The organism is Massilia sp. CFBP9012 (assembly GCF_034045115.1).
GTDB lineage: Bacteria > Pseudomonadota > Gammaproteobacteria > Burkholderiales > Burkholderiaceae_D > Telluria.
In genome coordinates this window covers 274,361-389,703 of record NZ_JAXCWM010000001.1, presented here as the reverse complement: position 1 = coordinate 389,703, position 115,343 = coordinate 274,361, and the positions used below count along the sequence as shown (strand labels likewise).

Sequence of the window (115,343 nt, the reverse complement as noted above, 5' to 3'; positions counted from 1 at the left end):
GAGGTGGTGCGGCGCCTGCGCGCGCGCGGCGCGGCCACGCCGGTGCTGTTGCTGACGGCGCGCGACGCGGTCGAAGACCGGGTGCGCGGCCTGGAGACCGGCGCCGACGACTACCTCGTGAAACCCTTCGCCACCGCCGAACTGGTGGCCCGCATCCGCGCGCTGGCGCGGCGCCACGCCCCTGCGTCTCCCCTGATATCGCTCGCCGGCCTGAGCCTGGACCGGGCAACCCGCCGCGCCCGCGTCGCCGGCAATCCGATCGACCTGTCGGTACGCGAGTGGGGCGTGCTCGAATACCTACTGCAGCATGCCGGGCGGGTGGTGTCCAAACAGCAGATCATCGACGCCATCCTGCCCTGGGGCGAGGACGTGACCCAGAACGCGGTCGAGGTCTATGTGTCGCGCCTGCGCCTGAAACTGGACGGCTCGGGCGTGGCGATCCGCACCATCCGCGGCTTCGGCTACCTGCTGGAGGCGGCCGGGTGAAGCTCGACACCATGATCTTCGTGGCATGAGCAGCATCCGGCTGCGCCTGCTCAAGTGGCTGCTGGGCCCGATCCTGCTGGTCAACCTGGTGCTGGCTGCGCTGGTGGCCGGCCTAGCCTGGACTCCGGCCCAGGTCGCCTTCGACGGTGGCTTGCTGGACACCGCCAACGGCCTGGCCGCAAAGCTGGCGGCGGGCGCCGCGCCGCAATTGCCGCCCGCCGCGCCGAATGCCGACCGCAGCTGGTTCGTGGTGCGCGACGGGCACGGCCGCCACCTGGCCGGCGCCGCCGCCTTTCCGACACTGCGGCCCGGCGCCGCGCCCTACGACGCCGAAGTCGACGGCGAGCCGGTGCGCGTGGTTGCCCTGGCGGTTGCGGCGCCCGACGGCGAACGCCAGCTGGGCGTGGCGCGCACCCTGCGCCAGCGGCTCGAGGTACGCTCGGCCATCGTGCGCTCGCTGGTGGTGCTGGTCTCGCTGGTGACACTGACCCTGGCCGGCGTGGTCTGGCTCTCGGTCAGCAATGGTCTGCGCCCGCTGGCGCGCATCCGCGCCGAGCTGGCCGCGCGCGGGCCCGGCGACCTGGCGCCGATCCCCCAGGCCAGCGTGCCCTACGAGATCGCGCCGGTGGTCACCGGCTTCAACGAATTGCTCGACAAGGTCGAAGCCGGCGCGCGCGCCCAGCGCGACTTCCTGGCCGATATGGCGCACCAGCTGCGCACGCCGCTGGCCGGCATGCAGCTGCAGCTCGAGTGGCTGCGAGCGCGCCATGCGCGCGACCCCGACACCGTGCACTCGCTGGGCATGATGGAACTGGCCAACGAGCGCATGATCCGCCAGGTCAACCAGCTGCTGGCGCTGGCGCGCGCGAGGGAAGGGCGGCCCGCCAGCCAGCCAGCGCCGCTCGACCTGGCGACCCTGGTGCAGGAGACGATCCAGTTCTTCGTCGGCCAGGCGGGGGCCAAGGACATCGACCTCGGCTTCGAGCTGGCCCCGGCGCCGGTCGAAGGCGACGCTTTCCAGCTGCGCGACCTGGTCGACAACCTGGTCGACAATGCGCTGCGCTACACGCCGGCCGGGGGACGGGTGACCGTCAGCTGCGCCCATGAGGGCGAGGCCGTGCTGTTCAGGGTCGAGGATTCCGGCCCCGGCATCCCGCCCGCGCGCCGCGCCGCCGTGTTCGAGCGCTATGTGCGCCTGGACGACAAGACCACGGGCAGCGGCCTGGGGTTGGCCATCGTGCGCGATATCGCGCGCGCGCATGGCGCCTCCGTGGTGCTGGACGAGGCCGAGGGCGGCGGTACCCGCGTCACGGTGCGTTTTGCTGCCGGCCTGGCAAGATAAAAAACGACACAGCGTCGTATTTGCGTCGCTGTCAGGGCTTTGTCAGCTTTTCCTCAGGGAAATGACAGGTTCCTGGGATATCATTCTCCATGGCAACATTATTGGCGGAGTGCGTCCGCCTTCCAGGAGAATCCCATGCAGCGCCAGTCCGGCTTCACCCTCGTCGAAATCATGATCGCCGTCGTCATCATCGGCATCCTGACCGCGGTCGCGCTGCCTTCCTACAGCAGCTATGTGATGCGGGCGCGACTGGCCGAGGCGCACAGCACGCTGGCGTCGACCCAGCCCAAGCTCGAGCAGTTCTGGGCCAATACCCGCAGCTATGAGGATTTCAACGACCCGGACCTGGACCCGCAGCTGATGCCGGCCAATACCGACAACTTCGTCTACACCCTTGAAAATGCGAGCGCCACCGGCTACCAACTGGTCGCCACCGGCCGGGCCGCGGCCGCCGACTTCAAGTACACGCTGACCCAGGCCGGCGCCCGCGCCACCACCGGCGCGCCGCAAGGCTGGACCAGGAGCGATAGCTGCTGGGTCGACCGCAAGGACGGCTCGTGCACGCAGTGACGGCGCGACCCGCCCGGCGCCAGTCGGGCTTCACCGCGCTCGAAGCCGTGATCGCGGTGGCCATCCTGGGCATCCTGATGGCGGTCGGCATCCCGCGCATGTCCGGCTGGCTGGCCGCGACCAAGGCCGCCGGCGCCGGCCAGTTCTATGTCGAAGGCTTCACGCTGGCGCGCACCCAGGCCCTGGCCCACAACAGCCACAGCCGGCTGGTCTTCATCGACAACCCTGGCGGCCAACCGGACTGGCGCGTCGATATCTGCTTTCGCGCCACCGGCAATGCCTGCGACGACGCCAGCAACGACTGGTCGACGGCCACCACCGCGGCCACCGCGGCGCCGGGCGAGTCGGCGGCATTCCGCTCGATCCGGCGCAGCGCGGCCAGCTTGCCGCCATCGAGCCTGCTGGCCGTGACGCTGGGGCCCGACGACGATGCCGACGCGGTCTATTTCACGCCGCTGGGCTGGGTCGACGGCGCGATCGCGCCGCGCGTGACTAGGGTCGGCCTGGAGCCGGCCGAAGGCAAGGAAAAAGAGTTCAGGCCATCGGCCGTCATGCTGACGCTGGCCGGGATCGCGGCCACCTGCGTCCCGGAGCTCGGCGACGACGACGGCGGCGATTCGCGCAGGTGTCCCGAATGAGCGCGCGTTTTCAACGCTTTCACCGTATTGCGCGGGGCGTCCAGCGCGGCATCGCCATGATCGAGTCGCTGATCGCGATCCTCATCCTGGGTATCGCCCTGGTGGGCACGCTCGGCCTGCAGGCGCGTTCGGTGGCGGCCTTGTCCGACGCCGGCCTGCGCGCCGAGGCGACCATCGCCGCCAACCAGCTGCTGGGCATCATGAACACTGATATCGCCAACGCCGCCGCCTATGCGGTCGCAAACACCGCCAACCCGGGCCAGCGCCTGGCGCCCTGGTACGCCGGGGTGCGCGAGCGCATCCCGGGCGCCACCATCGAAATCGACGTGACCCCGACCGCGGGCACCACCCGCACCGAAGTCGACATCGTCATCGGCTGGCAGCGCACCACCGACAGCCAGGTCAACACCCACCGCGTCACCTCCTACCTGTCGCCGGCGACATGAACCTCCACCTCACCCGCCGCGCGCGCGGCTTCTCGCTCGTCGAACTGATGGTCAGCGTGGTCATCGGCCTGCTGGCGATCCTGTTTGCGACCCGCATCATGACCGACGGCGAGCGCAACAAGGATGCGGCGATGGGCGGTTCCGACTCGATGCAGAACGGGATGCTGGCCATGTTCCAGATCAGCGCCGATGCCGAGCAGGCGGGCTTCGGCCTGAACGATCCCTTGATTACCGGCTGTAATACCGTGTTCAGCGACAGCCAGGGCTATGCGCTGGCGCCGGCCCTGCGCGACGGTGTGGCCATCAGCCCGCTGGCGGCGGCCGTGATCGAGCCGGGCGGCGAGGGGCCGGACAGGCTGACCCTGTATGCGGGCGGCGCGACCGGCGGCGCGACGACCCTGCGCGTAACCCAGAACTACATCGGCGGCAACACCATCACCGTCGACCGTCTCCCTTGGGGCTATTTCGCTCTGGGCGACGTGATCGTGGTGGCGCCTGAGCAGATGGGCGAGGACTGCGCGATGGCCCAGATCTCGGTCGACCCGTCGACCCAGCCGCCCAGTCCCACCCAGCTGCAATTCGGCTCGGTCGAGCAACGCTTCAACCGCGGCCAGCTCGACGTCCTGTACGACGGCAATACCACCCGCGTGTTCAATCTGGGGCCGGGCGCGCGCCTGGCCTTCCATACCTGGTCGGTCGACAAGGGCTTTCTGCGCCTGCGCGCCACCGACATGGCCGGCGCCGCCGAAGAAACCGGCCAGGCGGTGGCCGACAATATCGTCACGCTCAAGGCGCAGTATGGCTTCGATACCCGCGAGGCCACCGACTTCAAGCCGGGCCTGGGTACGGCGGTCGGCCAGTGGTCGTCCGAGATGATCGATGCCGACGGCGACGGCGTGAATGGCGGGGCGGGCGACTATGGCCGCATCGTGGCGCTGCGCATCGCCGTGGTGGCGCGGGCAAAAAATCCCGAGCGGCCCGTCGCCGGCGCCGACGGCGAAGCCGTGTGCCAGGCCACCGTCGAAGTGGAGAACCAGGAGCCGGTGTACCTGTTCAACCGCGCGCAGCCCGAGGGCGTCGAGGCCGCGCCGGTGAAGGTCGACCTGGCTGTCGAGGGCGACACGGTCGACTGGCAGTGCTATCGCTACCGCGTGTTCGAGACCATCGTCCCGCTGCGCAATGCCGGGTGGAGGAATTGATGCCGATCCCGCACAGGACGCGGAAACAGGGCGGCATCGCGCTGCCGGTCATGCTGATCATGATGCTGGTGATGCTGGTGACCGGCATCTACCTGCTCAAGTCGACCAATTCAACCACGCTCACGGCCGCCAACCTGGCCTACGACGCCTCGCTCAGCCGCGCCGCCGACCTGGGCCTGCACGAAGGCTTCGAGTGGCTCAAGGACAAGGCCGCCACCAGCAAGATCGACCTGGACGGCAATCTGCCGGACGCGGGCTATTCCGCCATCAGGCCGCCCGGGTTGAATATCCGGGACCAAAACCAGTTCTGGGGTAACGCCATGACGGTCGACGGGCCCGGCGAGACCAGCGTCGAATACGTGATCCACCGCATGTGCCGGAGCGAGGGGCCGTATGACGCCAACGATAATGTCTGCGTCCAGACCGCCGCCAATACGGCGGTGCTCGGCACCCCGGTCGCGATCGGCGAGAGCCTGGCCTCGGACGCGCCGAGCTACGCCGGCAGCCCGCAGCTGCATTATGTGATCACCGCCCGCATCAAGGGGGCGCGCGGCGGCACCGTGGTCAACCAGATGGTGGTCCTGATCGGCGTCTGAGACGCTGCAATACTCTGATGGAATGCGCATGAAACGCCTGCTTGCCCTGTTAGTACTGTTGTTCGCGCTCCCGGCCGGGGCCGAGCCGACCGCCATCGCCCAGCTGCCGCTGATGAATATCAGCGGCAGCGGCACCGTCCAGCCGAACCTGATGCTTCTGTACGATAACTCGGGCTCGATGAACTTCAACTACACGCCCGACTACGTCAACCTCAGCAGCACTTGCCGGCTCGGCAACACGATGGATGACGGCACCAATGCCTGCGTGGCCGGCTATCCGCCGTTCGCCAGCGCCGACTTCAACCGGCAGTACTACGACCCTAAAGTGCGCTACATGCCGCCGCTCAAGGCGGACGGCACCTACTACGGCGATCTGGACGCGCGCGCGACGAGCGACTGGAAAGTGGTGCCCAACGACGTGTTCGAGGTCAACCGGACCGACTTGCTGGGTAACCGCAACAGCAGTTCCAGCACCAACCTGGTGACCGGATTCCCCGACCTGAACTGGTGCGTCAGCCGCAACAGCAACTGCGACTACAACCGGACCGGCTACACCTATCCGACCAATCAGCGTCGCTATGGCCAGTATTTCACCGCGAATCCCTATTACTACTCGATCAACGTCGCCGAGTACTGCCTCGACGCCACCCTGACGGATTGCCGCGCGGCGACCGCCAACGGCGGGCCGCCCACCAGCCGTTACACGTTCCCGGCGCGGGTGCGTTTCTGCAACTCGACCAAGCTGACCACTTGCCAGGCCAAGTATGTCGGCGAATATATCTATCCGCGCTTCTCGGGCGGCAACCAGATCGCCCCGTGGTACGGCACCATCAGCATCGGCAGCTCGGCCGGCACCCAGGTTCGCGCGATCGCGAGTGTCACCGCAACCGGTTTGGCGGGAGAGGACGTCATCACCGCGGGCGCTGTCAGCGCCGACACCGGCACCAATAGCGGCGACAAGCAGATCGCGCTGGCGCGCGCGCTGGCCCGCTCGATCATCGACAAGACCGGCCTGGCCAACCAGTTCGCGGCCTGCGTCATGTCGCCCGGCAGCAGCGGCGTGCCTTCGTGCGAATCGCTCGGCATCACGCTGGCCGGGGACAACGTGGTCGGCGTGCTGCCGATCGTCTGCGCGGAAGGCACGACTGGCAAAACGTTCGACAACTGTACCCTGGTGACCGATAACAGCCGCGCCGGCACCAATCTGATGCTGGACACCGGCACCGGCGCCACCGCGTTGCTGCGTATCGGCGGCACCACCCACGCCAGCAGCACACAGGTGATCAGCAATTTCTCGCTGAACCGGACGGCGCTGTTCGCGCGTTCGCTGAGCCTGGACCGTGGCAAGAGCGCGGCCTGGGTCGCGAACCGCATCCGCGACTACATCAACGAATCGGTCGGCAACCGGGGCACCATCCGCGCCTATGTCGGCGGCGATGCCAATTCCTCGCCGTCGTGCCGGCGCGAGCAGAACACCACGCTGTGCGTGATCGACTCGTCCAACAATGCCGACGGGACCAGCGTCAGCTATGACGGCCCGACCAACAATACCTCCAGCGGCCGCACCAACCTGACCCTCACCAAGGTGGCGGCGGTCTCGGACGTGGTGGCCCACAGCACCACCGGCCTGGGCAGCTCGGTATTCGTGCGCACCGATATCGTGCCCACGCGCTCGGTCTATCCGCGCTACCCGAACCGCAGCGACTGCACCGGCGCCTTCTGCACCTATGCCCAGGAGATGACCAACTTCGCCAACTGGTACGGCTACTACAAGACCCGCAACCAGATGATGAAGACCTCGGTCGGCCAGGCATTCGGCCCGATCAACGACAAGTACAATGTCGGCCTGGTGGCGCTGTCGGTGGCTGCCGAGGAGGGCGCCATGAACCCGCCGAAACCCTTCGCCGGCACGGACCGCACCAAGTGGTATGCGGATCTGTACGACATGAACACCTCGGGCGCGACGCCGGTGCGCCTGGCGCTTCATGCGATCGGCAAGATGTACGCCAACAAGGCCCCCTATGAGGTCGAGGGCGATGCGCGGGTCGTGAAGTTCGCCTGCCAGCAGAACTTCACCTTCATCACCACCGACGGCTACTGGAACGGCGGCGCGCCCGGCGGCATCGCCAGCAACGACAACAAGCACGACCCGTCCCGCTTCTGCCTGCAGTCGCAGGGCTGCGTCGACAAGCGCGCCCAAACGACGCCGTCGCTGGCCGACATCGCCCTGTACTGGTACAACGGCGGCTGGGACGGCCGCGATCCCAAGCCGGACATCCCATCCCTGCGTCGCGACCTGGAGGGCAAGGTCGGTGCGGTGCCGGCCGCCGGCGGCGAGAACAACCGCCTGCACATGCGCACCTATGCGCTGGGCCTGGGCGTGGACGGCATCATGAACTACGAGCCGAACTACGACGTGGCGCCGCTGCCCAACGGTGACCTGTACAAGGTGATCAGCGAGGCCAAGGACGGCTGCCCCTGGAACGGCGGCGGGGCCTGGGTCTGGCCCAATCCGGAAACGGGCGTCAACAGCGGTTCGGCCGCCTACCAGTCGCGGGTGGACGACCTGTGGCATGCCGCGATCAACGGCCACGGAAAGTATTTCTCGGCCTCCGATCCGCTGCAGGTGGTCGAGGGCCTGCGTTCGGCGCTGGCCAATATCGAGGTCAAGACCGGCGCCGCCGCGGCCGCCGCGACCTCGACCCCGAACATCTCGCAGAACGACAACGACATCTTCTCGGCCACCTTCACCACCGTGCGCTGGTTCGGCCGCCTGGCCAAGCGCAGCGTCGACGTCGCGACCGGCGAGGTGAGTCCCGCCGAGCTGTGGAACACCTCCGACACCCTCGGCACCAGGGTCGACGCCAGCAGCGACGAGCGCAGGATCTATATGCGCAACCCGGCCAATGGCGCCCGCGCCAACTTCCTGTACGCCGAGATGGACGCCGAACGGGCCTGGTTCGACAACAAGTGCAATGCGCTGACCCAGTGCGCGAGCATGTCGGCCGCCAACCGCCAGATCGTCAACAATGGGGCCAATATCGTCAACTGGCTGCGCGGCCAGCAGCAGCATGCCGACGACACCGTGCTGCGTTCCTATTCCCGCACCACGGTGGGCGAGAACAGCGGCAGCAGCTCGGTGCCGATCGTGCTGGGCGATATCGCCTCGTCCAAGCCGGCCTACCTGCGCGAGCCGCGCCGTAACTTCGACCGCGCCGGCTACAGCGCCTACAAGATCGCCAACGCCAGCCGCGCGGCAACGGTGTTCGCCGCCGCCAACGACGGCATGCTGCACGCGTTCGATGCCGACAGCGGCGAGGAAACCTGGGCCTACGCACCGCGCATCACGATGAAGAAGCTCTACCAGCTGGCCAGCACCACCTATGGCACCAACCACATCTTCTCGGTGGACGGCTCGCCCGAGGTGGCCGACGTCAAGATCGGCGGCGCCTGGAAGACCGTGCTGGTGGCCGGCCTGAATGCGGGCGGTCGCGGCTACTATGCGCTCGACGTCACCAATCCCGACGATCCCCAACCGCTGTGGGAACTGTGCGCCGACAGCGCCGTGTGCGGCGGCATCCACCATGAGCCGCAGATCGGGTACTCGTTCGGCAACCCGCAGTTCGGCACCATCAAGGACGAAGCGAACGGCGAGGAGAAATGGGTGGTGTTCCTGACCTCCGGCTACAACAACATTCCGGGCACGGACGGCGTGGCCGGCGGCGACGGCAAGGGCTATCTGTTCGTGGTCGATATCGCCACTGGCCGCATCCTGCGCAAGATCAGCACCGACGTCGGCAGTGTTGGCACGCCGTCGGGCCTGGCCAAGATCACGGCGATCACGGACGATCCGAACAACGATCCGCTGGTGACCTATGTCTACGGTGGCGACAACACCGGCAAGATGTGGCGTTTCGACTTCACGGTGCCGGGTACCACGACCCGCCTGCTGATGGGCGACGCCGGCGTCGACAAACCGTTCACCACTCGTCCCGAAGTGACCGCCTGCCGGGTGGACAGGCCGGTGCTCGACGAGGATGGTGACGAAGACGAGAGCGGCAAGACCGTGGCCGGCGCCCAGCGCGTGGTGGTGTTCGGCAGCGGACGCCTGCTGGACCTGATCGACGTCGAGAACACCAAGCGGCAAAGCGCCTACGTGCTCAAGGACGGCGGGCAGACCATCGGCGCCGACGGCTGGCCCGGCACGTCCATGGTCAGGCGGCAGCTGGCCCGGATCGAGGAAGAAGGCGGGACGAGCCAGACAGCGGTGCCTTTCAGTATCTCGGGCGACGACGTCGACCTGGCGCGACAGGACGGCTGGTACGTGGACTTCGACCAGAACACGGGCGAGCGGGTCAATCTCGATCCGAAGGTCGTGGCGGGCACCGTCAACGTGGTGACGAACCTGCCGAGTTCCTCGACCGAGTGCTCGGTGGGCGGCACCAGCGTGATGTACCAGCTCAACGTCTGTACCGGCCGCGCCGCTTCGCCGGACGGCATCGCCGGCTATCCGCTGGCGGCATCGGCGGCGGTCGGCTTCATCGTGGTGCGCCTGCCGTCGGGCGCCCTGAAGACGATCACCACCACCGCCGACGGCAGCATGGTGACCGGGCGCTTCCCGCCGTCGGAAACGACCGAGGCGCACCGCGCCGGCTGGCGCCGCGTGCGCGATTAAAGACCCGGGAGGCGTCGCCGCCCGGGCGGCGCCATTCAATTCACACGGGAGAGGGCGGAGACGGTAAAATCGAGGGTTTTCTTACCAGGGCCACACGAAGGGCTCGACTATGGCCAACGACACCGACATCTCCGCCGCGAACGATACTCCCGACGCGGGCGACGACACCTCCAGCACCACCTCCCGCCAGGGCAGCCTGACCGCGCGCGAAGTCGCGCGCCGCCGCACCTTCGGCATCATCTCCCACCCCGACGCGGGTAAAACCACGCTGACCGAAAAGCTGCTGCTGTTCTCGGGCGCGATCCAGCTGGCCGGCACCGTCAAGGGCCGCAAGAGCGGCCGCCACGCGACCTCGGACTGGATGGACATCGAGAAGCAGCGCGGCATCTCGGTCGCGTCCTCGGTGATGCAGTTCGAGTTCCGTGACCACGTGATCAACCTGCTCGACACCCCGGGCCACCAGGACTTCTCGGAAGACACCTACCGCGTGCTGACCGCGGTCGACTCGGCCCTGATGGTGATCGACGCCGCCAAGGGCGTCGAGGCACAGACCATCAAGCTGCTCGACGTCTGCCGCATGCGCGACACCCCGATCGTCACCTTCATGAACAAGATGGACCGCGAGACCCGCGATCCGCTGGAGCTGCTGGACGAAGTCGAGTCGGTGCTCAAGATCGAGTGCGCGCCGGTGACCTGGCCGATCGGCATGGGCAAGAACTTCCGCGGTGTGTACCACCTGCTGAAGGACGAGATCATGCTGTTCAAGGCCGGCGAAGAAAAGGCCGACGGCGCTTTCGAAATCGTCAAGGGCATCGACAATCCGAAGCTGGCCGCGATGTTCCCGCTCGAGATCGAGCAACTGAAGATGGAAGTGGAGCTGGTGCACGGCGCCTCGCACGTGTTCGACCTCGAGCGCTTTTTGTCGGGCGTGCAGACCCCGGTGTTCTTCGGTTCGGCGATCAACAACTTCGGCGTGCGCGAGATCCTGTCGGCGCTGGTCGACTGGGCCCCGGCCCCGCGCGAACGCGACGCCACCGTGCGCGCGGTCGAGCCGACCGAACCCAAGTTCTCGGGCTTCGTGTTCAAGATCCAGGCCAATATGGACCCGGCCCACCGTGACCGAATCGCCTTCCTGCGCGTGTGCTCGGGACGCTTCGAGAAGGGCATGAAGGTCAAGCACCTGCGCCTGGGACGCGAAGTGAAGCTGTCGTCGGTCGTGACCTTCATGGCCTCGAGCCGCGAACAGGTCGAAGAAGCCTACGCCGGCGACATCATCGGTCTGCCGAACCACGGCAATATGCAGATCGGCGACAGCTTCTCGGAAGGCGAGATGCTGACCTTCACCGGCATTCCGTACTTCGCCCCGGACCTGTTCCGCACGGTGCGGATTCGCAACCCATTGAAAGTCAAGCAGCTGCACAAGGGCTTGCAGCAGCTGGGCGAAGAGGGCGCGGTGCAGGTGTTCAAGCCGGTGCTGGGCTCGGACCTGATCCTGGGCGCGGTCGGCGTGCTGCAGTTCGAGGTCGTGGCCAGCCGCCTGCTCAACGAGTATGGCGTGGACGCGGTGTTCGAAAGCAGCAGCATCAGCAGCGCGCGCTGGATTTCGAGCGAGGACAAGAAATCGCTGGCCGATTTCGAGAACCAGCTCGGCCACCAGGTCGCCTACGACGCCGCCGGCAATATGGCCTTCCTGGCGACGTCCGGCGTGAACCTGCGCCTGACCCAGGAGCGCTGGCCCAAGCTGGTGTTCCACGCGACCCGCGAGCACGCGGCCAAGCTGGCATAAGAACCTGTCCCGGTAGGTGGGAGTCGTTCCTGGCGCGCCTGGCAGACGTGTGCTGCGTTGCTCGTCGTTGCATGGCTAGCCATGCGGCCTCCTCGCGCCTTGCTCACGCCCGCCATGCATCGCCATGAACTTCCCCCCACCTACCGGGATAGGTTCTAAGTCCCTGCGACGGCCCGCCGGGCCGTCCTATTCTTCCGAGCCGTCCTGGACCGGATCGATCGCGGCTGCGGCCAGGGTCTGGGTCGCCGCCGCGCCGTCCGCCCCGGTGACGCGCAGCTGCACCGGCATCCAGGCATGCTGCGGCGCCAGCCACAGCTCGACCAGCGGCGCGCCATGCTCTCCGACGCGCGCCAGGCGCACCGTGTCCAGCGGTCCGGCGCCGGTCTCGATTCGTTCCGGACCGAGCACCTGGTAGCGTTCGACGCCGGCGCCGCCCGCGCCGCTGACCCAGAATTCCAGTTCATTTTTCACCTGGCGCGCATCGCCCAGGCCGATGCCGGCCAGTTGCAGCAATAGCGAGGCCGGGTCCTGGCTGCCCGGCGCCAGCTGGTCGGCGCCGCCCTGCGCGCGCGCGATCGTGCCGCCGGCGCGGTCGAAGGTGGTGGTCGCCTGGCCGGTGCCCACGGCGCGGCGCGCGCGGTCCGGCGCGATGCCCGCGTCGTCGACCCGGCCCTCGCTGGACAGCGTTCCCAGCACCCCGTCGAGTTCCACCGTATAGCGGTTGCCGTCGCTGCGCCACGCCATGCTGGCCCGGCCCGCATCCTGCGCCGCGCCGCCGGGTGCGCAGCGCGTGACCGTGTAGTCGATGCGGCCGGAGGGCGGCGGGGTGACGCGGTAGGTGTTGGGCATGCGGGCCGGGGCCACGTCGCCCTCCGGGGCCGGTGGGGGCGGCGCGGCCACCGGGAGCGGCGCCGGCGCCGATACTTCGTCGACCGGGGCATCGATGGCCGGCACCGGCGTGACGTCCTGCATGGCCAGCTCCGGCGCGGGCAGGTCGGGCGCTTGCGGCGCCGGCGCCGGCGCGGCAGGCGGCGCGTCGACCAGGCGCAGCGCCAGCGCCGGGTTGCCGACGATGATGGCCGGCGGCGCGAGGCGCGTGTCGACCCAGGCGATCGCCAGTAGGTGCAGCAGCAGCGAGGCAAGGCCGGCGGGCAGCAGGCGCCGGTAGCGCGCCGGGAAGGCGGAAAATCTCATGGGCGCTAGTGTAGCGCGCCCGTCCGGCAAGAGCTATTCAGAAGCCCAGGCTCAGGTTGGCCTTGACCCGGCTGCTGGAATTGGTCGCATTCTGGAAGCGCTCGGCCGCGTGGCCGTGGTTTTCGTAGGAGCCGTCGATCGTGACCCGCTCGCTGACCCGGTACTGGGCGCCAACACCCGTGTACAAGCCGGTATCGACGCCCTGGATGGCGCCACGGCGGTTCTGGCTGTGCGCCACGCCCAGCTTGCCGTAGGCCGACAGGCGCTCACCGAGCGGCTGCGTGACCTTGACGGCCGCGTGCAGGTTGAAGCCGCGCAGGCCGATCGCGCCGGTGGTGTCTTCGGGATCGCGTTCGTTCACCGGGCGAAATCCCTGGTCGAGCAGGTTGACGTAGCCGGCCTCGAAGGCCAGCGCCGGCGTCACCGCGACGCCCATCAGCAGCCTGGGATCGGTCTTGAACAGGCCGCCGAACAGGCGGTCGTTGGGATTGGCGTTCAGGTTCCCGCCATACACGTGGGGGAAGGCCTGGCCCGCCGGATCGCGCGGGGCCGAGAATACGCTGCGTGCGCGGGTGTCGGCCAGTTCCACCGGTGCGGCAATCGGTTCCGTCAGTTGCGCCTGCGCCGGCGCGCCGGTGGCGACGGCTGCCGCCAGCAGGAGGACTGGTCGTTTCATGTCGCGTCCTTTCAGAAGCCCATTTTGAGGTTGCCCTGGACGCCGTCGCGTACGCGGTCGAACTTCTTGGCGGCGTCGCCATGGCGCACGTAGTCGCCGCTCACGGTGGTGCGCTTGTCGACCTTGTAGCTGGCGCCGGCGCCGGTGTACAGGCCGGTATCGGATCCGGACACGCCTGTTTCCTTCTTTTTTTCAGTATAGGCGATGCCGGCCTTGCCGTAGGCCGACAGGCGGTCGCCAGCCGGTAGCGAATATTTGGCGGCCAGGTGGTTGCTGGAACCTTTTTCTCCCAGCGGGATCGAGGTGTCGGCGGGCTTGCCCGGCTCGACCTGGTGCAAACCCTTGTCCGGCAGGTTGAGGTAGCCGCCCTCGATGGCGACGTTGGGCGCCACCTCGACGCCGCTGACCAGGCGTGGATCGCGCCGCATGCCGGTGAACACGTGGTCATTTGGCAGGGCTGCCACGTTGCCGCCGTACACGCGCGGATAGGGCTGGTGGCTGCCGGCAAACGGATCGGGCGCGGCGGGCTGGCTGCGCTCGAGCTGGGCCGCCTCTGGCGGCGCCGGGTCGGGCAGCAGCTGGGCCTGGGTCCGGGTATGGACGCCGGCAGCGGCCAGGCATCCAAGCGTCAATACGAAGGCGCGAGCTTTCATCGGTTTTTCCTTGATCGGGTCTCGTGCAAGCATAGCGCGTTCAAGGGCGCTGTGCTCATGCGCGGCGCATGCCTTGGTAAGCAGTTGTTACCGGTATGCATATACTGACGACCGTGCCGGCCGCCGTGCTGTCGATCTCGAGGACGCCGCCGGCCAGGCGCGCCGCCTCGCGCATGCCGGGCAAACCCCAGTGGTCCTGGCGCGCGCCGCTGGCCAGGATCTCGGGCGCGATGCCCTCGCCGTCGTCGCTCACCGCCAGCCGCAGCTTGCCGGCGCGGTAGTCGAGCGCCAGCGTGACCTGGCTGGCGCGGGCATGGTGGAAGGCGTTGGACAGGGCTTCGCGACCGATCGTGAACAGTTCGTCCTCGATCTCGGGATCGAGGGCCAGCTCCCGGCCGGCTTGCCGCTCCACGAAGGTGACGCCGCTTGCCGCCGCCAGTTCGCGGCCGGCATCGGCCAGCGCCCGCGCGAGACTGCCGTGGCGCATGCCCGGCACCCGCAACTGGCGCACCTGCTGGCGGCCTTCCTCGATCACGTACTCGGCGCGGCCCAGCACGTCCTCGACCTCGGCCCGCATCCCGCTGTCGGCCGGCAGCCTGCCCATCAGCACGTGCATGCGCAGCACCAGCGCCTGCACGCTCTGCAGGAAGGTGTCGTGCAGGGTGCGCGCAATGCGCTCGCGTTCGCGGGTACGCACCAGCATCTTCTCGCGCAGCCGCGCCGCCAGGCGCGCCAGGCGCCAGCGGTGCAGCAGCCAGGCCGCAGCCAGCAGGGCCAGGGCGCACGCCAGGCGGAACCACAGGGTCTGGGTCCAGGCGGCGTCGATGCGCAGCGCCGCCCGCGCCGGCTGCGGACTCCAGACGCCATCCTCGTTGGCGGCGACCACCTCGAACAGGTAGTCGCCCGGCGCCAGGTTGGTGTACACCGCCTGGCGCGGCCCGCTCGTTTCGCGCCAGTCCAGGTCCTGGCCGGTGAGCCGGTAACGGAAGCGCACGCGTTCCGGCATCGACAGCGCGGTGGCGGTGAAGTCGATTTCGAGCCGGGTGGTGCGCGCCGGCAGCACCAGGCCGGCGGCAGGCGCATGACTGCCCTGGTCGGTGCGGATCGCGGTCACCATGACCGTCGGCGGGCGCGGATTGCGCGGGATCCTGGCGGGGTCGATGTGGCCCACGATGCTGGAGGTGGCGAACCACAGGCGACCGTCGCCGGTCTGGACCAGCGAGGGCAGGGGCTGCATCTGGGCCGGCATGCCGCGGTGACCGTCCAGGTGGTCGAAGCGCTCGGCCGCCACGCCGGCGCCGGGCGACTCCAGCGCCTGCGCCAGGTCGGCGGCTTTGACGCGGGCCAGGCCGCCGGTGTCGTGCAGCCACAGCTCGCCGTCGGCGCGCTCGACGATGCCGGAGACGCCGCGGAATCCCCGGCCGCCGCGCTCGTCGAGCGTCACGAAGCGCTCGCCGTCAAACCAGGCCAGGCCGCGGTCGCCGCCGATCCAGGCCCCGGCGCGGCCGGGCACGATGGCCAGCGCGTTGCCGACCGCCAGGCCCTGTTGCGGCCCGTAGTGGCGCAGCGTTTCTCCATCGAGGATGGCGATGTGGTTGTCGGTGTAGCCGAACCAGGTCCGGCCCTGGCGGTCGGTCGCCAGCGTGACTGCGGTAGGACCGGCCAGCGCCGCGCGCCCGCCGCCCTTGTGCCAGGCGCCGTCGCGAAAGGTATGCACGCCGTGGCCGATCACCGACACCCATAGCGCGCCGCCGGCGCCGGTCGTCATCGCCTGCACGTTGCGTCCGGTCAGCCCGGCCGGCAGCGGCCAGCGGCGGCTGGTCCCGTCGCGCACCCGCCACAGGCTGGCGTCGTTGCCGAACCAGAGGGCGCCGTCGGGCGCGCGGTGGCTGGCGCTGACGTCCATGATCGCCGTGCTGCGCCGGCTGCCGTCCGGCGCGAGCACGAAACTGGCGAAATCGAAGGCGCCGCTGCGATCGGAATTGCCGATCCAGACCGCGCCGCCGTCGCCGGGCGTGACGCTGAGCGCGGGAACGAAGCCCGGCGGCAGCGCGACGGTCTGCAGGCGGGCCTGGCGCACCCGGTCGACGCCGTTCGCCGTGGTGAACCAGAGATTGCCTTCGCGGTCGTGCAGGGTGGCGTTGAAGATGCCATCGGTGAAGCCGGCGGCCGTCGAGAACTGGCGCACCAGCTTGCCCCCGCCATCGAGCAGCTGCACCGCATCGCCAGTGGCGACCCACAAGCCGCCGCGCGCATCGCCTTCGTAGCCGAGCAGTGGCGCGCCGCCATTGTGCAGCGCCAGCGGCGCGGTCGCGCCGCTGGCGGGATCGAACAGCCGCAGGCCGCGCTCCCGGGTCTTGATCACCACCTTGCCGTCGGGCCGCGGGTAGCCGCTTCCCAGCTGCGGCTGGTCGAGTACCTTGACGAAGCGGCGTTCGCCGGCGGCGGAACCGGGCGCGCCGCGGTAGATCGCGTCTGCGCAGTAGACCAGCAGGCTGCCGTCTGTGAGCACGCTGAAGCCGTGCGGCCGGCCGTTCGGCAGGCCGGCGGACGGTCCCACCTCGCGCCAGCGCTCTCCCTCGAGCCGGTGCATGCCGGTGCCGCTCGAGGCCCACATGACGCCGTCGGGCGTGCGCGCGAAACGGAACACCGTGGTGGGCGGCGAATCCTCGCCGACGTAGTGATGGACGGCGCCGCGTTCGAAGCGGCTGATGTCGCCGAACTGGTAGCTGACCCAGATTGCGTCGCCATCGGCGGCCACCGCCATCGTCAGCGGCGAGCGCAGCTTGTGGCCGAAGACCTCGTCGGTGCGCACGAAGCGCGCGCCGTCGAAGCTGTACAGGCCATCGGTGGCGGCGAACCACAGCATGCCGGAGGCATCCTGGGTCAAGGAATACACCGCGGACGGGGCGCCGTCCTGGCGCGTCCATGAGGTGTGCTGCAGGTCGCTGGTCCAGGGCGGCAGCGGGGCGGCGCCGGCCCGGCCGCACAGGGAGAAGGCCAGGATGGCGAACAGGAGGCAATGCAGGAAGCGTGCACAGGGCAGGCGCATGGGTGGTTTTCCGTGTGGTTCGTTCTATTTGTCGGACGGATTCTTGCTCAAAACTCCCCTCCACGGCAAGTCACCGCCTCCGCCGTCTGCCGACATGGCTCTTGCGCCGCGACAAGTGCGGCGTCCGCCTGCGGCGTACATTGTTGTATGCGCTGAGGAAATAATGGACCACGACGAGAGGACGCCATGACCACGCCGCCCGCCGACCGCGTTCCCGGGTTCTCCATGCTGTCCCCCCTGCTGTCCCGGCTGAAAGTCGGCCCCAAGCTCCTGCTCGCTCCCGGCGCCGTCCTGATCCTGCTGCTCCTGCTGTCGTGGGTGGCGTATTACGCGATGGTGCGCCAGAACGATTCGCTCGAGTCGATCGTCGGCCAGCGCGCGGCCAGCATGCGCGCCGCCAGCAGCCTGGCGGCGCAGTCGCAGAAGGCGCACGCCGACATCTATCGCCTGCTGAGCTGGATGGGCGGCAGCTTCCCGGTGGCGCGCACCGAGCCGCTGCGCCAGGACATCCTGGCCCAGCACCGGCGCATCGCGGCCGGCCTGGAGACATTGGGCCAGATGACCTTGACCGAGGCCGAAGACCGCCACGTGGAGCAGGCCGGGGCGGCCCATCTGCGCTACGCCGTGGCGGTGCGCGAGGTGATCGAACTGGCGCCGCTGGACGGCTCGATCAGCGCCAACGCCATGCAGAAGGCCGAGAGCGCGTTCGCGCTGGTGGCGCAGCGCCTGGCCGACCTGGGTGCGCTCGAAGAAGCGCTGTCGCGCGAAGCCTCCAGCAGCGCGAAGGCCGACTTCCGCATGATCTCGGTCCTGATGCCGGCCGTGGTGCTGCTGGCGATCGGGCTGTCGCTGGCGATCACCTTCGCGGTGCGCCGCATCCTGCTGGACGAGATCCGCGGCATCGGGCGGGCCGCCAGCGGCCTGGCCAGCGGCGACCTGACATTGCGAGCGCATCTCGACCACGATTACGGCGGCGACGAGATCGCCGACACCTCGCGCCAGCTGGACGCCAGCATCCGCAACCTGAACGGCACCCTGCGTTCGATCCTGGAATCGGCGCGCCTGATCGGCGCCGCCTCGCGCGACATCAAGCTCGGTAGCCTGAGCCTGGGCAGCCGCGCCGTGTTCCGCGCCAGCGCACTGGCCCAAACCGAAGGCGCGCTGCGCGAGCTGGCGGCCGATGTCCAGCTGGGCGCCGACCAGGCGCGCGCCGCCAACCGCCTGGCCGCCGGCGTCGGCGAGGTGGCGCACGAAGGCAGCGACGTGGTCGAACGGCTGGTGGCGACGCTCGAGGGCAGCCGCCGCGGCGCGCAACGGGTGGTCGAGATCGTCGACGGGCTGGATCTAGCGGCGAGCGAGACCGGCACGCTGGCCCTGAATGCGGCGCTGGACGCGGCGCGCGCAAATATGGATGCAGGCGTGGATGTCGGCATGGATGCCGGTGCGCAGTCGCCTGCGATAGCCGCGGTGGCCGGCGAGGTGCGGGCGTTGGCGCGCCGGGTGGCCGCCGCCAGCCGCGAGATCCGCGCGGTGGCGGCGCAGTCGCTGGCCGAGATCGACGGCGGCGCGGCCTGGGCCCTGCACGCCGGCAGCAGCATGGAGCGCATCGCCGGCACGGTGCGCGAGGTGGAGCACCTCGCCGGGCGCATCGGCGCGGCCGGCGAAGGCCAGGCCACGCAGCTGGCCGACGTGGGCCAGGCGATCGTGCAGATGGACCAGGTGACGCGCCAGAATTGCACGCTGGTGGAAGAAGCGGCGAGCGCGGCGCGCACCCTGCAGATGCAGGCGCTGGCGCTGTCGCGCGCTGTGGCGGGGTTCAGGCTGGAAGAAGAGGGGACGCGGGAGGCGGCCCCGTACGCGGAAAACGCGGGCCGGAAAGACGACGGCGGCGTTGCCCCGTCCAAGCCCGGAGAGCCGGCGCGCGAACGCCGGGGGGCTGGCAGGGAACGCCGCCGTCAACAGGCGTCGCACTTGCGGCTCGCGTCGAGCCGCAAGTGATTACCCGTTGCGATTACTCGTAATCGCTGATCGGCGCGCAGCCGCAGAACAGGTTGCGGTCGCCGTACACATTGTCGGCGCGGCCGACCGGCGGCCAGTACTTCTTCTTGCGCAGGCTGGCGACCGGGAAGGCAGCCACTTCACGGGTGTAGCCGTGAGCCCAGGCGTCAGAAGTGACGACTTCGGCGGTGTGCGGCGCGCCCTTGAGCGGGTTGTCCATGCGGTCGTACTCGCCCCGCTCGACCTTGACGATCTCGGCGTGGATGGTGATCATCGCTTCGATGAAGCGGTCGATCTCGGCCTTCGATTCCGACTCGGTCGGCTCGATCATCAAGGTGCCCGGCACCGGGAAGCTCATGGTCGGGGCGTGGAAGCCGAAGTCCATCAGGCGCTTGGCCACGTCTTCGTTGCTGATGCCGGTCTGGTCCTGCAGCGGACGCAGGTCGATGATGCACTCGTGCGCGACCAGGCCGTCGTGGCCCGCGTACAGCACCGGGTAGTGCGGCGCCAGGCGGCGCGCGATGTAGTTGGCGTTTAGGATCGCCACTTCGGTCGCGCTGGTCAGGCCTTCGGCGCCCATCATCGCGATGTACATCCACGAGATCGGCAGGATCGAGGCCGAGCCGAAGGCGGCGGCGCTGACGGCGCCGATGCCATTCTCGTCACGCACATAACCGGTGGAGAGCTGGTTCGGCAGGAACTTGGCCAGGTGGGCGCCGACGCCGATTGGGCCGACGCCAGGGCCGCCGCCGCCGTGCGGGATGCAGAAGGTCTTGTGCAGGTTCAGGTGGCTGACGTCGCCGCCGAAGGCGCCCGGCGCGGCCAGGCCGACCAGCGCGTTCATATTGGCGCCGTCGACGTAGACCTGGCCGCCGTGGGCGTGCACGATCTCGCACAGTTCCTTGATGCCCTCTTCGAACACGCCGTGGGTCGACGGGTAGGTGACCATCACGCAGGCCAGGTCGCGGCTGTACTGCTCGGCCTTGGCCTTCAGGTCGGCCAGGTCGACGTTGCCGTTGTCGTCGCAGGCAGTGACGACGACCTTCATGCCGACCATGCTGGCCGAGGCCGGGTTGGTGCCGTGGGCCGACGATGGGATCAGGCACACATTGCGGTGGCCTTCGCCGCGCGCTTCATGGTACTTCTGGATCACCAGCAGGCCCGCGTACTCGCCCTGCGAGCCGGCGTTCGGCTGCAGCGAGATGGCGGCGTAGCCGGTGGCCGCGCACAGCATGGCTTCGAGCTGGGCGATCATCTCGCGGTAGCCGACGGTCTGCTCGTTCGGCGCCAGCGGGTGGACGTTCGAGAACTCGGGCCAGGTGACCGGCACCATCTCGGCGGTGGCGTTGAGCTTCATGGTGCACGAGCCGAGCGGGATCATGGTGCGGTCCAGCGCCAGGTCCTTGTCGGCCAGCGCGCGCAGGTAGCGCAGCATCTCGTGCTCGGCGTGGTAGCGGTTGAAGGTCGGGTGGGTCAGGTAGGCGCTGGTGCGGGCCAGGGCGGCCGGGAAGGCGTCGGCGACGCCGGCGTCCAGCTGGTCCAGGTCAACGCTTTTGCCGTTTCCATTGCCATTGCCGAACACCGCGAACAGGCTGGCCAGGTCATCGCGGGTGACGGTTTCGTCGAGCGAGATGCCGACGGTAGCGGCGTCGATCTGGCGCAGGTTCAGGCCGCGCGCATTGGCTTGCTGGTGGATCGCGGCCGCATCCTGCACGCGCACGGTGACGGTGTCGAAGAAGGTCTTGTTGGCCAGCTCGAAGCCCAGCTGCTGCAGGCCGGCGGCCAGGATGGTGGTCTGGCGGTGCACGCGGCGCGCGATGCGGGCCAGGCCTTGCGGGCCGTGGTAGACCGCGTACATGCCGGCCATCACGGCCAGCAGCACCTGCGCGGTGCAGATGTTCGAGGTCGCCTTTTCGCGGCGGATGTGCTGTTCGCGGGTCTGCAGCGCCAGGCGGTAGGCCGGGTTGCCCTGGGCGTCGACGGTGACGCCGACCAGGCGGCCCGACATGCTGCGCTTGAATTCGTCGCGGGTGGCCAGGTAGCCGGCGTGCGGGCCGCCGAAACCGAGCGGCACGCCGAAGCGCTGGCTGTTGCCGACCACGACGTCGGCGCCCCATTCGCCCGGCGGGCTCAAGACGGTCAGGGCCAGCAGGTCGGCGGCCACGATCACCATCGCACCGGCGGCATGCAGGTGCTCGACGGCGGCGCGGTAGTCGCGCACTTCGCCATCCACGCCCGGGTATTGCAGCAGCACGCCGAAGCAGGTCTCTTCGAGTTTTTCGATGTCGGCCGGGGCGATGGTGCGCACTTCGACGCCGATCGGCTCGGCGCGGGTCTCGATGATCTCGCGGGTCTGCGGCAGCACGTCGTCGGCCACGTAGAACACTTTCGAGGCCGACTTGCCGACACGCTGGATCAGCGTCATCGCTTCGGCGGCGGCGGTGCCTTCGTCGAGCATCGACGAGTTGGCAATGCCCATGCCGGTCAGGTCGGTGATCGCCTGCTGGAAGTTCAGGATGGCTTCCAGGCGGCCCTGCGAGATCTCTGGCTGGTAAGGGGTGTAGGCGGTGTACCAGGCCGGGTTTTCGAAGATGTTGCGCAGGATGACTTTCGGCGTGTGGGTGCCGTAGTAGCCCTGGCCGATCAGCGATTTCAGGACCTTGTTCTTCGAGGCCAGGCTTTTCAGGAGCGCCAGTGCTTCTTCTTCGGACCGCGGCTCGGCGAACTGGCCCAGGTCCAGCTTGTCCTTGCGGCGGATGTTGGCCGGGACCACGGCGTCGATCAGGGCGGCGCGGGTAGCGTAGCCGAGGGTCGACAGCATGGCTGCCTGTTCGGATTCGGACGGGCCGATGTGGCGCGGGATGAACGAATCGCGTGCTTCAAGTTGGGTGAGGCTGGAGCGGGTCATGGTAAGAAGAGGTCTGGCGCCAATGCTGGCTGGATCAAGGAGGGGTACTCAGGGTGGTGCGCCCGGGGACGGGCGCACCTTGGACCATCAGTGGTCGGTGGTCTTGCCGTAGGCGTCGGCGTCGAGCAGCTTGTCGTAGGCGGCGGCGTCGCTCGGGGCCAGCTTGAACAGCCAGGCGCCATAGGCATCCTGGTTGATCGAGTCGGGCGCGTCGGCGACCGGCTGGTTGACGGCGGTGACGGTGCCCGAGACCGGCGCATAGATGTCGCTGGCGGCCTTGACCGATTCCACCACGGCGGCATCCATGCCCGCGGTGAATGCCTTGCCGACCTGCGGCAGTTCGACGAACACGATGTCGCCCAGCGCGTCCTGCGCGTATTCGGTGATGCCCACGGTCAGGCTGCCGTCTTCTTCGCGGCGCACCCATTCATGGGATTCGGTGTATTTCAGGTCGGTAGGGATGTTCATGGAAACTCCTGATGATGGTGGGGTTATTAGTATACGTGTTTGTTATTGCGCGGCGGCGATCAGGCGGCCAGCACTTTGCCGTTGCGCACGAACGGGAGCTTGACCACGCTCGCGGCCAGGTGCTTGTCGCGAATGATCACGTGCACGGTGTCGCCGACGGCGACGTCCATCGGCACGCGCGCCAGGGCGATCGCCTGCTGCATGGACGGGCTGAAGGTGCCGCTGGTGATCTCGCCCGCGTTGCCCGATGCGGCCACGACTTTCTGGTGGGCGCGCAGGATGCCGCCTTTTTCGCGCAGGATCAGGCCGACGAACTGCGCCTGTTGACCCTTGGCCTGCAGCGCCGCCTTGCCGATGAAGTCGCGTTCGGACACCAGGTCGATGGTCCAGGCCAGGCCAGCGTCGAGCGGGTTGGTCGTTTCGTCCATGTCCTGGCCGTACAGGTTCATGCCGGCTTCCAGGCGCAGGGTATCGCGCGCGCCGAGGCCGGCCGGCTTGACACCGGCGGCGAGCAGGGCATTCCACAGCGCTTCGGCCTGGCCTGCGGGCACGCCGATCTCGAAGCCGTCTTCGCCGGTATAGCCGGTGCGGGCGACCATGGCTTCGCCGAAGGCGGTGTCGCCGACGATGGCGGCGTTGAAGGGCTTGAGGTTTTCGGTGGCGGCCTGGGTGGTCGGCAGCACCTGCCACACCTTGGCGCGGGCGTTCGGGCCCTGGACAGCGATGAGGGCGATCGGGTCGTTGCCGTCGCGGCGCTGGGTGATGCTCACGCCGCTATTGGTTGCGGCATTCTGCTCGTTCATCCAGGCCACGTCCTTGTCGGCGGTGCCGGCGTTGACGACGATGCGGAACCAGTCCTCGGCAAAGAAATAGACGATCAGGTCGTCAATGACGCCGCCTTCGGGATTGAGCATGCACGAGTACAGGGCCTTGCCCGGCGCCTGCAGCTTGTCGACGTTATTGGCCAGCAGGCCGCGCAGGAAGGCGCGCGTGTTGGCGCCCTTGACGTCCACGACGCACATATGGGACACATCGAACATGCCGGCGTCGCTGCGCACCGCATTGTGCTCTTCGATTTGCGAACCGTAATTGACGGGCATATCCCAGCCGCCGAAATCGACCATCTTGGCGCCGACGGCACGGTGAGCGGAATTGAGCGGGGTCGCTTTGAGCGTCATGGAATCCTCGGGCATGAATAGGGTGTCGGCACGATCGTCGTGCGCTATCGACCCCTCTGTCCTTGGTACCTGAGAGATAGCGGCTGGCGCCGCTTGCCCCTTCGGTGGGCCGCATCGCGGCCGCTCTCCAGAGTTGACCGGCCGCGCCATGCGCCGCCGTCCCTTGACCGGTCCTTTTGCCTGAGAGTTTATGGGTGAGTGCCCCTTCGGCGGCAGCGTTGCTGCGCTCTCCCGATCAAGACTGCGGAGGATATGCCAGCCCGCCCCCCCCTGTCAACCACACAAGCCCCCACATATTGCCCCCACCCCCTTACCCAACAATGAGGGTCAGAGTCGAATTTTTTGACAACTTTGGAAGTTGCTCAGTAATTCGACTCTGACCCTAATTAATTCCAGACCGCTGGGGAAACAAAAAGCATTCATCTGTAAAACTATTTAACGGTGAGAATCAAACATCAATTTTGGTAGCGCTAAACGGCCAAAAATTAATTAGGGTCAGAGTCGAATTGTTTGACAACTTTGAGGAATTGCCCAATAAGTCTACTCTGACCCTCATTGTGGAGTTTCTCTGCGGAATTGCTGGAAAGAATTGCTGCGCACTATTGGGGCAGGCATTCGGGGTGTTTGTCGTGATTTGCTACACTTGTTCCACTTACTTTGTAGGCGGGAAAAGACTATGAACGAAGAAAAGACGTTGCAGGAGAAAGAGGGCTGGTACACGCTGTCGGGAGACGTCAACAGTGATATGGTGCACCGGATGTTCGAGGCGGTGGCGGCGATGACCGAGGACGGGATCGATACCGCCCACGTGCTGCTGCAGTCGAATGGCGGCTATGTCAGCGACGGCTTGTGCCTGTATAACTTCATGGCCAGTTCGCCGATCAAGTTTGTGATGTATAACGCCGGGGCGGTGGCCTCGATCGCCGTGGTGCTCTACCTGGCCGGTTCGCGCCGCTACGCCAGCGAGACCGCGCGCTTCATGATCCACAAGTCGCATGCGACCGCTTCGCCCGGCTCGCGGCCGGATGCGCTCAATATCATCGTCGAGGGCCTGCGCGCCGACGATGCCCGCACCGAGGCCATCCTGCGCAAGGAAATCGAACTCGCGCCCGAGCAGTGGAGCGTGCACCAGTACGGCGACCTGCACATGACCGCGCGCGACGCCAAGGACGCGAAGATGATCCACGAGGTGCTGGACTTCGCGCCGCCCAAAGGCGCCATCCTGCGTAATATCTGAAGCGGGATGGTCGGCCGACCGTCGCACCGGCGGCCGGCGGTGCCCCGGCCCGGATGTGTTTGGTCATTGCTGAGAGGTAAGAATATGGCAGAATAGGGGCTTGCCTCACTTCGCCGAACCGTCATGGCCACCCCATCCGCCCAGACCTCTGCCGCGCGCAAGGCCGCACCCGCCCAGCAGGCGGTGCTGGCCGAGCTGGTCGACATTGCGCGCAGCCATGCCGAGTCCGGCCTGGCGGACATGGTGCGCCGCGTGGTGTCCGCGCTGCTCGACCTGACCGCGGCCGGGCTCGACCCCGCCACCGTCATGCGGCGCGTCAAGTCAGGCAATCTCCTCAAGGACAATGGTTACGCCTTCACCCATCTGGCGACGAGCGAGATCGAAGCGGCGCTGCGCCGGGAAGTCGCGCGCCTGCTGCCACGCGACGCCGCGCCCACCGCCGCCCCAGCCACCGCGGTCGAACTGAGCCTGGTCCCGCTGGAGCAGATCGACCAGCAGATGGCGCTGGGCGCCGTCAGCCGGCCCTTCGACCTGCAGCATTCCGAGGGCCTGGCCACGCTGGGCGTGCGCCTTGGCCTGCTGCTCGGGCGCGACCTGGTGCGCGCCGCGCACAATCCCTTCCGTCCCGACGTCTTCCTGGCCGCCGTGGATACGGCATGGCGCCAGTTCGAGCCCGATCCCGAGGCCCACGGCCTGGTGGCGCCGCTGCTGCGGCCGGGTCTGATGTTCGACCTGGGGCCGTTGTATCAAGCTCTGATCGAGGCCCTGGTCGCGAAACTCAAGGCGCGCAAGGGCGCCACAGCCGACACCCGCTTCAGCAAGACCGACGACCGCGCCTCGCGCCAGGCCGAGCGCGCCCGGCGCGACGCTGCGCTGGCCCAGCAGCTGCGCCAGTTGTTCGACCCGGCAGTGCCCGAAATCCCGAACCTGCCGCAGGGCAGCGGCGGCTGGCGTCCGAGCACGGCGTCCGGCTTCGCGGTGGCGCCACCCGTGCCTGCGGCGGGTGCCGGCCCATCCAGCGCAGCCATGGCCCCGGCCGCCCATCCGGGGCAAGTCTACGCCTCCAGTGGCGCAGGTAGCGCTCCATCGGCTGCTCCATCCGCACAGCCCCTGGCGCATTCCTTGAGTGAGCTACTGGCCCGCGTCGGCGTCGCAGCCCAGGACGCCGCCCCCGGCGTCCTGGTACTGCCAGGCCTGCGCGCCAGCCTGCCGCAGGGCGCGCTGTCGCGCGGCGACGAAACGACGCTCGACCTGCTGTCGCGCGTGTTCGGCAGCGTGCTGCAGGACGACGGCGTCGCCCCCGAGACGCGCGAACTGATCGGTCACCTGCAGTTGCCAGTCTTGCGCACCGCGCTGCGTGACCGCAGCTTCTTCTTCCAGGAAGCCCATCCGGCGCGGCGCCTGCTCGACCTGCTGTCGCAGGCCGGCTGGGAGCGTCCCCTGGACGCGGATGACCCGGTCTACCGCGCCATGCGCCGCAGTGTCGAGCGCGTGCGCGGCCAGGTCGATCCCGAGTTCGATGTGGCAGTCGCCGACCTCGAAGCCGGCCTGGCCGCGCGCGACCATATCGAAGAAGCGGCCATGGCGGCGCCCATCGCCCAGGCCATGCGCAGCGAAAAGCGCGCCGCCGCCGAACGCTCGGCCCGGCGCGCGGTGGCGCTGCGCATGGCCGGCGAGCAGCTGATCCCGGCCGTCTCGGGCTTTCTCGAAGGCCGCTGGAGCGCCGCGCTGGCGCTGGCCTACACGATCGAGGACAGTCGTCCCGGCGCCGTCGACAATGCCACGCGCACGATGGAAGACCTGATCTGGAGCGTCAAGCCGAAGGCGACCCAGGAGCAGAGGAAGGCCCTGATCGCGCGCCTGCCCGCGCTGCTGGCAAGCCTGAACAACTGGCTCGACGCCACCCGCTGGCAGGACGCCGAGCGCCTGCAGTTCTTCGCCGCGCTGGCCGAATGCCATGCCTCGATCGTGCGCGCGCCGATCGAGCTCCTGCCCGAGCGCCAGCTCGAACTGGCGCTGGAGGCGGCGCAGCAGGATGCGCTGCGCCGAGTTGCATACGAGCAGGCGCAGGAGCAGGAAGAAGAGCGGGAGCAGGCCAGGCTCCAGGCCGAGGAGGCGCAGGCCGCGGCCAGCGATCCGGCCGCCGTGGCGCTGGCCAGCCTGGAGCGCGGCATGCGCCTCGAACTGAACGAGGCGCACATCGTGCGCCGGGTGCGCCTGGCCTGGGTCAGCCCGCTGCGCACGCTGTACATCTTCTCGGGCGCCGGGCGCCAGGAGGCGTTTTCGCTGCCGGCCGCGCGCCTGGGCGAGCTGCTGCGCGAGGGCGCGATGCGCGTGGTGGCGGCCGACGGCGTGGTCGGCCGCATCCTGGGCGCGGCGGTCGAGCCCATGCCGGCAATGGTATGATGCGCGCTTTACCTCTACAGCCATAGCCGATCCACGTGCGCCTCTCTTCCATCAAATTGTCGGGATTTAAGTCGTTCGTCGATCCCACCAATTTCCAGGTGCCGGGCCAGCTTGTCGGCGTGGTCGGGCCCAACGGCTGCGGCAAATCCAATATCATCGACGCGGTGCGCTGGGTGCTGGGCGAGTCGAAGGCCTCCGAGCTGCGCGGCGAGTCGATGCAGGACGTGATCTTCAACGGTTCCACCCACCGCAAGAGCGCCGGCCGCGCCTCGGTCGAACTGGTGTTCGACAACAGCGCCGGCAAGGCCGCCGGCCAGTGGGGCCAGTACGCCGAAATCGCGGTCAAGCGCACGCTCACGCGCGACGGCACGTCCACCTATTACATCAATGGCCAGCCGGTGCGCCGGCGCGACATCCAGGACATCTTCCTCGGCACCGGACTCGGTCCGCGCGCCTATGCCATCATCGGCCAGGGCATGATCGCGCGCATCATCGAGTCGCGCCCGGAAGAGCTGCGGGTCTTCCTCGAAGAGGCGGCCGGCGTCTCGAAGTACAAGGAACGGCGCCGCGAGACCGAGAACCGCCTGTCGGACACGCGCGAGAACCTGTTGCGGGTCGAGGATATCCTGCGCGAGCTCAATGCCAACCTCGAAAAGCTGGAAGCCCAGGCGGCGGTGGCCAACCGCTTCCACCAGCTGCAGGCCGACCAGGAAGAAAAGCAGAAGCTGCTCTGGCTGATGCGCAAGAACGAGGCCAAGGCCGAACAGGTGAAATTCTTCCGCGAGATGGAAGAAGCGCAGACCGCCCTCGAAGCGCAAACCGCCACACTGCGCAGCGTCGAAGTCGACCTCGAACACCTGCGCCAGGCCCACTTCGCGGCCGGCGACCGCCTGCACACGGCGCAGGGCGCCCTGTACGGGATCAATTCCGAGATCGGCAGCCTGGAGGCGCAGATCAAGTTCGTGGTCGAGTCGCGCACCCGCCTGCAGAACCAGATCGTCACGCTCACCGCGCAGCGCGATCAATGGCTGGCGCAGGAGCAGGAACATCGCGAGGGTCAGGAAGAAGCCGAGATGCAGCTCGAGGAACTGGCCGCGCGCGCCGAAGGCGCCCAGATCGCGGTCGAGGTCCACCACGAGCGCCTGCCCGAGCTGGAAGCGGCCTGGCGCGCCGGCCAGGAAAGCGCGACCGCCTCGCGTGCGCGCATCATGCAGGTCCAGCAGCGCATCGAACTGACATCGGCCCACGGCCGCAATGCCGCCGGCATCCTGAACAACCTGGCGGCGCGCCGCGAACGCCTGCAGCAGGAGCGCAACGGCCTCAACCTGCCCGACAGCGCGACCCTCGACAACCTGCGCCTGCAGCTGGAAGAAAAGCAGCAGTCGCTGGAAGAGCAGACCATGCTGCTCGACGAGGCGACCGGCCGGCAAGAAGCGGTCGAACTCGAACGCAAGGACGCGCACACCCAGGTGCAGGCTGAGAGCGCCGCCAACGCCCAACTGGAGGCGCGCCTGAATGCGCTGCGCCAGATGCAGGAGCGCGTGCAGACCCAGGGCAAGGTACAGCCCTGGCTCGAGAAGCACGAGCTGGCCGGCTTGCCGCGCCTGTGGCAAAAGCTGGACGTGGACCCAGGCTGGGAGACCGCGCTCGAAGCCGTGCTGCGCGAGCGTTCCGGCGCCCTCGAAGTATCGAATATCGACTGGGCCAAAGCCTTCGTGCTTGACGCGCCGCCGGCCCGCCTGGCGCTGTACGCGCCGCAGGCGGGCGGCCACGCGGCGGCGCCCGACGGCCTGAAGCCGTTCTCCAGCCTGCTGCGCGTAAACGACGCCGGCGTGCGCGGCGTGTTGGAGGACTGGCTGCACGGCGTCTACGTGGCCGTCGATGCGGCCCAGGCCTTCGCCGAGCGCGCGCGCCTGCCGCATGGCGCCGCCTTCGTCACCCGCGAGGGTCACATGGTCACCCGTTCCAGCGTGCGCTTCCACGCGCCGGACGCCGAGCAGGACGGCATGCTGGCGCGCCAGCACGAGATCGAGAATACGGCTAAGCAGCTCAAGGCCCAGGCCTTGCTGGCCGACGAGGCGCGTGCGCGCGCCGTCCGCGCCGATGCCGCCGTCACCGACCTGGCGCGCCGGCTGCAGGATGCGCGCGGCCGCGTGGCCACCTTGCAGCGCGAGGGGCATGCGCTGCAGATCGAGGTGCTCAAGCAGAGCGAGATCGAGGCGCGTTTCAACCAGAGGAGCGGCCAGATCGCGGACGACCTGTCCGAGATCGCGGCCCAGGAAGCAGAGCAACGTCAGGCCCAGGCCGAGAGCGAGCAGGAATTCGAGCAGCTCGACCTCGAGCTGGCCGAGCTGCAGGAGGCGCACGAAGACGGCCAGACCGCCTTCCTCGAGCAAGAGCAGGCCCTGGGCCGCGCGCGCGACCACCTGCGCGAACTGGAACGCGGCGCGCAGGAGGCACAGTTCGCCGAACGCGCCCAGCGCAGCCGCATCGAGGAATTGCGCCGCACGATGGCGACCGCCGCCACCCAGGCCGAACAGGTCGGCGCCAGCCTGGCCCAGGCCCGCCTGGAGCTCGAAGCCCTCGAAAGCGGGACGGCGCATGAGGGCTTGCAAGAGCTGCTCGACCGCCGCACGACGCAGGAAGTGGCATTGTCCGACGCCCGCCATGAGCTGGACCAGGTCGCCCAGCAGCTGCGCGCGGCCGAAGAAGCACGCATGGGGTCCGAGCGCAGCCTGCAGCCGCAGCGCGACCGTATCACCGAGATGCAATTGAAGGAACAGGCCGCGCGCCTGAACCAGGAGCAGTTCGCCGAAGCGCTGGCCGCCACCGGCGCCGACGAGGCGGCGCTGGCGGAAAAGCTCGACCCCGAGCTCAAGCCCCAATACCTGCAGGCCGAAGTCACCCGGCTGACGAATGCCATCAGCGGCCTGGGCGCGGTCAACCTGGCGGCGGTCGACGAGCTGGCCCAAGCCACCGAACGCAAGCGCTTCCTGGATTCGCAGAACGCCGACCTGAACGAGGCCATCAACACCCTCGAAGACGCGATCGGCCGCATCGACCGCGAGACCCGCGACCTGCTGCAGGACACGTTCGATCGCGTGAACGGCCACTTCTCGGAACTGTTCCCGATCCTGTTCGGCGGCGGCAACGCCAGGCTGGTGATGACGGGCGACGAGATCCTGGACGCGGGCGTGCAGGTCATGGCCCAGCCGCCGGGTAAAAAGAACGCCACCATCCACCTGCTGTCGGGCGGCGAGAAGGCCCTCACCGCGACCGCCCTGGTGTTCTCGATGTTCCGCCTGAACCCGGCGCCATTCTGCCTGCTGGACGAGGTCGACGCGCCGCTGGACGACGCCAATACCGAACGCTTCTGCCGCATGGTCAAGCGCATGTCCGAGCACACCCAGTTCCTGTTCATCTCGCACAACAAGATCGCAATGGAGATGGCCAGCCAGCTGATCGGGGTGACGATGCAGGAGCAGGGCGTCTCGCGCATCGTCGCGGTGGACATGGAGTCGGCCGCCGACCTGGCCGCCGCCTGAACGGGCACGGACTCCCCGTCCCACCGTACGAATGCCTGCAATGACCGACCACGCCATACCACCGCAATCGGCCCCCATCCCATCGGCACTGGAGCAGGGCTTGCGGCTGATCCGCGCGTCGCCGGCGCCGATGTTCATCGTGCGCGGCGGCGACGGTATGATTGCCGCCAATCCGGCCTTCGCGCCGCTGCTCGAAGGCGTTCAGGCTGCATCTTCCGCCATCTGGGCGCCGCTCGCATCGCTGCTTCCCGGCGCCACTGAGCTGGCTGCCCGCATCCTCGACGGCAGCCAGGCCCAGGCCAGCACCGAGCTGGAACTGCCCACGCGCGTCCAGCTGGTCCTGTCGCCGGTGTGCGAGCTTGACGGCGCCATCGTCGGCGTGCTGGGCGTGGCCACGCCGCTGCCGCCGGCCGACCAGGCGGCGCGCGAACTGGGGCGGCTGATCGAACTCAGTCCGGTCGGCGTGGTGCGCTACACCCTCGACGGCGACATCCTCGACTGCAACGACGCGTTTCTCTCCATGCTCGGGCTGAGCCAGGAGGACCGCCGCCGCGGCCTGTCGTGGCGCGCGCTGACGCCGCCCGAGTGGCGCGAGGCCGACGACGCCGGCATCGCGCGCCTGCGAGCGCACGACGTGATGCCGCTGATCGAGAAGGAATTCCTGCACCGCGACGGCCGCCGCATCCCGGTGCTGGTCGGCGCCGGCAACCTGCTGGCCGACCGCCGCCAGGGCTTCGCGGTGGTGATCGATATCTCGGCCACGCGCGCGGCCGAGCGCGCGCTGGCCGAGAGCGAGGCGCGCTTTCGCGCGATCACGAACGCGATGCCGCAGATGGTGTGGTCGACCCTTCCCGACGGCTTCCACGATTACTACAACGACCAGTGGTACGCCTTCACCGGGGTCCCGCCGGGATCGACCGACGGCGAGGGCTGGAACGGCATGTTCCATCCGGACGACCAGGAGGCCGCCTGGGCCAGGTGGCGCCATTCGCTGGACACCGGCGAACCCTACGAGATCGAATACCGGCTGCGCCACCACAGCGGCACCTATCGCTGGGTGCTGGGCCGTGCCTTGCCGGTGCGCGACGCGCAAGGGGGCATACAGCGCTGGATGGGCACCTGCACCGACATCCATGAGCACAAGCTGACCGAGGACGCGCTGCGCGAGGCCGACCAGCGCAAGGACGAGTTCCTCGCCATGCTGGGCCACGAACTGCGCAACCCGCTGGCGCCGATCCGCAGCGCGGCGGCGCTGCTGCCGCTGGCCAAGGCCGATCCGGCCCGGGTCGAGCACATCGGCCGCGTGATCGCGCGCCAGTCGACCCACATGACCGGCCTGATCGACGACCTGCTGGACGTGTCGCGCGTGACGCGTGGCCTGATCTCGCTCAGCCAGGAGGACGTGGCGGTGCGCCTGCTGGTCGACGAGGCCATCGAACAGGCGCGCCCGCTGGTCGAAGCGCGATCGCATGCGCTGTCGGTCGTCGACGCCGTCGCCGGCGCCCAGGTGCACGGCGACCGCAAGCGGCTGGTCCAGGTGCTGGCCAACCTGCTGGCGAATGCCGCCAAGTACACGCCGCCCGGCGGGCGCATCGTCGTCACGCTGGCGCGCGCCGGTAACATGGTGGAGATCGCGGTGAGCGACAACGGCATCGGCATGGCGCCCGAGCTGGTCGACAGCGTGTTCGAGCTGTTCCGCCAGGGACAGCGCACGCCCGACCGCGCGCAGGGCGGCCTGGGCATCGGGCTGGCGCTGGTGAAGAAGCTGGTGCACCTGCACGGCGGCCGGGTCCGGGCGTCGAGCCCGGGGGAGGGGCTGGGCAGCGAGGTCGTGGTCGCCCTGCCGGCCTGAGGGCGGCAGAGTCTTAAATAGGGGTTGCTCCGCCAATTCATGGCATCCGGGCGGGGGAGTTGGTATGATGGCACGAGTTTTCGTGGGGAGCGCCCGCACGGATGGCATTTCGATCGAATCAACCTTCGCGTACAACAACAGGACCCGGCGTCCGGCGCGAACTTCGCTATTGAGGCACACGCAGCATGACTGATTTCCAAATGAGCCTGATCGCAGCCGGCGGCGTCTTCGTCGTCGGCGTCATCACCTACAACAAGTGGCAGGAATACAAGGCCAGGAAGAGCGTCGAACGCGCCTTCGCCTCCGACCACGACGACGTCCTGATGCGCGACGGCGAGCAGGCCCCGGCCGTGGACCGCCACGAGCCGGTGTTCGAGGCCGACCTCAAGGCCGGCCTTGAAGACAATGCGCCGGCCGCCGTCAAGGAACCCGTGCTCGACGCCGACGCCTTCGTGCCGGCCGACGTCAAGCCCGAGCCGCAGCTGGACGCGCCAGCGCCGTCGCCGGAAGCACAGCCTGCGGCCACGCCAGCGCCGGTGGTCCCGGCCGCGCCGGTCGCGCCGACCGCCAGCGCTCCAACTACTACCTACCGCGCTCCCGGCGCCAGCGCCGCCCAGGATGCGGTGGCGGCCTCGCTGCCCGGCACCCGTCCCGGCATGCCGCCGGCCGAACTGGCCGAATGCCTGGTCGATCCGCTGATCGACTGCCTGATTCCGCTGTCGCTTGAAACGCCTGTTCGCGGCGACAAGATCCTGCCGACCCTGCAAACGCTGCGCCGCGTCGGCAACAAGCCGATCCACTACATCGGCTTCGCCGTCAGCGGCGAATGGGAGCCGATCGTGCATGGCGGCGTGTACACCAAGCTGCAGGCGGGCGTGCAGATGGCCACCCGCACCACGGCGCTGAACGAACTCGAATACTCCGAGCTGGTCACGCGCCTGCGCGCGGTGGCCGACGAGATCGGGGCCGAGCCGGAAGTGCCGGACATGATCGAGGTGATGGCCGAGGCGCGCATCCTGCACCGCTTCGTGGCCGGCCACGACGCCCAGCTGGGCGTGAACCTGGCCGCGAATGGCGCGCCATGGGCGATGTCGACCCTGATCGGCGCCCTCGAGAACGCCGGCTTCGACGTGCGTCCGGACGGCCGCTTCGCGATGCCCGACAAGGAAAGCACGGGCGGCGGCGTGCTGTTCACGCTGTCGACCAACGTCACGCTGGGCGCCGACACCACCTCGCGCCTGACCCTGCTGCTGGACGTGCCGTGCGTCGCCCCCGCGCGCGACGGCTTCGGCCGGATGGTCGATACGGCGCGCGGCCTGACGCAACGCCTTGACGCGACCATCGTCGACGATTTCGACCAGCCGCTGGTGGATGAGGCGCTGGACGAGATCAAGAGCCAGGTGGGCGAGTTCTACCAGGAGATGGACGCGGCCGACATCCCGGCCGGCTCGACCCGCGCGCTGCGCCTGTTCAGCTGAGGAAGTCCGGTGACCGAGCAAGAGCAACAGAATGACGGCCAGCGCAGCATTGAACGCATGCGCTGGCTGGTCGCGGAACTGAACCGCGCCAGCTACAACTACCATGTGCTGGACGCGCCGACGATTCCCGACGCCGAGTACGACAAGCTGTACCACGAGCTGCTGGCGCTGGAGACGGCGCACCCGGAGGGCGTCGACCCCGATTCGCCGACCCGGCGCGTGGGCGACGCCCCGATCCCGGAATTCGGCCAGGTCACCCATGCGGTACCGATGCTGTCGCTGAACAACGGCTTTACTGACGACGACATCGACAATTTCGACCGCAAGGCGCGCGAAGGCCTCGAAGTGCGCCAGGTTGTCTACAACGCTGAACTCAAATTCGATGGCCTGGCCATCAGCCTGCGCTACGAGGAGGGACGCCTGGTCCAGGCGGCTACCCGCGGCGACGGCTACACGGGTGAGGACGTCACCGCCAATATCCGTACCGTGCGCGTGATTCCGATGCGGCTGCACGGCAGCGAGGTGCCGGCCGTGCTGGAGGTGCGGGGCGAAGTGCTGATGTTCAAGCGCGACTTCGAAGCCCTGAACGAGCGCCAGCGCGCCGGGGGACAGAAGGAATTCGCCAATCCACGCAACGCCGCCGCAGGCAGCTTGCGCCAGCTCGACGCGCGCATCACCAATGAACGCCGGCTGCGCTTCTTCGCCTATGGCGTGGGCCAGGTGGACGGCGCCGACTTGCCCGACACCCATTCGGGCCTCCTTGACTGGTTCGAGGCGCTCGGCCTGCCGGTGGCGAAGGAACGCAAGGTAGTCGCGGGTCGTGACGGCCTGCTCGAGTTCTACCGCGACGTCGGCGAACGCCGCAAGTCGCTGCCCTACGAGATCGACGGCGTGGTCTATAAAGTCGACCGCATCGAGGACCAGCGCGCGCTGGGCTTCGTCTCGCGCGCGCCGCGCTTCGCGCTGGCCCATAAATTCCCGGCCGAGGAAGCGCTGACCACGGTCCAGGCGATCGAGGTCCAGGTCGGCCGCACCGGCGCCATCACGCCGGTGGCGCGCCTGGTGCCGGTCTCGGTCGGCGGCGTCACCGTCACCAACGCCACCCTGCACAACGAAGACGAGGTACGGCGCAAGGACGTGCGCGTGGGCGATACCGTGATCGTGCGCCGCGCCGGCGACGTCATCCCCGAAGTGCTGGCGGTGGTGCTGGAGCGCCGCCCGAGCCCGGAGCCGGCGATCTATGAATTACCGAAGCAGTGCCCGGTATGCGGCTCGCATGTGGTGCGCGAAGCCGATGAGGCGATCGCACGCTGCTCCGGCGGCCTGACCTGCGCGGCCCAGCGCAAGGAAGCGATCCGCCACTTCGCCGGCCGCCGCATGATGGACATCGAGGGCCTGGGCGACCGCTATATCGACAGCCTGGTCGAGGCCAACCTGGTCACGCGCGTGGCCGACCTGTATAGCTTGAGTCTCGATAACCTGCTCAAGATGAAGCGACTGGCCGACGAGCGCGATGGCACCACACCGGAAACCGTCAAGCAGGGCAAGGTCGCGACCAAGTGGGCCGACAACCTGCTGGCCGCGATCGCCGCCAGCAGGCAGCCGCCGCTCGAGCGGCTGCTGTTCGCGCTCGGCATCCGCCATGTGGGCGAATCGACCGCCAAGACGCTGGCCGACTGGCTCGGCAGCCTGGCCCTGGTGCGGCGCGCACCGGCCGCGCTGCTGCGCGTGCTGCCCGATATCGGCGGCACGGTGGCCGAATCGATCGCCGAATTCTTCGCCGAGGAAAAGAACCAGATCGCCCTGAACGCCTTGCTGGACGCCGGTGTGGCGCCGAAGGGCGAGCATCCGCCGAAAGCGCAGCTGCGCGAAAAGCTCGACGAGATCAAGCTGCTGGCCGCGCTCGACATCCCGAAACTGACCGAGCCGCGCGCGCGCCAGGTGGTGAGCGCCGGCCAGACGCTGGAAGACATCGGCGTGCGCACCGACTTCGGCATCTTCGGCCTGCCGGCGACGGTTGCGATGGCGCTCGAGGAATGGATGGCGGTGCGCGAGAACCGGGAGCGGGCGCAGTCGCTGGCGGCCCTGCGCCGCTCGCTGCTGGACTCCCTGCCCGAAGCCGCTGCTGCCGCCGAGTCCGAGGGACCGCTGGCCGGCAAGACCTTCGTCCTGACCGGCACCTTGCCCACCATGAGCCGCGACGCGGCCGGCGCGCTGATCGAGCAGGCCGGCGGCAAGATATCGGGCTCGGTGTCGAAGAAGACTTCCTATGTGGTGGCCGGTGCGGAAGCGGGCAGCAAGCTGGCCAAGGCCGAAGAGCTGGGCGTCACGATCCTGGACGAGGCGGCGCTGCTGGCGCTGCTGGCGCAGCTCGGATAGTGACAGGCGCAGTCATCGAAGTGCAATAACAACCATCCATACTGGACCACATGAACCTGATCCGCAAAGCTGTATTCCCCGTCGCCGGCCTGGGCAGCCGCTTCCTGCCGGCGACCAAGGCGCAACCGAAAGAGATGCTGCCGATCGTCGACAAGCCGCTGATCCAGTACGCGGTCGAAGAGGCGGTGGCCGCCGGCGTCACTGAACTGATCTTCATCACGGGCCGCAACAAGCGCGCCATCGAAGACCATTTCGACAAGGCCTACGAGCTCGAATCCGAGCTCGAGGCGGCCGGCAAGCAGGCCCTGCTCGAGACCGTGCGCGGCGTGATCCCGAAGAACGTCAACTGCATCTATATCCGCCAGTCGTCGCCCCTGGGTCTGGGCCATGCGGTGCTGTGCGCGCTTCCGGTGGTGGGCAACGAGCCCTTCGCCGTGCTGCTGGCGGACGATTTCATGGACACCGCCGACGGCCAGAAGCCGGTGCTGGCCCAGATGGTCGATGTCTACGGCTATGAACGCAGCAGCATCCTGGCAGTGCAGGACGTGCCGCGCGAGCACACCCGCCAGTACGGCATCGTCAGCGCCTCGGCCTACCGCCAGGACCTGGAACTGGTGTCCGGCATCGTCGAAAAGCCCCAGCCGGCAGACGCCCCGTCGACGCTGGCCGTGGTCGGCCGCTACGTGCTGTCGCCGTCGATTTTCGGCTACCTGGAAAACATCGGCAAGGGCGCCGGCGGCGAGATCCAGCTCACTGACGGCATCGCCGCCCTGATGCGGGACGAACGCGTGCTGGCCTACCGCTACGCCGGCCAGCGCTACGACTGCGGCTCCAAGCTGGGCTATCTGCAGGCCACCGCCGCGATCGGCCTGAAGCATCCGGAAACAGCCGAGGGCTTCCGTGCTTCGCTGGCGGGCCTGCTCGAAGGACGAGGCCTGGCATGACGGTGCGCGAGATCCTCAGGATGGGCGATCCGCGCCTGCTGCGGGTGGCGCAGCCGGTGACGCAATTCGATACGCCCGAGCTGCATGCGCTGGTCGCCGACATGTTCGAGACCATGCACGCCGCCAACGGCGCCGGCCTGGCCGCGCCGCAGATCGGCGTCGACCTGCAACTGGTGATCTTCGGCTTCGGCAGCAACCAGCGCTATCCCGACGCGCCGCCGGTGCCCGAGACGGTCTTGATCAATCCCGTGCTCACGCCCTTGTCCGACGAGATGGAGGAGGGCGTCGAAGGCTGCCTGTCGGTGCCGGGCTTGCGCGGCAGCGTGCCGCGGTACACGCGCCTGCATTACGAGGGTTTCGACCAGTTCGGCAAGCGTATCGTGCGCGACGCCGAAGGCTTTCACGCGCGCGTGGTGCAGCACGAAGTGGACCACCTGCTCGGCATCCTCTACCCGATGCGGATCCGCGATTTTTCCCGCTTCGGCTTCACCGAAGTGATGTTTCCCCACCTTGATCCCGGAGCCGACGATTGAGCCGCGCTTTCTTATCCCTGGCTGTACTCGGTGCAGCCTGCCTGGTCGCGCCGGCGGCATCCGCCGCTGACTTCTTTACCAAAATAGACCCGTCGCCGACGAGCGAGCTGTGGATCGATACCGGCTTTTATACCGCGCATTTCGACGGCGACAAGGATCTGAACGACAACAACAAGGGCCTGGCGCTCGAGTACCGCTTCAAGGGCACGATGACGGCCACTGCCGGCCGCTTCTATAACAGCGATCGCGCCTGGTCGAACTATGCGGGCGTGATCTGGCAGCCGTATGCGGTGGGCCCGGTGCGCGTGGGCCTGGCGCTGGCCGCCTTCGACGGCTATCCTAAGACGCGCGACGGCGGCTGGTTCCCGGGCGCGATCCCGACCCTGACTTATGAGTACAAGCGGGTTGGGGTGAACGTCGGGATCATCCCGAACTACAAGGACCGGCTGTATGGCGGGATTTCCTTCCAGCTGAAGTTCAAGCTGTTCGACAAATAAAAAAGGGGCCGCGCGATGCGACGACGCGGCCGACCCTTGAGCCGACGCCGCATCCACGTCGTCCCCGCGGAGGCGCACTGGTGTCCGGAATAATTTTGGGCGCTTGAAAAAGGCCGCTGTATATGAAAAATCACGTCGTTCCCGCGCAGGCGGGAACCTAAGTGTGCATGGCCAGTGGCCTAAAAATCGACCTCCGATGAACGTTCGGGTCACGCAAGAGCATGAACATTCTGTGATTTCACTTGGATCCCCGCCTCCGCGGGGATGACGATGCATACTTTGCGTATAAATATTCCGGACACCAGTGCGCGGAGGCGGGGACCCAAGTATTGCGAATGCCGACGATGCGCTTGCAGAACTTGGGTCCCCGCCTCCGCGGGGACGACGGTTGGTGAGGGTCAGCCTTCTTTCGGATACGGACTCGGCCCGCCATCCGCAATGAACTGATCGATCCGCTGCTGCAGCACCGGCAGCGGCACCGAGCCCACGTGCAGCACGGTGTCGTGGAAGTTGCGGATGTCGAACTTCGACCCGAGCGCCTTCTCGGCGCGGGCGCGCGCTTCCTGGATCGCCATCTGGCCCAGGTAGTACGACAGCGCCTGGCCCGGCCACGAGATGTAGCGGTCGACTTCGGTCTCCACCTCATGCTTCGACAGCGCGGTGTTCTGCAGCAGGTAGTTCTGCGCCTGCTCGCGGGTCCAGCCCTTGGCGTGCACGCCGGTGTCGACCACCAGGCGCGAGGCGCGCCAGGCCTGGTAGCTGAGCATGCCGAAGACCTCGTACGGGGTCTCGTAGATCTCCATCTCGGTGCCCAGCCGCTCGGTGTACAGCGCCCAGCCTTCGCCATAGGCCGAGATATAGGCGCGGCGGAACGGCGGCACGCCTTTCTGTTCCTGCGCCAGCGGGATCTGGAAGGCATGGCCGGGCGCCGACTCGTGCAGGGTCAGGGCCGGCAGGCTGTAGAGAGGCCGGGCCGGCAGGTTATATGTGTTCACCCAGTAGGTGCCCGGGCCGCCGCGGCCTGCGGTCCAGAACGGCGCCTGGTCGTCCGGCACCGGCACGATCGCGAAGCGGCGGCGCGGCAGGTGGCCGAAGAACTGGTCGGCCTTGGCGTCGAATTTCTTGGACGTCCAGGCCGCGCTCTTGAGCAGCTCTTGCGGCGTCTTCGCATAGAACTGCGGATCGGTGCGCAGGAAATGCAGGAAGGCCTGCAAGTCGCCCTTGAAGCCGACCTGCTTCATGACGTCGTGCATCTCGGCGCGGATCTTCGCCATCTCGGCCAGGCCGACCGCGTGGATCTGGTCGGCCGTCATGTCGGTCGTGGTGAATTCCACGATTTTCGACTGGTAGTATGCCTTCCCGCCCGGCATGTCCTGGGCCGCCAGCGTGGTACGCGCCCTCGGCACGTACTCGTCGCGGAAGTAGGCCAGCGCCTTGGCGTAGGCCGGTTGTATCTTGTCCTGGATGAGGGCTACTGCCTGGGCGCGCAGCGCTTCCTGCTCGGCGGCCGGCATCGCGGACGGCATCTGCCTGAACGGGTTGTAGAACACGACGTCCTGCGGCGTCTTGGCCCCGGTTACCGAGGTCAGGGTGCCTTCGCGGCCGGCCAGGGTGACCTTCGGCGGGGTGAAGCCGCGCGCCAGGCCGGCGCGCATATTGTCCAGCTCCTGGTCGAAGTAGCCGGGCAGGCCCTCGAGCAGCGCCAGGTAGTTGCGGTACTCGTCGGCGCTCTTGAGCGAGCGGCGCGCTGCGTAGGCGACGTCGGACCAGAACGCGGTGTCGGCGTTGACCGGCTGCTCGTATTCGCGGAAGCGCTGGGCGTCATGCAGGGAGGCGATCTGGGCGCGATAGACGGCGAAGTTGATGCGCTCGGCGGGCGAGAGCGCGCTTGGTGCGATCGCATCGAGTTCCTTGAGGATGCCGGCCCAGTAGACGCGACGTGCTTCCTGCGCCGCGGCGTCGACCCGCGCGTAACCCGGGCTCGCATTGGGCGCGTTCTCGTCGCGCGCCAGGCGCTCGGCGATGCGCCACTTCCACTCCTTGGTATAGATGTCCTTGAAGCGCGCGTCGGCCGCGACCGCGGTCGGATTCGCATCGGCCGCGGGTGCGCTCGTTGCGGCCATGGCCGCCGGCGCGAATGCCAGACCCATCACGACGGCGGCCGTCGAAACGGCGGCGCCCAGCTTGCTTATTTTCATTGATCCCCTGCTTGATAAAGAGCATTATTGCTCGGCAATACACATCTTAGCGGGGAAACAGGCACATGCCTACCGCATGTTTTGTATCGTAAATACTGGCGCTGGAAGTATGGTGCGCTGCAACTTTAATCGCCCTATGCGCGGGGAATGCCAGTAAGCCAAGATATAATGTCTGCCAATCTATCGCCGGGCGAGCGCACGACGATTCCGCGCGAGAGTGTGCATGGACCTTTCATGAAGACAACGGCAGCAATTGTTATTCAACCTAGACATGATGACGAGTAAGGGCGGCCCCGGGCGTTCTGAAGAGCATATCCAGCTCATCCAGTCCTGGCGGCGCCTGGCCGACCAGTTGGGCCCGCTCATCGGGGACAGCGGCTTTTGCGCGCTGTATGGACGGGCCTGCCGTCTGGTCGGGCCTGAATTCAAATGGCTGGCCGAGGCGCCGCCATGCAAGACCCGCGACTCCCAAATCACCGCGCTGGACGAACTGCTCGCCAGTGTGGCACCCGACCACGCACAAGCCGCGCACGCGGCACTGCTCAAGACGTTCACCGAGCTGCTGGCGTCGCTGATCGGCCAGGCGCTTGCGCGGCGCCTGCTCGATGCCGCGGCGCGTGACGGGGAAGAGAAGAATGCACAGGAGCACATGTAATGAGCGATAAAGTATCCCTTGGAAAGCTGAGCACTGGCGTGCAAGGGCTCGATGTTCTCCTGGGGGGAGGGCTGAGCGAATTTTCCTTCAACCTGATCGCCGGTCCGCCGGGATCGGGCAAGACCACGCTCGCTCACCAGATCATGTTTTCGCTGGCCAGCAACGAGCGCCGCGCCCTGTTCTTCACCGTGCTGGGCGAACCGCCCCTCAAGATGCTGCGCTACCAGCAGCAGTACAGCTTCTTCGACATGGACATGGTCGGTAACTGCGTCCGCTACGTCAACCTGGCCGAAGACCTGCGCACCGGCGACTTCAGCGGCGTGCTGGCGCGCCTGATGAAAGAGGTCGAGGATTTCTCGCCGAGCCTGGTGTTCGTCGACTCGTTCCGCTCGGTGGCGCAGACGGCGCGCGCCGGCAACGAGGGCGTGGCCGACCTGCAGCACTTCATCCAGGATCTCGGCACCCGCATGACGAGCTGGCAGGCCACCACCTTCCTGATCGGCGAATACCTGCATGGTGACGCCGAGGCCAGCCCGATCATGACGGTGGCCGATGGCATGATTTCGCTGACCCCGGTGCACGAGGATAACTCGGTGGTGCGCAAGATGCGGGTAGTGAAAATGCGCGGTCAGGCCCACCTGGGCGGCTCGCACACCTTCCGCATCACCGACGACGGCATCCGCGTCTACCCGCGCATCCTGCCGCCGCTGGCGGCCGATCACCACCAGGGCGCGCGCGTCGACCGCAACACGGGGCGCATCCCCACCGGCACGCCGGACCTTGACGCGCTGCTCCACGGCGGCCTGCCGCAAGGCCACTCGCTGCTGGTGTCGGGCCCCAGCGGCTGTGGCAAGACCATCCTCGGCACCCGCTTCCTGCAAGAGGGCGCGCGCCTGGGCGACAAAGGCGTCGCGGTCTCGTTCGAGAAAGGCGCTTCGCGCCTGCGCAACGCCGAACTGGCCGAGCTGGTGGCCAACGGCGACGTGCAGATGGTCGAGAGCCGCAAGATCGACCTCACGGTCGACGAGCTGCTCGACGAGATGAACGAGGCGATCGACCGCACCGGCGCGCGCCGGGTGGTGGTCGATTCGCTGTCCGAGCTGGCGCTGTACCTGGCGCCGGAAGGCCGCAACCAGCTGCGCTCGACCGTGTTCCAGATGCTGTCCTCGCTGGCCAAGCGCGGGGTCAGCGTGCTGGTGACGATGGGCCTGGACGACGACTTCACCCAGCTCAGGTTCGGCCAGGCCGACGTCGCCTATCTGACCGACGCCATCGTCCTGATGCGCTTCGGCGAGAGCGGCGGCCGGCTACGCCGCTTCATCTCGGTGGTCAAGGTGCGCGGCAGCGCGCACAGCACCGACCTGCGCGAATTCCATATCGGCGACGACGGCATCAGCATCGACGCCGTGGCGACCGAGTACGAGGGCGTGCTGCACGGCCTGCCGATCGCGCGCGGGACACCCTGAATGAATCAGATGGCGGCGACACCAGGCATTGACGACGGCACCCTGGCGCTCCGCCTGGCGGCGCTGGAACTCGAGAACAGCCAGCTGCGCGGCGATCTCGCGGCCAGCCTCGCGCTGACGGCGAGCCTGCGCGAAGCCAACGAACACCTGGTGCTGGCCGCGGTCGACGCCCAGACCTCGCGCGACGACGCCGAGGAAACCAACCGCCGCCAGAACGAATTCCTGGCCATGCTGGCGCACGAGCTGCGCAATCCCCTGGTGCCGATCAATGTGTCGGCCAGCCTGCTCGAGCGCTCGCCGGTGAACACGGCCACCCTGGAGCGCCTGACCGGCGTGATCCAGCGCCAGGTGGGCCATATGGCGCACCTGCTGGACGACCTGCTCGATGCCGCCCGCCTGAGCAGCGGCAAAATCACGCTCGCGATCGAGCCGCTGCGGCTGGCGGAACTGATCGAGCATGCGGCGGAAACGGTCATGCCGCGCGTGCGCGAGCGCGGCCAGGAGCTGGCGATCGCCTCGGCATCCGATGCGCTGGTGGTCGAAGGCGACCGGGTGCGCCTGATCCAGGTGTTCACCAATCTGCTCAACAATGCCTCCAAGTATACCCAGGACGGCGGTCGCATCGCGGTCGCGGCCCAGGTCCGCGCCGAGGGCGGGGTGACGGTCACTATCGACGACAACGGATCAGGCATGTCCATTGAGACCATCGGCCGCGCCTTCGACCTGTTCACCCAGGGGCCTCGCACCTTGGCGCGCTCCGAGGGCGGGCTCGGGGTCGGGCTGAACGTGGTGCGTAACCTGGTCACCATGCATGGCGGCATTGTCGGCGCTGCCAGTCCGGGACTGGGGCAGGGCAGCACGTTCACGGTGTCGCTGCCTTTGTCGAATGCCGCGGCGCCCAGCGGCGTCGCCGACAGCGCCGCGCCGGTTGCCGGCGTCAGGCGCCGGATCCTGATCGTGGAGGACAATGCCGACGCCTCCGACGTGCTGCGCATGCTGCTCGAAGTCGAAGGCCATCAGGTGGACATCGCCGGCGACGGCCATGCCGGCCTGGCGCTGGCGCTGGAAGGACGCTTCGACGCGGTCGTGTGCGATATCGGCCTGCCGGGCCTGGACGGCCTGGAGCTGATGGCGCGCCTGCGCGCCGCGGGGGCGGACACGGGCGTGCGGCCGCTGACGATCGCCCTGTCGGGCTACGGCCAGCCGCAAGACCGCGAACGCGCGCTGGCGGCAGGCTTCGACCGCTACCTGGTCAAGCCGGTGGCGCCCGCCGTGCTGATCGAGCTGCTGGCGGGAGTGACGCCGTAGGGGCCACCGTCATTCAGGCAAACAAACGCCGCAGCCGCGCCACCGCTTCCTCGATCCGCTCGTACTTCGTCGCGTACGAAAACCGCACATGGCGCTGTGGCGCCGCCACCCCGAAATCGTCGCCCGGCACGATCGCCACGTGGGCGTCGTGCAGCACCGCCATGCTGAACGCCGCGCTGTCGTCACGCAGCGGGTGCGCCACGCGGTCGATGTCGGCGTACACATAGAAGGCGCCGTCCGGCATCACCGGCACCCCGAAGCCGAGTTCACGCAGCGCCGGCACCAGGTAGTCGCGGCGGCGCTGGAACTCGCGCCGGCGCTCCTCGAAGATCGCCAGCGCCTCTGGCGCGAAGCAGGCCAGGGCCGCATGCTGGGCCACGGTCGGCGCGCAGATGAACAGGTTCTGGGCCAGCTTCTCGAAGGTCGGCACCAGGCTGTCGGGCACCACCAGCCAGCCCAGGCGCCAGCCGGTCATATTGAAATACTTGGAGAAGCTGTTCACCGTGATCACGTCGGGGTCGAGCGCGAGTGCGCTCACCGGTTGGTGGTCGTAGGACAGGCCCTGGTAGATCTCGTCGACGATGGCGAAGCCGTCTCTCGCGCGCACCGCTGCCAGCATCTCGCGCAGCTGGTCGGGTGTCATCGAGGTGCCGGTCGGATTCGACGGCGAGGCCACCAGCACGCCGCGCGTGCGGCCGCTCCAGCGTTCAGCCACGTGGTGGGCGCCGAGTTGATAGCGGTCCTGGTGCGAGCAAGGCACCAGCACCGCTCGGCCCCCGAAGCTGGCCACGAAATGGCGGTTGCATGGATAGGACGGGTCGGGCATCAGGACTTCATCGCCCTCGGACACCAGCGCGGCGCAGGCCAGCAGCAGGCCGGCCGAGGCGCCGGCGGTGATCACGATGCGGCGCGGGTCGATGTCCAGGCACTGGGTCGCGGCGTAGTGGCCCGAGATCGCGGTGCGCAGCTCGAGGAGGCCCAGCGATTCGGTGTACTGGGTGACGCCGCCGCGGATTGCTTCCATCGCGGCGCTGGCCACGATGTCGGGCGCGGTGAAATCGGGCTCGCCGACGCTCATGCTGATGACGTCGTGGCCGGCGCGTTTCAGTTCGCCGGCGGCCTTGACCATCTCCATGACGCGGAACGGTTCGATCGCGTGCACGCGCTGGGCGAGCTGGAGCTGGCGGTTGGGGAGGATGAGAGACATGCTGGATGGCAGGGAGTGAGAATCCCTGCCATCTTACCGGATCGGCTCTTAGGAGTGGGCGTGATGCGCAGCGGTCAGGCGCCGCATCAGGGGCAGGGCGGCCAGCGCGATGAAGGTGCAGGCAATCGCGGCCAGTCCCAGCTTGTTGAACAGGCTCGTATAGATCGGCAGCGTCTGCAGCGGATCGGTCATCCCTTCCGGCACGCTGGCCATGGTGGCCACCAGGCCGCCCAGGTATTGCGAGATGCCGACCGCGACGAAATAGGCGCCCATCATGAAGCCGCCCATGCGCGCCGGCACGTAGCGCGCGATCATCGCCAGCCCCAGGCCGCTTACCAGCAGCTCGCCCAGCGAATACAGGCCGTAGCCCGCGATCATGATCCACGACGAGGTCAGGCCGTTCACGGCGAAGGCGCCGGCCAAGCCGTAGGTGAAGAAGCCGGCGGCGACGACCGCGAAGCCGAGTGCGAACTTGGCGGCGATCGACAGGTCCAGGCGGCTGCCGCTGGAACGCGTGTAGATCCAGGCCAGCACCGGGGAGAGGAGCATGATCCAGATCGCGTTGAGCGCCTGGAACTGGGCCGGCGACCAGGTGAACAGGTGGCTGCCGAACAGGCTGAAGTCCAGGTCGACGTTGCGCAGGGCGAACAGCGACAGCGAGGTCGACATCTGCTGGTAGAAGATGAAGAAGAACACCGTCTGCAGCGTCAGCACCAGCGCCGCCACCAGGCCGGCGCGCTCGCTGGCCTGGCTGGTGCGGATCAGGTGGATGAAGATACCCAGCACCACCAGGCCGGCGGCGTAGACGAACAGGCGCGCCAGCCACTGGTATTCGAGGATGAAGGTCGAGGCGATCACGGTGAGCACGCCGCCGGCCAGTACCAGCGCCAGCTTGCCCCAGTTCAGCGGCAGCTCGTCCGGCGGCGAGCCGATATGGTTCACGGTGCGGCGTAGCACGCCGACCGTGAGCAGGCCCACCCACAGGCCGACGCTACAGAAGGCGAACGCCATATGCCAGCCCAGGTCACCGCCGGAGGTGGCGTTGAAATGATCCTTGATCGCCGGCGTGGCCAGCATCGAGACGGTCGAACCGACGTTAACCGCCATGTAGTAGATGGTGAAGGCGCTGTCGATCCTGGCGTCGTCGCCTTCGTAGATCTTGCGCACCAGGTTGGCGGTATTGGGCTTGAACAGGCCGTTGCCGACCACGATCACGCCCAGCGCCACGAAGGTCAGCCAGGTGCCGCTGACCGGGATGCCCATCAGGGCATAGCCCAGCGACAGGATGATGGCGCCGATGATCATGCAGCGCCGGGTGCCGAGCACCTTGTCGCCGATCCAGCCGCCGATGGCCGGGGCCACGTAGATCAGGGCTGCCGCGGCGCCCCACACGAGGGTGGCGCGGGTGTCGTCGAAGCCCAGGCGCTGCACCATGAAGTAGACGATCAGCGCCTGCATGCCGTAGTAGCCGAAGCGCTCCCATAACTCGATCAGGGCCACGGTGAGGAAGGAGCGGGTCTGGCTGACTGGAAGCCCGGACCCAAGGTTCGGCTGGTGCTGCGGCTGCTGCATATGATTCCTTTGACAACGGCGCCGGGCAAGGCCCGCGCAAAACGGATGATTCTATGCCATTCGAATGGAATCCGCAGGCTTGACAGCGGGTGGTGACATTGCGCTAACATGGTCCGGGTTTCCAGACACCGAGGTTCGAATGAGGCGATTGAGCATTACCACCGGCGCCATCTTCTGCGCCGCCATGGTCGTGGCGGCTTCCGGTCCGGCTTGCGCGGACGAGGCCCAGGCACGCCCGAGGCCCGCCGCCGATCACCATCAGCACCTGTTCAGCCCCGCAGCGGCGGCCTGGATGTCGTCCTCGATCGTGCTGGCGCCGGTCGACGCCGACGCGCTGGTGGCGCAGCTGGACGCGGCCGGCATCGGGCGCGCGGCGGTGCTGTCGGCCGCCTATGCCTATGGCCTGCCGGCGCGCGCCATCGACCACGAATACGCCCGCGTGCGCGCCGAGAACGACTGGGTCGCGGCCCAGGCCGCGCGCCATCCCGAGCGCCTGGTGGCCCTGTGCAGCTTCAATCCACCCAAGGACTATGCGCTGCTCGAATTGGGACGCTGCGCGACCAGCCCCGGCTTCGGGCGCGGCATCAAGCTCGATTTCGCCGCCTCCGACGTCCAGCTCGACCAGTCCGGCCACGTCGAGCGCCTGCGCCAGGTATTCCGCGCCGCCAATGCGCGCGGCATGGCGATCGTGATGGACATGCGCGCTTCACGTGCGCTCGGACGGCCGTACGGCGCCGCGCAGGCGCACGTGCTGCTGGAGCAGGTGCTGCCCTACGCGCCCGACGTGCCGGTGCAGGTGTCGCACCTGGCCGGCAACGGTCCCGGCTTCGGCGATACGCCGGCGCGCGAGGCGCTGGCCGTGCTGGCCGAGGCTGCGGCGCGCCAGGATCCGCGCATGCGCCAGGTCTGGTTCGATGTGGCGGCGGTGGTGCAGGCCGACCTGCCGGCCGACGAGGCGCGGCGCCTGGTGCGGCGCCTGCGCCAGCTGGGCCTGGACCGGGTGCTGTACGGTTCGGACCCGCGCGGCGACAACGAGGAGCCCGATGGCTGGGAGGCCTTCCTGCGCCTGCCGCTGGAAGAAGCCGAGACGGCGCGCGTGGCGCGCAATGTCGTGCCGTATCTGCGCTGAACCGTCTTTACACTTTCGCGACATTCCGCCGACAATAAACCCGAAAACCGGCGTAGCCGCTTGCCTAGAATTCCCCTGGTTAAAACGACCACCCAGGGGACACGCATGCATCACCACATCAAATTCACCGCCATGGCCATGAGCTGCGCGCTGCTGCTGGCAGGCTGCGGCGGTTCGGACGACGACGACGACAAGCCGCCAGTCGTGGTCCAGCCGCCGCCATCGGCCACCACCATCACGACCCTCACCAGCACCGCGCGCGGCATGGAAAGCGTCGCCTACCACGGCGGCAGCGCCTATCTGTCGCTCTCGAACAGCAAGACCGAAGGCTCGGCCGTGCTCAAGGCGACGCTGCCGGTCAGCAGCGCCTCGAACTGGACCCCGGTTCCGCTGGGCGCCTGCGCGATGGGCAAGCAGGGCGACTTCATCGTGCGCGCGCCGAAGCTCAAGATGGTGGGCGACGATATGTGGCTGATGCAGCCGTGGGCTGACCTGCCGGAATCGAAGAACGAGAGTTCGACCTGCACCCTGATGGCGAGCAGCGCCAGCTTCGTGCCGCGCGACCAGGACCTGCGTGTCTGCACCGGGGGCTTCTGCGAAACCCTGTCGATGCAGGACGTCAAGCTGCACGGCAAGCGCCTGTACAGCAATCCGGGCGCGGGGGTGAACCTGTTCACCTCGAACAACGGCGGCAATACCTGGACCGTGATGCGCGGCCAGAAGGCCTCGATGGTGTGCACCCCGACCAAGTTCCACGTGCTGGGCGACCGTGTGCTGGTCGGCGGCGAGTGCCCGCTCGACATGGCCTTCGTCGAGGCCTACCAGCTCAATGCCGACGGCAGCGCGCTGGCCAGCCAAGCCAAGCTGGCGCTGAACCTGCCGGCGCTCGAGAACCGCAACGTCCAGTTCATCGAATCGGTCGCGGACACCAAGCGCGTGTTCATCGGCGTCGAGGGCGGCCTGCTGCGCAGTGAAGACAATGGCGTCAGCTTCAAGTTCGTGATCCAGGAACCGCTGTCGGGCTCAAAGAACTATCCGTACATCCGCTCCTTCCTGGCGCTCAAGGGCAAGCCCGACACGATGGTCATCGGCGGCTTCGACAAGGCGACCCAGCTGGCCTACCTGGCCTGGTCGAAGGACGGCGGCGCGACCTGGACCGATATTTCGAAGCTGACCCCGAACCACGGCAAGGCGCCGGCCGGCGGCGCGGTCACGACGATCACCGGCATCTTCGAGGATCCGCAGGGCCGCATCCTGGTGACGATGAACGAGCTTGGAGAGGGGCAGGGCAAGCTGCTGCTCCTGAACCTCGGCGGCTGATCGGCAGGCAGCAACGCCTGCGCGCACTGCATCCGCCCCTGTGCGGATGCAGTGCGCTTACACATTCACGACATTCTGTCGACAATAATCCCCCACACCGGGAAGGTGCCTTGCCTAGAATTCTCTCTTTCAGACAGGGGCCATGCAGGCTCCCGTCGTCATGACAGAATTGGGGATCCGGATGCAACGACACACTTCATTCGCCGCAATCGGCGCGGCCTGCGCGCTGCTGCTGGCCGCCTGCGGCGGCTCGAGCAACGACCACCAGGCGCCACCGCCACCGCCACCCGTGGCGGTGGAACCGGTACCGGTGGCCACCAAGCTCGAGTCGCTCTCGAGCACCGCGCGCGCGATGGACAGTGTGGCCTTCTACGGCGGCAGCGCCTACCTGTCGCTGGCCAACAGCGCGACCGAGGGTTCGGCGGTCCTGAGCGCGAAGCTGCCGCTGTCGGCGAGCTCCACCTGGAGCCCGGTAGGCCTGGGCGCCTGCGCCATGGGCCCGGTCGGCGACTTCATCATGCGGTCGCCAAAGCTCAAGATGGTGGGCAGCGACATGTGGCTGATGCAGCCCTGGGCCGACACGCCGGAAGCCAGCAACGGCCATTCGACCTGCACCCTGGTGGCCAACACCGCCAGCTTCGTGCCGCGCGACGGCGACCTGCGCACCTGCAATCCCTACTTCTGCGAGACCCTGTCGATGCAGGACCTCAAGCAGGCCAATAACCGCCTGTACAGCAATGCCGGCGCGGGCAACAACCTCCTGACCTCGAACGACAAGGGCAATACCTGGCAGGTGATCCGCGGCTCGAAGGATTCGCAGATGTGCTATCCGTCCAAGTTCCACGTGCTGGGAGACCGGGTGCTGGTGGGCGGCGAATGCCCGCTCGACATGGCCTTCGTCGAGGCCTATCGCCTGACGGGCGACGGCGGCGCGCTGGCCAGCGAGGACAAGCTGCCGGTCACCCTGCCCGAGATGGAAAACCGCAACGTCCAGTTCATCGAATCGGTGCCGGATACGCAAACGGTCTTCGTCGGCGTCGAGGGCGGCCTGCTGCGCAGCGGCGATAATGGAAACAGCTTCAAGTTCGTGATCCACGAACCGCTCTCGGACGGCAAGGGTTATCCCTATATCAGCGCCTTCCTGCCGCTCAAGGGCAAGCCGGAGACCCTGGTGGTCGGCGGCTTCGACAAGATGCACGGCCGGCCCTACCTGGCCTGGTCGAAGGATGGCGGCTCGACCTGGACCGACATCTCGACCCTGGTGCCGGGCTACGAGCGCAAGACCGACGACGAGTACAGCACGCCTTCGGTCTCGGCGCTCATGCAGGATCCGGACGGCCGCATCATCGTGGTGACCAACGAGCGCGCCGACGGCCAGGGCCGCCTGATGCAGCTGACGCTGGGTACCAAGTAAGGAACGAAGTTAGAAGCGAAGTAAGAAGCGAAACAAGCGTCGGAACCAAGCTTCAGATTGGCTTCAGCGCCCCACGCCTGCCCAGCGCAGCGTGGGGCGTTTCGTTTGCGTCAAGACTGTCTGTGCGGGCCGAATTCTGTCATGCTCTCGCCTGCATCTCACCACAACGATAATGAAGACATGACCAAAGCCCCGATTGCCCGCCTGGCGCTCAGCCTTGCCGCCATTCCGCTCGCGGCCAGCCCGCTCGCCAACGCCCAGAACGCCGAACGCCAGCTGGCCGGCGTGACGCGCAACCAGAACACCCTCGAGATCGCGACCAACGACGGCCGCTACCTGATCAAGCCGTATTCGAGCACGATCGTCGAGACCACCTTCATCCCCAAGGGCGAGCGCTTCGATCCGGCCTCGCACGCGGTGATCCTGGCGCCGGTGCAGGTGCAGGCCACGCTCAAGGACGAAGGCGGCCGCATCACCTATGCCGTCGATGGCGGCATCAGCGTCACCGTCGACAAGCGACCCTTCCGCATCAGCTACGCGTACAAGGGCAAGCCGCTGGTGGCCGAGAAGCGCGGCTTCGGGCGCGCCGACGGTCACGACACCATCGAATTCGCGCTGGAAGACGGCGAGGCCCTGTACGGCGCCGGCGCGCGCGCGGTCGGCATGAACCGCCGCGGCCACCGCTTCCAGCTCTACAACAAGGCCCATTACGGCTATGCCGAGCGCTCCGAGCTGCTCAACTACACGATTCCGGTCGCGCTGTCGTCCAAGAAATACGCGATCCACTTCGACAATCCGCAGATCGGCTGGCTCGATTTCGACAGCCGCAAGGACGGCACCCTGCGCTACGAGGTGATCGGCGGGCGCAAGACCTACCAGGTCGTGGCCGGCGACAGCTGGGACCACCTGATGGCCGGCTATACCGGCCTGACCGGCCGCCAGCCGCTGCCGCCACGCTGGGCCTTCGGCAACTTCGCCAGCCGCTTCGGCTACAAGACCGAGGCCGAGACGCGCGCCGTGGTCGACAGGTTCGCGCAAGAGAAGATCCCGCTCGACGCCGTCATCCTCGACCTCTACTGGTTCGGCAAGACCGTGCAGGGCACGATGGGCAACCTGGCCTGGGACCGCGACACCTTCCCCAATGCCGAGAAAATGATGGCCGACTTCAAGGAGAAGGGCGTCAAGACGGTGGTGGTCACCGAACCGTTCGTGCTGACCACGTCGAAGCGCTGGGATGAGGCGGTGGCGAAGAAGGTGCTGGCCACCGACAAGGCGGGCAAGCCCTACACCTACGATTTCTATTTCGGGAACACCGGCCTGATCGACCTCTACAAGAAGGAAGGCCGCGACTGGTGGTGGAGCATCTACCGCGACCTCAAGAAGGGCGGCGTCACCGGCTGGTGGGGCGACCTGGGCGAGCCCGAGGTCCATCCATCCGATCTGCAGCACGCCACCGGCTCGGCCGACCAGGTGCACAATGTGTATGGTCACGACTGGGCGCGCCTGATTGCCGAGGGCTACAAGCAGGAATTCCCGGCCGAGCGCCCCTTCATCCTGATGCGCGCCGGTTACTCGGGTTCTCAGCGCTTCGGCATGATCCCGTGGTCGGGCGACGTCGCCCGCAGCTGGGGCGGCCTGCAGTCGCAGATGGAGATCTCGCTGCAGATGGGCATGCAAGGCCTGGCCTATATGCACTCCGACCTGGGCGGTTTCGCCGGCGCGGTGCTGGACGACGAGCTGTACGTGCGCTGGCTGCAGTATGGCGTGTTCCAGCCGATCTTCCGTCCGCATGCGCAAGAGGCGGTGGCGTCCGAGCCGGTGTTCCGCTCCGAACGGACCCGCGTGCTGGCGCGCGAAGCGGTGTGGCTGCGCTATGCGATGCTGCCGTATAACTACACGATCGCCTTCGACAACGAGCAGACCGGGATGCCGCTGATGCGTCCCCTGATGTTCGTCGAGACCGATCCAGCCCAGCCGGCCGAGCGTTCGACCACTTATCTGTGGGGCCCGGACTTCCTGGTCACGCCGATCGTGCATCCGGGCGCCACCCGCGCCGAGGTCTACTTCCCGAACAGCGGCAGCGTGTGGTTCGACTTCCATACCGGCCAGGCGCACAAGGGTGGCATCCTCGAGACCGTGAAGCCGGTCGAGGCCAACATCCCGGTCTACGTGCGCGCCGGCGCCTTCGTGCCGATGGCGAAGGCGATGCAGACCACGCGCGACTACACTGGCCGCGAGATCGACCTGCACTACTATCACGATGCATCGGTGAGCGCCTCGAACGGCAAGCTGTATGACGACGATGGCGAGACCGCGGGCGCGTATGAGCAGGGCAAGTACGAGATCGTGCGCTTCGACAGTAAATTCACGGACAAGCGCCTCGAGATCGGCTTTTCGACCGAGACCGGCAAGGCGATGGGGGCCAAGGAACGGGCGTTCTCGCTCAAGGTCCACAATGTGCAGGCGAAACCGCGCGGCGTGACGGTCGATGGACGCAAGGCCAGCTTCATCTTCAACGCCCAGCAGCACCTGCTCGAAGTACAGGTCCCTGCGCGCAAGGGCCAGGCGGCGCAGGTAGCGATCTCGCTGTGAGCACGAAAGCGCGGTTCAAGCAAATGCAGGTCGTTACTGCCACTGGCAGTAACGACTCCCCGCGAAGGCGGGGACCCGAGTCCTCAGCGTTGCCATCTTCGGTTGACGTAAGTGGCAAGGGCGAAAACTTGGGTCCCCGCCTGCGCCCACTGGTGTCCGGAATATTTATACGCAAAGTATGCATCGTCATCCCCGCGAAGGCGGGGATCCAAGTGAAATCACAGAATGTTCATGCTCTTGCGAACGTTCATCGGAGGTCGATTTCTAGGCCACTGGCCGGGCACACTTGGGTTCCCGCCTCCGCGGGAACGACGTGGTTTTTCCTATGAAGCGGGCGTATTCAAGCGCCCGAAATTATTCCGGACACCAGTGCGCCTGCGCCGGGACGACGTTTTCAAGCTAACGGTTGCGTTTAACTGAACAAGCTAACGGTTGCGCTCAACTGAACGTCATTCGGTTCATCGGCTGCGCTTCATTTCAGCGCGTCACGATCAGGCGCAGCCCCAGTCCGATGAACACCGCGCCCGCGATCCGGTCCAGCCACATGCCGGCCGCGGGCGTGCGGTTGAGCCACTGGCCGATCGTGCCCGAAAAATAGCCGAGCGCGCCGAAGATGACGGCCGCCTGCAGGGTGAACACGATGCCCAGCAAGCCGATCTGCAGGTTAGCGTCGCCGCGCGCGGCCACCACGAACTGCGGCAGGAAAGAGAGAAAAAACAGCACCACCTTGGGATTGATGGCCGCGGCCACCAGTCCTTTCACGAATAGCCGTCCAGCCGGTTCGTCGGATGCGCCGGCGGTCGCCACGCGCGCGCCGCCACGGCTCCTGATCGCGCCCCATCCCATCCAGATCAGGTATAGCCCGCCCACCACCTTGAGCGCGGTGAAGGCCGCCGGCGAGGCAGCGATCAGCGCGCTGACCCCGATCACCGCCAGCACCGTATGGCTGATGCAGCCGAAAGCGCACCCGAGCCCGAAGGCGATGCCGCGCACGCGGCCCTTGGCGATGCCGGTGCTGAGCACCATCAGGTTGTCGGGACCGGGGGAGAGGGTGATCAGGATGGCGGCGGCGAGAAAGCCGAGGAGCTGTTCGGGCGAGAGCATGAGCGTGTCGAAAAATGAAACGGGCGAACAGCTTAACGCATGTTTGCCCGCGCAGGTCAGTTCGGCAGAGCTGCCAGCCGGATTACGACTTCTTGCAGCTCAGTTCCTTGGCCTTGGCGCCCCACTTGATGGTGACCTTGCCCTGGTGTTCCTTGAATTCCTCGCTGCGGTTGCCGTAGGCGATGCCGCTGGCGGTTCGTTCGCCGCGCAGCAGCACGTTTTCCTTGTTGCGCGCCGCGACCATCGAGGCCGGCGTGGTATCGAAGAAGGTGGCGCTGATCTTGCTGCCGTCGCTGCAGGTAAAGGCGACCGGGCCGGTGGTCTTGACCAGCTTGTAGCTCGACTGCAGCTGCAGCATGCGGGTGCCGTAGGCGTTGTTGATGCAGCCGTTCATGTCCTTGGACTCGGCGCACGCCTTGACGCTGTCCCACCACTTGGTGTGCTGTTCCTGCAGTTCCTTGCTGGGGCCGGCGTCGAGTTTTTCGAGTGCGGCGCGGTACAGCGCAAAGACCAGGCCTTCGGATTCGGCCGAGCCGGGATGCTGGCAGACCTTGGCTTCGGCGCTGCCGATCCCCTTGGCGCAAAAGCCCGGCATCGAGACTGCCTGGGCGCCCAGCGGCAGGGCCAGGACGGCGGCGGCGATGAGTAGTCGTTTCATGGTGTGCTCCTTGTTATGCATTGGTGGTGGGGGCGATGCGGCGTCATGCGCAAGCGCCGGTCTGGAGATTCAAATTTTTATGGTGTGATCTTGGCCAGGTCCAGTTCGATCCAGGTCGGCGCATGGTCGCTCGGCTTTTCGCGGCCGCGCACGAACTTGTCGACCCCGGCGTCTTTCAGCGCCGGCTGCAGCCTGGGGCTGAGCAGCAGGTGATCGATGCGGATGCCGGCGTCGCGGCCGAAGGCGTTGCGGAAGTAATCCCAGAAGGTGTAGATGGTCTCGTCCGGATGGATGGCGCGCAGCGAATCGAGCCAGCCCTGTTCGATCAGGCGTTCGAAGGCGGCGCGCGTCTCGGGACGGAACAGGGCGTCGTCGACCCAGCGCTCCGGTTTGTAGACGTCGCGCTCGGTGGGGATGACGTTGAAGTCGCCCGCCAGCACCACCGGGATGTCCTGCGCCAGCAGCTCCTGGCCGCGCAGGCGCAGGCGTTCCATCCAGGCCAGCTTGTAGTCGAACTTGGGGCCTGGGGCCGGATTCCCGTTCGGCAGGTAGAGCCCCGCGATGAGGATGCCTTTATAGACGGCCTCGATGTAGCGGCTTTGTTCGTCGGTGTCGTCGCCCGGCAGGCCGCGCTGGACCTCTTGCGCCGGCTCGCGCGTGAGGATCGCCACGCCGTTCCAGCTTTTCTGGCCGTGCCAGAGCGCGTGGTAGCCGGCGTCCTCGATCGCCTGCAGCGGAAATTTGTCCTGCGGCGCCTTGAGCTCCTGCAGGCAGACGACGTCGGGCTGGCGCTCGCCGAGATACTGGACGAGGGCGTCCAGCCGGCTGTTGATGCTGTTGACATTGTAGGTTACGACGAGCATGGCTTCTCCGATCGGGTTGAGGTAATTATGACAACAATTTGCGGCGCGAGTCGCACGGGTCGCCCACTTGGTGCACCGCTATATGAGTTTCTCGACATTTTCTTATGGCAAATGAGTCGTTTTTCGATATAAGCGTTTGTTCTATACTCGAAGGAATCGCAATCGTCATCGTAGCCGGAGCATCAATGATCACTCGCCGTCACCTCATCCTGAGCACCTTCGCCCTGGGCGCCTCCTTGTCCGCCGGCCTCGCGCAAGCCGACCAGCTGGCCGACATCAAGCAGAAGGGCCAGATCGTGTTCGGCGTGCTCGGCACCGATGAACCGAACAGCTTCATCGACCCCAAATCGCGCCAGCTGGTGGGCTACGAGATCGACATCGCCAATGCGGTGGCCAAGAAGCTGGGCGTCAAGCCGGTGTTCAAGCAGATTTCGGTGGCCGCCCGCATTCCCGAGCTGCAGCAGGGCCACGTCGACATCCTGGCCGCTTCGCTCACCCACAACAAGGAGCGCGAATCGCAGGTGGACTTCGCGCTGACCCACTTCGTGACCGGTTCCAAGGTCATGGTGCGCGCCGCCAGTGGCATCACCGGCTTGCCCCAGCTGGCCGGCAAGAAGGTGCTGACCGTGCGCGGCGGCACCCAGGAAACCAATATCCGCAAGGCGGTCGCGAACGTCGAGGTGGTGACCTTCGAGAATACCCAGCAAGCCTTCCAGGCGCTGCGCCAGGGGAAGGGCGTCGCCTATGTCAACGACGAATCCTCGCTGCTGTCCGACTACGGCAAGCTGGGACCGGCCGCCAAGGGCTTCACGATCCTGGCGCCGTCGATCGGCAACGAGCCGCTCGCCCTCGGCCTGCGCAAGGGCGAGAAGGGCCTGAAGGCGGTGGTCGACCAGACCCTGCGCGAGCTGGAAAGCAGCGGCGCCGCCGAGCAGCTGTTCAATAAATGGTATGGCCCCGGCTCCCGTACCAACCTGGCCAAGCGCAGCTTCAAGATCCACACCGACCAGATCTGAGTCTGGTCTTGTTCTTCGATCCGACCATCCTGCAGTCCGGCCAGTACCACGACTGGCTGGTGCAGGGATTCATCCTGTCGATCCAGCTGACCGTCATCAGCTTCGCCTTCGCGCTGCCCTTCGGCGCGCTGGTGGCGGTGATGCGCACCTCGACCTTCGCGCCCCTGCGCGCTGCCGGGGCGACGGTCGTCGAGGCGATCCGCAACGTGCCGCTGCTGGCGCACCTGCTGTTCTGGTACTTTGCCTTTCCCGAACTGCTGCCGGAAAGCGCGCGCGAAGTCCTGTACGCGAACAACCCCGAAGTGATCTGCGCCGTGATAGCGCTGAGCCTATATGCCGGCGTGCACATGGCCGAGGACATCCGCAGCGGCATCCGCGCCATCCCGGCGACCCAGCTCGAGGCCGCGCGTTCGCTGGGCCTGGGCCGGGTGGCCGCGGTGCGCCTGGTGCTGCTGCCGCAGGCGCTGCGCGCCTCGGTGCCGCCGCTGCTGTCGCAGACCGTCAACCTGTGGAAGGACACCAGCGTGGCCACCGTCATCGGCGCCGCTGAACTGATGTACCAGGCCGCGCGCGTGGAAACGGCCAGCTTTCGCAGCCTGGAGGCGTTCACTTTCGCCACGCTGGCCTACCTGACGGTCTCGCTCGTGATCTCGCTGCTGGCCCACCTGTTCCAGCGCCGTTATCCGGTACGGACGACCTGAGAGGCGGCGCATGCTCGAACTGATCGATACCTACTGGCTGTACTTCCTGGTCGGCCAATATCCGCAAGGGCCGCTCGGCGGCCTGGTGCTGACCATCCTGCTGTCGGGCGCGGCGCTGGTGCTGGCGATGCCGCTCGGCCTGCTGCTCGGCATTGCCCGCGTCAGCCCGTATCGCGCCATCAGCCTGCCGGTGGCCGGCCTGGTGCAGGTGGTGCGCGCCGTGCCGCTGCTGCTGGTGCTGTTCTGGGTGTACTTCTTCCTGCCCGCCGTCACCGGCGTCAAGACTTCGCAAGCGACCACGATGCTGATGGTGCTGGTGGTGTTCGACAGCGTCTACCTGGCCGAGATCGTGGCCGCGGGCATGCGCGCGCTGCCCAGGGGGCAGCTCGAAAGCGCCCGTTCGCTGGGGCTCGGCTATGGGGCGGCGCTGCGCCACGTGGTGCTGCCGCAGACCCTGCGCCATGGCCTGCCGTCGATCGTCAACCAGCTGGTCTCGACCATCAAGGCGACCTCGCTCGGCTACATCATCGGTCTCTCGGAAGTGTCGTTCATCGCCACCCAGATCAATACCCTGGTGTTCACCCACGCGGTGGAGGTCTACCTGATCCTGGCGCTGACCTATTTCATCCTGTGTTTCGGCCTGTCCCGCCTGGCCTTCCTGCTCGAGCGGCGCCTGCAACGGCGCGCTGTGCAAGCGTCATGAAAGTGCTTCAACGATGATCGTTCTCGATAAAGTCAACAAATTCTACGGCGACTACCACGCGCTGGTGGACATCACCGAGCGCGTCGACAACAACGAGATGCTGGTGGTGTGCGGGCCTTCCGGTTCCGGCAAGTCGACCCTGATTCGCACCCTCAACCGGCTCGAGGAAATCGACTCCGGCCGCATCGAGATCGACGGCCGTGACATCCACGCCAAAGGCTTCGATGTCAACGCGCTGCGCGCCGGCATCGGTTTCGTATTCCAGAGTTTTAACCTGTTCCCGCACCTGACGGTGCTGGAGAACTGCATGCTGGCGCCGGTGAAGTTGAAACGCGCGACCAGGCTTGAGGCGCGCGACTACGCCATGCAGCTGCTCGAGCGGGTCGGCCTGGCGCACAAGGCCGACGCCTATCCGAACGCGCTGTCGGGCGGCCAGCAGCAGCGGGTGGCGATCGCGCGTGCGCTGGCCATGCGTCCGCCGATCATGCTGTTCGACGAGCCGACCAGCGCGCTCGATCCCGAGATGGTGGGCGAGGTGCTGCAGGTGATGCGCTCGCTGGCGGGCGAGGGCATGACCATGGTCTGCGTGACCCACGAGATGGGCTTTGCGCGCGATGTCGCCGACCGGATCTGGTTCATGGCCGAGGGAAAGATCCTGGAGAAGGCCACGCCGCAGGAGTTCTTCGCTCATCCGCAGCACCCGCGCGCGCAGCAGTTCCTGGCGGACCGTCGGCGCGACTAGCGGTCGCTGCTATGATGACGGCCTTGGCTTTCATCACAGGACGGCAGCATGGCGCACCAGACCATCCTCGAATTTTCGACCAGCGGGCGCGGCACCCGCGAGATCACGCGTGACGTCGCCGCCGTGGTCGCGGCATCAAGGCTGCAATGCGGCCTGGTCCAGGTCTTCGTGCAGCACACCAGCTGCTCGCTGCTGCTCACCGAGAACGCCGACGGCGACGTGCGACGCGACCTGGAAACCATTATCTCTCGCCTGGCGCCGGACGGCGACCCTGCCTACCGCCACGACGCCGAAGGGCCGGACGATATGTCGGCCCACGGCCGCACCATGCTCACCGACACCGCGCTGACGATTCCGGTCGGGGCAGGGCGCATGCTGCTCGGCACCTGGCAGGGCATCTACCTGTGGGAACACCGCACCGCGCCGCACCGGCGGCGGGTGGTCGTCACGGTGCTGGGCGGCTGAAGGCATATGCACATCATGATGGGTGCATGGAATCCGCTCCCGCCGTAGATCGGTGCCGTGACTTCTGGTAACGTGAAGCGCTTGCGCTCCTCCACCTTTAGCCCGGGAATCCCATGCACGCCGCCTCCACCAGCCGTCGCCGCACCGTCCTGACCCTCCTGGCGCTGTGCGCCCAACTGGCCCTGCTCGCGCGCGAGCACCTGCATGGCGGCGTGCTCTCGCATCACCTGCTGGCCAATCCCGACCTGCCGGCAGTCTCCAACTGGTGGGGCCTGCTGCTGGTGCCGCTGCTGACCTGGTGGACCGTCGGCAGCGTCGAGCGCCGCGCGCGACGTGCCGCCAGCGCCGGATCCTCGCTCAAGCCGGCGCCCCTCATCGCTTTCCTGTGCGCGCTGGCGTATGGCGCCACGCTGGCGGCGCTGTTTTCGGCCGGCAGCCCGCTGGTCGACTACGTTTTCTTCGGCCTGCTGGCGCTGGCCCTGGTGGTGCGCCTGTGGCATGCCGAATACCTGCTGGGCTTCGTGCTGGCCATGAGCTGGGTGGCCGGTCCGATCTTGCCGGCCATATTCGGGGCGGTCATTGCCGTGTTGTCCTGGCTGGTGCACACGGCGGCGCGGGCCTTGTGGCGCCGCTTGCGTCCGGGCGTGGCCTGAGCGGACCGCCTGTCATGGGCCATCCCTTCCTGCTGTTCGCCGCGATCTTCCTGATCCTCTCCATCGCGCTGTATGCCGCGCCAGGGCGCAAGCTTCTCAATATCGTGCACTACCCGGCGGCACAGGACCAGGTTGCGCGCCTGAACCGCTACGCGGCGCTGCGCCTGCTGCTACCGGCCCTCGTCAACCTGGGCTGCGCCTGGGTCGTGGCCGGGCGACCGGGCCTGATGGTGCCGATGATCTTCCTGACGCCGCTGTCGGTGCTGGGCGTGGTGGTCTGGATCGCGGCCGGGGCCAGGCGCTTCGGCGCCTGAACGCCGTCCAGGCGCGATTGCAAGACCCAGGGCAAACTTTCCAGGACGTTCGGTGTGGCCGGGTGTGCCGCTTTGTTTCTATAATTGGCTGCCAGCCGGCGTGTTCCGGCCAGACTTCGCCACCTCCGACCATCCATGACGTCCAGCACCGCCACCCTCGACGAAGAAGCGCGCCTCGCCGTCCTCGATTCCTACGGCATCCTCGACACGCCGCCCGAGCGCTCGTTCGACGACGTCGTGCGCCTGGTCAGCCAGCTGCTGTCCGCGCCGATCGCCGCGGTCAACCTGATCGCGCGCGGGCGCCAGTGGTTCAAGTCCGAGATCGGCCTGGGCACGCGCGAGATGCCGCTGGACGACTCGATCTGCCGCTTCGCGCTGCTCGAAGAGCAGCAGTTGATCGTGCCCGACACGCGCGAGGATCCGCGTTTCAGGTGCAATCCGCTGGTGACGAAGGATGCCGGCTTGCGCTTCTATGCCGGCGCGCTGCTCAAGACGCGCGACGGTGTTCCGCTGGGCACCTTGTGCGTGCTGGACGACAAGCCGCGGCCGCAGGGCTTGAGCGAGCAGGAGCAGTTCGTGCTGGCCACCCTGGCGCACCAGATCATGAGCCAGATCGAGCTGCGCAAGGCCATGGCCGAGCAGGACGCCCTGATCGCCGCGCTGCGCCAGGCCGACCAGCGCAAGGACGAATTCCTCGCCATGCTGGCCCACGAGCTGCGCAATCCGCTGGCGCCGATCGTGTCGGCCGCCACCATGCTGTCCAACTTCAACCTCGACCCCGCCATGGTGCAGCGCGCCAGCGAGATCGTGGCGCGCCAGGCCGGCCACATGACGGCGCTGATCGACGACCTGCTGGACGTCTCGCGCGTCACCCGCGGCAAGGTGGAACTCGAGTTGCGCGAGCTGGATTTCAAGGACGTCATCGCCGACGCCATCGAACAGGTGCGCCCGCTGGTCGAGAAGCACCAGCACCGCCTGACCCTGGACTTGCCGCCGGCGCGCGCCATCGTGGTCGGCGACCGCAAGCGCCTGGTGCAGGTCATGACCAACCTGCTCAGCAACGCCGCCAAGTACACGCTCGAGCGCGGGCGCATCGAAGTGCGCCTGACGACCGAAGGCGATGCGCTCGCGGTCGACATCCGCGACGACGGCATCGGCATGTCGCCCGAACTGATCGCCTGTGCCTTCGACCTGTTCGCGCAAGGCGCGCGCGGCCTGGATCGCAGCCAGGGAGGCCTGGGCATCGGGCTGGCGCTGGTGCGCAGCCTGCTCAAGCTGCACGGCGGCGCGGTCAGCGCCAGCAGCGACGGCCCCGGACACGGCAGCACCTTCCACGTCAGCCTGCCGCTGTCGACGCGCGCGCAGATCGAGCGGCGCGCGCGCGACCGCAACGCGCCGCAGGGCAAGCTGCCGGCGCTGCGCATCGGCGTGGTCGACGACAACGAGGACGCGGCGGTCACCTTGTCGCTGCTGCTCGAAACCCTGGGCCACACGGTGCTGGTCGCCCATTCCGCGCGCGCGGCGCTGGACTCGCTGCCGACCTTCGGGCCGGACGTCTGCCTGCTCGACATCGGCCTGCCCGAGATGAACGGCTACGAGCTGGCCGCCGCGCTGCGCAAGAAGCCCGGCGCGTCGCAGGCGATCCTGATCGCGGTGACGGGGTATGCGCAAGAGAAGGACCGGGCGCAGGCGCTGGCGGCGGGCTTCCACGACTTGTTCGCCAAGCCGGTCGACCTTGATGTGCTGGGCGCCGCGCTGGTGCAGATCGAGAGCCGGCGCGCGGCCTGAAGGCGCGCCCCCGGGCGGCGCGTCCCACATGCTGAGGCCGGCTTGATGACGACGCTGAATGGGATCTTGACGCAACTTCCTGGATTGATCGCCTCTCTAATTATTAAATGATGGGCTAATCCACTGCTTGCGGGAGGTCATATGTCGCGCTGTCGGTTACGTGTTGTTTTCTGGGTTCTCGGATGTTGTTCGCTGCTGTGCGGCTGCGCCGAGCTCAAGCCCTATCACACGGCCGATCCCGGCGCGCATGGGGATGACGGCAGTTTGGCGGAGTCCGTGTCTGAGTCGGGATCATGCTACGCACCTTCGAATGGCGCTCCCAATGAGGTTTGCGTGCGCTTCGTCGAGTATGACGATTTCGGAAATCTTTTCAATCGCTCACAGTTGGACCAGACCGTGTCAGCCGCCGCCAGGGTGGCAGCCACCGGTGGCGTGGTCGTGGTGTACGTGCACGGCTGGAAACACAGTGCGGAGCCCGGCGACGATGACCTGATGGAATTTCATATGGCTATGCAGCACGCGCGCACGGTATATCGCAAGCTATCGCCGTCCGGTAAGCGAGAGATCCTTGGCATCTACGTCGGCTGGCGCGGGCAGTCGCTCGAAGTCCCTCTCCTGAACAACATTACTTTTTGGAACCGGAAGAGCACGGCGCAGGCGGTGGGAGACGGCGCCCCGTTCGAGCTGTTTCGCAAGCTGGCCAACCTGCGCCACGATCATCCGACTTCGCGGCTGGTACTGGTAGGCCATAGCTTCGGCGCCGCCATCCTATATTCGTCGGTCGCCCATTCCATCATGGCGCAGATTGTCGACGACCCCGAGCCTGGCCCCGGCGCCACGACGGGCGAGTCCACATTGAACGACCCCAAGCGGTGGGATATGGTGGTATTGATCAATCCGGCGTTCGAAGCGATGCAGCTGCGCCCACACCTTTCGCTGGCGCGCTCGCGCAACTACCTAGAGAACCAACTACCGCACCTGATCATGATAACGACAGAGGGCGACTGGGCAACCAGGTATTTCTTCCCCGCCGGCCGCTATATCCATTCGATGCTGAATGATTATGATGATGTCGAATCGGCCGCCATGTACCGTTCGGCGGTTGGTCATTACATCCCGTTCATCACGCACCAGCTCGCAGTGGTTCCGGCGTGTCCGTCGCCGCGGATCGCCAACGACGCGGTTGTAGACGGGAGGCGGTTGAATCAGCCGCCAGCGGGTCCCAAATCAAAGTACACCTGCTTCAACGATGCGCGCACGATGTTTTCCGAACCGAGGAAAAAGGCCGATGGAAGCGCGGATGTCCCCGCCGTGCAGTTGACACGGTGCGAGGAGGCGTACGACTGCGCCAGGGTCGCGGGAGAGCACTTCATGGAAGCGCCAGCGGATATGCCGATCTGGAATATTCGGGCGACCAGGGAGGTGATGGACGATCATAGCGATATCTGGAACCCGACCATGCATTCATTGATGGTGCAGTTACTGCTGTCGATCGTGGAGCGAGGCACGCCTGCCGTCACGGTTCCTTCCACACCGGCCCAGACCCCTGTCGCCAACTTGTCCGCACCTTGACCGCGGCCGCCCGGCGCCAAAGTGCATCGTGGCGAATCGCGATTGCGGGCCAAGGCGTGCGCCTGCATCCACGCGCAGTGGGCACTATGTTCGAAATCGGCAACCGACAAGGATTATCTTGATGAACCAGCGCTACCACCCAATCACGCGCCTCGGCCTCGGCGGCACCGGCCTGGGCGATATGTACCACCACACGAGCGAAGAGGCGGCGCAAGCCACCGTCGACGCCGCCTGGGACGCCGGCATCCGCTATTTCGACACCGCGCCGCACTACGGCGCCGGGCTGTCCGAGCACCGTTTCGGCCAGGCCTTGCGGCGCCGTCCGCGCAATGAGTACACCCTGTCGTCCAAGGTCGGCCGCATCCTGGCGCCGAGCGAGACGCCAGAGATCGCAGCCCCCTTCGTGGGCGGCCTGCCGTTCCGGCGCATCACCGACTACACGGCCGACGGTGCGCGCCGCTCGATCGAGGACAGCCTGCAGCGCATGGCGCTGTCGCATATCGACATCGTCTACGTGCACGACCTGTCGCCGGACCGTTTCAGCCAGGCCGAGTACGAGCACTACTACGCCATTGCGGCCGGCCGCGGCGGCGCGTTCGATGGCTTGGTGAAGCTGCGCGACGAAGGCGTGATCAAGGGATGGGGGTTGGGCGTGAACACGGTCGACCCGTGCCTGCGCGCGCTGCGCGATTCGGATCCCGACATCTTCCTGCTGGCCGGCCGTTACACGCTGATGGAAACCACGCCATTGGACGAACTGTTCCCACTGTGCGAGGAGCGGGGCGCGAAGGTGGTGCTGGGCGGGCCGTTCAACTCCGGCTTCCTGGCGGGCGGCCCGAACTACGACTATGGCCCGGCGGGTGAAGACAAGATCGCGCAGCGCGAGCGCCTGCGCCAGGTGGCGTCGCGCCACGGCGTCGACCTGCCGGTGGCGGCGCTGCAGTTCGGCCTCGCGCATCCGGTGGTGGCGGCCACCATCCCCGGCGCCAGCAGCGTGGCCCACCTGCAGCGCAATGCAGCATTGATGGACATCGTCATCCCGCCGGCGTTCTGGCAAGAACTCCAGGCCGAGCGCCTGCTCGCCGGTGCCGCGCCGCTACCGGAAGGCAAACCGGCATTGTAGGCGGCAACTGCCGGCCGCGCCGTGCCGCGCATACTCGTTGAACCGCAACTCTTTCGGGTTGCGGTCTGTCCTGGACAGCACGGCGCTACCGTCCTTTCAATAAAGTCTCATACCTTAATTCTCATAAGACATATTTCCCCTGGAAGTTTTTCGTCGAGCAATGAAGCCAATGGCAGCAATGCCGAACAGAGCCATGCTGCCTGGCTCCGGCACATCGAATTCGTGGTATGAGTCAAGTGTCACCGTACCGGTAAACAGGGTAGCGGTTTCCCATCCGTCGCCATTAAAAAACATGGCGCTTGTGCCGAACAAAAATCCCGGCAGGGCATCTGATCGACCATTTGTAATGGCAAACGTTTGTCCCAGACGGGACTCCATATCCGAAAAGCCAGCCGCCGCCCAGATAGACAGGTCCACGCCGTAGAAAATATCTCCGCAAATAATAAAATCAGGAACAGCTAGCGGATTACCGCTAACGTATCCGTTTTCAGCAAGCCAACCACCCAGTCCATTGAACTCGACCAGGCTCGGAGTCAGCTCGCCTTCATTGTTGAATGCAGCAGCCTGCAAGATCCCGTTGCCAACGGTTGGATTGGAATGGGTTTGGAAGATATCCGTTACAATTTTGTTATTGACTATGCCAGGCATGACGAATTGGACGCCATCATGAACGTCAGTAACTGTTTCTTGATATGTTGGTACAGTTCCGTCGTTATTTGTGATAACTACGCCATTCGAGGTCATGGTCGCTGTCATCGTATCGCCCACCGGCAGTCTTTGCTTTACATGAATAGCTGGGTTGGCGCGACTGAACCCCGAACTGTTCGGCGGGTTGATCAATTTGGCAGTGATATAACTAGCCGATGCACTTGTGGAGTAAAACAGCATCGCCAAGATGATCAATTGGAAATTTTTCGCAACCTTTCGGACTGATTTCATCGGTTTCTCCAGATATGGAACGCACTTCCAATTTAATGGAGAGATGTCGATGTCGCTTGACGTTTCTCAGCACATAGAGAATTCCGTTGTGGAAATTAATTCCTAATAATTGACGACGCTCGGTGAGGAGGTGAGGTTGGGAATGGTCGAAGTCGAATGCATTGTCTTGCATTCGACCTGAGTGTGACAGCACTGTGTTCGACAGTACTGAAGAGCAGTGGCGCTGCTAGACTTCGCTTAAAGGCGACCTGCAACTGCGCCGTCAGAACACTTCGTCGGCGCCCAGGTAGCGCCATTGTCCCTCGGGCAGGTTGCCCAGCTTGACCTTGCCGATGCGCACGCGCTTGAGGCCCACCACTTTCAGGCCGACCATATCGCACATACGCCGGATCTGGCGTTTCTTACCTTCGCGCAGGGTAAAGCTCAGCTGGTCGTCGTTTTGCCAGCGCACCTTGGCCGGCAGCAGCGCTTTACCGTCCATCCACAGGCCGTGGTTCAGTTTCTTCAGGTCGCTGTCGGGCAGCTTGCCCGGCTTGGTGTACTGCACCCGCACCAGGTATTCCTTGTCGACCGAGGTGGTCTCGCCGATCAGGTGCTTGGCGATGCGGCCGTCCTGCGACAGCACCAGCAAACCCACCGAATCGATGTCCAGGCGCCCGCAGGGCACCAGGCTGCGCAACTGGGTCGGGTGGAACTGCTCGGGCGCCGGATCGTCCGCCCAGCGGTTCTCGGGCTTGATCAGGGCGATCGCCGGCGTATAGCCATCCTCGGCCTGGCCGCTGACGTAGCCGACCGGCTTGTTGATCAGGATGGTGACGCGTTTCGATTGCTCGGCCGCGGCCTGGCGCTCGACCGTGATGCGCTGGGTCGGCAGCACCTTGCTGCCCAGTTCCGAGACGACCTTGCCGTCCACCCGCACCCAGCCGCGGGCGATCCATTCATCGGCTTCGCGGCGCGAGCAGAGGCCCAGTTCGGACATACGTTTGGAGAGGCGGAGCGGTTCGGTCATCGGTAAAACTTTACTGTAAAAGGAGGTGAATCAAATTTTGAGGGCTAGACCTTCAGTGCATCAAGAAGATCGGTCTCGAGCTGCACCTGGGTGCGTGGATTGTTCAGGGCCGGGCCGTCGATCAGGAACACGTCCTCGACGCGCTCGCCCAGGGTCATGATCTTGGCGGTGTGCAGGTTCAGCCGGTAGCGCGCCAGCACGCTGGCGATCGCGTACAACAGGCCCATGCGGTCGTTGGCGGCAATCGACAGCACGTGGAACTGGCCGCGCTCGTCCGGCCGCAGTTCGACCGTCGGCGTGATCGGGAAGGTGCGCGCCACGCGCGACAGGCGGCCGCGGGCCAAAGGCGGCAGCGGCTCTTGCGACAGCAGCTGGGAGCACAGCTCGTGCTCGATCAGGCTGATGATGTCGCGGTAGCTGCCGGCGAAGTTCTCGTCCGCCACCAGGAAGCTGTCCAGCGCATAGCCGTGGCGCGTGGTGTGGATCTTGGCGTCCAGGATGCTGAAGTTCTTGCGGTCGAAGTAGCTGCAGATGCGCGCGAACAGGTCGGGCTGGTCTTTCACGTAGACCGCCACCTGCAGGCCTTCGCCGATCGGCGCCAGCCGCGCCCTGACGACGGGCTTGTCGGCGTCGACCTTGTCGACCAGCGCGCGGGTCTGCCAGGCGATGTCGGAGGCGTCGTGGCGCAGGAAGTACGCCACATCGAGCTGCTTCCACAGCGCCTCGTGGGCATTGGCGTCCAGGCCGAACAGGCGCAGGGTGGCCAGCGCTTCCTTCTGGCGCGTGCGCAGCTCGCGGTCGGCCGAGTGCGGCTCGCCGCCCAGCACGCGCAGGGTGACCTTGTACAGGTCTTCCAGCAGCTTGGCCTTCCAGGCGTTCCACACCTTGGGACTGGTGCCGCGGATGTCCGCCACGGTCAAGAGGTACAGCGCGGTGAGGTGCCGCTCGTCCTTCACCACGGCGGCGAAGGCCTGGATCACGTCGGGGTCGGACAGGTCCTGCTTTTGCGCCACTGTCGACATGGTCAGGTGCTGCTCGACCAGGAACACCACCAGTTCGGTGTCTTCCTCGCTGATGCCGTGCTCACGGCAGAAGCCGCGCGCATCAATCATGCCGAGCTTTGAATGGTCGCCGCCGCGGCCCTTGGCGATGTCGTGGAACAGGGCCGCCACGTACAGCAGCCAGCGGTCGTGGAAGTCGGCGATCAGCTGGCTGCAGAACGGGTATTCGTGCGCGTGTTCCGGCATCGTGAAGCGGCGCAGGTTACGCACCACCATCATGATGTGCTGGTCCACGGTGTACACGTGGAACAGGTCGTGCTGCATCTGGCCGACGATCTTGCGGAAAGCGGGCAGGTAGCGGCCCAGGATGCCGAATTCGTTCATGCGGCGCAGCGCGTGCACCAGGCCGCGCGGCGCCTGCAGCACGCGCAGGAACAGCGCCTTGTTGGCCGGGTCGGCGCGGAAACCCTCGTCGATCAAGGTGCGCGCATGCCACAGCGCGCGCGTGGCGCGCGCCGTCATGCCCTTCAGTTCGCGGCGCTCGGTCATCGCCACGAACAGCTCGAGGATGGCGGCGGGATGCTTCTCGAAGGTGTCGTCGGCGACGACGTCGATCAGGCTGCCCACCTGGGTGAAGTGGGCGCTGATCGGGACGGCCACCGTCGGCTGCGGGAACAGCTGGGCTTCGATGTTCTGCAGCAAAATCGTATTCAACTGGGTCACGGTCTTGGCGGCCCAGTAGTAGCGCTGCATCAAAAATTCGCTGGCGCGGCGCGCGTCCGGGCCTTCGCCGCTGGCGGTCAGGCCCAGGGTGCCGGCGATCGCGGTCTGGACGTCGAACACGAGCCGGTCTTCGCGTCGCTTGGTGTGCAGGTGCAGCCGGATGCGGATGTCCTTGAAGGCGCTTTCCTTTTCCAGCAGCTGGCGCGCCTCCATGCGCGTGATCAGGCCGCGCGTGGCGAGCTGGCCGAAGGTGTCGGCCAGGCCCGCGGCCTTGGCCACCCACAGGATCACCTGCAGGTCGCGCAGCGCGCCAGGGCTTTCCTTCACGTTCGGCTCGAGCGCGAAGGCGGTGTATTCGTGCTTGGCGTGGCGCAGCCGCATCTCGGCGGTCTTGGCCTGGAAGAAGGCCTGCGGATCGAGGGCGTCGCGGTAGCGCCGCTGCAGCTCTTCGAACAGCGGCGCGCTGCCGGTGACCAGGCGCGCTTCCAGCAGGCTCGTTTGCACGGTGATGTCGGCGGCCGATTCGACGAGGCACTCGTCCACGGTGCGGATGCTGTGGCCGATCTCCAGGCCCAGGTCCCACAGCAGCTGGACCAGGCCTTCCAGGCGCGCCTGGGTGATGGCGTCGGCCGGCTGTCCCAGCAGGATCAAGAGGTCGACGTCGGAATAGGGGAACAGTTCGCCGCGCCCGTAGCCGCCCACGCCCACCAGGGCGGTGTGCTCCGGCAGGCCGGCGGCCTGCCAGGCATCGAGCAGCACGCCGTCGACCACCTGGCGCAGGCTGCGCAGGAGTTTTTCGGGCTTGCCGTCTTCCTGGAAGGCCTGGAACACCAGCTGGCGTTCGGCCTTCAGGCGCTGGCGCAGCGTGGTGCGGGCGGTGTCGAGCAGGGCGGCCTGTCCCATGGGCTTTCCTTTAAGCCGCGGCCAGGGTCGGCACCGCGCCCGGGGTCAAGAGCGGCAGCACGATGGCGGGCGGCGGCGGGCTGCCGGCCGACATGGTCAGCACCTCGACCCCGGTCTCGGTGACCAGCACCGTGTGTTCCCATTGGGCCGACAGGCTGCGGTCTTTCGTTTTGATGGTCCAGCCGTCAGGCATTTCCTTGATGTCGCGGCGGCCGGCGTTGATCATCGGCTCGATGGTAAAGATCATGCCCGGCTTGAGTTCTTCCAGGGTGCCGGGGCGGCCGTAGTGCAGCACCTGCGGCTCTTCGTGGAATACGCGGCCCACGCCGTGGCCGCAGAATTCGCGCACCACGCTGTAGCCGGCCTTCTCGGCGTGCTGCTGGATCGCATGGCCGATGTCGCCCAGGTGCTTGCCCGGCTTGACGGCGGCGATGCCCAGCCACATGCACTCGAAGGTGATCTCGGACAGGCGGCGCGCCATGATCGACGGCTCGCCGACCAGGTACATGCGGCTGTTGTCGCCGTGGTACCCGTCCTTGGTGATCGGGGTGATGTCGATGTTGAGCGCATCGCCCGATTTGAGCACGCGGTCGCCCGGGATGCCGTGGCAGATCACGTCGTTGAGCGAGGCGCAGATCGAGCCGGGGAAGGGCGGGTAGCCGGGCGGGGCATAGTTCAGGGTCGCCGGGGTCGTGCCCTGGACGTTGACCATGTATTCATACGCCAGGCGGTCGAGTTCGCCGGTGGTGACGCCGGGCTTCACGAACGGGGTGATATAGTCGAGCACTTCCGAGCCGAGGCGGCAGGCGACGCGCATGCCTTCGATTTCTTCGGGAGTTTTGGGAGTGGAGGCCATTGGGATTCTTATCCTGCGGTAGTCGATGCAATGAGTGTGCAATAAGGGGCCATTATAGAGGAAACATTCCTTCCTCAGGGCGGCCGCGACCCCTGGCTCCACGTCACGCTTGAATAAAACGGCAAATCCCGCTAGAATCTCGGGTTGCTCGGATTCGCATTGAGCAATGTTGTAAAAACTGTACTTTTAATTTATTGAAATCGCGAATGTGGCCCTAAAAGGGTGCCTGACTGGTGACTGGCCACATTCAAGACCCAACCCTGGAGAATTACATGTCCGTTACTATGCGTGAAATGCTGGAAGCCGGTATCCACTTCGGCCACCAGACCCGTTTCTGGAACCCAAAGATGGCGCCGTTCATCTTCGGTCATCGCAACAAGATCCACATCATCAACCTGGAAAAAACCATGGCGATGTACCAGGATGCGATGAAAACCATCAAGCAGATCTCGGCCAACCGCGGCACCATCCTGATGGTCGGCACAAAGCGTCAAGCACGCGACATCATCGCCGCTGAAGCTCAGCGCGCTGGCGTGCCTTACGTCGACCAGCGCTGGCTGGGCGGCATGCTGACCAACTTCAAGACCATCAAGACCTCGATCAAGCGCCTGAAAGACATGGAAGCGCAGGTCGAAGACGGTTCGGTCGAGAAGATGTCGAAGAAAGAAGCGCTGCTGTTCTCGCGCGAAATGGAAAAGCTGCAAAAGTCGATCGGCGGCATCAAGGACCTGGGCGGCGTGCCTGACGCGATCTTCGTCGTCGACGTCGGCTACCACAAGGGCACCATCACCGAAGCCGGCAAGCTGGGCATCCCGGTCATCGGCATCGTCGATACCAACCACTCGCCAGAAGGCGTGACCCACGTCATCCCAGGCAACGACGACTCGTCGAAAGCGATCACCCTGTACGCACGCGGCGTCGCCGATGCGATCCTGGAAGGCCGCGCCAACGCCACCAACGAAGTCGTTGAAATGGTCAAGGCTGGCGGTGACGACTTCGTCGAAGTTTCCGAGCAGGCATAAGTGACGGCGGGTCATTGACCCGCTGGCACATCGAAGGGGGCGCCGCACACGAGCCCCCCTTTTTTTAAGCTGAATACCTGTGGGGCGTTTTATAACGACCTGCGACCCGGATAAAACATTTAGGAGAAATCAACATGGCAGCGATTACTGCAGCGATGGTAGGCGAACTGCGCGCGAAGACCGACGCGCCAATGATGGAATGCAAAAAAGCACTGACCGAAGCCGACGGCGACATGGGTCGTGCTGAAGAGATCCTGCGCGTCAAGCTGGGCGGCAAGGCATCGAAGGCATCGGCACGCATCACCGCCGAAGGCGTCGTGGCTACCTACATCTCCGGCAACGTCGGCGCGCTGGTCGAAGTCAACAGCGAAACCGACTTCGTCGCCAAGAACGAAGAATTCCTGGCCATGGTCAACCTGGCCGCCAAGCTGGTCGCCGAGAACAACCCGGCTGACGTCGCTGCCCTGGCAGCGCTGCCGCACGACGGCAAGACCTTCGACGACGTGCGTACCGCCCTGATCGGCAAGATCGGCGAAAACATGACCGTGCGTCGCTTCCAGCGTTTCGAAACCACCGGCAAGCTGGCTTCCTACCTGCACGGCACCCGCATCGGCGTCATCGTCGACTTCGAAGGCGCGGACGAGCAAGTCGGCAAGGACCTGGCCATGCACATCGCTGCAATGAAGCCAGTCGCTCTGTCGTCGGAGCAAGTGCCAGCCGAAATGATCGAAAAAGAGCGTTCGGTCGCCGAACTGAAGGCCAAGGAAGACGCTGAAAAAGCTGTCGCCGAAGGCAAGCAGCCGCAATCGGACGAAATCGTCGCCAAGCGTATCGATGGTTCGGTGCAGAAGTACCTGAAAGAAGTGTCGCTGCTGAACCAGGCATTCGTGAAGAACGACAAGCAGTCGATCGAGCAATACCTGAAAGCATCGAACACCAGCGTCAAGGCATTCACCATGTACGTGGTGGGCGAGGGCATCGAGAAGAAGGTCGACGACTTCGCAGCAGAAGTTGCAGCCCAGATGGCTGCAAACAAGCAGTAATCAAAAAGAACGGGCCGCAAGGTCCGTTTTTTTAAGGTGGGATCGTTTGTGTGTTGCGGCCATGAAGTATTTCTTGGCTGTACGGCAAACTGGGGTTCCCGCCTTCGCGGGAACGACGTTCATGGGGTGCGGGCCGAAGAAGGCTCCACAGTCCGCACCTCTAATACGTCGTTCCCGCGCAGGCGGGAATCCAAGTCTGCATGCAGTCCAGCGGCGCGACTCACCGACCGCGCCCGCCTTACAATGCCATCGCCTCCAAGGCAGATGAGATCGCAGCCCAAGGGCCGGCGATCGAACCCGAATTCGCACCATCGAAACATCACATTAGGAGCCGCTTCATCATGTCAAAACCAGCCTACCAACGAGTCCTCCTGAAACTGTCCGGCGAAGCGCTGATGGGCGACGACCCGTTCGGCATCAACCGCGCCACCATCGAGCGCATGGTGGCCGACGTGGCGGAAGTGGCGAAGCTGGGCGTGCAGGTGGCGGTCGTGATTGGCGGCGGCAACATCTTCCGCGGCGTCGCCCCAGGCGCCCAGGGTATGGACCGCGCCACCGCCGACTATATGGGCATGCTGGCCACCGTCATGAACGCGCTGGCCCTGGCCGACGCCATGCGCCACGTCGGCATCACCGCCCGCGTCATGTCGGCGATCGCCATCGAGCAGGTGGTCGAGCCGTATGTGCGCCCGAAAGCCCTGCAATACCTGGAAGAAGGTAAAGTGGTGGTGTTCGCCGCCGGCACCGGCAACCCGTTCTTCACCACCGACACCGCGGCCGCCCTGCGCGGCGCCGAGATCTCGGCCGAGATCGTCCTGAAGGCCACCAAGGTCGATGGCGTTTACAGCGCCGACCCCAAGAAAGACCCGCACGCGACGCGTTACGAAAGCATCACCTTCGACGAAGCGATCGCCAAGCACCTGCAAGTGATGGACGCCACCGCCTTCGCACTGTGCCGCGACCAGAAACTGCCGATCAAGGTGTTCTCCATCGTCAAGCCCGGCGCGCTCACCCGCGTGATCATGGGTGAAGACGAAGGTACACTGGTACACGTTTAAATATTTACTGAACAACAAGGAGAGCAGCATGTCCCTGGCTGACGTCAAAAAGAACGCGCAAGAGCGCATGGTTAAGTCCATCGAGACCCTGAAAGCCGACCTGGCCAAGGTCCGCACCGGCCGCGCCCACACCGGCATCCTCGACCACGTGATGGTCGACTACTACGGTAGCCCGACCGCGCTGCCGATGGTCGCCAACCTGACCCTGGTCGACGCGCGCACGATCGGCGTCCAGCCGTTCGAAAAGAAAATGGCTGCGACCATCGAAAAAGCGATCCGCGACGCCGACCTGGGCCTGAACCCATCGTCGCAGGGCGATATGATCCGCGTGCCGACCCCGCCGCTGACCGAAGAGCGCCGCAAAGAAATGGTCAAACTGACCAAGTCCGAAGGCGAAGATGCGAAGATTGCCGTGCGCAATATCCGCCGCGATGCCAACGAAGCGCTCAAGAAAATGGTCAAGGACAAGACCGCGTCGGAAGACGACGAGCGCCGCGCCTCGGACGAAATCCAGAAGCTGACCGACAAGGCCGTGGCCGACATCGACAAGCTGCTGGGTGAAAAAGAGAAAGAAATCCTGACGGTGTAAGGTCCCGCTCAACGGCTTTCTTGCGGACCGGCCCCGGCAACTTGCCGCGGCCGGTCCGCCTACCTTATGATTGTCCAATTCTGATTGGTCATATGCGCAACGCCGGACGCAAGTCCGGGCGCAGCCCTGCTGGATACAAGATGTTCAAAAGTTCGACCTCCGCCGTTCCCGAGACGCCCGCCGTGCCGCGCCACGTCGCCATCATCATGGATGGCAATGGCCGCTGGGCCACCAAACGCCTGCTGCCGCGTGTCGCCGGCCACGTCAAGGGCGTGGAAGCCGTACGCGGCATCGTCGAAGCCTGCGTGCTGCGCGGGGTCGAGTACCTGACCCTGTTCGCCTTCTCGTCCGAGAACTGGCGCCGCCCGGCCGACGAGGTTTCGCTGCTGATGCGCCTGTTCGTGACGGCGCTCGAGCGCGAAGTCTCGAAGATGCACGCCAATAATATTCGCCTGAAAGTCGTAGGCGACCTGAGCCGCTTCGACGCCAAGCTGCAAGAGATGATCTCCAATGCCGAGCGCCGCACGGCCGGCAATACGCGCCTGACCGTCACCGTGTGCGCCAACTATGGCGGCCGCTGGGATATCATGCAGGCAACGGGGAAGATGGTGCAGGCCAACCCCGGCGTGACCGAATTTACGGAGGAAATGCTGGCTCCGCACCTGGCGATGGCGTATGCGCCCGAACCCGACCTGTTCATCCGGACCGGCGGCGAGGAACGCATCTCCAATTTCCTGTTGTGGCAGCTGGCGTATGCCGAACTGCATTTCACAAGCACCTTCTGGCCCGATTTCACGCCCGCAGCGCTGGATGAGGCGATCGCCTCGTTCCAGGCGCGCGAACGGCGCTTCGGCCAGACCAGCGCCCAAGTAGCGAAGAAGACCAACTGATGCTCAAGACCCGGATCGTCACCGCGCTCGTTTTGCTGGCAGTCCTGCTGCCGGTGTTGTACTCCAATAACCCCACGGCGTTCGCGGTGGTCGCTTCGGTGTTCTTCGGGGCGGCGATCTGGGAGTGTTTCCGCCTGTTCAATCCGGGCGCGAAGAGCGCGGTGGCGATCGCGGTGGCCTGGACCATCGCCTTCGCTTATGCCTTCTTCATGCGCGAGCAGGGCGATCCGACCTTCTGGTTCGCCATCGGCGCGCTGCTGTGGGCATTGCGTTTCGCGCCCACGCTCAAGCTCGGCCTGCCGCCGCTGGCCAGCACCCCGAACACGCTGCTGAGCCTGCTGTACGCGATTTCGCTGGTGGCCTGCTTCGCCGCCATCGTCATGCTGTTCCAGTACTCGGCCCTGTTCCTGCTGTCGGTGCTCGTGATCGTGTGGTCGGCCGACATCTTCGCCTATGTATGCGGCAAGACCTTCGGCAAGAATAAACTGGCGCCATCGATCTCGCCCGGCAAGTCGTGGGAAGGCGCCATCGGCGGCGGCATCGTCACCGTGCTGCTGGCCTCGCTCACCGTCCTGTTCGGCGGGGAGGCCCTGGCCAATACCTTCGCGGTGCGCGTGCAGGCCAGCTTCGGCTGGGCCGGCATGCTGGCCGTCATCGCCCTCATCGTCGTCGCCAGCGTGGTCGGCGACCTGTTCGAATCCCAGCTCAAGCGCCGCGCCGGCATGAAGGACAGCAGCAATCTGCTGCCTGGCCACGGCGGCGTGCTGGACCGGATCGACGCACTCGTGCCGGTCCTGCCGCTGGCGGCCCTGATCGCCACCCGGCTCTAGAAGGAAGTCTCCATGCAAGGCATTACCATCCTTGGCGCCACCGGTTCGATTGGCGCCTCGACCCTCGACGTGGTGGCGCGCCATCCCGACCGCTACCGCGTCTACGCCCTCAGCGCGCATTCGCGCGTGGAAGAACTGGCCGCGGCCTGCCGAAAGTATCGCCCGCAGCGCGCCGTGGTCGGCAGCCCTGAAGCCGCCGCCCAGCTCGCGGCCCTGGTCGCCGACCTGCCGACCAGCGTCGAATACGGCGAACAGGCGCTGTGTGACATCGCTTCCAGCGCCGACACCGACATCGTGATGGCCGCCATCGTCGGCGCCGCCGGCCTGGCGCCGACGCTCGCCGCGGCGCGCGCCGGCAAGAAGATCCTGCTGGCCAATAAGGAAGCGCTGGTGATGTCGGGCCAGCTGTTCATGGACGCCGTGCGCGAGCACAAGGCGACCCTGCTGCCGGTCGACAGCGAACACAATGCGATCTTCCAGTCGCTGCCATCCTCGTATGCGCGGGTTCCGGTCGCCTCGGGCGTGGCAAAGATCCTCCTGACCGCATCCGGCGGCCCGTTCCTGAACCGCGCCGTCGAGACGCTCGACAGTGTGACCCCCGACGAAGCCTGCAAGCACCCGAACTGGGTAATGGGCCGCAAGATCTCGGTCGATTCCGCCACCATGATGAACAAGGGCCTTGAAGTGATCGAGGCCCACTGGCTGTTCGGTGCGGCGGCCGACCAGATCGAAGTCGTGATCCATCCGCAGAGCGTGATCCACTCGATGGTCTCGTATGTGGACGGCTCGGTGCTGGCCCAGTTGGGCAACCCCGATATGCGCACCCCGATCGCCAATGCGCTGGCCTATCCGGAGCGGATCGATTCGGGCGTGGCCCAGCTCGACCTGACGCAGATGGCCGGGCTGCAGTTCTTCGCGCCCGACTTCGAGCGCTTCCCCTGTCTGGCGCTCGCTTTCGATGCGCTGCGCGCGGGCGGCACCGCCCCGGCCCTGCTCAATGCGGCCAACGAGGTGGCGGTGCAGGCCTTCCTCGAGCGCCGCATCGGTTTCCGCGACATCGACCGCGTGATTCGCCACGCGCTCGACGTCGTGCCGCACGGCCCGGCTCCGTCGATCGAGGCGGTGCTGGCCCAGGACGCGCGCGCGCGCGCGGCCGCCAACGACGCCGTATCGAGCGTCGCTTCAGGCTTGCAGCGCTGACCCCGCGGAGCGCACCATGACCATGCTTTACACCGTGCTGGCTTTCGTGCTGGCGCTCGGTCCCCTGATCGTGATCCACGAACTGGGCCACTACCTGGTCGCGCGCGCCTGCGGCGTCAAGGTGCTGCGTTTCTCGGTCGGGATGGGCCGGGTGGTCTGGTCGCGCCGCTTCGGCAAGGACCAGACCGAATGGGCGGTATCCATGCTGCCGCTGGGCGGCTACGTCAAGATGCTCGATGCGCGCGACCCCGAGACCGCGCCGACTGACGATGCGGACCTGGATCGCGAATTCACGCGCCAGAACGTCTGGAAGCGGATCGCCATCGTGGCCGCCGGCCCGCTGGCCAACTTCCTGCTGGCGATCGGCCTGATGGCTGCGCTGTATATGCATGGCGTGGATGAGCCGTCGGCGCGCCTGCGTGAGGCGCCGGCGGCATCCGAGGCAGCCAAAGCCGGCGTGCGCGGCGGCGATACCGTGGTGGCGGTGAACGGCAACGAGGTGCGTTCGTGGACCGAGTTGCGCTGGCAGGTCTTGCAGGCGGCGGTCGATAAATCCGACGCGCGCCTCGAACTGCGCGGCGCCAACGGCGGCACTTATGGCGCGACCTTGCCGGCGGCCGTGGTCGGCCGGCTCGACGTCGAGACCGACGTGATGGCCGAACTGGGCCTGGACCTGTGGCGCCCGCAGCCGCGCATCGAGAAGGTGATCGCGGATGGGGCAGGGCAGCGCGCCGGCCTGCGGGACGGCGACCTGGTGCTGCGCATGGACGGCAAGCCGGTCGTGGATGGCATCGCCTTCATCGAGGCCGTGCGCGCATCGCCGGCCAGGCCGATGGCGATCGAGGTCGAGCGGGGCGGACGTCCCGTGGCGCTGACCTTGACCCCGGAGCCGGATGCGAATGGCCGCGGCGTGATCAAGGCCATGGTGGCCCAGGCCCCGGAGATGGTGACCGTGAGTTCGGGCCCGTTCGAGGCGATCGCGCGCGGTGCCGAGCGCACCTGGGACACCAGCGTGATGACCCTCAAGATGATCTGGAAGATGATTACCGGGGAAGCGTCGTGGAAGAATGTTACCGGTCCCATTACCATCGCCGATTATGCCGGACAGACTGCAAGAATAGGTCTCGTAAGCTATTTACAGTTCATCGCCTTTATTAGTATCAGCTTAGGAGTAATGAATTTGTTACCAATTCCAGTTCTGGATGGTGGCCATTTACTGTATTATTCGCTGGAAGTTTTGACCGGGCGTCCCCTTCCTGCGCGCGTCGGAGAGTTCGCGCAGCGCGCCGGGGTCGGCCTGCTGTTCATGCTGATGGCGCTCGCCGTCTTCAATGATCTGGTGCGGCTGCTTTAGCGGCCCCCATTCGCTCCCGGAGTCGGGTGCGACATTCCCGGCACAGAATAATATGCAATCGTTGTCCAAATGACTGACCCTTTGATCCAGCCAATGAAATCACAACCAGATCGTTTTGCCCTGCCGTTCATTCGTCGCAGCTTGATCGGCGCGGCCGTGCTGACCCTGTGCGCAAGCAATGCGCTGGCCGCCAACCCGTTCGTCGTCAAGGATATCCGGGTCGAAGGCATCCAGCGGACCGAAGCCGGCACCGTGTTCAGCTACCTGCCGGTGCGCGTGGGCGAGACCTTCGATGACGCCAAGGCCTCGAGCGCGATCAAGGCACTGTACGCCACCGGCTTCTTCAAGGACATCCGCCTCGAGGAAGAAAATGGCGTGCTGGTGGTGCTGGTCGAGGAGCGCCCGGCGATTTCGTCGGTCGATTTCACCGGCACCAAGGAATTCGAAAAAGACATGCTGGTCAAGGCGCTGTCCGAGATCGGCGTGGCCCAGACCCGCATCTTCGACAAGGCCTCGGTCGACCGCGCGGAACAAGAGCTCAAGCGCCAGTACCTGTCGCATGGCCTGTACGGCGTCAAGATCACCACCACCGTGACCCCGATCGAGCGCAATCGCGTGACGGTCATGTTCAATATCGACGAGGGTGATGTTGCCAAGATCAAGGGCATCAACATCATCGGCAACAAGGCCTTTTCCGACAAGCAGCTGCGCCAGTTGCTCGAACTGCGCCCGTCGGGCTGGTTCACCTGGTACTCGAAGGCCGACCAGTATTCCAAGCAAAAGCTGACCGGCGACCTGGAGACCATCAAGTCCTGGTACCTGAACCACGGCTACCTGGAAGCCAACGTCGAATCGACCCAGGTCTCGATCACGCCCGATAAGCGCGACATCTACCTGACCCTCAATATCACCGAGGGCGAGCAGTACACCGTCTCAAGCGTCAAGCTCGAAGGCGAAATGTTCGGCCGCGAGGAAGAGCTCAAGGAGCTGATCATGCTCCAGCCGGGCAAGACCTATGTCGGCGACCTGCAGGAAGCGACCAACAAGTTCATCGCCGACCGTCTCGGCACCTTCGGCTATGCCTTCGCCAACGTGACGGCCAACCCGGAACTCGACCGCGAGAAACGCGAAGTCGCGTTCACCTTCTTCGTCGATCCGGGCAAGCGCGCCTATGTGCGCCACATGAACATCTCGGGCAACACGGTCACCCGCGACGAAGTCATTCGCCGCGAATTCCGCCAGTTCGAAAGCTCGTGGTACGACGCCAACCGCGTCAAGCTCTCGCGCGACCGCGTCGACCGCCTCGGCTACTTCAAGGACGTGAAGGTCGAGACGCCGGAATCGCCTGGCACCTCGGACCAGGTGGACGTGAACATCGCGGTCGAAGAAAAACCGACCGGTAACTTCATGATCGGCGGCGCCTTCTCGCAGTCCGAGAAGTTCACCTTCACCGCGTCGATCTCGCAGGCCAACTTCGCCGGTAGCGGCAACACGGTCGGCATCGAACTGAACACCAGCAAGTACAACCGCACGATCGCGTTCTCGCAGACCAATCCGTACTTCACGGACGACGGCATCTCGCGCGCCTTCTCGCTGTACCTGCGCACCTCGCGTCCGCCGGCGCTGAACATCGGTTCCTATACCGTCAAGCAGATGGGCGGCAATATGACCTTCGGCGTGCCGTTCTCCGAATCCGACACCGTCTACTTCGGCGCCGGCCTGGAACGCACCGAGCTGGAAACCGACCAGACTTCGCCGACGGTCTACCAGACCTTCGTGCGCCAGAATGGCGGCCCGGCCAGCGGCATCGGCAAGGCGACCACCAACGCGATCCCGTTGACCGCGGCCTGGGGCCGCGACACCCGCGACAGCGCCGTGACCCCGACCCGCGGCCGCTTCCAGCGCGCCAACTTCGAGATCGACGCCATTGGCGACGCCAAGTACTATCGGATGGTCTACGAGCACCAGTGGTGGAAACCGCTGACCCGCTGGATGACCCTGGCCCTGCGCGGCGAGTTCGATTACGGCAAGGGCATCGGCGGCAGCGCCTACCCGGTGTTCAAGAACTTCTACGCGGGCGGCATCGGTTCGGTGCGCGGCTACGAGAGCTCGTCGCTGGGTGTGGTCGATCCGCGCTACTACGATGCGATCGGCGGCTCCAAGCGCGTCATCGGCAACGCCGAGCTACAGTTCCCGTTCCCGGGCAGCGGCACCGACCGCAGCCTGCGCTGGTTCACCTTCGTCGACGGCGGCCAGGTGTTCCAGGAAGACGCGAAGATCCGTTTCGACGAGTTCCGCTACTCGGCCGGTATCGGCCTGTCCTGGATTTCCCCGGTCGGTCCGCTCAAGTTGAGTTATGCTAAGCCGCTGAATTCGCTGCCGGGCGACCGCCTGGAGCGCTTCCAGTTCCAGATGGGCACCGGCTTCTAAGCGGACCGCTGCGACCTGAAGAACGATTGCGAGAGACTTTATGTTGAAAAATCTGATTGACTCGCTGCCTGGTGGACGCAAGTCCACGGTTCGACCCGCGCTCGGCGCCTCGCTGGTGCTGGCTGCGGTCGTCGGAGTGTCCATTGCGCCGTTGGCCCAGGCGCAGGCGACCATCAGCCGCATCGGCTTCGTCTACACCGAGCGCCTGATGACCGACTCCAAGATGGCCAAGGCGGCAGACGCCAAGCTGACCGCAGAATTTTCGAAGCGCCAGAAGGCGGTCGAAGAGATGGTCGGCAAGTACAAGCAGACGTCCGAGAAGTTCGACGCCGAAGCGGCCGGCCTGAATGAGCTGGACCGCACGCGCCGCGCGCGCGAGCTGTACAACATGCAGAAGGACGTCGAGCGTATGCAGCGCGAGTTCCAGGAAGACCTGCAGCAGCGCAAGAACGAAGAGCGCGCCGCGATCGCGCAAAAGGCCTACAAGCTGGTCGAGCAGGTCGCGGAACAGGAGAAACTCGACGCCGTGCTGGTCGAGGCGGCGTGGGTCAGCCCGCGCGTGGACATCACCGACAAGATCCTGAAGCTGCTCGACAAATAAAGCAGTACCGATTTTGACTTACACTGGAAAGACCGAGATGGGCATTCGACTGGGCGATTTGGTCGAGCGCTTCGGCGGACAGCTGGTGGGCAACCCGGACCTCGAGGTCCAGGCGATCGCCCCCCTGGACAGCGCCGGCGCTTCGCACATCAGCTTCCTCAGCAACAGCAAGCTGCGCGCACTGGCCGCGCAAAGCCAGGCCGCGGCGCTGATCCTGTCGCCGCTGGACGATCCGACGGTGGCCGCGACCTATGAAGGCGCGCGCATCGTCACCACCAACCCTTACGCCTACTTTGCCCGCGCGGCGCAGTACTTCGCGTCGCTCACCGAGCAGGCGCCGGCGCCCGGCATCCATCCGAGCGCCGTGGTCGATCCCGGCGCCACGGTCGATCCGACCGCCCACGTCGGGCCGCATGCGACGATCGAGGAGGGCGCCATTGTCGGCGCCCACGTCGTGATCGGCGCCGGCTGCTTCATCGGACGCGAGGCCGCGATCGGCGAGCACACGCAGCTGTTCGCGAACGTGACCTTCCATGCGCGCTGCCGCATCGGCAAGCGCGGCATCCTGCATTCGGGCGCGGTGATCGGCACCGACGGCTTCGGCTTTGCCGTCGAAGCCGGCGCCTACATCAAGATCCCGCAGACCGGCCGCGTGCTGATCGGCGACGACGTCGACATCGGCGCCAACACCACCATCGACCGCGGTGCGCTGGACGACACCGTGATCGAAGACGGGGTGAAGCTCGACAACCAGATCCAGATCGGCCACAACTGCCGCATCGGCGCGCACACCGCGATGGCCGGCTGCGTCGGCGTGGCCGGCAGCGCCAAGATCGGCAGCCGCTGCACCTTCGGCGGCGCCGCCATGGTGCTAGGCCACCTCGAGATCGCCGACAACGTCCATATTTCCTCGGGCAGCATGGTGTCGCGCTCGGTCCTCGAACCGGGCCAGTACACGGGCTTTTACCCCTTGGCCAAGAACGCCGAATGGGAGCGCAGCGCCGCGATCGTGCGCAATCTCGATTCGATGCGCGCCAAGATCCGCACGCTCGAGAAAACCATCAGAAACCTGACAGAACAAAAATGACCACTCCAGAACTCAAGACCCTCGACATCACCCAGATCAAGGAATACCTGCCGCACCGCTATCCGCTGCTGCTGGTCGACCGCGTGCTGGACGTCGAACTGGGCAAGCGCATCGTCGCGATCAAGAACGTCACCGTCAACGAAGAATTCTTCAACGGCCACTTCCCGCACAAGCCGGTGATGCCGGGCGTGCTGATGATCGAAGCGATGGCGCAGACCGCGGCCATCCTGTCGTTCATGACCATGAACGTCAAGCCGGACGAAAACTCCGTGGTGTATTTCGTCGGCATCGACAACGCCCGCTTCAAGCGTCCGGTCGAGCCGGGCGACCAGCTGCGCATGGAAATCGAGATCCTGCGCGTCTCGCGCGGCATCTGGAAGTACAAGGCGGTGGCGACCGTCGACGGCAAGGTGGCGGTCGAGGGTGAGCTGATGTGCACCATCCGCGGCGCCGCGGAAGCCACCATGAAAGGCCCTGAAAGCGTGGCCGAGTAAGGAGAGCCAGATGAGTAAAATCCATTCGACCGCGATCGTCGATCCGAAGGCAGAGCTGGACAGCTCGGTCGAGGTCGGCCCGTATTCGATCGTCGGGCCGCATGTGCGCATCGACGCCGGTACCGTGGTTGGCCCGCACGTGGTCATCGAAGGCCACACGACGATCGGCAAGGACAACAAGTTCTTCCAGTTCTGCTCGATCGGCGGCGCGCCGCAGGACAAGAAGTGGAACGGCGAACCGACCCGCCTCGAAGTGGGGGACCGCAACACGGTGCGCGAATTCGTCACCTTCAACCTGGGCACGGTCCAGGACGAAGGCGTCACCCGCGTCGGCAGCGACAACTGGATCTCGGCCTACGTCCACGTGGCGCACGACTGCCAGGTAGGGAGCAACACGATCTTCTCGAACAACGCCCAGCTCGCGGGCCACGTGCAGGTGGGCGACTGGGCCATCCTGTCGGGCTACGCGGGCGTGCACCAGTTCTGCAAGATCGGCGCCCATGCCTTCATCGGCATGTATACTAGCCTGACCCAGGACGTGCCGCCCTACGTGCTCGTCTCCGGCAATCCGGCCGGTGCGCGCGGCGTGAACCTCGAAGGCCTCAAGCGCCGTGGGTTTACTCGCGAACAGCTCGATGGCATCCGCAGCGCCTATAAACTGTTGTATCGCTCGAACCTGACGCTGGAAGAAGCCAAGACGGCTCTGCTGGCCGAAGAAGAGCGCCTGCCGGCGGCCAGCGCAGACATTCGCCTGCTGCGCGAGTTCCTCGGCTCCGCCACCCGTGGCATCGTCCGCTAACGATATGACAAACGACGTTTCGCTGGCGTTGGTGGCCGGCGAGGCGTCCGGCGACATGCTTGCCGCACGCCTCTTGGCCGGGCTGCGGCCGCATCTTCCTAAGGCGCGCTTCCATGGCATCGGCGGGCCGCGCATGATCGAGCAGGGTATGGTGAGCGAGGTCCCGATGGACACGCTCACGGTGCGCGGCCTGTTCGAAGTCATTCCCCGCTACCCTGAACTGAAACGCATCCAGAGCCGGCTGCGCGACCGTCTCATCGCCGAGCGGCCGGCCGCCTTCATCGGCGCCGACTACCCCGGCTTTAATCTCGGACTCGAAGAGCAGTTGCGCGGCGCCGGCATTCCGACCGTGCACTTCATCGGGCCGCAGATCTGGGCCTGGCGCGGCGGGCGGATCAAGAAGATCCAGCGCGCTGTGTCGCACATGCTGGTGATTTTCCCGTTCGAGGAAGCGATCTATCGCGAGGCTAACGTGCCGGTGACGTATATCGGGCATCCACTGGCCGAGACCATCCCGCTGGTGCCGGACGTCGCCGCGGCGCGGCGCGCGCTCGGCCTGGATCCGGACGCGCGCGTGGTGACGGTGATGCCGGGCAGCCGCATGGGTGAACTGAAATACCTGGCCGAGCCGTTCATCCGCGCGGTCAAGCTGCTGGCCGCGCGCGATCCTGGCCTGACCTTCGTGGTGCCGATGGTCGGCGAACGCCAGCGCGCCTATTTCGACGAGCTCGTGGTCAAGGCCGGCTTGCAGGACGTCGAGCTGCAGGTGACCGCCGCCGGTTCGCACACGGCGATCGCCGCCGCCGACGCGGTGCTGGTCGCGTCCGGCACCGCGACCCTGGAGGTGGCGCTGTTCAAGAAACCGATGGTGATCGCGTATAAAGTGATGGCGGCGTCGTACGCGATCATGCGCCACATGGGCTACCAGCCCTGGATCGGCCTGCCGAACATCCTGGCGCGCGAGTTCCTGGTGCCGGAACTGATCCAGCATGCGGCCACGCCCGAGGCCATGGCCGACGCCGTGTGGGCCCAGTTGCAGGATGCGGCCGGGCGCGAACGGCTGGCCGGGCGCTTCCTGGAGATGCACCACAGCCTGCTGCGCGACAGTGCGCGCGAGAGCGCGGAGGCGGTGTTACGCGTCATTGCACAGGGCCCCGGGGCCGCGTGAGTTGATATGAGAAAGAAGAAGATCAATCTGTATCCGGGCTTGCCGCCCAGGCTGCGGCCGTTCACCGAGCTCGATATCGTGTGCGGTGTGGACGAGGCCGGGCGCGGTCCGCTGGCCGGGCCGGTGTTCGCCGCTGCCGTCATCCTCGATCCGCTGCGGCCGATCGAGGGCCTGCGCGACTCCAAGAAGCTGAGCGAGGCCCGCCGCGACCAGCTCGCGCCGCTGATCCGCGAGCATGCGCTGGCCTGGGCCATCGCCGAGTGCTCGTGCCAAGAGATCGACAGCATCAACATCCTGCAGGCGACCATGCTGGCGATGCGGCGCGCGGTGGAAGCGCTGCACACACTGCCGACGCTGGCCCTGATCGACGGCAACCGCTGCCCGCAGATGCAGGTGCGCGCGCATGCGATCGTGGAGGGCGACGACAAGGTCAACGCCATCTCGGCCGCCTCGATCCTGGCCAAGACCGCGCGCGACGCCGCGCTGGTGCGCCTGCACGACCTCTACCCGCAATACGGCTTCGACCAGCATAAGGGTTACGGCACGGCGCTGCACCTGGAGCGCCTGCGCCTGCACGGCCCGTCGCCGGCGCACCGCCGTTCGTTTGCGCCGGTGCGCGATATGCTGCAGGTCGACCTGTTTGCCGACCTGGGTGCCCCCATGACTGAAGCAGAAGCAGTATGAAAACCATCAGCTCGCGCGACAACGCGTTCTACAAGGACCTGAAAAGCCTGGCCACCAGCTCGCAGGCGCGGCGCAAGGCCGGACAAAGCCTGCTCGACGGCGTGCACCTGTGCCAGAGCTGGCTCGACCTGCGCGGCGCGCCGCGCCACTGCGTGGTGTCGGAAGGCGCGCTCGGCAACCGCGAAGTGCAGGCCATCGTTGCGCGCTGCGATACGCTGCGCGCGCCGGTGACGGCGCTGCCCGACGCGCTGTTCAACGCCGTCAGCCAGGTCGAACATGGCGTGCACCTGCTGTTCGTGATCGATTCGCCGCAGCCCTCGGCGGCGCCGGCCCTGGTGGGGTCGAGCGTGCTGCTGGACGGCGTGCAGGATCCGGGCAACGTCGGCTCGATCCTGCGCAGCGCGGCGGCGGCCGGCATCAAGCAGGTCTACTGCAGCCCCGGCACGGCCTTCTGCTGGTCGCCCAAGGTGCTGCGCGCGGCGATGGGCGCGCACTTCGTGCTCGACATCTTCGAGGGCGTGGAGCTGGCGCCGCTGGTGCGCGCTGCGAAGGTGCCGGTGCTGGCCACCAGTGGCTACGCGGCCGAGCGGCTCTATGCGCTGGACCTGCGCCGGCCGGTGGCCTGGGTGCTGGGGCACGAAGGGCAGGGCGTGTCGGATGAATTGTTGAAGCTTGCGACCCACCGGGTCGCGGTGCCGCATGCGGGCCAGGTCGAGTCGCTCAACGTCGCCGCCTGCGCGGCCGTGTGCTTCTTCGAGGGACTGCGTCAGCAGCAGATGTAGCTCTTAAGTATGGACGGCTTCCCGCGCATCGCGTAGGCTGGCGGCTGGGAAACTGGAGCAACGATGGACATCGCGCATTTGCATTTTTTGGTGGCACAAGCCGACACGGCCCAGCGCAGGGCGCTGGTGGACTTGCTGGGCCAGCTCGGCGCCAGCCGCGTCACCGAGGTACCGGACGGGCATCTCGCGCTGCAGACCCTGGAGGCCGGCCTGGCGCCGGCGGTGAACGTCGCCATCGTCGATCTGGCGATGCCGGGCATGGATGGGCTGGAGCTGATCCGCAAGCTGGGTGAGATGCGGGACGAGATTCAAACGCCGGCGCGCCTGGTGGTGACGGGCGCGCAGCCGGCCGATCTGCTGTTCTCGGTCGAGACCCTGGCCGAAGCTTACGGCGTCGAGCTGCTCGGCGTGATCGCCAGGCCGGTCACTGCCGCCAAACTCAAGCCGCTGCTCGACAACTACGCCCCGCTGGCGCGGCCGGCGCGCCAGCCCGGCGGCCCGCGCTTCGCGTTCCAGCAGATCGGCATCGGCCTGCAGAAGCGCCAGTTCGAGCCCTTCTTCCAACCCAAGATCGAGCTCGCGACCGGCCAGGTGAAAGGCCTGGAAGCCTTCGCCCGCTGGCGCCATCCCGAGCACGGCGTGCTGGGCCCCGCATCCTTCATGGAAGCGCTGGAAGAGAGCGGCCGCATCGACTTCCTGGACTGGAGCATGATCGAGCTGTCGGTGGAGCGCTGCCGCTGGTTCCAGGAGCAGGGGATCCCGGTCCCGATCTCGCTGAACATCGCCCCCGAAACGCTGGCCCATCCGGCCTTCGTGCGCCAGATCGTGGCCTCGCTGGATCGCCACAAGGTCCTGCCCGACTACATCACCTTCGAACTGCCCGAATCGTCGGTCCTGAACACGAACCCCGATTTCATCGAACGCCTGGTCCGCCTGCGCATGATGGGCTTCGGCCTGGCGATCGACGACTACGGCACCGGAAGATCCAACCTGCAACTACTGGCGCGCATCCCCTTCACCGAACTGAAAATCGACCGCAGCTTCGTCGACGGCGCCTCGAAACGCCGCCCCTTGGGCACGGTTTTACGCAGTTGCCTGAACCTGGCCCACAGCCTCGACCGCATGTCAGTCGCCGTCGGCGTCGAAACCCGCCAGGACTGGGACTTCCTCCAAAGCCTCGGCTGCACCTACGCCCAGGGCTACCACATCGCCAACCCCATGGAAGCCACCGCCTTCCCCTCCTGGCTCGCCGACTGGCGCCAATTCTTCTAACCCCCAATTAGGGTCAGAGTAAAATTATTGAGCAATTTCTCAAATTCGGCCTGCAAATAATGAGGGTCAGAGTCGAATTGTTGGCCAATTACTCTAGGGATAATTAGGGTCAGAGTCGAATTAACGGCTCAACCGTGAATGTTGTCAAACAATCCGACTCTGACCCTAATTAATTTTTTAGTGATATAGCGCTAACACGTGGAGGTGATCGTCCTCCACGGCATCTTATTTCCTGAATGCTCGACCAAAAGCGCTCAAACCGCAGAAAATAATTAGGGTCAGAGTAGAATTGCCGAGCAATTCCTCAAAGTTGTCAAACAATTCGACTCTGACCCTAATTAATGTGCACGAGCTTTTGGGCAAGTGGAGGCTGGCTTGTGCAGAATTAATGGGCGCACAATAAGCTTTCTCGATAATTCGACTCTGACCCTAATGGGCGAGTTAATACTCGCGGCGGTCGGGTTTGATTTCCTGGAGGATGGTGGTGGCGATTTCTTCGATGGATTTCGTCGTCGACGAGAGCCAGCGGATGCCTTCGCGGCGCATCAGGTGTTCGGCTTCGTTGACTTCGTAGCGGCAGTTTTCCAGGGAGGCGTATTTGCTGCCGGCGCGGCGCTCGTTGCGGATTTGCGAGAGGCGTTCGGGGGTGATCGTCAGGCCGAATAGCTTGGCCTTGAATGGCGGCAGCGAGCTCGGCAGCTTGCCGCGTTCGAAGTCGTCGGGGATCAACGGATAGTTTGCGGCTTTCAGGCCGTATTGCATCGCCAGGTACAGGCTCGTCGGCGTTTTGCCGGAACGGGAAACGCCGACCAGGATCACGTCGGCCTCGGCCAGGTTCTTGTGCGATTGGCCGTCGTCGTGCGCCAGCGAGAAATTGATCGCCTCGATGCGGTTCTTGTATTCCTCGGTGTCCACTGCATTGTGGATGCGCCCGATCGTGTGCGTCGACTTGACGTCCAGCTCTTGCTCGAGCGGCGCGACGAAGGTCTGGAACAGGTCCATGTGCATGCCGTTCGCCGAGCGGATCACGCTCGACAGGTCGTGCTTCACCAGGGTCGAGAACACGATCGGCCGCTGGCCGTGCAGCGCGAAGCTTTCGTTGATGCGGCGCGCGGCGTCGTGCGCCTTGTCGATCGAATCCACGAATGGCAGCCGGATCTGGCGGAAACGCAGGTCGAACTGGCTCAACACGGCGTGACCGAAGGTCTCCGCCGTGATGCCGGTGCCGTCCGAAACGAAGAAGACGGTGCGCGAAGCGGTGACTGGAGGAGGCAGGGAATCGTCGGTCATGATGGCGGAATCGGTATGCTTTGCTGACAAAGTAACATCAAAAGTGCGCTGCACTTCACCCTGTCGCGGGGTAAAATGCTCGGCAACGGGTTTTGCATTGTGCTGCACGCGGGCCAGAATAACAAGAACACGTCAAGACGCCCCCGCTTACCGGCACCGATGCGCCAACAGCTTTCCATCATCAAGTAAGGGTGTTTTATCATGACTAACCTAGCTACTCCAGCATTGACGCCAGACGCGGCCAACCGCGTCTACGTGGCCTCGTTCGAGGACTTGCGCATGACCGACGTCGAGTCGGTCGGCGGCAAGAACGCCTCGCTCGGCGAGATGATCAGCCAGCTGGCCGGCGCCGGCGTGCGCGTGCCGACCGGCTTCGCCACCACGGCCGACGCCTTCCGCGACTTCCTCGACCACAGCGCGGATGGCGGCCCATCGCTGGGCCAGCGCATCGCGACCCGCCTCGAGAACCTGGACGTCGACGACGTGCGCGCGCTCGCGGCCGCCGGCGCAGAGATCCGCGGCTGGATCGTCGAGACCCCGTTCCAGCCACGGCTCGAAAGCGAAATCCATTCGTTCTACGAGCGCCTGGTCGCCGGTTCGGAAACAGAAGTCTCGTTCGCCGTGCGCTCCTCGGCCACCGCCGAAGACCTGCCGGATGCATCTTTCGCCGGCCAGCAGGAATCGTTCCTGAACGTGGTCGGCATCGACAACGTGCTCGAAGCGATGAAGCACGTCTTCGCTTCGCTCTACAACGACCGCGCGATCTCCTACCGCGTGCACAAGGGCTTCACCCACGCCGAGGTCGCGCTGTCGGCCGGCGTGCAGCGCATGGTGCGTTCCGACACCGGCGCTGCTGGCGTGATGTTCACCATCGATACCGAATCGGGCTTCAAGGACGTTGTGTTCATCACCTCGAGCTATGGCCTGGGCGAGACCGTGGTGCAGGGCGCGGTGAATCCGGATGAGTTCTACGTTCACAAGCCAATGCTGGCCCAGGGCAAATCGGCCGTCATCCGCCGCAATATCGGCTCCAAGCTGATCAAGATGGAGTTCACCAGCGAGGCCAAGGCCGGCCGCTCGGTCAAGACCGTCGACGTGCCGATCGAACTGCGCAACCGCTATTCGCTGGTCGAGGAAGAAATCATCGAGCTGGCCAAGTACGCGATGATCATCGAGAACCACTACGGCCGTCCGATGGACATCGAGTGGGGCAAGGATGGCCGCGACGGCAAACTGTACATCCTGCAGGCGCGTCCCGAGACCGTGAAGTCGCAGCAGAAGGCTACCGACGCCCAGCAGCGCTTCAAGCTGAAAGGCAGCGGCACCGTGCTGACCCACGGCCGCGCGATCGGCCAGAAGATCGGCGCCGGCCCGGTACGCGTCATCACCGACCCATCGGAGATGGAACGCGTGCAGCCGGGCGACGTGCTGGTGGCCGACATGACCGACCCGAACTGGGAGCCGGTCATGAAGCGCGCCGCGGCGATCGTCACCAACCGCGGCGGCCGTACCTGCCACGCGGCGATCATCGCGCGTGAGCTGGGCGTGCCGGCGGTGGTCGGTTGCGGCGACGCGACCGATGTCCTCAAGGACGGCACCCTGGTCACCGTGTCCTGCGCCGAAGGCGACGAGGGCATGATCTACGACGGCCTGCTGGAAACCGAGGTCACCGAAGTCGCGCGCGGCGAACTGCCGCCGATCAAGACCAAGATCATGCTCAACGTCGGCAATCCGCAGCTGGCGTTCGACTTCCAGTCGGTGCCCAATAACGGCGTCGGCCTGGCCCGTCTCGAGTTCATCATCAATAACAATATCGGCGTGCACCCGAAGGCCATCCTCGAGTACCCGAACATCGACGCCGACCTGAAGAAAGCCGTGGAGTCGGTCGCCCGCGGCCACGCCTCGCCGCGCGCCTTCTACGTCGACAAGCTGGTCGAAGGCGTGGCCACCATCGCCGCTGCCTTCTGGCCGAAGACAGTGATCGTGCGCCTGTCCGACTTCAAGTCGAACGAGTACAAGAAGCTGATCGGCGGTTCGCGCTACGAGCCGGACGAAGAGAACCCGATGCTGGGCTTCCGCGGCGCCGCGCGCTACCTGGCCGAGGACTTCGCCGAATCGTTCGCGATGGAATGCGCGGCCATGAAACGCGTGCGCAACGAGATGGGCCTGACCAACGTCGAGCTGATGGTGCCGTTCGTGCGCACCCTCGGCCAGGCCGAGAAGGTCGTCGACCTGCTGGCCAAGAATGGCCTGAAGCGCGGCGAAAACGGCCTGCGCCTGATCATGATGTGCGAAGTGCCGTCCAACGCCATCCTGGCCGAGCAGTTCCTCGAGTACTTCGACGGCTTCTCGATCGGCTCCAACGACCTGACCCAACTCACCCTGGGCCTGGACCGCGACTCGGGCATGGAGCTCTTGGCCAAGGACTTCGATGAGCGCGACCCGGCCGTCAAGGCGATGTTGTCGCTGGCGATCAAGGCCTGCCTCAAGAAAGGCAAGTACGTCGGCATCTGCGGTCAGGGGCCTTCGGACAATCCGGACTTCGCCCAGTGGCTGGTGGATGAGGGCATCGAGTCGATGTCGCTCAACCCGGATTCGGTGATCGAGACCTGGCAGAAGCTGGCCGGGGCCTGATCGTCGACATGCCCCATCGGGGGCCGCCGGTGCTACACTGGCAGGAATGATCGCTTTCCAAGCCCTCAAGAATGACCGCCGTGCCTATCGTGCGGCGGTGCAGAGCCCTCCTTACCCATACCGGGTAGCGAGGGTTTTTTTATTTCAGATAAACAGAAGGAGACCCTGACATGTCCGACTGGACGTACTGGCTGATCGGCGCCGGCATCCTGATCGTGGCCGAGCTGTTCATCGGCACCTTCTACCTGTTGATGATCGCGATCGGGCTGCTGTGCGGCGCAGCCGCCGCCTGGCTGGGCGCCGGCGGCCCGCTGCAGACGCTGGTGGCGGCGATCGTCGGCATCGCCGCCACCATGATCCTGCGCCGCACCCGCTACGCGCGGCCCGGACGCGGCCAGGCCGCGAACGACCCCAGCATCAACCTCGACATCGGCCAGCGCGTCACCGTGCCGCAGTGGCAGGAACGGCGCGCGCGTGTGATGTACCGGGGCGCGCTGTGGGACGTCGAGCTGCGCGCCGGCCTGGAACCGGAGCCGGGCGACTTCGAGATCGTCGAGGTCAAGGGCAACCGCCTGATCGTCGCCCGCCGCCAGGCCTGAACAAGAACAACCCATAACAGGAAGGGATGCACATGGAACTGTCTTTCAGCGTGGTCGCGATCGTGATCTTCGCCATCGCCCTGGTCTTCGTGTTCAAGACCATCAACGTGGTGCCGCAACAGAACGCCTGGGTGGTCGAACGCCTCGGCAAGTACCACGCCACCCTGGCCCCCGGCCTGAACATCGTGGTGCCCTTCATCGACCGCGTCGCCTACAAGCACAGCCTGAAGGAGATTCCGCTCGACGTGCCGCCCCAGGTCTGCATCACGCGCGACAACACCCAACTGCACGTGGACGGCATTCTGTATTTCCAGGTGACCGACGCCATGCGCGCCTCTTACGGGTCGTCGAACTACATCCAGGCCATCACGCAGCTGGCCCAGACCACCTTGCGCTCGGTGATCGGCCGCATGGAGCTGGACAAGACCTTCGAAGAGCGCGACCTCATCAACACCCACATCGTGAACGCGATCGACGAGTCGGCCGCCAACTGGGGCGTCAAGGTGCTGCGCTACGAGATCAAGGACCTGACGCCGCCGGCCGAGATCCTGCTGGCGATGCAGGCCCAGATCACGGCCGAGCGCGAGAAGCGCGCCCTGATCGCGGCCTCGGAAGGCCGGCGCCAGGAGCAGATCAATATCGCCAGCGGCGAGCGCGAGGCGGCCATCGCGCGCTCCGAGGGCGAGAAGCAGGCCGAGATCAACCGCGCCATGGGCGAGGCTGCCGCCATCGTGGCGCTGGCCGATGCCAGCGCAGCGGCCTTGCGCCAGGTGGGCGAGGCGATCGCGTCGCCCGGCGGCATGGACGCGGTCAACCTGCGCGTGGCCGAGCACTACGTGGACGCGTTCGCGAACCTGGCCAAGACCAACAATACCCTGATCGTGCCGGCTAACCTGGGCGATATGAGCACCGTGATCGCCAGCGCGCTGCAGATCGTGAAGGCGCAAAAATGAAGCACCTGTCCTGATGACCGACGGCATGGCCTCCAGTGCGCTACAGTACCATCAGAACCCCACCGTCGCCGATACCACCACGCTGCGCGGCGCCGCCAGCACCAGGTAGCCCGCACCCGGATAACCGCCGGCCGACGCCCAGTAATTCTTGTCCGTGACGTTGTCCACGCGCGCGCGCAGGGTCAGGTCACGGTCGAAGAAGCGGGTGTTGTAGGTCGCGCCCAGGTCCAGGCGGGTCCACGATGGCAGCTTCTGCAGGTTGGCGCCATCGGCGTACTGCTTCGAGGTGTACACGGTGCGCGCGTTCAGCGACAGCCCGTCCACGCCCGGCACGTCCCAGTCGGCGCCGATGTTCAGCTGCGTCTGCGGCACGCCGATCGCGTCCTTGCCCTGGTTCTTGCCGCCCTCGGTGATGCGCTGCTCGGCGTCGATCAGGGTCAGGCCGCCCAGCACCTTCAGGCCGCGCACCGGGGTGCCGAACACCGACAGCTCGAGGCCGCGGTTGCGCTGCTCGCCGAACACGCCGAACACCTTGTTCTCGACATAGGCGCTCGGTTGGCTGGTGGTGAACACGGCCGCGGTCAGGCCGTAATGGCCGCTGTCGTACTTGACGCCCGCTTCGCGCTGGCGCGAGACATAGGGGGCGAACTTGGTGCCCGAATTGACGATGTCGACGCCCGATGCCTCCGGGCCGCGCTGCAGGCCTTCGCTGTAGTTGGCGTACACCGACAGGTCCTTGCGCAGTTTGTAGACGATGGCGGCGAACGGCGTGTTCTCGCTTTCCTCGTAGCCGTCTCTTTCGAGGCCTGTGTCATTGTAGTAGCCGTAGTCCTTGATGCGCTGGTGGCGCAGGCCGACGTTGACCAGCACCGTGTCGTCCATGAACGACATAGTGTCGGCAATCGCAAGGCTCGACAGGATGGACTTGCCCGTCAGCAGCGGGTTATTCATGTCGCCGCCGGACGGCCAGGCGTCGGGCGGCGGTGGGGCCACGTCGCGCGGCGTATAGAGGTTCGTGGCGAAGCCCGCGAAGTCGCTCATGCCGAAGGCGTTGCGCGACTCGGAGTGAAAGCCCGAGGCCGACGCGCTCAGCGTATGCTTGACGGCGCCGGTGCGCAGCTCGCCGCGCACGCCCACTTCGCCGGTGCGTACCTGGTCCTTGCGAATATTGTCGAAGCGGCTCATGGTGGCGTCGCCATTGACGGCGTTGACGTCGATGCCGGCAAGGATGTTGAATTCCTGGCCGTTGCGCAGGCCGGCGGCGGCCCAGGCGACCGCGTTCGCGCCCAGGTCGATTTCGGCGCGCACGGTGCCGAAGGTGTGGCGCTCGTTCGAGACGGTCCATGGCTGGGCGAAGTTGTGGCGCGAATCGGGCGCCGCGATCATCGGCAGCTCGGCAGCCAGGTCCACGCTCGGACGGGCATTGGTCAGCTGGTGGTCTTGCGCGCCGACGTCGGCCGACAGGCGGTAGCCGCGGCCGCGGTAGTCGACGCCGATCGAGTACACGGAGAGTTCGCGCTCTTCACGGTCGACCGCCGTGTCGCCGTTGCGGTGCGCCACGTTGACGCGCACACCGGCGCGGCCTTCCTCGCCGAAGCGGCGGCCCAGGTCGATGGCGCCGTAGCCCTGGCCGCCGGTCTCGACGCCCACGGTCACTTCGCTCAGTTCCTGGTTCGGCGCGCGCTTGGGCAGGATGTTGATCGAGCCGCCGATGCTGCCGCCGGCCGGCGCCGCGCCGTTGATGAAGCTGTGCGCTCCGCGCAGCACCTCCACCCGTTCCATCAGCTCGGTCGCCACGAACTGGCGCGGGAGCAGGCCGTACAGGCCGTTATAGGCCGTGTCGTCCGAGCCGACCGCGAAGCCGCGGATCATGTACAGCTCCTGGTAATTGCCGAAACCACGCGCCACCCGCACCGACGGGTCGTTCTGCACCACGTCGGCCACGCTGCGCGCCTGCTGGTCCTGGATCAGCGCATGGGTGTAGTTGGTGCTGTTGAACGGGGTGTCCATGATGTCGACGTTGCCCAAGAGGCCCAGGCGGCCGCCGCGCGCCACCTGGCCACCGGCGTACGCTGCAGGCAAGCCCTGGGCCGAGGCGTCGGCCGAGGCGGTCACGACCACGGTCGCGATGTTCTCGTCGGATTTCGGCTCGGCTTGCTGGGCAAACGCCGTTGAAGAAACGAGCAGGGCGGCGGCCAGCGCGGCCGGAGTCAAAGTGAAGCGCAGCGTGCTCATGTGTCTTGCTCTTTTATGCGTGAGAAGTAACGCGCATTCTATGCCTGAAGCTTGCTTATGTAAATGAGAACGATTATTATTCATGGTCTGTATCTCTAGCTATAATGCATACCCAATAACATGTCACCCGTTTCCCTGCGCCGCTGGGGCTGGATTCACAAATGGTCCAGCCTGGTCTGCACCATCTTCATGCTGCTGCTGTGCCTGACCGGCCTGCCGCTCATCTATCACCATGAGATCGGCCACCTGCTGGGCAACGAGGTCGAGCCGCCGACCCTGTCGCAGCCTACGCCGATGGGCAACGTCGACGCCGTGATCGCCTCGGCCAAGGAGCTGTACCCGACCAAGAAGCCGATGTTCATCTCGCAAGAGGCGGACGTGCCCGAGATCTGGCACGTGACCCTGGCCGACCACATGCAGGACCACGACTACAAGCCGATCGCGGTCGACGCGCGCACCACCAAGGTGATCGTCGAGCCGGCCTTCGAGGGCGGCGTGTTCATGTCGACCATGCTGGCGCTGCACGTCGACCTGTTCATGGGCCTGGCCGGCAAGCTGTTTTTGGGGTTGATGGCCCTATTGCTTTTAGTCGCGATTATCAGTGGCGCGGTCCTGTACTCGCCTTTCATGCGCAAGCTCGAATTCGGCACCGTGCGCAAGGAAAAGAGCAGCCGCCTCAAATGGCTCGACATGCATAACCTGCTGGGCATCGTCACGCTCACCTGGCTGTTCGTGGTCGGCGGCACCGGCATGATCAATACCTGGGCCGACCTGATGCTCAAGTATTACCAGCACAATGAACTGGGCCAGATCCTTGCGCAGTACAAGGACAAGGCGCCGCAGCCGCACACCGCCTCGGTGCACGACGCGATCGAGAAGGCCAAGGAGCGCCTGCCGGGCATGCGGGTCGCCTTCGTGGCTTTCCCTGGCACCGACTTCAGCAGCGCCCACCACTACGGCATCTTCATGAACGGCGACGAGCCGTTCAGCTCGCGCATGTACCAGCCGGTGCTGGTCGACGCCCATACCGGCGAGTTGACCGACGCGCCGCAACTGCCGTGGTACCTGAAGGCGCTGCTGGTGTCGCAGCCGCTGCACTTCGGCGACTACGGTGGCCAATGGATGAAATTCCTGTGGGCGGTGCTCGACATCGCGACCATCGTGATCCTGGTGACGGGCCTGTACCTGTGGGTCAAGCGCGGCAAGACCGCCAACGCGACGGCCAAGGCCGCGGCGCTGGACAAGCATGCGCCGGCCAGTGCCCACGAAGCGCCGGCGCTGGCGCGCGAGGGAGGCGCATCGTGAGCAAGACGCCCATGCAAATCTGGGGCGTGCCGATCGTGCTCGCCATCCTCACCACCATCGGCCTGATCTCGGCCCTGCTGGGCGACGGCATCTGGGACGCCCTGTCCGCCGTCACGCTCGGCATTCCCTGCCTGGTCGGCGCCTGGTACTGCCTGCGCCGCCGCCCAGCCACTCGCCAGCACCGCTGAACCGGCTGCGCGGCGCAACACCCCGGGCATTTTTCGTGTGCCGGGGTTGGTGACGGCCCGTGCCACGCTGTATACTTGGCGCCAATCGATCCCGCGCAGCATGAGCTGGCCGCGGGATTCGTCCATTTTCGAAAGAGCCTCATGTTTGCAGCAGTCGACCTCGGGTCCAACAGCTTCCGCCTGCACATCGGCGAGCCGCTCGGCGCCCGCATCCACATCGTGCGAACCGCGCGCGATCCGCTCCGCCTGGCGGCGGGGCTCGACAGCAACAACATGCTCACCGAGGCGGCGATGCGCGGCGCGGTCGCCTGCCTGCACGACTTCCGCAAGATCCTCGACGAATACCACCTCGACGCCGTGCGCGTGGTTGCCACCAACACCATGCGCGTGGCGCGCAACGCCGACCAGCTGCTGCCGCAGCTCGAGGCGGCGATCGGCTACCCGATCGAGATCATCTCGGGCGAGGAAGAAGGCCGCCTGATCTATATGGGCGTGACGCGCGCCATCGAGCGCCAGGACGAGCGGCGGCTGGTGATCGACATCGGCGGCGGCTCGACCGAGGTCATCGCCGGCACCGGCCCCGAGATCCACCTGGTCGAGTCGTTCGGCATCGGCACCCAGCCGCAGACCCGGTCCTACTTCGCGGACGGCCGCATCACCGCGCGCGCTTTCGACGCCGCCGTCACCGCGGCGCGCGCCCGCTTCGAAGATGCCGCCTCGCTCTACCACGCCCAGGGCTGGGATGCCGCCTACGGCTCATCGGGCACCATGCGCGCCATCTCGGAAGTCATCGGCCGCAACGCGATCGGCGACGGCACGGTGTCGCAGGCCAGCCTGCATGCGCTGCGCGACATCCTGATCGAGCTGGGCCACGTCGACGCCTTCGCACTGCAGGGCGTCAAGCGCGACCGGGTGCCGGTGATGGTGGGTGGCCTGACGGTGCTCATCGGCGCCATGCAGGAGCTGAAGGTCGAGCGCCTGCACGCGGTCAATGCCGGGCTGCGCCTGGGCGTGCTGTCCGACCTCGAGCTGCGCGCCAACCGGCGCGACCGGCGCGACGCCGCGATCCGCTCCTGCATGCAGCGCTTCCGGGTCGACACCCAGCGCGCGCTGCGCACCTGCGGCATCGCGACCCTGCTGTACGAGCGCCTGCAACCGCAGGCCGACAGCCAGCCGCACTACCTGGCCTGGAGTGCCATGCTGCACGAGATCGGCCTGGCCATTTCGATGAGCGGGTCTCACAAGCACGGCGCCTATATCGTCGAGCATGCCGACCTGGGCGGCTTCACCACGCGCGAGCAGCGCCTGCTGGCGACCCTGGTGCTGGGGCAGAAGGGCAATCTGCGCAAGATCCGCGACGCGCTGGTCGAGCCCGACCTGGCCAAGGCGGTGCTGGCGCTGCGGCTGGCGGTGGTGCTCATGCATGCGCGCGCCGACAGCGACATCGGCGGCCTGCGCCTGCGCATGAAAGGCAAGATCGAGATCGACCTGCCGCCGGAACTGCTGGCGCGGCATCCGACGCTGGCGCCGTGGTTCGAGAAGGAAGAGTGCAGCTGGAATGAGGTGGGGATCGGGTTCCAGGCGAAGTGAGGTCGATGCTGGCCACGCCTGCTCGCATCCCGTCGTTCCCGCGGAGGCGGGAACCTAAGTTTGCTGGCATTGCGGCCGCGTTCGACGCTGCCTGCTGCTTGAAAGACTTGGGTTCCCGCCTTCGCGGGAACGACGTGCGGAGGTTCGTGGTTTCTTTCAGCCTTAGCGCAATTTGCCAATCACATCCGGCCCCGCCACCAGCCTGATATACGGCACGCCATCGGCCTCCTTGTGCTCGATCCAGAACACGCCCGCCTTGCGGATGCGCCAATCCTGCTTGTCCCCGCACAGCACCATCGACGCGACTTGCCCCAGCAGCGGCTGGTGGCCCACGATCAGCGCCGGCTGGCGGTGCTCGGGCCAGCCGCAGGCTTCGATGATCGCCTCCGCGCTCGATTCGGTGCTCAGCGCCGCGACCACCTCGTAGCGCCGGCCCAGTGCCTCGACGGTCTGGATGCAGCGCGCGGCGGGGCTGACCAGGATGCGGCAGGCGGGCGGCAGTTTGCGGTCGAGCCAGGCGCCCATGCGCGCGGCGTGGCGTTGGCCCTTGGGCGTCAGTTCGCGGGCGGAATCCGGCTCTCCCGGCTCGGCCTCAGCGTGGCGCCACAGGATCAGTTCCATTGTCGATCTCCTTGTTGTTGGTGTCGTTGTCGAGATTGGCGGCGCCGAGCATGTCCATCAGCACCTGCTGGGCGCTGTACTGCCCCTGCTTGCCGCGCGCCTTGCGGCGGCGGTAGCGGCCATCGGGCGCCAGTTCCCAGGCATTGACGTTGTCTTTCAGGTAGGGCTGCAGGCCCTCGCGCATCACGCGCCGCTTGAGCGCGGTCGAGCGGATCGGGAATGCCACTTCGACCCGGCGGAACAGGTTGCGGTTCATCCAGTCGGCGCTGCTGAGCACCATGTCGTGCTTCAGGTCGTTGCGGAAGTAGAAGATGCGGGTGTGCTCCAGGAAGCGGCCGACGATCGAGCGCACCTTGATGTTTTCCGACAGGCCGTCCACGCCCGGGCGCAGCGCGCAGGCGCCGCGGATGATCAGGTCGATCTTGACCCCGGCATTCGAGGCGTCGTACAGCGCCTTGATCACCGATTCGTCGGTGAGGGAATTCATCTTGGCGATGATGCGGCCCGGCCGGCCCTGGCGCGCGATCTCGGCTTCCTGGCGGATCGCGCGCACGACTTCCTTCTGAAGCGAGAACGGCGCCAGCCAGATGCTTGAGAGCTGCTTGGGCCGCGTCATGCTGGTGAGGTGGATGAAGACTTCGTTGACGTCCGAGGTCAGGTCCGGGTCGGCCGTCAAGAGCCCCATGTCGGTATAGAACTTGGCCGTCGTCGGGTTGTAGTTGCCGGTGCCCAGGTGGGCGTAGCGGCGTAGCCCATTGGGCTCGCGGCGCAGCACCAGGGCCATCTTGGCATGCGTCTTGAGGCCCACCACGCCATACACCACCTGGGCGCCGGCCTGCTCGAGCTTCTCGGCCCAGTTGATGTTGGCCTCTTCGTCGAAGCGCGCCATCAGTTCGACGATGACGGTGACTTCCTTGCCGCGCCGCGCGGCCTCGATCAGGCCTTCGACCAGTTCCGAATTGCTGCCGGCGCGGTAGATGGTCTGCTTGATCGCCACCACGTTCGGATCGGCCGCCGCGCAGGCGATGAAGTTGATCACCGGCTGGAACGATTCGAAGGGGTGGTGCAGCAGCGCGTCATGCTTGCGCAGCGTGGCGAACAGGTCAGGGCCGGACAGCTTGTTGGCATAGCCGGAGACAAACGGCGGGAATTTCAACTCCGCCTGGTCGTTGGCGTTGACGATCTCCAGCAGGCGGCCCAGGTTGACCGGGCCGTCGACCTTGAACAGGCGGCTGCGATCGATCTGGAACTGGTTGAGCAAGAAGTCCGACAAGTGCTCGGGGCAGGAGCGGCCGACCTCGAGGCGCACGGCGAAGCCGTACTGGCGGCCATGCAGTTCGCTTTGCAGCGCCTGGCGCAGGTTCTTGACTTCTTCTTCGTCGACCCACAGGTCGCTGTTGCGGGTGACGCGAAATTGCGAGTACGAGACCACTTCGCGCCCGGTGAACAAATCGGCCATATGGGCCTGGATCACCGACGACAGCAAGCAGTAGGAGGCGCCTTTCTTGTCCGAGAGCTCGTCCGGCAGCCGGATCACGCGCGGCAGCACGCGCGGCGCCTTCATGATGGCAATGCCCGAGCCGCGCCCGAACGCATCCTTGCCGGCGAGTTCCACGATGAAGTTCAGGCTCTTGTTGATCACGCGCGGGAAGGGGTGGGCCGGGTCGAGTCCGATCGGCGTGAGCAGCGGACGCACTTCGTGGTCGAAATACTGCTTGACCCAGGCGCGTTGGGCGGCGTTGCGCTCGCTGCGGTGCAGCAGGTGGATGCCGTGCTCGGACAGCTGCGGCAGGATCTCGGCGTTGAACAGGCTGTACTGGCGTGCGATCAGGTGGCGGCATTCGCCGCTGGCGCGTTCCAGGCTGGCCGCCAGGCCGTCGGGCAGGGCGCCGCTCTCGCGGTCCATCTGGTACTGGGCCAGCAGGCTGGCCACCCGCACCTCGAAGAATTCATCCAGGTTGCTCGCCACGATGCACAGAAAGCGCAGGCGTTCGAGCAGGGGAACCGACGGGTCTTCGGCCTGGGCCAGCACGCGGCGGTTGAATTCGAGCAGCGACAGCTCGCGGTTCAGGTAAGCGCCGCCGTCGGAAAATTGTTTGAGCTCAGCCTCGATGGCCTTTTTCTTCATATCCATATTCTGCGGTCGTAGTCGTCCCGCAGGCAGTGTAGATGTCAAATATGACAGCCCGGTGACACTTGCGCTGCCGCTGCTGCGCTTTGGCTTAACGAACTGTTAAGCCTTTGCCCAAGGGCGACGGCTAAGCTTGGCGCTCATTCACCGAGGAGTCGTCCATGAAAAACTTCGTCCGCGCCAACAAGGGCTTCCTGATGTTCCTGCTGTTGTTTGGCGTGTTTCGCAGCGCGGTGGCCGACTGGAGCCCGATCCCGAGCGGCTCGATGCGTCCCAATCTGCTCGAGGGCGACGTGGTGCTGATCAACCGCATGGCCTTCGACCTCAAGATACCACTGACTGAGCACAGCGTGGCGCACCTCGGCGAGCCGGCGCGCGGCGATATGGTCGTGTTTCTTTCGCCGCAAGACGACACGCGCCTGATCAAGCGCGTGCTGGCCGTGCCGGGCGACCTGGTCGAGATGCGGGGCGACCGCCTGATCGTCAATGGCGAAGGCGGTCGCTATGCGGTGCTGGGCGAGGCGCGCGAGCGCAGTCGCGGCACCGAGGTCGGCGCCATCCGGCTGGAAGAGCAGGTGGCCGGCACGCGCCAGCGCATCCAGGTCTTGCCGGGCGTGCCGGCGCCGCGCAGCTTCGAGCCGTTGCGCGTCCCGGCCGGCCAGTACCTGATGTTGGGCGACAACCGCAACGACAGCGCCGATTCGCGCGTGATCGGCCTGGTGCCGCGCGAAAAGCTGATCGGCCGGGCCGAGCGCGTCCTGGTGTCGGCCGCCTACCAGGAAAACTGGATGCCGCGCCTGGACCGCTTCGGCATGTCGCTGCGCGCGCCATGAACGATTGGCGGTGAGGTTCGGTGAAGATTGACGGGATCGAAATAGCGTACAATCGCGTCCCCCCAATGCCGCATCCTGCAGTGTTGGCAATGATCCCGAAAGCGTAGTACATGCAAAAGCTTCTCACCGTCATTCTCGCCTGCCTCGGCATGATCGGCGCCCTGGCCATCGACACCTACCTGCCGTCGATGCCGGCGATCGGCGTCGAATTCGGGGTCGGCCCGGTGGCCGTGCAGCAGACCCTGAGCGTGTTCCTGTTCACGTTCGCCTTCATGATGCTGTTCTACGGCACCCTGTCGGACTCCTTCGGCCGCCGCCCCGTGATCCTGGCCGCGCTGTCGGTCTACACGCTGGCCTCGATCGGCGCGGCCTGGGCCCCGAGCTTCGGCTGGCTGCTGGTGTTCCGCGCGCTGCAGGGCCTGTCGGCCGGCGCCGGCTCGGTGATCGGCCAGGCCATCGTGCAGGACCGTTTTTCGGGCGCGCAAGCCCAGCGCATGATGTCGCACATCATGATGGTGTTCGGCCTGGCGCCGGCCATTGCCCCGATCCTGGGCGGCTGGCTGCACGTGACCTTCGGCTGGCGCTCGTCCTTCGTGTTCCTGGCCGTGTTCGGCGCGGCGATGATCCTGATGGTCATGAAGCTGCTGCCGGAAAGCCTGCCGGTCGAGAAGCGCCAGGCCTTCCACCCCGGCACCATCGGCCGCAACTACCTGATGGTGCTGCGCAACCCGCAATTCGTGTTCCTGGCGCTGTCGGTGGGCCTGGCCTTCAGCGGCCTGTCGCTCTACATCGGCTCGGCCTCGAAATTCGTGATGGAGATCCTCGGCCTGCCCGAGACGGCGTTCGCGTGGATGTTCATCCCGCTGGTGGGCGGCATGGTGGTGGGCTCGGCCTGGGGCGGCAAGCGCGCCCACGGCTCGACGCCGGGCGGCATGATGTGGACCGGCTACGCAGTGATGACGCTGGGCGTGGTGCTCAACGTCGGTTATCACGGCCTGTTCCCGGCCAGCGTGCCATGGTCGGTGCTGCCGCTGTTCGTCTACACCTTCGGCCTGGCGGTGGCGATGCCGGCGGTACAGCTGACCGCGATGGGCCTGTTCCCGCGCAACCGCGGCCTGGCCTCGTCGATGGTCGGCTTCATCCAGATGATGTCGTTCGCGCTGGTGTCGGGCCTGGTGGCGCCGCTGCTGTTCGACAGCGCGCTGAAACTGGCGCTGGGCGTGGCCGGTGGCCTGCTGCTGAGCTTTGGCGCCTGGCGCCTGTCGGTGCGCAGCGCGGTGGCGCCGAAGGTGCAGGAAGCCTGAGGCGCGCGCATGCCGTCGACGGCATCGCCGCACCACCAACGTCGCTCCCGCGAAGGCGGGAGCCCAAGTCATTCAATCAGCCCGCCACGTCGAATGGTATGCGGCGGCGTGCGAACTTGGGCTCCCGCCTTCGCGGGAGCGACGTGGTAGGTGCGGGAGCGACGTGGTAAGTGCGGGAGCGACGTGGGATCGCGCGAGCGACGTTGTGATTGTGCGAGCGACGCCGTCGCTTGTCAGCGCCGGTTGGTCTTCATCGCCTGGTTGACTTCGCGCTTGGCGTCGCGGTCTTTCTCGGTTGCGCGCTTGTCGTGCTGCTTCTTGCCCTTGGCCAGGCCGATTTCGCACTTCACGCGGCCTTTATTCATGTGCAGGTTGAGCGGCACCAGCGTGAAGCCGGCGCGCTCGACCTTGCCAATGAGCTTGTCGATTTCGGCCCGGTGCAGCAGGAGCTTGCGCGAGCGCAGCGCCTCCGGGTGGCTAAAGGTGGAAGTGGTCGTCAACGCACTGACGTGCGCGCCGAACAGGTATAGCTCGTTATTGCGAACGAGCACATAGGCTTCCTTGATCTGCACCCGCCCTTCGCGGATGGCTTTTACTTCCCAACCCTCCAGCACCAGACCCGCTTCGTAGCGGTCTTCGATGAAGTAGTCAAAAAATGCTTTTTTATTGTCAGCGATGCTCATGAAAAGGCGAAAATTCGCGTGTCGGTTAAACTACTGCCATTGCGTCAACGAATGACGCATGTAAATGACCAACATCATAACAAACGGTTGACCAATGGCAGTAGTGCACAAATCAGTTTTCCTTGGCTATAGCGCAGAACAGATGTTCGACCTCGTTGCCAAGGTCGAGGATTATCCCAAGTTCCTGCCCTGGTGTGCAGGCGTCAAGGTCGTCGAGCGGACCGACGACAAGCTGGTCGCCAGCCTGCAGATCAATTTTCACGGCGTGAAGCAGAGCTTCACGACGTCGAACCACAACCAGCGCCCGACCCAGATGAAGATGCACCTGGTCGACGGTCCTTTCAAGATGCTGGAGGCGACGTGGAGTTTCAAGGCCCTGCGTGAAGATGCCTGCAAGATCGACTTCGACATGCAGTACGAGTTCTCGAGCGTCATCCTGGCCCAGATCGTCGGCCCCGTGTTCGGCATGATCGCCAACAGCATGGTCGACTCGTTCTGCAAGCGCGCCGAGGCGGTGTATGGCTGAGATGCTGGGCGTTTCGGTGTGCTATGCCAGCGACAAGGTCGAATGGCTGCACCCCATGCAGGTGGAGGCGGGCACGACCATTGGCGAGGCGATCGAGCGCAGCGGGGTTCTTGTAGCGTTCCCGGACATTAACCTGACGACGCAGCCGGTGGGCATCTACGCCAAGAAAAAAACGCTCGACACGGTGCTGCGCGACCGCGACCGCATCGAAATCTACCGGCCGCTCGTTGCCGATCCCAAGGAGTCGCGCCGCAAGCGCGCGGCCAAGAAGGAAAACGCGGCGGGCGCTGGCGCCGCCTAGCCTGGCGCCAGCGGCGCGGGACGTTATTTCTTGCGCAACTGCAACAATTGGATAGATTCCCCGGAGTTTCTTGGTATCATGGCGTCTCCCATGAGGCCAAGGCGCGCGCACCGCATGTGGCGGGTGCGCATCGTGTTCCCGTTCACGTGACGCCACGCCGCCAGCGTGGCGCCGCACTCCCTTGCCGGCGCACGTCGCCTGCCGCACTTCCACTTGCCGTACTGCCGCTCCGATGTTGAATGCCCTGAGTTTGTTATTGGTGACCACCGCCTTGTCGGGGGTCATGTTGCTGGTCCTGTCGTCGCTCGCCAAGAGCGAGGTGGCAGGCATCCGCGAATGGCGGCAGGCAAACCTGCTGGCGGTGGTGGCCTTGCTGCTGTTCGCGGCGCGTGGAGTGGCCCCCGATGTCCTGAGCATCGAGCTGGCCAATGCGCTGTATCTCGGCACGATCACGCTGATCTTCGCCGGCTTCCGGCGTTTCCTCGGGTTGCCCGTGCCATGGCGCCTCTTGGTGGCGGGCGCGCTGGCCGCGATAAGCGGCATCGTCTTCTTCCACCACGTGGTGGAGTCGGCGGCGCTGCGCATCGTGTCGGTGTCGCTCTACCATGGCGCCGTCTGCTTCGCGATCGGGATCGCCCTGCGCTCGCCGGGCGAGCCGCGGCTGCGCTATTCGTTCACCTTTACCCGTTGCGCCGCCCTGGTGCTGGGCGTGGGCCACGCCTGGCGCGCAAGCTTCTATGTGATCGACTTCTACCAGCCGTATTCGCTGCTCGAAGGAAGCACCTACAACCTGGCGTTCATCGCGATCGGCACCCTTGCCCTGCCGGCATTGACATTGGGCGCGGTGATGATGGCCAATGCGCGCCTGATCGCCGCCAGCGCGCACGCCGCCGACCATGATCACCTGACCGGCGCCGCCTCGCGCCGCGCCTTCTTCGCTTTCGCCGAGCGCGAGCTGGCGCGCGCCGAGCGCCGCGGCAGCAAGCTCGGCCTGCTGCTGGTGGACGCCGATCATTTCAAACGCATCAACGACACCCACGGCCACGGCGTCGGCGACCTGGTGCTGCGCGACCTCGTCGAGCGCACCCAGCAGGCAATCCGCAAGATCGATTGCTGCGCCCGCCTGGGCGGCGAGGAGTTCGCGGTGCTGCTGCCCGACGCCGACGATCGCACGGTGATCTCGGTGGCGCAGCGCCTGCGCGCCGCGCTCGAGCGCGCGCCCCAGATGGGGGCGGGTGCGGCCGGCGTGCCCTATACGGTCAGCATCGGCGTGGCCATGCTGCAGCCGGGCGAAGGCATCGCGAGCCTGATGGCGCGCGCCGACACGGCCCTGTATGCGGCCAAGGCGGGCGGGCGCAACCGCGTGGAGGCCGCACCCGAGCCAGCGGCCGAGCCGGCCGCCTAGCGGATCAGCGGCACTCCTGCAGCGCGCGCCTGACCTGTTCGCCGCGCGCGGCCTTTTCTTCGTCGCTCATATAGGTTTTTTGGCCATCGGGTCCGATCCGGGCGACGCGGATGCCCGAGTCGAGACTGGCCTGCGTCTCGCGGGCCGCCGCGCAATGCTCGGCCAGGCGCCGGCTGCGCTCGGCTTCTTCCCGGCTCTTCTGTTCCTGCTCCGCGCGCGTCTTGCTGCGTTCGCGGAAGGCGGCTTCCTGTTGGGCCAGGGTAGGTGGCCCGGCGGCGGCCTTGTTCTCCGTCGGCGACTCGGCAGTCGTGTCCGAAGCGGTCGACGGTTCCAGCGCCGGGCGGCCGGGCGATTTGAGGATCTTGCTGGCCGGCGTGCCGGGTGGGGGCGGGCGGTCGGAATACTGGCGCGTGCCGTTGGGGCCGATCCAGACGTACTGGGCATGGGCGGCGGTGGCGACGACGAGGAGCAGGGCGCCGAGGATGTGTCTGGAAAGAAGAGGCATGAAATGGTTCCTGGATGAACGCGTCGATTTCGCCATGTCCTGGCTCTGCTGTCAATTGCCGGACGCACCGTGCAAAAGAAATTTTGGCCTCCCCGGCGACGGAAATTGAGAGTTTCTGTATAATTTGCTTTTGCGCCTATAGGAAATACTATGCGTCTCCTCCAAAAAGCACTCACCTTCGATGACGTGCTGCTCGTCCCCGCTTATTCCAACATTCTTCCTGCTGCAACTTCGCTGCGCACCAAGCTGACGCGTAATATTTCGCTGAACATCCCGCTGCTGTCGGCGGCAATGGACACCGTGACCGAAGCGAATCTCGCTATCGCCATGGCGCAAGAGGGTGGCATCGGCATCATCCACAAGAACTTGCGCCCGGCCGACCAGGCGCGCGAAGTCGCGCGGGTGAAGCGTTTCGAAGCCGGCGTGCTGCGCGACCCGATCACGATCCCGCCGACCATGAAGATCCGTGAAGTGCTGGCACTGTCGCAGCAGCACGGCATCAGCGGCTTCCCGGTGGTCGAGGGCAGCCAGGTGGTGGGCATCATCACCAACCGCGACCTGCGTTTCGAGGAAGACCTGGAGGCCGAAGCGCGCGCCAAGATGACGCCGCGCGACAAGCTGGTGACCGTGAAAGAGGACGCGGACACGGCTGAAGCCAAACGCCTGATGAACAAGCACCGCCTGGAGCGCGTGCTGGTGATCAACGACGATTTCGAGCTGCGCGGCCTGATCACCGTGAAGGACATCCAGAAGTCGCACGAGCACCCGCTGGCCTCGAAGGATTCGCAGGGCAAGCTGTTGGTCGGCGCCGCCACCGGCGTGGGCCCGCGCGACGAGGAGCGCATCGAGCTGCTGGTCGCGGCCGGCGTGGACGTGCTGGTGGTCGATACCGCCCACGGCCACTCGCAGGGCATCCTGGACCGCGTGAAATGGATCAAGGAGCGCTTCCCGCATGTGGACGTCATCGGCGGCAACATCGCCACCGCCGCCGCTGCGCTGGCGCTGGTGGAAGCGGGCGCCGATGCGGTCAAGGTCGGCATCGGCCCCGGCTCGATCTGCACCACCCGTATCGTCGCCGGCGTCGGCGTGCCGCAGATTACCGCGATCTCGAACGTGGCCAAGGCACTGGAAGGCACCGGCGTGCCGTGCATCGCCGACGGCGGCATCCGCTTCTCGGGCGACATCTCGAAAGCGCTGGCAGCCGGCGCCCACACGGTCATGATGGGTTCGATGTTCGCCGGCACCGAAGAAGCGCCGGGCGAAGTGATCCTGTACCAGGGCCGCAGCTACAAGTCCTACCGCGGCATGGGCAGCCTGGGCGCGATGGCCGACGGTTCGGCCGACCGCTACTTCCAGGAAGCCTCGAGCAAGGCCGACAAGTTCGTCCCGGAAGGCATCGAAGGCCGCGTCGCCTACAAGGGCAGCGTGTTGGCGATCATCTTCCAGCTGATCGGCGGCGTGCGCCAGTCGATGGGCTATTGCGGCTGCGCCACCATCGAAGAGCTGCGCGAGAAGGCGGAGTTCGTCGAGATCACCTCGGCCGGCATGCGCGAATCGCATGTGCACGACGTGCAGATCACCAAGGAAGCGCCGAACTACCGTTCGGAATAAGCGCCTTTCGACGGGCAGGGTTGGCGGCTATGCCGCCGACGCGTAACGCCCGCACTGTGTTGGCTCCCTTCGCTGGGCCGGAAAAACATCTCCGGCCCACACCGAATTCCCCCTAAATTGACGCATCCCATGCATTCCAAAATCCTCATCCTCGATTTCGGCTCCCAGGTTACCCAACTGATCGCGCGCCGCGTGCGCGACGCCGGCGTGTTCTCCGAAGTCTTCCCCTATGATGTCAGCGACGAGTTCGTCCGCGAATACGGCGCCTCGGGCATCATCCTGTCGGGCAGCCACAACTCGACGCTCGAAGGCGATTCGCCGCGCGCGCCGCAGGCGGTGTTCGAAGCCGGCGTGCCGGTGCTGGGCATCTGCTACGGCATGCAGACCATGGCGGCCCAGCTGGGCGGCAAGGTCGAGAACGGCCTGAAGCGCGAATTCGGCTACGCCGAAGTGCGCGCCCGCAACCACACCGCGCTGCTGAACGGCATCAACGACTTCGTCACCGACGAAGGCCACGGCATGCTGAAGGTCTGGATGAGCCACGGCGACAAGGTCCTGGACATGCCGCAAGGCTTCAAGCTGATGGGTTCGACCGACAGCTGCCCGATCGCCGCGATGGCCGACGAAGAGCGCCGTTTCTACGCGCTGCAGTTCCACCCGGAAGTCACGCACACGACCCAGGGCGAAGCGATCATCGGCCGCTTCGTGCACGAGATCTGCGGCTGCAAGTCGGACTGGAATATGCCGGATTACATCGGCGAAGCCGTCGCCAAGATCCGCGAACAGGTCGGCACCGATGAAGTCATCCTCGGCCTGTCGGGCGGTGTCGATTCGAGCGTGGCCGCTGCGCTGATCCACCGCGCGATCGGCGACCAGCTGACCTGCGTGTTCGTCGACCATGGCCTGCTGCGCAAGGACGAAGGCAAGATGGTCATGGACATGTTCTCCAAGAACCTGGGCGTGAAGGTCGTGCGTATCGATGCCGAGGCGCAGTTCATGGGCCACCTGGCCGGCGTCACCGATCCTGAGCAGAAGCGCAAGATCATCGGCCGCGAATTCGTCGAGGTGTTCCAGGTCGAGGCGGGCAAGCTCTCCAATGCCAAGTGGCTGGCGCAAGGCACGATCTATCCGGACGTGATCGAGTCGGCCGGCAAAGGCAAGAAGGGCCAGACCATCAAGAGCCACCACAATGTGGGCGGGCTGCCTGAGACCCTGAACCTGAAGCTGCTCGAGCCGCTGCGCGAGCTGTTCAAGGACGAGGTGCGCAAACTGGGTGTGGCGCTGGGGCTGCCGCATGACATGGTCTATCGTCATCCGTTCCCTGGTCCTGGCCTGGGCGTGCGTATCCTTGGCGAAGTCAAGAAAGAGTATGCGGACCTGCTGCGCGAGGCCGATGCGATCTTCATCGAAGAGCTGCGTAATACGCCGTTTGAAGTGCCGCAGGTGCCAGGCATCGATGCGGGCAAGGCGCCGGTGAACTGGTATGAGGCGACCAGCCAGGCGTTTGCGGTGTTCTTGCCGGTGAAGTCGGTCGGCGTGATGGGCGATGGCCGTACTTATGAGTATGTGGTTGCGCTGCGTGCGGTGCAGACGCTGGACTTCATGACAGCGCAGTGGGCGCATCTGCCGCACTCGCTGCTGGGCAAGGTGAGCAATCGCATTATCAACGAGGTGCGCGGCTTGAATCGGGTCGTGTATGACATTTCGGGCAAGCCGCCGGCGACGATCGAGTGGGAATGATCCCCCGGGCTCGGCATAAGCTGGCATGCTCAGGCAAATAAAGTCAACCAAGCCCCTGATCTCAGGGGCTTTTTTCTTGTTGAACCGTCGGCGGCCGGCAAGCACGTCTGTCCTATCCACAAATGAAGGTGTACGCGATTAACCTGCTCGGTGCACGCTGAAAGGGGCTGGCTGGGCCGTTTCCGGCAGCTTCCGTCGCCAACGTCGATATCGTGGCGCTCTCGGCCAACCTGCGCGAAAAGGTCTATCATGGACGTTTTACCAAACCGGACCTTGATGCTCATGACGACTTCCAGCTATCCCGACATCCGCCTCCTGATCGCCAACGAATGGGTCGACGCCACCGGCGGCAAGACCATTCCCGTGGTCAATCCGGCCACCGGACAGCCGATCGGCAGCGTGGCCCATGCCGCCATCGCCGACCTGGACCGCGCCCTGGCCGCCGCCCAGAAAGGTTTCGAGGCCTGGCGCGTCGTTCCGGCCGCCGAGCGCGCCGCCACTATGCGCCGCGCCGCCAACCTGCTGCGCGAGCGCGCCGGCGACATCGCGCGCCTCCTGACCCAGGAACAGGGAAAACCGCTGGCCGAAGCGAAGATGGAAGCGCTGGCCGGCGCCGAGATCATCGACTGGTTCGCCGCCGAAGGCATGCGCGTGTATGGCCGCATCGTCCCGTCGCGCAATCCAGCCGCCCAGCAGCTGGTGCTGAAGGAGCCGGTCGGCCCGGTCGCCGCCTTCACGCCATGGAACTTCCCGATCAACCAGGTCGTGCGCAAGCTGGCCGCGGCACTGGCCACCGGCTGCTCCTTCCTGTGCAAGGCGCCTGAAGAAACCCCGGCGTCGCCGGCCGCGCTGTTCCAGTGCTTCGTCGACGCCGGCGTGCCGCCGGGCGTGGTGGGCCTGGTGTTCGGCGATCCGGCCGAGATTTCGGGCTACCTGATCCCGCACCCGGTCATCCGCAAGGTCACCTTCACCGGCTCGACCCCGGTCGGCAAGCAGCTGGCCGCCCTGGCTGGCGCCCACATGAAGCGCGTGACGATGGAGCTGGGCGGCCATGCGCCGGTGATCGTCGCGGCCGATGCCGACGTCGCGCTGGCGGTCAAGGCCGCCGGCGGCGCCAAGTTCCGCAATGCGGGCCAGGTGTGCATCTCGCCGACCCGCTTCCTGGTGCACAACGCGGTCAAGGACGAGTTCACCCGCGCGCTGGTCAAGCACGCCGAAAGCCTCAAGATCGGTGACGGCCTGCAGGAAGGCACCACCCTCGGGCCGCTGGCCAATCCACGCCGCCTGACGGCGATGTCGCAGCTGGTGGACGACGCGCGCGCCAAGGGTGCGGTGATCGCCACCGGTGGCGAACGCGTGGGCGACGCCGGCAACTTCTTCGCACCGACCATCCTGGCCGATGTGCCGCTGGAGGCGAGCGTGTTCAACGACGAGCCGTTCGGCCCGGTGGCGGCGATCCGCGGTTTCGACAGCCTCGAAGACGCGATTCTCGAAGCCAACCGCCTGCCGTTCGGCCTGGCCGGCTATGCGTTCACCAGCTCGATCAAGAACGCCCAGCTCCTGATGAACCGCGTCGAAGTCGGGATGTTGTGGATCAACCAGCCGGCCACCCCGAGCGCCGAAATGCCGTTCGGCGGCATCAAGGATTCGGGCTACGGTTCCGAGGGCGGTCCGGAGGCGCTGGAATCCTACCTCAACACCAAGGCTGTTTCGATGGTCGGAGTTTGATCTTGATGCCAGTGAGTTGGGCAACAACTCTTCCATCGTTCGCCTGAAAACGTCGTTCCCGCGCAGGCGGGAACCCAAGTGCTGCTAACGTCGTCGAAACGCTAGCAACTTAGGTTCCCACCTTCGTGGGAACGACGTTCTTAAAGTAGCTCAAAAAGACCTTTGCCTTGACTTGACGTCATCAGGGTCTGAATCGCTAGCCGCCACAGCCCGGCACCGGATTGGCTGCCGGGCCGGTGCGGGTCTGGGCGACGTGGGGAATCGCGCCGTCCTTGCCGTAGCTGAATTCCTCGACCGCGACCGAGCGGCGGTAGTCGGCGCCCGACAGCATCTCGTTGTGATAGAAGATGTAGGATTTGCCGTTGAAGTCGGCGAACGCCTGGTGGATCGTGTGCGTCACCTTGTTCTTGTCCATGATCACGCCGCGATACGTCCAAGGGCCGGTCGGGCTGGGCCCCGTCGCATAGGCGATCACCTCGGGCAGGCCGCTCGCATAGCTCAGGTAATACACGCCGTCGCGCTTGTGCAGCCAGGGCGCCTCTTCGAAATTGAACAGGCCCACCGTCTGGATCGGACCATCGAGCTCGATCATGTTCGGCTTGAGCTTGACGTATTTGAGCACCTTGTTCCCGAAGTACATATAGGCCTGGCCGTCGTCGTCCACGAACACGGCCGGGTCGATGTCGTCCCAGCCGTTCGGCGTTTCGCGCGTCATGTCGTTGGTCACCAGGGCCGAGCCGCGCGCATCCTTGAACGGCCCGGTCGGCGTGTCCGACACGCCGACGCCGATGGCGAAGCCGGGAATCGTGGCGTGCTTGACCGGCGCATACAGATAGTATTTTCCCTTGTGCCTGACGACGTCGGCGGCGAAGGCATCGGCCTTGGCCCAGGCGAAGGTCTTGACCGTGGCGGCGACGCCGTGGTCGGTCCAGTTGCGCATATCGCAGGTCGAGAACACGCGCCACTCATTCATCTTGTAGGTCGTTTCGCCCGGCTTGGCTTCGTCGCGGCCGGTGTACAGGTACAGGCGCTTGCCGTCGACCACCACTGCCGGGTCGGCGGTGAAGATGTCAGTCACGATCGGGTTATCGGCGTTTGCGCCGGCGGCCAGGCAGAAGAACAGGGCAGGCAGAAGGTGTCGCTTCATTGCGGGCTCGCTTTCGCTGTTGCGGCCATCGGCCAGCGGGCCTGGATGCGCCGGTATTCGTCGGTGCCGATGTTCAGGATGGCGCCGTGGCGCTTCTTGCTGTGGCCATAATCGATCCTGGCCGGGTCCGCGCGCCGGAAGCGCTCCGGCCGCGACAGGTCGTCGCTGGTGAGTGCCAGGTAGCCGGCACGGCGCGCATACTGGTCGACCCACATGGCCCATTCACCGGTCTGCGCGATCCGGAACAGGATCGGCCCTTCGACGTCCTTGCCGGTCATGCCGAGCGGGCGCAGGTCGCCCAGGATGTCCCATTGGCCCAGGAGTTCATTGGCGCCCTCCAGCGTCAGCTGACCGTCGCCCGACGCACGCACATAGCGGTAGCGTGACCGCGGATCGTCGACCTTGACGATCTGGGTGTCGATCAGGCCATGCGTGCCGGGACGGTCGATATACAGCGTGGCCGGCGTGAAGGTGACGAAGTCGCGCGTGCGAGAGTAATAGATGCGCGGCTTGGTGACGCCGCCGGCCGGCGAGATGGTGGCCCAGTAGACGAGATAGTCGCCGCTGCGCTCGTCATAGATGGCTTCGGGCGCCCAGGCGTTGCCGGCGTCCGGAATGGCGCCGGCCACGTCCACCAGGCGCGGCGCGGACCAGTCGACCAGGTCGGTCGATTCCCAGATCACCAGTTTCGTGCTGCCCTTGTGCATGGCGGCTTGCCAGCCCTTGCCGCTGGCGATGCGCAGGTCGGTGGCGAGGATCCAGAACTTGTCGCCTTGTGGCGAGCGCACGATCGCCGGATCGCGCACGCCCTGTTCGCCGATCGTGCTACGCAGGACCGGCTTCGAGCCATTCAGGTCGGACCAGCGGTAGCCGTCCTGGCTGGTGGCGAAGTAGATCTGCTCGCCGTCGGTGGTCTCGCTGGTGAAGTGGGCCAGCAGGTAGTTGGGGCGGTCTACCGGTGCGGCGGCGGAGGATACGCCGTTCAGGCCCTTGCCATCGACGATCGGCTCGCCGGCGTCGCCAGGCTGGAAGGCGGGCTGCATGGGGTCCATCGGCAGGATGTTGCCGTCGGCGTCGAAGTTCATCCTCGCCAGCACCGTCTGGCGCTGGTAGCCGTTGCCGTCCGGGACGGCATGGCGGTGGTAGGCCACGTACCAGCGATCGGTGCCGGGCACCTGGACCACGCTGTGGTGGGCGGTGCCGACCGCCGGACCATTCTTTTCCAGGACGATGAAGTTGTTCGTGGCCGCTCTCACCGGGCCCAGTGGCGAATCCGCCGTGCCCCAGCCGACCCGGTAATTCGGGCTGCGCGCATCGTCGATCGACCACATGAAGTAGTACTTGCCCTGGCGCTTGAAGACCACCACGCCTTCGCGGAAATCCTTCATCGGGATGCGATGGACTTCGCCTTCGACGGTGACCATGTCCGGCTTGAGCTTGTAGGCGTTGGCTTCATCGCCGTTGCCCCAGTACAGATAGGCCTGGCCGTCGTCGTCGATGAAGGGGTAGGGGTCGATCGTATTCGTCGTCATCCGGGCGGTGCGGACCAGTAGCGGCGCGCCGAGGGCGTCGACGAAGGGGCCGGTAGGCGACTTGGCGGTGGCCACGCCGATCTTGTGGTCGGCGCTGAAGTAGAAGTGATAGGTGCCGTTGCGCTCGATGGCGTCCGGCGCCCAGGCCTTGATATTGGCCCACTTCAGATCGTTGGCGACGTCCAGCACCATCCGCTCTTTCTTCCACTTGACGAGATCCTTCGAAGACCAGACCGAGAAGTCGGTGGTCATCCAGTTCGGCTTGTCGGAAGTCGGGTAAAGATAATAGGTGTCTCCGAATACCCTGATCGACGGGTCCGCGGTGAATCCCTCGAGGGCGGGCGCGGGGGCGAGGCCTTGCGCCTGCACGGCGATCAGGGCGCTGGCCGTGTAGGCGATGATCGAAGACAGGAGACGATGCATGCTGGGTTGGACTGCGTGCGGGATGG

General features: G+C 66.1%; 92 protein-coding genes and 2 riboswitches (1 of these 94 cut by a window edge). Of the genes, 67 read left to right on the top strand and 25 right to left on the bottom strand.

The features are described 5' to 3' along the window. From SOM61_RS01485 to SOM61_RS01445, 9 genes are all read left to right on the top strand, one after another. A protein-coding gene (locus SOM61_RS01485) for a response regulator transcription factor (RefSeq protein WP_320472436.1) crosses the window boundary here: on the top strand, window positions 1-486 show its 3' portion. It extends 186 nt beyond the left edge of the window; 486 of the gene's 672 nt are visible here — the last part of the coding sequence; its start codon lies beyond the left edge, outside the window; it ends in the stop codon at window positions 484-486. A 25-nt stretch (window positions 487-511) separates the two neighbouring features. Then, on the top strand, window positions 512-1,828 hold the full coding sequence (locus SOM61_RS01480) for a sensor histidine kinase (RefSeq protein ID WP_320472435.1): 1,317 nt from the start codon (window positions 512-514) through the stop codon (window positions 1,826-1,828). Between the two features lie 135 nt (window positions 1,829-1,963). Beyond that, window positions 1,964-2,398, top strand: a complete 435-nt coding sequence (locus tag SOM61_RS01475) for a type IV pilin protein (RefSeq protein ID WP_320472434.1) — start codon at window positions 1,964-1,966, stop codon at window positions 2,396-2,398. After that, complete coding sequence (locus tag SOM61_RS01470; RefSeq protein ID WP_320472433.1) at window positions 2,386-3,036, top strand: pilus assembly FimT family protein; 651 nt, start codon at window positions 2,386-2,388, stop codon at window positions 3,034-3,036. Before SOM61_RS01475 ends, SOM61_RS01470 begins: the two co-directional genes overlap by 13 nt. Continuing rightward, window positions 3,033-3,482 (top strand): type IV pilus modification PilV family protein, encoded by a 450-nt coding sequence (locus tag SOM61_RS01465; RefSeq protein ID WP_320472432.1) that lies wholly within the window; start codon window positions 3,033-3,035, stop codon window positions 3,480-3,482. Before SOM61_RS01470 ends, SOM61_RS01465 begins: the two co-directional genes overlap by 4 nt. Beyond that, window positions 3,479-4,681: a PilW family protein gene (locus SOM61_RS01460; RefSeq protein ID WP_320472431.1), complete on the top strand. Its 1,203-nt coding sequence runs from the start codon at window positions 3,479-3,481 to the stop codon at window positions 4,679-4,681. The genes SOM61_RS01465 and SOM61_RS01460 overlap by 4 nt, the downstream gene beginning before the upstream one ends. Then, window positions 4,681-5,277: a pilus assembly PilX family protein gene (locus SOM61_RS01455; protein ID WP_320472430.1), complete on the top strand. Its 597-nt coding sequence runs from the start codon at window positions 4,681-4,683 to the stop codon at window positions 5,275-5,277. The genes SOM61_RS01460 and SOM61_RS01455 overlap by 1 nt, the downstream gene beginning before the upstream one ends. A 28-nt stretch (window positions 5,278-5,305) precedes the next feature. Further along, complete coding sequence (locus SOM61_RS01450) at window positions 5,306-9,952, top strand: pilus assembly protein (protein ID WP_320472429.1); 4,647 nt, start codon at window positions 5,306-5,308, stop codon at window positions 9,950-9,952. A 109-nt stretch (window positions 9,953-10,061) separates the two neighbouring features. Continuing rightward, entirely contained in the window at window positions 10,062-11,738 is a 1,677-nt protein-coding gene (locus tag SOM61_RS01445; protein WP_320472428.1) for a peptide chain release factor 3, read from the top strand. A gap of 186 nt (window positions 11,739-11,924) precedes the next feature. Here the strand turns inward: SOM61_RS01445 and SOM61_RS01440 are convergent, their stop codons facing one another. The 4 genes from SOM61_RS01440 to SOM61_RS01425 are packed head-to-tail and all read right to left on the bottom strand — an operon-like array spanning window position 11,925 to window position 17,313. Further along, complete coding sequence (locus SOM61_RS01440; protein WP_320472427.1) at window positions 11,925-12,932, bottom strand: DUF3108 domain-containing protein; 1,008 nt, start codon at window positions 12,930-12,932, stop codon at window positions 11,925-11,927. Window positions 12,933-12,969: 37 nt separating this feature from the next. Beyond that, window positions 12,970-13,608, bottom strand: coding sequence for an outer membrane beta-barrel protein (locus SOM61_RS01435; protein WP_320472426.1), 639 nt, complete (start codon window positions 13,606-13,608; stop codon window positions 12,970-12,972). An 11-nt stretch (window positions 13,609-13,619) separates the two neighbouring features. Beyond that, a complete protein-coding gene (locus SOM61_RS01430; protein WP_320472425.1) occupies window positions 13,620-14,261 on the bottom strand; it encodes an outer membrane beta-barrel protein in 642 nt (213 codons plus the stop codon). Window positions 14,262-14,316: 55 nt separating this feature from the next. Continuing rightward, on the bottom strand, window positions 14,317-17,313 hold the full coding sequence (locus SOM61_RS01425) for a sensor histidine kinase (RefSeq protein ID WP_320472424.1): 2,997 nt from the start codon (window positions 17,311-17,313) through the stop codon (window positions 14,317-14,319). Between the two features lie 186 nt (window positions 17,314-17,499). On the opposite strand from SOM61_RS01425, the gene SOM61_RS01420 reads away from it, so the two are divergent. Continuing rightward, window positions 17,500-19,311 (top strand): methyl-accepting chemotaxis protein, encoded by a 1,812-nt coding sequence (locus SOM61_RS01420; protein WP_320472423.1) that lies wholly within the window; start codon window positions 17,500-17,502, stop codon window positions 19,309-19,311. A 13-nt stretch (window positions 19,312-19,324) separates the two neighbouring features. Here SOM61_RS01420 and gcvP read toward each other — a convergent pair whose 3' ends face one another. The 3 genes from gcvP to gcvT all read right to left on the bottom strand — a co-directional run bounded on the left by gcvP (window position 19,325) and on the right by gcvT (window position 23,865). After that, window positions 19,325-22,219 (bottom strand): aminomethyl-transferring glycine dehydrogenase, encoded by a 2,895-nt coding sequence (gene gcvP, locus SOM61_RS01415; protein ID WP_320472422.1) that lies wholly within the window; start codon window positions 22,217-22,219, stop codon window positions 19,325-19,327. A gap of 87 nt (window positions 22,220-22,306) precedes the next feature. Next, on the bottom strand, window positions 22,307-22,687 hold the full coding sequence (gcvH, locus tag SOM61_RS01410) for a glycine cleavage system protein GcvH (RefSeq protein ID WP_320472421.1): 381 nt from the start codon (window positions 22,685-22,687) through the stop codon (window positions 22,307-22,309). Between the two features lie 59 nt (window positions 22,688-22,746). Further along, window positions 22,747-23,865, bottom strand: coding sequence for a glycine cleavage system aminomethyltransferase GcvT (gcvT, locus tag SOM61_RS01405; protein ID WP_320472420.1), 1,119 nt, complete (start codon window positions 23,863-23,865; stop codon window positions 22,747-22,749). A 46-nt stretch (window positions 23,866-23,911) separates the two neighbouring features. Further along, window positions 23,912-24,006: riboswitch (glycine riboswitch) on the bottom strand. Window positions 24,007-24,023: 17 nt separating this feature from the next. Continuing rightward, window positions 24,024-24,109, bottom strand: a riboswitch (glycine riboswitch). A 432-nt stretch (window positions 24,110-24,541) separates the two neighbouring features. Here gcvT and SOM61_RS01400 point away from each other — a divergent pair. From SOM61_RS01400 to SOM61_RS01360, 9 genes are all read left to right on the top strand, one after another. Then, entirely contained in the window at window positions 24,542-25,102 is a 561-nt protein-coding gene (locus SOM61_RS01400) for an ATP-dependent Clp protease proteolytic subunit (RefSeq protein WP_320472419.1), read from the top strand. A gap of 123 nt (window positions 25,103-25,225) precedes the next feature. Next, window positions 25,226-27,508, top strand: a complete 2,283-nt coding sequence (locus SOM61_RS01395) for a DUF1631 family protein (RefSeq protein WP_320472418.1) — start codon at window positions 25,226-25,228, stop codon at window positions 27,506-27,508. A gap of 35 nt (window positions 27,509-27,543) precedes the next feature. Continuing rightward, window positions 27,544-31,053: a chromosome segregation protein SMC gene (smc, locus tag SOM61_RS01390; RefSeq protein ID WP_320472417.1), complete on the top strand. Its 3,510-nt coding sequence runs from the start codon at window positions 27,544-27,546 to the stop codon at window positions 31,051-31,053. Window positions 31,054-31,093: 40 nt separating this feature from the next. After that, complete coding sequence (locus tag SOM61_RS01385) at window positions 31,094-32,905, top strand: sensor histidine kinase (protein ID WP_320472416.1); 1,812 nt, start codon at window positions 31,094-31,096, stop codon at window positions 32,903-32,905. 185 nt (window positions 32,906-33,090) lie between these two features. Continuing rightward, window positions 33,091-34,383, top strand: coding sequence for a cell division protein ZipA C-terminal FtsZ-binding domain-containing protein (locus SOM61_RS01380; protein ID WP_320472415.1), 1,293 nt, complete (start codon window positions 33,091-33,093; stop codon window positions 34,381-34,383). Window positions 34,384-34,392: 9 nt separating this feature from the next. Beyond that, on the top strand, window positions 34,393-36,762 hold the full coding sequence (ligA, locus tag SOM61_RS01375) for an NAD-dependent DNA ligase LigA (RefSeq protein ID WP_414674920.1): 2,370 nt from the start codon (window positions 34,393-34,395) through the stop codon (window positions 36,760-36,762). Window positions 36,763-36,812: 50 nt separating this feature from the next. Beyond that, window positions 36,813-37,706: a UTP--glucose-1-phosphate uridylyltransferase GalU gene (galU, locus tag SOM61_RS01370; protein ID WP_320472414.1), complete on the top strand. Its 894-nt coding sequence runs from the start codon at window positions 36,813-36,815 to the stop codon at window positions 37,704-37,706. Further along, on the top strand, window positions 37,703-38,239 hold the full coding sequence (gene def, locus SOM61_RS01365) for a peptide deformylase (RefSeq protein ID WP_320472413.1): 537 nt from the start codon (window positions 37,703-37,705) through the stop codon (window positions 38,237-38,239). Before galU ends, def begins: the two co-directional genes overlap by 4 nt. Further along, a complete protein-coding gene (locus SOM61_RS01360) occupies window positions 38,236-38,736 on the top strand; it encodes a hypothetical protein (RefSeq protein ID WP_320472412.1) in 501 nt (166 codons plus the stop codon). The genes def and SOM61_RS01360 overlap by 4 nt, the downstream gene beginning before the upstream one ends. Window positions 38,737-39,134: 398 nt before the next feature. On the opposite strand, the gene SOM61_RS01355 is transcribed toward SOM61_RS01360, so the two are convergent. Further along, window positions 39,135-40,934 carry a DUF885 domain-containing protein gene (locus tag SOM61_RS01355; protein WP_320472411.1) on the bottom strand — a complete coding sequence of 600 codons (1,800 nt, stop codon included), beginning with the start codon at window positions 40,932-40,934 and terminating at the stop codon, window positions 39,135-39,137. Window positions 40,935-41,205: 271 nt separating this feature from the next. Between SOM61_RS01355 and SOM61_RS01350 the strand changes: the two genes are divergently transcribed. Genes SOM61_RS01350 through SOM61_RS01340 form a run of 3 tightly spaced genes read left to right on the top strand, consistent with a single transcriptional unit; the run spans window position 41,206 to window position 44,363 of the window. After that, window positions 41,206-41,589, top strand: a complete 384-nt coding sequence (locus SOM61_RS01350; protein ID WP_320472410.1) for a hypothetical protein — start codon at window positions 41,206-41,208, stop codon at window positions 41,587-41,589. Beyond that, window positions 41,589-43,055 carry an ATPase domain-containing protein gene (locus SOM61_RS01345; protein WP_320472409.1) on the top strand — a complete coding sequence of 489 codons (1,467 nt, stop codon included), beginning with the start codon at window positions 41,589-41,591 and terminating at the stop codon, window positions 43,053-43,055. The genes SOM61_RS01350 and SOM61_RS01345 overlap by 1 nt, the downstream gene beginning before the upstream one ends. A gap of 9 nt (window positions 43,056-43,064) precedes the next feature. Further along, window positions 43,065-44,363 carry a hybrid sensor histidine kinase/response regulator gene (locus SOM61_RS01340; protein WP_320472408.1) on the top strand — a complete coding sequence of 433 codons (1,299 nt, stop codon included), beginning with the start codon at window positions 43,065-43,067 and terminating at the stop codon, window positions 44,361-44,363. Between the two features lie 13 nt (window positions 44,364-44,376). On the opposite strand, the gene SOM61_RS01335 is transcribed toward SOM61_RS01340, so the two are convergent. After that, window positions 44,377-45,570, bottom strand: coding sequence for a pyridoxal phosphate-dependent aminotransferase (locus SOM61_RS01335; protein ID WP_320472407.1), 1,194 nt, complete (start codon window positions 45,568-45,570; stop codon window positions 44,377-44,379). A 48-nt stretch (window positions 45,571-45,618) separates the two neighbouring features. Then, complete coding sequence (locus SOM61_RS01330) at window positions 45,619-47,142, bottom strand: peptide MFS transporter (RefSeq protein ID WP_320472406.1); 1,524 nt, start codon at window positions 47,140-47,142, stop codon at window positions 45,619-45,621. Between the two features lie 139 nt (window positions 47,143-47,281). Here SOM61_RS01330 and SOM61_RS01325 point away from each other — a divergent pair, with 139 nt between their 5' ends. The 4 genes from SOM61_RS01325 (at window position 47,282) to SOM61_RS01310 (ending at window position 53,597) form a co-directional block, all read left to right on the top strand. Continuing rightward, complete coding sequence (locus SOM61_RS01325; protein ID WP_320472405.1) at window positions 47,282-48,271, top strand: amidohydrolase family protein; 990 nt, start codon at window positions 47,282-47,284, stop codon at window positions 48,269-48,271. Between the two features lie 105 nt (window positions 48,272-48,376). After that, the gene (locus SOM61_RS01320) at window positions 48,377-49,591 is read left to right on the top strand and encodes a beta propeller repeat protein (protein ID WP_320472404.1); all 1,215 of its coding nucleotides are present in this window, start codon (window positions 48,377-48,379) and stop codon (window positions 49,589-49,591) included. A gap of 181 nt (window positions 49,592-49,772) precedes the next feature. Continuing rightward, window positions 49,773-51,005 (top strand): beta propeller repeat protein, encoded by a 1,233-nt coding sequence (locus SOM61_RS01315; RefSeq protein ID WP_320472403.1) that lies wholly within the window; start codon window positions 49,773-49,775, stop codon window positions 51,003-51,005. A 180-nt stretch (window positions 51,006-51,185) separates the two neighbouring features. Next, window positions 51,186-53,597: a glycoside hydrolase family 31 protein gene (locus tag SOM61_RS01310; protein WP_320472402.1), complete on the top strand. Its 2,412-nt coding sequence runs from the start codon at window positions 51,186-51,188 to the stop codon at window positions 53,595-53,597. 477 nt (window positions 53,598-54,074) lie between these two features. Here the strand turns inward: SOM61_RS01310 and SOM61_RS01305 are convergent, their stop codons facing one another. The 3 genes from SOM61_RS01305 to xth form a co-directional block, all read right to left on the bottom strand. Further along, window positions 54,075-54,701, bottom strand: coding sequence for a LysE family translocator (locus SOM61_RS01305; RefSeq protein ID WP_320472401.1), 627 nt, complete (start codon window positions 54,699-54,701; stop codon window positions 54,075-54,077). Window positions 54,702-54,783: 82 nt separating this feature from the next. Beyond that, window positions 54,784-55,359 (bottom strand): MliC family protein, encoded by a 576-nt coding sequence (locus SOM61_RS01300; protein WP_320472400.1) that lies wholly within the window; start codon window positions 55,357-55,359, stop codon window positions 54,784-54,786. Between the two features lie 77 nt (window positions 55,360-55,436). After that, window positions 55,437-56,222 (bottom strand): exodeoxyribonuclease III, encoded by a 786-nt coding sequence (gene xth, locus SOM61_RS01295; protein WP_320472399.1) that lies wholly within the window; start codon window positions 56,220-56,222, stop codon window positions 55,437-55,439. Between the two features lie 185 nt (window positions 56,223-56,407). Here xth and SOM61_RS01290 point away from each other — a divergent pair, with 185 nt between their 5' ends. The 10 genes from SOM61_RS01290 (at window position 56,408) to SOM61_RS01245 (ending at window position 65,299) form a co-directional block, all read left to right on the top strand. Then, window positions 56,408-57,238, top strand: coding sequence for an ABC transporter substrate-binding protein (locus SOM61_RS01290; RefSeq protein WP_320472398.1), 831 nt, complete (start codon window positions 56,408-56,410; stop codon window positions 57,236-57,238). A gap of 8 nt (window positions 57,239-57,246) precedes the next feature. Further along, window positions 57,247-57,939, top strand: a complete 693-nt coding sequence (locus SOM61_RS01285; RefSeq protein WP_320472397.1) for an amino acid ABC transporter permease — start codon at window positions 57,247-57,249, stop codon at window positions 57,937-57,939. A 10-nt stretch (window positions 57,940-57,949) separates the two neighbouring features. Next, complete coding sequence (locus SOM61_RS01280; RefSeq protein ID WP_320472396.1) at window positions 57,950-58,642, top strand: amino acid ABC transporter permease; 693 nt, start codon at window positions 57,950-57,952, stop codon at window positions 58,640-58,642. Between the two features lie 13 nt (window positions 58,643-58,655). Further along, entirely contained in the window at window positions 58,656-59,384 is a 729-nt protein-coding gene (locus tag SOM61_RS01275) for an amino acid ABC transporter ATP-binding protein (RefSeq protein ID WP_320472395.1), read from the top strand. 48 nt (window positions 59,385-59,432) lie between these two features. Next, window positions 59,433-59,849, top strand: a complete 417-nt coding sequence (locus SOM61_RS01270) for a secondary thiamine-phosphate synthase enzyme YjbQ (RefSeq protein WP_320472394.1) — start codon at window positions 59,433-59,435, stop codon at window positions 59,847-59,849. 113 nt (window positions 59,850-59,962) lie between these two features. Then, complete coding sequence (locus tag SOM61_RS01265; protein ID WP_320472393.1) at window positions 59,963-60,502, top strand: hypothetical protein; 540 nt, start codon at window positions 59,963-59,965, stop codon at window positions 60,500-60,502. 14 nt (window positions 60,503-60,516) lie between these two features. After that, complete coding sequence (locus SOM61_RS01260) at window positions 60,517-60,816, top strand: hypothetical protein (RefSeq protein WP_320472392.1); 300 nt, start codon at window positions 60,517-60,519, stop codon at window positions 60,814-60,816. Window positions 60,817-60,951: 135 nt separating this feature from the next. Continuing rightward, window positions 60,952-62,604 carry a hybrid sensor histidine kinase/response regulator gene (locus SOM61_RS01255; RefSeq protein WP_320472391.1) on the top strand — a complete coding sequence of 551 codons (1,653 nt, stop codon included), beginning with the start codon at window positions 60,952-60,954 and terminating at the stop codon, window positions 62,602-62,604. 333 nt (window positions 62,605-62,937) lie between these two features. Further along, window positions 62,938-64,176, top strand: a complete 1,239-nt coding sequence (locus SOM61_RS01250; RefSeq protein WP_320472390.1) for an alpha/beta hydrolase family protein — start codon at window positions 62,938-62,940, stop codon at window positions 64,174-64,176. Window positions 64,177-64,297: 121 nt separating this feature from the next. Next, window positions 64,298-65,299, top strand: a complete 1,002-nt coding sequence (locus SOM61_RS01245) for an aldo/keto reductase (protein ID WP_320472389.1) — start codon at window positions 64,298-64,300, stop codon at window positions 65,297-65,299. 114 nt (window positions 65,300-65,413) lie between these two features. Here SOM61_RS01245 and SOM61_RS01240 read toward each other — a convergent pair whose 3' ends face one another. From SOM61_RS01240 to map, 4 genes are all read right to left on the bottom strand, one after another. Continuing rightward, window positions 65,414-66,238, bottom strand: a complete 825-nt coding sequence (locus tag SOM61_RS01240; protein ID WP_320472388.1) for a PEP-CTERM sorting domain-containing protein — start codon at window positions 66,236-66,238, stop codon at window positions 65,414-65,416. A 262-nt stretch (window positions 66,239-66,500) separates the two neighbouring features. Beyond that, complete coding sequence (locus tag SOM61_RS01235; protein WP_320472387.1) at window positions 66,501-67,247, bottom strand: pseudouridine synthase; 747 nt, start codon at window positions 67,245-67,247, stop codon at window positions 66,501-66,503. A 44-nt stretch (window positions 67,248-67,291) separates the two neighbouring features. After that, entirely contained in the window at window positions 67,292-69,874 is a 2,583-nt protein-coding gene (locus SOM61_RS01230) for a [protein-PII] uridylyltransferase (protein WP_320472386.1), read from the bottom strand. A gap of 10 nt (window positions 69,875-69,884) precedes the next feature. Further along, on the bottom strand, window positions 69,885-70,730 hold the full coding sequence (gene map / locus SOM61_RS01225; protein ID WP_320472385.1) for a type I methionyl aminopeptidase: 846 nt from the start codon (window positions 70,728-70,730) through the stop codon (window positions 69,885-69,887). Between the two features lie 272 nt (window positions 70,731-71,002). Between map and rpsB the strand changes: the two genes are divergently transcribed. The 17 genes from rpsB (at window position 71,003) to SOM61_RS01140 (ending at window position 88,033) form a co-directional block, all read left to right on the top strand. Continuing rightward, a complete protein-coding gene (gene rpsB / locus SOM61_RS01220; protein WP_005667508.1) occupies window positions 71,003-71,752 on the top strand; it encodes a 30S ribosomal protein S2 in 750 nt (249 codons plus the stop codon). A gap of 134 nt (window positions 71,753-71,886) precedes the next feature. Continuing rightward, complete coding sequence (gene tsf / locus SOM61_RS01215; RefSeq protein ID WP_320472384.1) at window positions 71,887-72,795, top strand: translation elongation factor Ts; 909 nt, start codon at window positions 71,887-71,889, stop codon at window positions 72,793-72,795. Between the two features lie 341 nt (window positions 72,796-73,136). After that, window positions 73,137-73,853, top strand: coding sequence for a UMP kinase (gene pyrH / locus SOM61_RS01210; protein ID WP_320472383.1), 717 nt, complete (start codon window positions 73,137-73,139; stop codon window positions 73,851-73,853). Between the two features lie 28 nt (window positions 73,854-73,881). After that, complete coding sequence (gene frr / locus SOM61_RS01205; RefSeq protein WP_137174230.1) at window positions 73,882-74,442, top strand: ribosome recycling factor; 561 nt, start codon at window positions 73,882-73,884, stop codon at window positions 74,440-74,442. Window positions 74,443-74,582: 140 nt separating this feature from the next. Beyond that, window positions 74,583-75,332: a polyprenyl diphosphate synthase gene (gene uppS, locus SOM61_RS01200; RefSeq protein ID WP_320472382.1), complete on the top strand. Its 750-nt coding sequence runs from the start codon at window positions 74,583-74,585 to the stop codon at window positions 75,330-75,332. Next, window positions 75,332-76,162, top strand: a complete 831-nt coding sequence (locus SOM61_RS01195; protein WP_320472381.1) for a phosphatidate cytidylyltransferase — start codon at window positions 75,332-75,334, stop codon at window positions 76,160-76,162. Before uppS ends, SOM61_RS01195 begins: the two co-directional genes overlap by 1 nt. Before the next feature lie 12 nt (window positions 76,163-76,174). Next, entirely contained in the window at window positions 76,175-77,362 is a 1,188-nt protein-coding gene (gene ispC, locus SOM61_RS01190) for a 1-deoxy-D-xylulose-5-phosphate reductoisomerase (protein WP_320472380.1), read from the top strand. A 16-nt stretch (window positions 77,363-77,378) separates the two neighbouring features. Next, on the top strand, window positions 77,379-78,716 hold the full coding sequence (gene rseP, locus SOM61_RS01185) for an RIP metalloprotease RseP (RefSeq protein WP_320472379.1): 1,338 nt from the start codon (window positions 77,379-77,381) through the stop codon (window positions 78,714-78,716). A 93-nt stretch (window positions 78,717-78,809) separates the two neighbouring features. Continuing rightward, window positions 78,810-81,146: an outer membrane protein assembly factor BamA gene (gene bamA / locus SOM61_RS01180; protein WP_320472378.1), complete on the top strand. Its 2,337-nt coding sequence runs from the start codon at window positions 78,810-78,812 to the stop codon at window positions 81,144-81,146. 40 nt (window positions 81,147-81,186) lie between these two features. Further along, a complete protein-coding gene (locus tag SOM61_RS01175) occupies window positions 81,187-81,747 on the top strand; it encodes an OmpH/Skp family outer membrane protein (RefSeq protein ID WP_147935856.1) in 561 nt (186 codons plus the stop codon). Between the two features lie 37 nt (window positions 81,748-81,784). Next, window positions 81,785-82,834 carry a UDP-3-O-(3-hydroxymyristoyl)glucosamine N-acyltransferase gene (gene lpxD, locus SOM61_RS01170; protein WP_320472377.1) on the top strand — a complete coding sequence of 350 codons (1,050 nt, stop codon included), beginning with the start codon at window positions 81,785-81,787 and terminating at the stop codon, window positions 82,832-82,834. Continuing rightward, entirely contained in the window at window positions 82,831-83,328 is a 498-nt protein-coding gene (gene fabZ, locus SOM61_RS01165) for a 3-hydroxyacyl-ACP dehydratase FabZ (RefSeq protein ID WP_320472376.1), read from the top strand. The genes lpxD and fabZ overlap by 4 nt, the downstream gene beginning before the upstream one ends. A 10-nt stretch (window positions 83,329-83,338) precedes the next feature. Beyond that, window positions 83,339-84,127: an acyl-ACP--UDP-N-acetylglucosamine O-acyltransferase gene (gene lpxA / locus SOM61_RS01160; protein WP_320472375.1), complete on the top strand. Its 789-nt coding sequence runs from the start codon at window positions 83,339-83,341 to the stop codon at window positions 84,125-84,127. A gap of 4 nt (window positions 84,128-84,131) precedes the next feature. After that, complete coding sequence (gene lpxB / locus SOM61_RS01155) at window positions 84,132-85,295, top strand: lipid-A-disaccharide synthase (protein ID WP_320472374.1); 1,164 nt, start codon at window positions 84,132-84,134, stop codon at window positions 85,293-85,295. Window positions 85,296-85,301: 6 nt separating this feature from the next. Beyond that, complete coding sequence (gene rnhB / locus SOM61_RS01150) at window positions 85,302-85,979, top strand: ribonuclease HII (protein ID WP_320472373.1); 678 nt, start codon at window positions 85,302-85,304, stop codon at window positions 85,977-85,979. Then, on the top strand, window positions 85,976-86,761 hold the full coding sequence (locus SOM61_RS01145) for a TrmH family RNA methyltransferase (RefSeq protein WP_320472372.1): 786 nt from the start codon (window positions 85,976-85,978) through the stop codon (window positions 86,759-86,761). Before rnhB ends, SOM61_RS01145 begins: the two co-directional genes overlap by 4 nt. Window positions 86,762-86,824: 63 nt before the next feature. Next, window positions 86,825-88,033, top strand: coding sequence for an EAL domain-containing response regulator (locus SOM61_RS01140; RefSeq protein ID WP_320472371.1), 1,209 nt, complete (start codon window positions 86,825-86,827; stop codon window positions 88,031-88,033). Between the two features lie 441 nt (window positions 88,034-88,474). Here the strand turns inward: SOM61_RS01140 and ppsR are convergent, their stop codons facing one another. Continuing rightward, the gene (ppsR, locus tag SOM61_RS01135) at window positions 88,475-89,323 is read right to left on the bottom strand and encodes a posphoenolpyruvate synthetase regulatory kinase/phosphorylase PpsR (RefSeq protein WP_320472370.1); all 849 of its coding nucleotides are present in this window, start codon (window positions 89,321-89,323) and stop codon (window positions 88,475-88,477) included. A gap of 201 nt (window positions 89,324-89,524) precedes the next feature. Here ppsR and ppsA point away from each other — a divergent pair, with 201 nt between their 5' ends. The 3 genes from ppsA (at window position 89,525) to SOM61_RS01120 (ending at window position 93,509) form a co-directional block, all read left to right on the top strand. Beyond that, entirely contained in the window at window positions 89,525-91,957 is a 2,433-nt protein-coding gene (gene ppsA / locus SOM61_RS01130; protein WP_320472369.1) for a phosphoenolpyruvate synthase, read from the top strand. A 170-nt stretch (window positions 91,958-92,127) separates the two neighbouring features. Continuing rightward, a complete protein-coding gene (locus tag SOM61_RS01125) occupies window positions 92,128-92,556 on the top strand; it encodes an NfeD family protein (RefSeq protein WP_320472368.1) in 429 nt (142 codons plus the stop codon). Window positions 92,557-92,588: 32 nt separating this feature from the next. Then, the gene (locus SOM61_RS01120; RefSeq protein ID WP_320472367.1) at window positions 92,589-93,509 is read left to right on the top strand and encodes an SPFH domain-containing protein; all 921 of its coding nucleotides are present in this window, start codon (window positions 92,589-92,591) and stop codon (window positions 93,507-93,509) included. A gap of 51 nt (window positions 93,510-93,560) precedes the next feature. Here SOM61_RS01120 and SOM61_RS01115 read toward each other — a convergent pair whose 3' ends face one another. Further along, entirely contained in the window at window positions 93,561-95,744 is a 2,184-nt protein-coding gene (locus tag SOM61_RS01115; RefSeq protein ID WP_320472366.1) for a TonB-dependent receptor, read from the bottom strand. Window positions 95,745-95,864: 120 nt separating this feature from the next. On the opposite strand from SOM61_RS01115, the gene SOM61_RS01110 reads away from it, so the two are divergent. The 3 genes from SOM61_RS01110 to SOM61_RS01100 all read left to right on the top strand — a co-directional run bounded on the left by SOM61_RS01110 (window position 95,865) and on the right by SOM61_RS01100 (window position 98,827). Next, entirely contained in the window at window positions 95,865-97,049 is a 1,185-nt protein-coding gene (locus tag SOM61_RS01110) for a PepSY-associated TM helix domain-containing protein (RefSeq protein ID WP_320472365.1), read from the top strand. Continuing rightward, entirely contained in the window at window positions 97,046-97,237 is a 192-nt protein-coding gene (locus SOM61_RS01105; protein ID WP_320472660.1) for a hypothetical protein, read from the top strand. Before SOM61_RS01110 ends, SOM61_RS01105 begins: the two co-directional genes overlap by 4 nt. 141 nt (window positions 97,238-97,378) lie before the next feature. Beyond that, window positions 97,379-98,827, top strand: a complete 1,449-nt coding sequence (locus SOM61_RS01100; protein WP_320472364.1) for a Ppx/GppA phosphatase family protein — start codon at window positions 97,379-97,381, stop codon at window positions 98,825-98,827. 162 nt (window positions 98,828-98,989) lie between these two features. On the opposite strand, the gene SOM61_RS01095 is transcribed toward SOM61_RS01100, so the two are convergent. Beyond that, on the bottom strand, window positions 98,990-99,448 hold the full coding sequence (locus SOM61_RS01095; RefSeq protein ID WP_320472363.1) for a SixA phosphatase family protein: 459 nt from the start codon (window positions 99,446-99,448) through the stop codon (window positions 98,990-98,992). After that, window positions 99,420-101,582, bottom strand: a complete 2,163-nt coding sequence (gene ppk1 / locus SOM61_RS01090; protein ID WP_320472362.1) for a polyphosphate kinase 1 — start codon at window positions 101,580-101,582, stop codon at window positions 99,420-99,422. The genes SOM61_RS01095 and ppk1 overlap by 29 nt, the downstream gene beginning before the upstream one ends. Before the next feature lie 158 nt (window positions 101,583-101,740). Here ppk1 and lepB point away from each other — a divergent pair, with 158 nt between their 5' ends. Next, the gene (gene lepB / locus SOM61_RS01085) at window positions 101,741-102,412 is read left to right on the top strand and encodes a signal peptidase I (protein ID WP_320472361.1); all 672 of its coding nucleotides are present in this window, start codon (window positions 101,741-101,743) and stop codon (window positions 102,410-102,412) included. A gap of 110 nt (window positions 102,413-102,522) precedes the next feature. Then, a complete protein-coding gene (locus SOM61_RS01080; protein WP_320472360.1) occupies window positions 102,523-103,716 on the top strand; it encodes a multidrug effflux MFS transporter in 1,194 nt (397 codons plus the stop codon). A 233-nt stretch (window positions 103,717-103,949) separates the two neighbouring features. Here SOM61_RS01080 and smpB read toward each other — a convergent pair whose 3' ends face one another. Further along, window positions 103,950-104,399, bottom strand: a complete 450-nt coding sequence (gene smpB, locus SOM61_RS01075; protein WP_320472359.1) for an SsrA-binding protein SmpB — start codon at window positions 104,397-104,399, stop codon at window positions 103,950-103,952. A 94-nt stretch (window positions 104,400-104,493) separates the two neighbouring features. Between smpB and SOM61_RS01070 the strand changes: the two genes are divergently transcribed. The 3 genes from SOM61_RS01070 (at window position 104,494) to SOM61_RS01060 (ending at window position 106,631) form a co-directional block, all read left to right on the top strand. Next, window positions 104,494-104,925 carry a type II toxin-antitoxin system RatA family toxin gene (locus SOM61_RS01070; protein ID WP_123072329.1) on the top strand — a complete coding sequence of 144 codons (432 nt, stop codon included), beginning with the start codon at window positions 104,494-104,496 and terminating at the stop codon, window positions 104,923-104,925. Continuing rightward, window positions 104,918-105,226 (top strand): RnfH family protein, encoded by a 309-nt coding sequence (locus SOM61_RS01065; protein ID WP_320472358.1) that lies wholly within the window; start codon window positions 104,918-104,920, stop codon window positions 105,224-105,226. Before SOM61_RS01070 ends, SOM61_RS01065 begins: the two co-directional genes overlap by 8 nt. Before the next feature lie 283 nt (window positions 105,227-105,509). After that, complete coding sequence (locus SOM61_RS01060) at window positions 105,510-106,631, top strand: GGDEF domain-containing protein (RefSeq protein WP_320472357.1); 1,122 nt, start codon at window positions 105,510-105,512, stop codon at window positions 106,629-106,631. A gap of 4 nt (window positions 106,632-106,635) precedes the next feature. Here SOM61_RS01060 and SOM61_RS01055 read toward each other — a convergent pair whose 3' ends face one another. Beyond that, the gene (locus tag SOM61_RS01055) at window positions 106,636-107,136 is read right to left on the bottom strand and encodes a DUF4124 domain-containing protein (protein ID WP_320472356.1); all 501 of its coding nucleotides are present in this window, start codon (window positions 107,134-107,136) and stop codon (window positions 106,636-106,638) included. Window positions 107,137-107,286: 150 nt separating this feature from the next. On the opposite strand from SOM61_RS01055, the gene guaB reads away from it, so the two are divergent. From guaB to SOM61_RS01040, 3 genes are all read left to right on the top strand, one after another. Next, entirely contained in the window at window positions 107,287-108,747 is a 1,461-nt protein-coding gene (guaB, locus tag SOM61_RS01050) for an IMP dehydrogenase (protein ID WP_320472355.1), read from the top strand. A 129-nt stretch (window positions 108,748-108,876) separates the two neighbouring features. Then, complete coding sequence (gene guaA / locus SOM61_RS01045) at window positions 108,877-110,487, top strand: glutamine-hydrolyzing GMP synthase (protein ID WP_320472354.1); 1,611 nt, start codon at window positions 108,877-108,879, stop codon at window positions 110,485-110,487. Between the two features lie 282 nt (window positions 110,488-110,769). Further along, on the top strand, window positions 110,770-112,215 hold the full coding sequence (locus tag SOM61_RS01040) for an NAD-dependent succinate-semialdehyde dehydrogenase (protein ID WP_320472353.1): 1,446 nt from the start codon (window positions 110,770-110,772) through the stop codon (window positions 112,213-112,215). Between the two features lie 196 nt (window positions 112,216-112,411). Here the strand turns inward: SOM61_RS01040 and SOM61_RS01035 are convergent, their stop codons facing one another. Together SOM61_RS01035 and SOM61_RS01030 are read right to left on the bottom strand one after the other, a co-directional pair. After that, the gene (locus SOM61_RS01035) at window positions 112,412-113,362 is read right to left on the bottom strand and encodes a glycoside hydrolase family 43 protein (protein WP_320472352.1); all 951 of its coding nucleotides are present in this window, start codon (window positions 113,360-113,362) and stop codon (window positions 112,412-112,414) included. Then, window positions 113,359-115,317, bottom strand: a complete 1,959-nt coding sequence (locus SOM61_RS01030) for a family 43 glycosylhydrolase (protein WP_320472351.1) — start codon at window positions 115,315-115,317, stop codon at window positions 113,359-113,361. Before SOM61_RS01030 ends, SOM61_RS01035 begins: the two co-directional genes overlap by 4 nt. Window positions 115,318-115,343: the final 26 nt, after the last annotated feature.

Excerpts from the sequence above, each read along its gene's own strand:
- SOM61_RS01480 (WP_320472435.1), top strand. The coding sequence starts at position 512 with ATGAGCAGCATCCGGCTGCGCCTGCTCAAGTGGCTGCTGGGCCCGATC.
- SOM61_RS01475 (WP_320472434.1), top strand. The coding sequence starts at position 1,964 with ATGCAGCGCCAGTCCGGCTTCACCCTCGTCGAAATCATGATCGCCGTC.
- SOM61_RS01465 (WP_320472432.1), top strand. The coding sequence starts at position 3,033 with ATGAGCGCGCGTTTTCAACGCTTTCACCGTATTGCGCGGGGCGTCCAG.
- SOM61_RS01460 (WP_320472431.1), top strand. The coding sequence starts at position 3,479 with ATGAACCTCCACCTCACCCGCCGCGCGCGCGGCTTCTCGCTCGTCGAA.
- SOM61_RS01455 (WP_320472430.1), top strand. The coding sequence starts at position 4,681 with ATGCCGATCCCGCACAGGACGCGGAAACAGGGCGGCATCGCGCTGCCG.
- SOM61_RS01450 (WP_320472429.1), top strand. The coding sequence starts at position 5,306 with ATGAAACGCCTGCTTGCCCTGTTAGTACTGTTGTTCGCGCTCCCGGCC.
- SOM61_RS01445 (WP_320472428.1), top strand. The coding sequence starts at position 10,062 with ATGGCCAACGACACCGACATCTCCGCCGCGAACGATACTCCCGACGCG.
- SOM61_RS01440 (WP_320472427.1), bottom strand. The coding sequence starts at position 12,932 with ATGAGATTTTCCGCCTTCCCGGCGCGCTACCGGCGCCTGCTGCCCGCC.
- SOM61_RS01435 (WP_320472426.1), bottom strand. The coding sequence starts at position 13,608 with ATGAAACGACCAGTCCTCCTGCTGGCGGCAGCCGTCGCCACCGGCGCG.
- SOM61_RS01430 (WP_320472425.1), bottom strand. The coding sequence starts at position 14,261 with ATGAAAGCTCGCGCCTTCGTATTGACGCTTGGATGCCTGGCCGCTGCC.
- SOM61_RS01425 (WP_320472424.1), bottom strand. The coding sequence starts at position 17,313 with ATGCGCCTGCCCTGTGCACGCTTCCTGCATTGCCTCCTGTTCGCCATC.
- SOM61_RS01420 (WP_320472423.1), top strand. The coding sequence starts at position 17,500 with ATGACCACGCCGCCCGCCGACCGCGTTCCCGGGTTCTCCATGCTGTCC.
- gcvP (WP_320472422.1), bottom strand. The coding sequence starts at position 22,219 with ATGACCCGCTCCAGCCTCACCCAACTTGAAGCACGCGATTCGTTCATC.
- gcvH (WP_320472421.1), bottom strand. The coding sequence starts at position 22,687 with ATGAACATCCCTACCGACCTGAAATACACCGAATCCCATGAATGGGTG.
- gcvT (WP_320472420.1), bottom strand. The coding sequence starts at position 23,865 with ATGACGCTCAAAGCGACCCCGCTCAATTCCGCTCACCGTGCCGTCGGC.
- SOM61_RS01400 (WP_320472419.1), top strand. The coding sequence starts at position 24,542 with ATGAACGAAGAAAAGACGTTGCAGGAGAAAGAGGGCTGGTACACGCTG.
- SOM61_RS01395 (WP_320472418.1), top strand. The coding sequence starts at position 25,226 with ATGGCCACCCCATCCGCCCAGACCTCTGCCGCGCGCAAGGCCGCACCC.
- SOM61_RS01385 (WP_320472416.1), top strand. The coding sequence starts at position 31,094 with ATGACCGACCACGCCATACCACCGCAATCGGCCCCCATCCCATCGGCA.
- SOM61_RS01380 (WP_320472415.1), top strand. The coding sequence starts at position 33,091 with ATGACTGATTTCCAAATGAGCCTGATCGCAGCCGGCGGCGTCTTCGTC.
- galU (WP_320472414.1), top strand. The coding sequence starts at position 36,813 with ATGAACCTGATCCGCAAAGCTGTATTCCCCGTCGCCGGCCTGGGCAGC.
- def (WP_320472413.1), top strand. The coding sequence starts at position 37,703 with ATGACGGTGCGCGAGATCCTCAGGATGGGCGATCCGCGCCTGCTGCGG.
- SOM61_RS01355 (WP_320472411.1), bottom strand. The coding sequence starts at position 40,934 with ATGAAAATAAGCAAGCTGGGCGCCGCCGTTTCGACGGCCGCCGTCGTG.
- SOM61_RS01350 (WP_320472410.1), top strand. The coding sequence starts at position 41,206 with ATGATGACGAGTAAGGGCGGCCCCGGGCGTTCTGAAGAGCATATCCAG.
- SOM61_RS01345 (WP_320472409.1), top strand. The coding sequence starts at position 41,589 with ATGAGCGATAAAGTATCCCTTGGAAAGCTGAGCACTGGCGTGCAAGGG.
- SOM61_RS01340 (WP_320472408.1), top strand. The coding sequence starts at position 43,065 with ATGGCGGCGACACCAGGCATTGACGACGGCACCCTGGCGCTCCGCCTG.
- SOM61_RS01335 (WP_320472407.1), bottom strand. The coding sequence starts at position 45,570 with ATGTCTCTCATCCTCCCCAACCGCCAGCTCCAGCTCGCCCAGCGCGTG.
- SOM61_RS01330 (WP_320472406.1), bottom strand. The coding sequence starts at position 47,142 with ATGCAGCAGCCGCAGCACCAGCCGAACCTTGGGTCCGGGCTTCCAGTC.
- SOM61_RS01325 (WP_320472405.1), top strand. The coding sequence starts at position 47,282 with ATGAGGCGATTGAGCATTACCACCGGCGCCATCTTCTGCGCCGCCATG.
- SOM61_RS01320 (WP_320472404.1), top strand. The coding sequence starts at position 48,377 with ATGCATCACCACATCAAATTCACCGCCATGGCCATGAGCTGCGCGCTG.
- SOM61_RS01315 (WP_320472403.1), top strand. The coding sequence starts at position 49,773 with ATGCAACGACACACTTCATTCGCCGCAATCGGCGCGGCCTGCGCGCTG.
- SOM61_RS01310 (WP_320472402.1), top strand. The coding sequence starts at position 51,186 with ATGACCAAAGCCCCGATTGCCCGCCTGGCGCTCAGCCTTGCCGCCATT.
- SOM61_RS01305 (WP_320472401.1), bottom strand. The coding sequence starts at position 54,701 with ATGCTCTCGCCCGAACAGCTCCTCGGCTTTCTCGCCGCCGCCATCCTG.
- SOM61_RS01300 (WP_320472400.1), bottom strand. The coding sequence starts at position 55,359 with ATGAAACGACTACTCATCGCCGCCGCCGTCCTGGCCCTGCCGCTGGGC.
- xth (WP_320472399.1), bottom strand. The coding sequence starts at position 56,222 with ATGCTCGTCGTAACCTACAATGTCAACAGCATCAACAGCCGGCTGGAC.
- SOM61_RS01290 (WP_320472398.1), top strand. The coding sequence starts at position 56,408 with ATGATCACTCGCCGTCACCTCATCCTGAGCACCTTCGCCCTGGGCGCC.
- SOM61_RS01280 (WP_320472396.1), top strand. The coding sequence starts at position 57,950 with ATGCTCGAACTGATCGATACCTACTGGCTGTACTTCCTGGTCGGCCAA.
- SOM61_RS01275 (WP_320472395.1), top strand. The coding sequence starts at position 58,656 with ATGATCGTTCTCGATAAAGTCAACAAATTCTACGGCGACTACCACGCG.
- SOM61_RS01270 (WP_320472394.1), top strand. The coding sequence starts at position 59,433 with ATGGCGCACCAGACCATCCTCGAATTTTCGACCAGCGGGCGCGGCACC.
- SOM61_RS01265 (WP_320472393.1), top strand. The coding sequence starts at position 59,963 with ATGCACGCCGCCTCCACCAGCCGTCGCCGCACCGTCCTGACCCTCCTG.
- SOM61_RS01260 (WP_320472392.1), top strand. The coding sequence starts at position 60,517 with ATGGGCCATCCCTTCCTGCTGTTCGCCGCGATCTTCCTGATCCTCTCC.
- SOM61_RS01255 (WP_320472391.1), top strand. The coding sequence starts at position 60,952 with ATGACGTCCAGCACCGCCACCCTCGACGAAGAAGCGCGCCTCGCCGTC.
- SOM61_RS01245 (WP_320472389.1), top strand. The coding sequence starts at position 64,298 with ATGAACCAGCGCTACCACCCAATCACGCGCCTCGGCCTCGGCGGCACC.
- SOM61_RS01240 (WP_320472388.1), bottom strand. The coding sequence starts at position 66,238 with ATGAAATCAGTCCGAAAGGTTGCGAAAAATTTCCAATTGATCATCTTG.
- SOM61_RS01235 (WP_320472387.1), bottom strand. The coding sequence starts at position 67,247 with ATGACCGAACCGCTCCGCCTCTCCAAACGTATGTCCGAACTGGGCCTC.
- SOM61_RS01230 (WP_320472386.1), bottom strand. The coding sequence starts at position 69,874 with ATGGGACAGGCCGCCCTGCTCGACACCGCCCGCACCACGCTGCGCCAG.
- map (WP_320472385.1), bottom strand. The coding sequence starts at position 70,730 with ATGGCCTCCACTCCCAAAACTCCCGAAGAAATCGAAGGCATGCGCGTC.
- rpsB (WP_005667508.1), top strand. The coding sequence starts at position 71,003 with ATGTCCGTTACTATGCGTGAAATGCTGGAAGCCGGTATCCACTTCGGC.
- tsf (WP_320472384.1), top strand. The coding sequence starts at position 71,887 with ATGGCAGCGATTACTGCAGCGATGGTAGGCGAACTGCGCGCGAAGACC.
- pyrH (WP_320472383.1), top strand. The coding sequence starts at position 73,137 with ATGTCAAAACCAGCCTACCAACGAGTCCTCCTGAAACTGTCCGGCGAA.
- frr (WP_137174230.1), top strand. The coding sequence starts at position 73,882 with ATGTCCCTGGCTGACGTCAAAAAGAACGCGCAAGAGCGCATGGTTAAG.
- uppS (WP_320472382.1), top strand. The coding sequence starts at position 74,583 with ATGTTCAAAAGTTCGACCTCCGCCGTTCCCGAGACGCCCGCCGTGCCG.
- SOM61_RS01195 (WP_320472381.1), top strand. The coding sequence starts at position 75,332 with ATGCTCAAGACCCGGATCGTCACCGCGCTCGTTTTGCTGGCAGTCCTG.
- ispC (WP_320472380.1), top strand. The coding sequence starts at position 76,175 with ATGCAAGGCATTACCATCCTTGGCGCCACCGGTTCGATTGGCGCCTCG.
- rseP (WP_320472379.1), top strand. The coding sequence starts at position 77,379 with ATGACCATGCTTTACACCGTGCTGGCTTTCGTGCTGGCGCTCGGTCCC.
- bamA (WP_320472378.1), top strand. The coding sequence starts at position 78,810 with ATGAAATCACAACCAGATCGTTTTGCCCTGCCGTTCATTCGTCGCAGC.
- SOM61_RS01175 (WP_147935856.1), top strand. The coding sequence starts at position 81,187 with ATGTTGAAAAATCTGATTGACTCGCTGCCTGGTGGACGCAAGTCCACG.
- lpxD (WP_320472377.1), top strand. The coding sequence starts at position 81,785 with ATGGGCATTCGACTGGGCGATTTGGTCGAGCGCTTCGGCGGACAGCTG.
- fabZ (WP_320472376.1), top strand. The coding sequence starts at position 82,831 with ATGACCACTCCAGAACTCAAGACCCTCGACATCACCCAGATCAAGGAA.
- lpxA (WP_320472375.1), top strand. The coding sequence starts at position 83,339 with ATGAGTAAAATCCATTCGACCGCGATCGTCGATCCGAAGGCAGAGCTG.
- lpxB (WP_320472374.1), top strand. The coding sequence starts at position 84,132 with ATGACAAACGACGTTTCGCTGGCGTTGGTGGCCGGCGAGGCGTCCGGC.
- rnhB (WP_320472373.1), top strand. The coding sequence starts at position 85,302 with ATGAGAAAGAAGAAGATCAATCTGTATCCGGGCTTGCCGCCCAGGCTG.
- SOM61_RS01145 (WP_320472372.1), top strand. The coding sequence starts at position 85,976 with ATGAAAACCATCAGCTCGCGCGACAACGCGTTCTACAAGGACCTGAAA.
- SOM61_RS01140 (WP_320472371.1), top strand. The coding sequence starts at position 86,825 with ATGGACATCGCGCATTTGCATTTTTTGGTGGCACAAGCCGACACGGCC.
- ppsR (WP_320472370.1), bottom strand. The coding sequence starts at position 89,323 with ATGACCGACGATTCCCTGCCTCCTCCAGTCACCGCTTCGCGCACCGTC.
- ppsA (WP_320472369.1), top strand. The coding sequence starts at position 89,525 with ATGACTAACCTAGCTACTCCAGCATTGACGCCAGACGCGGCCAACCGC.
- SOM61_RS01125 (WP_320472368.1), top strand. The coding sequence starts at position 92,128 with ATGTCCGACTGGACGTACTGGCTGATCGGCGCCGGCATCCTGATCGTG.
- SOM61_RS01120 (WP_320472367.1), top strand. The coding sequence starts at position 92,589 with ATGGAACTGTCTTTCAGCGTGGTCGCGATCGTGATCTTCGCCATCGCC.
- SOM61_RS01115 (WP_320472366.1), bottom strand. The coding sequence starts at position 95,744 with ATGAGCACGCTGCGCTTCACTTTGACTCCGGCCGCGCTGGCCGCCGCC.
- SOM61_RS01110 (WP_320472365.1), top strand. The coding sequence starts at position 95,865 with ATGTCACCCGTTTCCCTGCGCCGCTGGGGCTGGATTCACAAATGGTCC.
- SOM61_RS01100 (WP_320472364.1), top strand. The coding sequence starts at position 97,379 with ATGTTTGCAGCAGTCGACCTCGGGTCCAACAGCTTCCGCCTGCACATC.
- SOM61_RS01095 (WP_320472363.1), bottom strand. The coding sequence starts at position 99,448 with ATGGAACTGATCCTGTGGCGCCACGCTGAGGCCGAGCCGGGAGAGCCG.
- ppk1 (WP_320472362.1), bottom strand. The coding sequence starts at position 101,582 with ATGGATATGAAGAAAAAGGCCATCGAGGCTGAGCTCAAACAATTTTCC.
- lepB (WP_320472361.1), top strand. The coding sequence starts at position 101,741 with ATGAAAAACTTCGTCCGCGCCAACAAGGGCTTCCTGATGTTCCTGCTG.
- SOM61_RS01080 (WP_320472360.1), top strand. The coding sequence starts at position 102,523 with ATGCAAAAGCTTCTCACCGTCATTCTCGCCTGCCTCGGCATGATCGGC.
- smpB (WP_320472359.1), bottom strand. The coding sequence starts at position 104,399 with ATGAGCATCGCTGACAATAAAAAAGCATTTTTTGACTACTTCATCGAA.
- SOM61_RS01070 (WP_123072329.1), top strand. The coding sequence starts at position 104,494 with ATGGCAGTAGTGCACAAATCAGTTTTCCTTGGCTATAGCGCAGAACAG.
- SOM61_RS01065 (WP_320472358.1), top strand. The coding sequence starts at position 104,918 with ATGGCTGAGATGCTGGGCGTTTCGGTGTGCTATGCCAGCGACAAGGTC.
- SOM61_RS01060 (WP_320472357.1), top strand. The coding sequence starts at position 105,510 with ATGTTGCTGGTCCTGTCGTCGCTCGCCAAGAGCGAGGTGGCAGGCATC.
- SOM61_RS01055 (WP_320472356.1), bottom strand. The coding sequence starts at position 107,136 with ATGCCTCTTCTTTCCAGACACATCCTCGGCGCCCTGCTCCTCGTCGTC.
- guaB (WP_320472355.1), top strand. The coding sequence starts at position 107,287 with ATGCGTCTCCTCCAAAAAGCACTCACCTTCGATGACGTGCTGCTCGTC.
- guaA (WP_320472354.1), top strand. The coding sequence starts at position 108,877 with ATGCATTCCAAAATCCTCATCCTCGATTTCGGCTCCCAGGTTACCCAA.
- SOM61_RS01040 (WP_320472353.1), top strand. The coding sequence starts at position 110,770 with ATGACGACTTCCAGCTATCCCGACATCCGCCTCCTGATCGCCAACGAA.
- SOM61_RS01035 (WP_320472352.1), bottom strand. The coding sequence starts at position 113,362 with ATGAAGCGACACCTTCTGCCTGCCCTGTTCTTCTGCCTGGCCGCCGGC.
- SOM61_RS01030 (WP_320472351.1), bottom strand. The coding sequence starts at position 115,317 with ATGCATCGTCTCCTGTCTTCGATCATCGCCTACACGGCCAGCGCCCTG.